We start from the raw sequence: 112,728 nt of genomic DNA, 5'->3' as shown, positions 1-112,728 counted from the left end.
GGCAGCGGCGGCTTGAAACGCCTGCCGGACGGCCCACAGGCGCTGCGGCAAAGGCGCCTCGGGGCGCGCAAACGCCCGCACCGTGTGGTCGTCGATCGCAGGGCGGCCCGTTACCAGTCCGCGGGTCGCTACACCGGCCTCCGGCAGGTGCGTCATCAATCCGTGCACCATCCGATCCAGCCCGCCGCCGGGGCGCTCGGGCAACCAGTTCATGCCGATGTGGAGGGCGTGCAGTGTGGCCGGTGGCGCCGGCGCAACAGAAGAAACGAGGGTCATCATGCGTAGGTGGGAATGAGCGCGTCGGACGAAACGGCAAGGTGTTCGAGACGGTCGAGGTACTGCGCGGCAACGATCGACCACGGATGCTTTTCGGCGGTTTGGCGGGCCTGCGCGGCATACTCCGGCGCCCGCTCCAAGACCGCCGCAAGGGCCTCGGCCAGCGCCTCATCATCTTCGGGATCCGTCACCACGCGGCCCGCCCCCTGCACCAGCGGCGCAGCCCCTACCGGCGCGCTCGTCACCACCGGGCAGCCCGAGGCCAGGGCCTCCAGCACCACCAGCGAGAACGGTTCGTAGCGGGACGGGCACACGCACACGTCGGCCGCCCGCAGGAGCGCGTCGACATCCGAGCGGAACCCGAGAAAGTGCACCCGCGATGCGACGCCCAGCCGTTCGGCCAGCGCCGGGTAGGGGCTGCCCTCCACCCGCCCGGCCACGGCCAGGTGAAGCGCGGGCTGACGGGTGAGGGCGCGCAGCACCGTATCGAGGTTTTTCCGCGGCGTGCGCAAATCGCCAATGAACACGCCGAGCGGGCCCGTTGGCAACCCGAGCGCCGCCCGGTCGGCCGGCCCCGGGTGGAAAGTCGACAGGTCGACGCCGTTGGGAATGACGTCGATGGGTGTGCGCACGCCGGCCGCGAGGAGCTCGGCCTTCACCCGCTCAGACACCGCCACAACCCGGTGCGCGCGCCGGAACGCCCGGCGCTCCCACCAGGCGTTGAGGGCCGTATAGGCCGACTGATACCAGCCGTGCAGGCCCTGCTGCCCGAGGGCGGCGTAGGGCGACTGCTTCCAGCCGCTGTGTACAAAGTGCGCCGCGTTCAGATCGCTTGGCGCCCACGTGATGGCACCGTTGGCCAGCACCGCATCGGGGCGCGGCGTGGCCGTGTGCAGGCAGTGGGCACTGCGGGCGGCAAACACCAGCTCGTTGAGCAAGGCGGTGGGGTAGCGGTCGATGGAGCAGCGGGCCCATGTGACCGATGGGTGTGCCGCGAGCGCCGGGTCGAGCGCTGCCGTCACGCACAAAAGGGTGTGCCCGCGGGCCAGTGCCCCCGTGGCGATGGCATGATTTACGCGACCCTGCCCGTCGCCCGTCACAATACGAGGCGTTACAATGGCAATATGCATGGTTAGCCCTCCTCCGGTGCCGGATCGTAGGCGTCGTAATAGTATCGTGAGGCCTGCGCCATGGCCAAAAAGCTCCAGATGAGCATGCCCCCCAGACCCGTCAGTTGGTTGGAAAAGACAAGCTGCGCGACCATGGCCACCGCCACCGCGATGGCCAACACCGCAAACGGATCGGTCTCGCGCGAGGACACGCGCAGCACGCGCCACAGCAAGAGTCCGAGCCCGCCCACGTAAAACACGGTGCCCAGCCACCCCAGGGTGTACGGGATGGCCAAAAGGCCGCTATCGAAGCTGTAGACCTCACCGCTTTCCAGCTTGGTGGCTTTGCCCATGCTGCCAACGCCCAGCCCTAACGGCGTCGTGAGGGCCTGCACGGTCGCGATGGCGTAGAGATCGGTGCGGGCGTCAAAGCTGTTGTCGGAGGTCAGGTTGCCCATCGACTCGACGCGCGCGCCGACCTGCTCGGACATGGCGCCGCGCATGAGCATGGGCAAGCCGGCCAATATGCCCAGCACCAGCAATACGAGCAGGCGCATGCGGTGCTTGCCATGCAGGCGGTAGACGGCGTATCCCAGCGCCACAATCCAGCCGCCCCAGGCGCTGCGCACCAGCGACAGCATAAAGCCCACGTAGCCCGGCGCCATGGCCAGGAGCGCGAGTGAGCCGCGGCCGTCAAACAACAGCACGAGGCCCGCCATCATCACCACCGCGTACGGCCCGGGCGAGTTGAGCGTGCTAAACACGCGTACCATGAGCGGCTCGGGCTGGCCAATGGAGTTCATCCCCGACCAGGTCATCCACATCGCATCCCAGGGCGCAATCGCAAAGTATTGCCAGATGCCGTAGGCCCCCATCAACAGCGCGCCCCACAAAAACGTTGACCGCACCACGCTTCGGTACATCGGGTAACGCTTCCACTCCGCGACCAGGTGAATGCTCAGCAGCAGCGGCACAATCCACTCCAACAAGCCAAACGTAGCTGCGAACAGGCCCACGCGCACAATGCCAATCAGGTAGCCATACAGCACCCCGGCCAGGGCCAGCAGATACGGCTGAAAGGCCGACGAAAGCAGGCGCGGCAGGATGCGCAGCATGGTGAAGAGCGAAAGCCCCGACAGCAGGTACGGCGTGAGGATGATGTAGCTGAGCGGGTTGTAGTACCCCACCTGCCAGTCCACCAAGCGGCGCAGCAGCGCCGCGATAAACCACATCCACCACGTAAATCCCAGATACAGCATTGGGTTGGTGAGGTAGAGCCACCCGCCGATGCCGAGCGCAACCATCGGGATGAGATAGTTGAGCTGAAAGACAAAGGGCGTGTAAAAGATGGCCGCGAGGATGCACGTGGCAAATACCATTACGCCGCCCGCGAGCAGCGTAGCCCGCGAGCGATCGAACGTAAGCCGCGACAGCCGTGTAGAGGGGGTAGCGATCATGGGGCAAGAGCCGAGACGCACGTCGGCGCTATCGAAGGGACGGAGGGTGTGGGCAGCGGCAGCTTGTCTAGCAGGCGTGCCGCAATGCGCGGCCACGTGAAGTGGCTGCTGTAGAAGGCGGAGGCGGCGCTTCGGCGTTTTTCTTGAAGCGCTACAGAGCGCACCAGGCGCTCAACGGCCTTCGCAAAGGCCTCCGCGTCGGTGTCGGGCACCAGGTCGAAGGCCGTGCCGTTGGCCGTGCGCAGCATGGCGTCGGTGTCGCGTCCTACGGTGCTTACGGTGGGCAGGCCGTGCTGCAGCCCGACCAAAAAGGAGCCGCGGCGCGTCGACACGCCATCGGCAAACGGCGCGAGATAAACGTCTACAGCCGCCAGGTGCCGCGACACGTCGTCGCCCGGAAGCGCGCCGGCGTCGATCAGGCGCACATCGGCAGTCAACGCGTCTTGCACGGCTGCGCCCGCGGCGCCTATGTACAGCACCACCGGCTGCAGTTCCTGACGCGCCAGCCGTGCGGCCGCGGCGTTCACCATCCCAAGCAGTCGCGACGGGTGGGCGCTGCCAAACACCCCCAGCACCGTCGCCTGGGGCGCAATCATCAAGCGGTCGCGCATGGTGGCCCGTTTGCACGGCACGTGCGGCATGTTCGACCCGACGGGCAAGTGGTGGATGGGGGTTGCCGGAAACCAGGGCTGAAAGCGATCCACCCAGGGCGCAATAGAGACGAACGCGGTGTCGGCCGTGCGCATGAGCCGCCAAAACTGAAGCCGCTGCCACGTGGTAAAGACGGCGAACCGCCAGTTTTCCACTCGCACGAACGGCTCGTGCACCATCAGCGCCAGGTGCAGGCGCGGGCAGCGCGCTTTGAGGCGACGCAGGGCCGGCGCTAGGTGCAGGTTCAGTCCCCAACGCCCGTAGCTGAAAGGGTTGTATTGCACCACAAGCACATCGGGCGGATCGGCGGCAATGCCCTCAACCAGGTGCGACAGGCCGCGGCTGCTGGCCATAGACGGCACCAGGTGCAGCAGCGCGCCTGGCACCGCGCGGGCGTCGTCTTGGGCCGTCCAGATGTGCACGGCACACGCCGATGCCAGCGTTTGCCCCAAACGAGCGGTATAGTCGCCAATGCCGTCGAGGGCCGGCGGAAGGGCCGGAAATACAAGGTCAATGCGCATGGTGCTCCATCCAACGGGGGAAACGGGGAAACGCAGATGCAACATAGCGCCCGCCTGCCCGCTGCTCACCACGGGTGTGGATGGTGGTGCTGTCGCTTTTCGCTGTATCCAGACGGTAGAAATGGCGCACGCGGTTCGGCCCGCTGCACACTCGCATCAATCTTGTGACGCGCGGAACGGCCGTCTTTCACCACACGTGGACAGGCATGCTCTGCACGTTCACCACGCGGCCTCCAGGTCTATGTCCGACGCTGCCCTTGCCCCTCGCGGCCTCCATCACGCCACAGCCTTTGCCGGCGACCCGCAGGAAAACATCGATTTCTACGTGGGCGTCCTTGGCCTCCGCCTTGTCAAACGGTCGGTGAATCAAGATGCCCCCGACACCTACCATCTGTTTTATGCCGATGGCGACGGAACGCCCGGCACCGATCTCACCTTCTTTCCGATGCCCGGCGTGCCCGGCCGCGAACCCGGCGTAGGACAGATTGTAGAGCTGGGGCTTGGCGTGCCCACCGGAAGCCTGGACTACTGGGAGGAGCGCCTGCGTGCGCACGATGTTACGGTGCGTGAGCGCGAGACCCGCTTTGGCGAGGCGACCCTGCCTTTTGTTGACCCCCACGGCTTGTGGCTCGCGCTTGTTGCAACCGACGATGCCCGCGACGGCGCGCCCTGGACCGACAGCCCGGTGCCCGCTACGCACCAGATTAAGGGCATGCACGCCGCCCGCCTCTGGGAGCGCACACTCGGCCCCACCGAAACGCTCCTGACCGACGTGATGGGTTTCGAGAAACTGGGCGAGGAGAACGGATGGCACCGATACAGCAGCCGCGGCGGCCACTCGGGGAGCATCGTAGACATTGAACTACACCCCAACAAGCAGCGCTCGCGCGGCGGGCCCGGCAGCATGCATCATATTGCCTGGCGCATGCGCGACGATGCGCACGAGCTAGCGACGCGTGCGGCCGTGCAAGACGCCGGCCTGCGCCCCACCGAGCAGATCGACCGATTTTGGTTCCGTTCGGTGTACTTCCGCGAGCCTGGCGGTGCTCTTTTTGAGCTGGCCACCGACGATCCCGGCTTCACGCGCGACGAGGCCGCCGATGCGCTGGGCGAGGCGCTTATCCTGCCGCCGTGGCTGGAGGAGAAGCGCGACCAGATTGAGGCCGCCCTGCCGCCGCTCACTATTCCCCGCCCGACGCCGGCGCGGGCATCGGAGTAGCGCGGGCTACGGACCGGTGGCTGCAACCGCCCGATCGGCCCCGGCGAGGTGCGCATCCACCCGGCGGGCCGCGTCTTCCCCCGACGCCATGGCATCGCCCACCGAAATGCCGTCCCGGTAGTTTCCCGCAAAGAAGAGGCCCGGATGTACATCTTCGAGTTGCTCCAGCGTACGCACCGCGGCCCCGTGGTTGAGGGTGTACTGCGGGATGGCGCGCGGCCACGCGATGAAGCGCTCAAAGACCGGGGCCCCCTGCACGCCCAACAGCGCCTGCAAATCGTTGAGCACCACCTTGCGCACTGCTGCATCGGAAGCCGCGCCGAGCGTCGGGTGGCGCATGCCGCCCACGAAGGTCGTTAGCAGCACGTGCCCCGCCGGCGCGCGCCCCGGGAAGAGCGTCGATGAGACAAGCGTACCCAGAATCTGAAACTGGTCCTCGGCAGACGGCACCAGCATGCCGAAGCCATCCAGCGGATGCGCCACGTCGGCACGCCGAAAGCCAAGCGCTACCACCCGCACCGGCGGATACGGCACCCGCTGCAGCGGCGACGTGTCCACCGCGGGTGCCCAATCGATCGACCCAAGCGCGTGCAACGGCACCGTGCTAATAAGAGCGTTCACCTGCGTCGCGTCCGTTTCGGTTGCCACCGTCCACGTCCCGTCGGGCATCTGGCGAAGCGCGGTGACCGGCGCCTCGTACCGAATGGCCTCTCCAAGCGCGTCGGCGAGCGCGTGCGGCAGCATCTGGAGCCCATCGCGCAACGAGAAAATACGCCGGTCGGTGGCCGTCGACGCATCGTCGGTAGCCCCCGTCCGTGCGCTGTGCAGGGCCGCCCGCAGCAGCGACCCATGCGTGCGCTCCATCTCATACAGCCGCCCAAACGCATGCTTCAGGGAGAGGCGATGCGGATCGCCCGCAAAGATGCCAGCCACAAACGGATCAACCGCGTAGGCCAGCACCTCGGGCCCCAGGCGCCGCCGCACAAACGAAGCCACCGTTTCGTCGGCGGTGGGCGCCCCGGCTGCGACGAACGGCTCGCGCAGCAGGCGCAGCTTGGCCCGCGTTGACAGCAGCGACGTGGTAAGGAGCGCGGGCGGCGAGAGTGGCAACGGGCGCAGCGTGCCGTCTCGCACGATGAACCGCTTGGTCGCCGCAGGCGCCGCGGACAGGCGCGCGCGTTCCAACCCGAGGTCCTCAAGCAGCCGCGGCACTATGGGCGTTGTAGCGCGCAGGGAGTTGGGCCCATGCTCCACCAAAAATCCGTCCGAGGTGCGCTCCGACCGGATGGCCCCACCCGCAACGCCGCGCGCTTCCCACACGCGCACCATGTGCCCCTGCTGCTGCAGCTGATACGCGGCCGTAAGCCCAGCGATGCCGGCCCCTATGATTCCAATACGCGCCATAAACGTCTATTCGTTTGCGTTCATCATCGGCTGATTGCGGTACGCCGTCATGTCGCCAAACGTTCAGCCCCCGCGTATCGAACGCGCTGCCGCACACGGCGTATACCACGCACGTCAGTTTCACTCAAACACGCCTCTTGCGGCATGGCAGGACACAATAAATGGTCGAAGATCAAGCGCCAGAAGGCCAAGGAAGACAAGAAGAAGTCGAAGGTGTGGGCGCGCCTCTCCCGCGAAATTGCGACCGCAGCGCGCGAGGGCGGGGGCGACCCCGACATGAACGCCACCCTGGCGAATGCCATTGAGCGGGCCGAGGCCGAAAACATGGCCAAGGACACCATCGAGCGTGCCATCAAGCGCGGCACCGGCGAGCTGGAGGGCCAGAATTACGAGCCCGCCACCTACGAAGGGTACGGCCCGCATGGCATTGCGGTATTTGTGGAGGCCATGACCGACAACAACAACCGCACCGTGGCCGACCTGCGGCATCTCTTTAGCACCCACGGCGGCAACCTGGGCAAGGATGGCTCCGTCGGCTACCTGTTTGAGCAAAAAGGGGAAATTGTCCTGCCCGCCGATGCCACCGACGAGCTGACGCTGTTTGAGCTGGCGGTGGAAGCCGGGGCAGAGGACGTGCAGACGGACGACGACGCATTCGTCATTACGACCTCGGTGGATGCCTTCACCGACGTGGAGGGCGCCCTTGAAGACGCGGGCCTCGAACCGGAAAGCGCCGAGCTGACCCGCATTCCTACCACCACGCTCCAGCTCTCGGACGACGACAAGGCGTCTGTGATGAAGCTGGTGGAGGCGATTGAAGACCTCGACGACGTAGACGCGGTGTACACGACCTTGGCACACGACGGCGATGCGCTGGCCCTGACTGCCGATGAGGAATAGCGCCCCCCGTGATTCCTTGTGCGCGCTTGCCTGAGATGAGGCTTATCCTTCACAAGCAGCTAGCCTAACATCGACCTCCCCTACAATGCTGCAGGACAACTGGGCACAGTCCGCGCGGGGGTTACAAACGCAGCCTAGGACGAGCGCCGTTCGGTGGCCATGAGCACCCGCAGGTTGAGCGCCTGGGCCGCCGAAGCCACGGTGGCAAACTGCCCAATCGTTGCGCCCTGATCGGCCCGCAGCACGAGCGTCGACTTGTTGCCCTTCACGCGCCGCAACGCCTGCACCAAGCTCTGCCGCGGCACGGTCTGGCCATCTACGTAAAACTGCCCCTCCTCGGTCAGCGCCACCTGCACGAACTCCGACTCCACCGGGGCCGAGGTGTCCACCTTGGGCAGCGTCACCTGAATGCCCATCTGCGGGATGAAGTTTGACGTAAGCAGGAAAAAGACCAGCAGCAGCAAGACGATATCCGTCATGCCTGCCAGGCTGAAGGTGGTGAGGGGCTCGCGGTCGGGCGAAAAATCGAGCGGCATAGCAAACAGGGAATGAGGCGACAGGGCGCGTGGCACCGGCCGTTACGGCGCGGTTGGCTCCTGCAGGAGGTCGATGAAGTCGGTGGCCGAGCGCTCCATGTCATTGGTGAGGCGGTGAATGTGGCCAATCAGGTAGTTGTACGCCAGCTGCGCCACGATGCCCACAAGAAGTCCGAAGGCCGTCGTGATTAGGGCCTCCCAGATGCCACCGGCAAGCACACTCGGGTTTACGTTGCCCTGCAAGTTCTGGATCTCCCGAAACGCCCGGATCATGCCCAGCACCGTGCCCAAAAAGCCAAGCATGGGCGCCGTGCTTGCAATGCTCGCCAGCATGTTGGTGCGTTTTTCGAGCGCAAACGTCTCGTGACGCCCGGCGGCCTGCACCGCATCCTGAATTTCGGCGATGGGCCGGCCCAGGCGGTCCAATCCATGCCCTATGATGCGCGTGATGGGCACATCGCGCTGCGCGCAGTAGCGCAGCGCCCCGTCAATGTCGCCCTGCACCACGTACGATCGAACACGCTCAATCGCTTCTTCCGGGTCGGCCTCGGCTGTCCGAAGCACCCACAACCGCTCGATGAACAGGTACAGAGCTGCAATGGAAAGGAGCAGGAGCGGAACCATCACCCAGCCGCCCTGCATGATCAGGTCGAGCCAAGACGTGGTAGCAGACGCGGCGGTACGAAGCGAGTCTGCGGCGGCCGAGTCGGCCGGCACGGCCGATACGGCCTGAAGAAAAACGATCATAGACAAGGAAGTACGTGAGAATCGAAACATTCAGTGGGAAAGACCAGCGGCGCTCCGGGTGCCTCACCCCGCTGCCCGGTGGGCCTCTGCAGCGCCCTTACAGCCGCAGCGGCCATGCCCCCGAGGGCACCTGACCACTCAGGCGTTCGCGCAAGACGGTCACATCGTTTCGTGAGGGCAACTGCCCGATGCCCACGCGATACCGCGTGACGCCATCAACGGTTGCCGTGATAACGCCGACGGGCACGTCGAGGGTCAGCTGCTCGCGATACCGCGTCACCAATGCTTCTGCCGCTGCTTTGCTCGTGCGCGAGGCCACGATGAGCGTCCACCCCTCAGCTGTTTCTGCAAATTCGAGCGGCGCACCCGGGCGCACCGCCGGGGCAGGCGAAACAGCCGGTGAACGTGCAGATGCTTCCTCGGGAGCTGCACGCGATGTCGCGGTCGTCTCTTGTGGGGCCGATGTACCGGGCGATACGGCTGGCGTACCGCTCGTAGCGGCAGCGGGCGCAGCCTGGTTGGATAACGTACCTGACGAACCGGACGCGGACGGTTGAGCGGTTGGGGATGATACATCTGCTGGCGCCTGCCATTCGGCCCACAAGTTTTCGGGACCGGGCACCACCCCGGCTTGCCCGAGCACAAACCAGCTGCCGCCCGCTAACACCACAACGGCAAGGAGCAATGCCGTGATAGTGCCCCACCCGATGCCCGATTGTTTCGCAGGCGCATCGCTTGGCTGCGGCGCACGGTCGCTTCCCGCAGCCTCATCGGGCGCTGGCGTTGGAGGGGCCGAGGCACCAGGCATTTCGGGCTGGCGCTCCTCCGTGCCGGAAGGGGCTGCGGCGCCGGTGGCTGCATCGCCGGATGATGAATCGTCGCTGGCTGCTGAAGAAGACGGCAAATCCCAGTCGTCGCTTGCCCAGAAATTTGTTCGCTCATCGAAATCATCGTCCTCGAACGCGCTCGGCTCGTCCGGTGATTCATCCCCTGCCGCATTCGCTTTCGCGGAGGTCTCTTCGGGGGAAGGCCCTGCTGCATTCTCGGTGGACGTCGAAGACGGCGGCGGGCCAGGATCCGACACCGCGTCTGTAGATGATGGCTCGTCGGGCGCGGGCTCGCTGCGGGACGCTTGTGTCTCGTCCGCTGGTTCACTGCCGCCCAGCACCGGGTACATGTCCGACAAATCGGGACGCGCGGAGGCCTCTTCAGCACCTTCGGATGCCGAGGACGCAGGTTCGGCCGATGGTTCCGTATCGACCGCAGGCTCCGAGGGTGCCGGGCGGTCCGGCGCCTCCGCGGTTGTCGCTTCGGCCGCCGCGGCTGCCGATTCTTCGCTCTCGTTCTTGGACGTCTTGGAGCTCGCTGCCGCTGCCCACGCCCCGGTTTTAAGGCCACGCGCGAGCGTTTCAGCGGTGTGCTCCTCATCGGCCGGCACGTCGCTCGCGACCTCTTCGGCATCTAAGCCGGCAAACTCGTGGTTCACCGACCGCGCCAAAAACGGACTCGATTCGAACGCGAGCCGCCCGGCGGCCTTGCGAAACGTTCCGAGCTTGGGTACGCGCACGGTCTTGCCCCGATCGGTACGCTGCTTAATTTCGCCCGCAAACGACTCCAACAGGGCCTGCGCTTGGTCCTCGGAGATTTCGAGTTCTTCGGCAAGGAGAGCAGAAAGAGACATAGCCGGAACGTCCGGTAATGGGCAGGATGCGTGTTACACGGGGCAAATTATCAGACGCTGGTTGTACGTCCTTCGCGGGCTCCGCCAGGTGTGCGGCAACAGCCTCTTTGGCGGATGCGCCGGCACGCGAACGGAGCAAACAGCACGCAAAATCATGCGCGCGGCGCCTACGGATCGGGCGTAAAGACGACCTCGTCGCGGGGCGGCGCCATGTACGGCCGGCCGTCCTCATCCTTCTTGATTTCGCTGGCATGATGCGTAACTTCCAACAGGCCAAGCTTGGGAAAGTACACGGAGCGCCCTTCAACCAGCTCGCGCCGGGTGACGCGTGAGAGCGCTTCGATAATTTCTTCTGCCGAAGGCATATCGCTAAGAGAGAAAACCCATGATCCGAACAATTTGCGCGACCAATACGCTACACTTTACAGGGTAACAAATACGCACTGTAAAAGAAAAGTGAAGCAACAGATTTTATGCAACCGGCCGAGAAATGCCGTTGGGCGGCGGGCCGCTACCATACGAATTGGAGCCCTCCCATGAGTACCGGCGCGGGCTGCGGGTAGCCCGCCCAGTAGGTTTGCGCGCCGGGGATGATGTTGCGCAGGGCCCCGGTGATACGGATACCGGGCTGTAGCGTATAGCTGCCTTCCACGTCGAGGTCGATGAAGGCGCCGGTGCGTTCGGCTTGCGCGAGCCCCGGATAGCGGGCCCCCGCCACGGTAGCCTGCAGGGCGACGCGAGCGGCATCGTCCATGAACGGATAGGCCACCAGCGCATCGAGGGTAAGGGGCGAGACGTTGGGCACGGCGAGGTCGGGTTCGGTGAGGCGCGCGCGCCGGAGGGTAATCCCCAATGAAGCCTGTACCGGCAGCCCGCCTTCGAGCGCCACGGAGGCCCCGCCTTCAATAATCTGAGCAGACTCGTAGCCCAAACGAAAGAGCCCGGTCGTCAATTGCCGGGTATCGCGGGTTACGAACCGAAAGTGCGGGGCGTACCGGTACCGGGCGAAGGCGCGCACCCGCACGGGGGCCGCTGCAATCCGGACGCCGCCCTCCAGGCGCGTGGTTTCGAGCGTGGGCTGCACAATGGGCGCTCCGTTCAGGTACGGACTTTCGGCAAAGAGATGGGGCACCGTGGTTGGCTGCAGGCTCGGACGGTTCTGCACATACACGCCCAGCGCCGCTCGGGGCTGCCACGAAACCGTAAAGCGCGGCGCCAGAAAGGAGCCCGTGGTGCGCCCGGGGGTTGCCCCGACCGGCCCGCGAAGCGACGAGAAGTACAGCCATTGCAAACCACCGTACACGCGCAGTGCGCCGGCTTGAAAGAGCCCCGCCGCAAGGCCAAGGTCGGCGCCAAAGCTATCGCCGGAAAACGCGCTGGCACCGTCGAGGCCGCGTGCGTGCAGGCTCGACGTGAAGCGCGCGGGACGCTGCGCAACGGTAAATCCGGTATTGAAATCGAACGTCAGGTCTTGCGCTGTGAAGGGCGCCGTGGTGGCGGTGCCATCGGTCGACCACTGGCCCACGTCGTACGTCAGCCGGCTCTCGATCTGCAGGGCACCCGTGTGCTGCAGCGCGAGCGTTGTGCCCCCGCCGCCGCCCGTTCGCATCGGCGTTTCCTGCAGCGCCCCGGGCGGCTCCAGGCCGTAGAGCACGTACTGATCCCAAAATCCGTGGACGCTGCCGTCAAAAGATGTTTGCCCTCCCGTGCTCGATAAGCCCAAGCGCCCGTTGAAAGCATCCCTCTGGGCTTCGAGCGGCGATCCCTCCGGCTGAAATCCGCTACGCCCGGTGTAGCTTGCGTCGATGAGGAGGGCGGTGGCGCCATCCAGCGGCACGGCACCGTGTCCTGTTACTGCGCGGGTGAGGTACAGCCCCCCGGCGGCCGCGAGCGTGCCGTACGCCGGCGGCGCACTGGCGAGGCGGAGGGGCGTGGTGGTGGGCGGCGCCGGCGGATTTTGGGGAAGCGTTGCGCGTTCTTGCTTGTACGTGCCTACATACGGCCGATGGGTCGCGGGCGCTGGGGGCACGGCGGGCGGCGTTTCAAATCCTGTAAGCGGCTGCCGCTCAATCGTTGGGAAGTTGATCTCGCGCGTGCCCCGTATTTCGAAGCGCTGGGGCGACAGGTCGGGCAGGTTGGCCGACGACGGGTCATCGGCCGGGTCGGTTTGTTGGGCATACGCTTGCTGCCCCTTTCCAACGCCCCCTACAACCCATCCACCCAAGACGAGCACGAAGCACAACGCGAGAGACCGAAGACACGGCATAGCAGAGCGAAGCAAGTTAGCAAAAGCACAGAATCCGTCCATTAAGGGCGACGGGCCGCACCGAGAGCCGCACGCACTTGTTGCACGTTGTGCTGCATCAGCTGTGCATACGTGGACCGCTCGTGTCCGCCCGTTAACGGATCGAGGCGCACCCATTGGCAGGACGCCGCCGCAAGCACAGCGCGCGCCGCACCGGGCGGCGGCTCGGGCAGGCCGAACAGCACGCACGGGCGCAGCTGCTTGGCACGCGCAATCAGTTGTTGCAGGTGCTTGGGCGAAGCGCCTACGCCGTGCCGGAGGGTAACGATCCCGGCCAGCGGAATGCGGTATCGGTTCAGAAAATAACGAAAGAACGGGCGGGTTAGCAACACCGGCTGCCCAGCTACGGGTGCCAGTGCGGTTTGCCAGGTGCGGTGCAACGTGTCGAGGCGCGCCTGCCATTGGGCGGCACGCTGTTGGAGGGGGCCGCACGGAGCTACGCCGTGTGCGCACAGGGTATCGGCCAACGGTGCGATGAGCGCGGCCACCGCGCGGGGGTCGGTCCAAAAGTGGGGGTCTTTTGCTGCACGGTGGGCGGCCTCGTGGGCCACAGCTGTGGGGGCCCGCAGCTGCAGGGTATCTGGCACCAGCGGAAACAACGCAAGGTGCGCCGCGGCCGAGAGGTCCGTGGCCCATCCGTCCAACGCATCGGCAAGGTGCACCACCAGCGCCTGCTCGGCCCGGCGCGCATCCGAGGGGCGGGGCGCATAGGTGTGCGGCGAGGCGCCGGCGGGCATCAGCACGGCCACCGTGTCGGGCAGCAGCGGCTGGAGCAGCGCGGCCGCCGTGGGGGTGCTGGCCACGACCCGCACCGGACGAGCAGTGTCCGGACTCTCACATCCGCTAAGCACCCAAACCACCCCGACAATAATTAGCAGACGAGCAAAAGACATGAAACGCGGCACTAGAGAAACAGCATGAGGAGATGGCCAAACGAGGCATTTGAACGATGGTGCCCACCGCTCGTGCGTTCTTTCTACCCGCACAGGTTGAATATCATGTGATACCATCACGCAAAAGAACACACGGGGCGCCTATGAATCGCTTTCGCCTATGCCCGCTTCTTTTTTAGCTACATATGGTTTCAATCGACCGAACTACTTCCTATATTCTCGTATCTGTTACATCTGCGTGATGCGTTTGCGCGCACAATGTGTCTCTCTTATGGGTTGTCCTACGCAATTGGCAACAGGATGCACGAGCGGCGCATGCGCTTACCGACATATGCGGCATGCAGGACTCCGTCGGCTTGTCATGCGCCGTACCCTATGGATCGTTTGTTGATTGAATGCGCTCCCCCCATGGCTTTCAATGTAGACCACGTTTCGTCCGATACGGTTGTTGTGCATATGGGCGAAACGCTAGACTTTCGTAACGCTCCCGAGTTTAAGGACACCTTTCAGTCGTACGTTGAAGACGGCGTTCGGCAGTTTATCCTGGACTTTTCGAAAACCGAGGTGCTTGATTCTACCGGGCTGGGTTCAATTTTCTCACTGTACCGGGAAATCTCGCCGGAGGAGGGACACGTCGTTTTTGCAGATGTCTCGGAATCGGTACAAGTCGTCGTCCAGCTAACCCGTACCTATAAAGTGTTTCAGCAATTTGATACCGTACGGGAGGCACGCCAAGCTGTCGCTTAGTCATTCCATGGTCCAGCTACTCTTAAAACGGCTCCTGAGGGCGTTATGCGTGTTTCTATGGAGTATCACGATTTGGAGATAGCCCTTGAGGATATGCGGCGCGTAACGGGCACCATAGAAGCAGAGGCCCCGCTGCCGCCCGATTCGCATGCCTTTCACTATGCCCGCCTCGTGCTGCATGAGTGGATTGCCAACCTCATGCAGCATGCGCACTTCCCGTCGCACCCTCCGCACCTTTGTTTGCGGGCAAAAGCCGATGCGCGGCACTTTTTTTGTGCTTTGACAGACAACTCGCAAGGATTTGACTTGCAGACCCACCTGCAGCGCCAGCGCCAGATGGCTCCCACCCTTCCCGACCGCGGGATGGGGCTGCTCATCATTGATGCCTGCACCACACTCTGCGACTACCGGTCCACGCCCGAGGGCTATTATCGCTTTGTCTTTTCTATTACGGCAGATCATGAGCCATGGCTGAGCACACTATACTAATTGTTGAGGACGACGCGACGGTGCGCGAGCTCCTGCGCTACCGCTTGCAGAAGCAAGACCCCTACACCGTCCGTACGGCCGCAAACGGAAAGGAAGCCCTTGCCATCGTTCAGGAATCGCCGCCCGATCTTATCATCTCGGACATCATGATGCCGGAGATGGACGGGTTTGCACTGCAAGACGCGCTACAAAACGACCGCGACACGCGCACCATCCCCTTTATTTTTCTCACCGCACGCGCCGATGAGCCGGCGCGCCGCGAGGGCGGACGCCTGGGCGTCGATGATTACATCACCAAGCCGTTCGACATGGAGCGCTTGCTTTCGCGGGTGCAACGGCTGTTGGAGCGCACCACGATGTTTCGGGAGCAGCTGGATGCGGAGCTGAGCCGCGACTTTTCGGAGCGCCTTATGCCCAAGGAGTTGCCCGCCGTAGAGGGCTACCGGCTCGACTTCCACACGGATTCATTCGAGCAGGGCGGCGGTGACTTGTTCGACTGGACGCGCCTTTCCGACGGCACATACTTCTTTACCATCGGCGATGTGATGGGAAAGGGCGTGCGCGCTAAGTTTTATGCGTTTAGCTTTTTGAGTTATGTGCGCAGCACGCTGCTTTCGCTGGTTCGCGACACGCACGCACCCGGCGCACTGCTCGAGAAGCTCAACACGCTTTTTTTGGAAGACAATGTGCTGGATGAGACCTACGCCTCGCTCTTGCTCATCCACTGGGCGCCCGATACGCACACCATTACATATGCCAACGCGGGCCACTGCCGCCCCGTGCTCTACCGCAACGATGCCGTCGCTATCCTAGAGGAGAGCGACCTGCTGCTGGGGCTGGAGCCCGACGCGACGTACCACGATGTGTCGCGCACGCTTGCGCCCGGCGATGCCTTGTTTACCTACACCGACGGTCTTACGGAGCACCCGATGGCCGATGGTCAATTTTTGGGAGAAGACGGCCTGCTCGACCACCTCTCGGCCTGGACCGATCGTCCCGAGGCCCCTGTCGATCGGCTCCTCAACGAAATTCTTGCGAGCAGCAACAAAGAGCAGTTCACCGACGACGTACTTGCCTTCTGGCTGGGACGCCTCGACGCGTAACCGGGCCTCGGGGAAAGCCGTGCGCCTACGGCATCCTTCGCCGCATGCGCATCTTACCACCGCCTACGGGGCGTGGGGGCCCGTCCGCTGCGCCGGGGGCGGTCAAACAGATAGGCGTTGAGCGCCACGGCCTCGGCCCGCCGGTCGCCGTCGCGGTCCATCATGCGGGCCACGGGTACGTCGCCCATGTACACGGTAAGCACAAAGCCGCCGTGCCGGTGCGGCTGCCAGCGCCCGCGCAAGGGAGGCGCGCCGCGGTACCTGAGCCGGGCAATGCGGCGATAGATCGACACGCCAAGCGTGAGGCGTATCTCGCCAGCGGACAGCAGTGCGCGCCCCCGGAACACGCGCCGAAAGACCACGCGCCAGTTGCGCGGCTGCCACGGCCCACGGCCTGCACGCTGAACGCCATGGTGCGTAAGCACGCGGGCTCCGGGCGGGAGCGCCGCATGCCGCAACTGATGACAGAGACGTGGCGGCGGCTGATGACCCGGCGGGCGTCCCGGCACCCACACGCGGCACGCGCCCGGTGGCGGGCGATGGCCCGGCGGCACGTGCAGACCCCGGTGGGCGGCGGGCGCCCCGCGATGGCCGGGCCCAGGCTGGGCCTGCACGACATGCGGCATCACCAACCCCAGCGCGCTCATAAACAAGCAAAGTCGAAGCATGGCACTCGCAAAAGCAAACAAAGACGGTGGATTGATGTAGCCCCCATGAGCACGCACAAAGTAACAACCTGCAGCCAACATAGCCTCGCTTTATGAAACCCGTAGCCCTTAGCATTGCCGGAAGCGACTCCGGCGGCGGCGCCGGCATCCAAGCCGACCTCAAAGCCATGGAGGCCAACGGCGTCTTTGGCACCAGCGCCCTAACCGCCGTCACAGCGCAGAACACGCACGCTGTGGAGATGGCGTTCGACCTGCCCCTGCGCATCATCCGTGCGCAGATTGACGCGGTAGCCAGCGACTTTCCGGTGGCTGCGGCCAAAACCGGCATGCTCTCGTCGGCCGCGATCATCGAAACGGTGAGCGACTGCATCGCAACGCACGAGCTGACGCCGCTGGTGGTAGACCCGGTCATGATCTCGAAGAGCGGGTACAAGCTACTGGCCGACGATGCCATCGACACGCTCATCGAGCGCCTCATCCCGCTGGCCACGGTCATCACGCCCAACCTGCACGAAGCGCGCCACCTGCTGCAGATGGATGTGCAGACCCTCGACGACGCCCGCGCCGCAGCCAAAGCGCTCCACGAGCTCGGTGCCAAGGCCGTGCTTGTGAAAGGCGGGCACCTCAGCGACAGCGACGAGGCCGTCGATGTGCTCTACGACGGCCGTAGCCTGCATACGTTTTCGGCGCCCCGCATCGACACGCCCCATACCCACGGCACCGGCTGCACCTACGCCTCCGCCATCGCCGCACAGCTCGCCCATGGGCGGTCGCTCACGGACGCCGTTGAGCGGGCCAAGCAGTACGTAACGCGCGCCATCGAACAGGCGCTTCCGCTGGGCAGCGGCCACGGCCCCACCAACCACTTTCCCACCCTCGATACGCCGGCGACGACTCCGTCAGCAGCATCTTAGGCGGAACTTGAAGGCCCCGCGGCGCAGGCCGCGAGCGACTGGAGCTCCCACGCCTCTGGGGTGATGGCGGCTGATGGGCCGTGCAGCACGGCCGCCATCAGCTCAATGGACCGGTACAGGCGCGGGCCCGGACGGTTGAAGTACGCGTTGCCATCCAGCAGCGCTACGCGCCCGGCGCGCACGGCCGACAGCTCGTGCCAGCCGGGCCGCTGCGTGAGGTAGTGCAGGTTCTGCCGGGTGGTTTCAATGGAAAACCCGCACGGGAGGAGGGCGATCACGTCCGGGTCGGCGGCCTGCAGGTCGCTCCAGGCCACCCGCTGCGAGGGCCGTCCGCCGGTGGTACAGACCGCCCGTCCCCCCGCCTGATCGACGACATCCGGCATCCAGTGGCCCGCGGTCATCAGCGGCTCCATCCATTCAATGCACGCCACCGTAGGCCACCCGCTGGGGTCGGCGCGGCGCGCGCGGCCCAGGCGTTCATGGAGCCTCCGCAGGCGCCGCTCACACGCGGCAATGCACGCCATGGCGCGGGGCAACGCCTCAAGGGTGCGCCCAAGCCGCAATGCGTCATCGAGCACTTCTTTGAGCGTTTGGGGCGCCAGCGAAACGACCTCCGGCGCGGTGCCGGTCCAGTCGGCCAGTGCGTGCTGCAGGTCACTGCGCGAGACGGCGCACACGTCGCACTGGTCTTGCGTCACAATCACATCCGGCCGCGCAGCCCGCAGGCGCTCCAGATCCACCGCGTAGAGGCTCAGCCCGTCGTGGAGGTGCTGCTGCACCGCATGGTCGATCGCGGCCGAATCGTCGCCGCTCTCGTACGTAGCACGCGTGAGCACCGGCACGTCCTGCACAGCCTCCGGCGGAAACTCGCATTCATGCGAGCGGCCCACCAGGGCATCGGCGCGCCCAAAGGCGCAGATCCACTCGGTAGCGGCCGGAAGCAACGAAACAATACGCATGACTCTGGAGGGCGTCAACGAAAGGGGGCCGTACGCCCACAGCCTGCTGTCACGTGCATGCCGCGAGCGCTACCCGTAATGTATGAACGGCAAGCGTGTGCCTGCGCGCAGATGCGACCGCGGAGCTGCACACGTTGTGCGAGAGTGCACACGCTATGAGGAGATCTGCAGCACGGCGCTGTCGGCATCAAGTCCTTCTACCAAAAGGGTATACAATCGATTCTTAGACGCACGTAGCCGCTCGAAGGCCTCCTGGATGTCAAGGACCAGCGTGATGCGCCGGTGCAGGGTATCCATTTCGCCGGCCGCGTGCGTGGCAATGGGACGAAACCCCAGCACACGGGTGTGGAAGTTGTACGGACTGTGCTCTTCCCCCTCAAACACATCTGTAACGTAATGCGAAAATCCTCGCTGCAGCGTGTCGCATGCTGCGATCTGCATCAACTTGAACACGACGCGAATCCGCCGACGGTAGCGCGGACGCACCGCAAAGCGCCCAATCTCGGCGATCCGGTGCTCGCGGATAAACGCTTCCACATCGAGCGCTTCGGCCCCGTCTTTCATGGTTAAATTGTACTGCGCATACTGCATGAGCGGGGGCGCGTAGTGCACACGCAAAACCCCTGCGGGCATGCCGTCTACCGTAGCCACGGCCCACATAATGTCCGGATTGTTCAAGTCGGCCGCTGGAAACAAATCTTCAGCAGCCGCAACCCACTGCTTCTCCTGGGCATAGGTTGCGCGCAGTACATCCAGCGCGTGGGCACGGTCTTTGGCGGTTGTGGCGCGGCGTGCGGTGGTATCGGATCGCATCAGGACGCGTGGGTTATGCGGGAGATAACGGTGCAGGGTGTGCTCTAGGTTGCGCGCCGGGTGCCCAAACGGTCCCCGATTGCCGAGCGAGCGCACGCATGATGGTAGCATGCCAGGCATCCACCCGTTTGATGTTCTTTGCATCCGTCGGGGGATGAAGCGCGGGCCCGATGTGAAGACTAAGGGGCTCACGCTCAGCAATGGGCTGGGCGGGATCGGCATGGTACGGAAACTGCACCCCCACCGGAAGCACCGGCACCTGCGTAATCAGCGACAACCGCGCGGCCCCACGCTGCCCGCGCAGCAGCCGGCGAGGGTGCCGGTTTATCGTACCCTCAACGAAGCATCCAACGGGGGTGCCACGCTGCAAACATTGCCGCGCCGCGGCGAAGCCCGTAGGCGGCGGCGCAATCCAGCGGCGTAGCGGTGTGAGCCAGCGCGGGCGGGCCGGCTTGCGCGTGACGGGAATGACGCGGGCGCTCCTGTACAGCGCATAGACCGGCGGCACAAGCATAAAATTCCAATCGGCCAAAAACCGGAGCACGCGGCCGCCCCGGAGCCACGCCAACAACGCCGGTACAAGAAACGCCTCGGTACGCTGGCTATGGTTTAGCACGGCCACAAATGGACCCTCCAGGCGCCGCAGCCGCTCGCCGCCTATCACGCCTTCCACGCGATGCCCCAACGCCAGCAGTGTGGCCCGAATGACCCAGCGGGTAGGACGCTTGGCGGGAGGATGCGCAAACGAATCCTTGAGCAACGAGCGAGCCGATAGCATGCCCGGCTATTTTGGGCTTTGATGGAAAGACGTTATGACATCAAATATGCCACAACGCGCCCTGCGATGTTTAGCGAAAGCATTATCCTCCCGTTGCGATTGCGTTGCGCAGCGATAAAGATTTGATTACCCACGTGGTAGCGCGCTTCGGTAGGTTTCAGCATACCCGTAGCCCGTTCTCCGTCCACACGCACGATGCCCGACCTGTCGCTTCCGTCGATCCTCCAGTGGATGCAAGCACACGCCGTCGCGCTCGTGTTTGTGTGGCTCGCACTCGAAAACGTGCTGTTTTTTGGCATTGTCATGCCTGGCCTTTCGGTGCTGATGGTTGCTGGAGTGCTGCTGTATACCGGCGATGTGTCGCCCCTCCCCATTCTCACGGCGGCCGTAGCCGGCACGTACCTGGGCGACAATCTGAATTTTGCCATCGGACGGTGGGGGCTTCGTCGGTGGCACTTTCTGCAGCGCGTCCTCGATGCAAACGATGACGTACGCTCTTTTATTGACCGGTATCCAATGTGGATCTACATTTTCTTTCATTTCCCTGTGTACCTGCGCTCGGCCTTTCCACTCACGCTTGGCGCCATGCGATATCCCGTGCACCGCTGGCTGCTCATTGACGGCTTGGCCGCTCCGCTATTTGTCGGCGCTTTTGTTGGGCTAGGCTATGGATTGGCCTCCGTCCTGCTCGGGCAGCGCACGCTGCTAGGCGCTCTGCACGAAATTACGCAGTGGGGCAATGCGGTGGCCCTTACCGGATCGCTCGTGTTCGCGTATGGCACGTACCGCTTCCTCCGCATCCTGTGGCGCGCCGCGCGGCATCCAACGACTGATGGCTCCTCCTGACCGATAGCCATGCCTGACCAATAGCTAGGAGCGATGCGCCGTGTCTTTTTCTATTCGTCCGATCGGACGGTCTGCGCGTCTAGCGACTTCACGCAATGGCTTGGCGGAGGGCCGCAGCGTCATCCTCGGGCACCGACGGGTTGATGTGCACGCCCGTGGCCCGCTCGAAGCCCGCGTTCACCGACAGGCGCGGCACAATGCGCAGGCTCCAGTGCAGATGAGGACGGGCCATTCCATCTAAAGCCGAGCGGAGATAAAAATTGTACGCAGGCGCGCCGAACGCCCGGCGCAGCGCCTGCAGGCTACGCTGTAGGGCATCGGCAAGGGCCAATTGCGTCGCCGTGTCCATCTGGTGGGCAACAGACTGATGCGTGCGCGGCACAATCCACAGTAAGGCCGGGGTGTGGGCCGCGTAGGGGACGAACACCGCCATCTTGTCGTTGGTGTACACCACGCGTGCTTCGGACGCATACGCACTTGTGAGCATCGCACAGTACGGACACTCGCCGATGGTGCGGTGGTGCCGCCCGGCCATCGCCTCCTCCCGCTCTACCTGCGGCGGGCGCAGCGCCGTGGCAATGAGCTGGCTGTGCGGATGCGCAAGCGAAGCCCCGGCTGCGCCGCCGTAGTTGCGGAAAAGAAACGGCACGAAGTCGGTTGACGCCCGCACGGAGCGAAGGCGTGCCACGTAGGTTGCCACCACCGCCTCAACGTGAGCGATCGGCAGGGTGGCCAGCGCCTGATGGTGGTGCGGCGTCTCGATGATGACCTCCTGGCGCCCGCGCCCGCCCCGCGCCGCAAACCCGTTGGGCGCCGGCGGATCGGAAGCATCGGGCACAAACGCCGGAAATTTGTTGGGCACCGTGCGCGTGGCCCACGGCCCGTCCCCCGGATGGGCCCGCTGGGCAATCACCTGCGGCAACTGCGCTTCGTGTCCCACGCAAAACGGACAGCCTTCCACCGGCCCCTCGGCTGCATTCGACGGCTCGTCTTCCGCGAAGGTCGTCTGTTTGGGGCGCGCGCTGCGGCGGGGCGCGCAAGCCACCCACCGTTTGGTGATTGGGTCTTGCCGAAGGACGTGCGAAGCGGCCATAACAAACGTAACGATTTCTCTGGACACGTGGGTACGTGCAACGGCATCGGTACGCACAGGCTCCCTAGGCGGTCTTCACTGGACGTTTGAAGCACGCGCTGGAACAGCCCTTCGAAAGGGCCTGTATAGCTGACTGAAGTTATTATCACTCACCACTGACGAGTGATAACAGACCAGAAACGACGCATCCAATTGCTTTCCTGAACAAGACGGAGGGATCATTATGGCAAGCCTCAAGCCGCTTGGCGACCGCGTGGTCGTGGAGCCCAAACCTGCTGAAGAGAAGACCGAGAGCGGGCTCTACATCCCCGACTCGGCCAAAGAGAAGCCGCAGAAAGGCACGGTGGTCGCGATTGGCCCGGGCCGCGTAGAAAACGGCAACCGCATCGACATGACCGTGGACGAGGGCGATGAAGTTCTCTACGGCAAGTACGCGGGCACCGAAGTAACGCTTGACGGCAAAGACTTTCTCATCATGCGTGAGAACGACATCTTTGGCGTCGTCAACGACTAAGTACCCCGCCGCAGCGCGCTCCGTTGCGGCATTGCTGCATTGCAACCTCTCATTACATTCCATCACAAGCGCAGTCAAGTAACCTATGGCTAAGCAGATTGTGTTTGACGCGGAAGCGCGCAACGCCCTCAAGGAGGGTGTCGACAAACTCGCGCGTGCCGTGAAAGTGACGCTGGGCCCGAAAGGCCGCAACGTCATCCTCGAGAAATCCTTCGGCGCGCCCACCGTCACCAAAGACGGCGTTTCCGTTGCGAAAGAGATTGAGCTGAACAACAAGCTCCAGAACGTAGGCGCCCAAATGGTGAAGGAGGTCGCTTCGAAGACCTCCGACGTGGCCGGCGACGGCACCACCACCGCCACGGTGCTCGCCCAGGCCATCATCAACCAGGGCCTGAAGAGCGTCACCGCTGGCGCCAATCCCATGGACATCAAGCGTGGCATCGACCACGCCGTGGAGGCCATTGTGGCTGACCTCCACAACCAGAGCAACAACGTCGAGGGCAAGAAGGAAATTGCCCAGGTGGCCACGATCTCGGCCAACAACGACGACGAGATTGGCGACCTGATCGCCGACGCGTTCGACCGCGTGGGCAAGGACGGCGTCATTACCGTGGAAGAAGCCCGCGGCATCGAGACGCACCTCGACGTCGTGGAAGGCATGCAGTTCGACCGCGGCTACCTCTCGCCGTACTTCGTGACCGACTCCGACAACATGGAAGCGGTCCTCGAAGATGCGTATGTGCTGATCTACGACGACAAGATCAGCAACATGAAGGACCTGCTGCCGGTGCTTGAGAAGGTATCGCAGTCCGGTCAGCCGCTGCTCATCATTGCGGAAAACATTGAGGGCGAGGCGCTGGCCACGCTCGTGGTGAACAAGCTGCGCGGCACGCTCAAGGTCGCGGCCGTGAAGGCCCCCGGCTTCGGCGACCGTCGCAAGGCCATGCTCGAAGACATCGCCGTGCTCACCGGCGGCACCGTCATCAGCGAGGAGAAGGGCTACCGCCTGGAGAACGCCACCCTNGNNNACCTCGGCCANGCCAACCGTGTCANNATCGACAANGACACCACNACGGTNGTGGACGGTGCAGGCGANCANGAGCAGATCAACGCNCGNGTCAACCAGATCCGTCAGCAGATCGAAAGCTCCACGAGCGACTACGACCGCGAGAAGCTCGAAGAGCGCGTCGCGAAGCTCGCCGGCGGCGTTGCCGTGCTGAAGGTTGGCGCGGCCACCGAGCCGGAGATGAAGGAGAAGAAGGCGCGCGTGGAAGACGCCCTGCACGCCACGCGGGCCGCGGTGGCCGAAGGCGTGCTGCCGGGCGGCGGCGTGGCCTACCTGCGGGCGCTGCACACGCTCGATGATCTCTCGGTGGAGAACGAAGACCAGGAGATCGGCATCAGCATCATTCGCCGGGCGCTCGAAGAGCCGCTGCGCCAGATTGCCTCAAACGCCGGGCTGGAAGGCTCGATTGTGGTGCAGAAGGTGAAGGACGGCGAGGGCGACTTCGGCTTCAACGCGCGGACGGAGACGTACGGCGCGCTGCTGGAGGAAGGCGTGCTCGACCCGACGAAGGTCACGCGCTCCGCGCTTGAGAATGCAGGCTCGGTTGCCAGCTTGCTGCTTACCACCGAATCCGTAATCGCGGATCGTCAGAGCGACGACGATGACGACGAAGGCGGTCCGGCCGGTGGCGGTGGCGGCGGTATGCCAGCCGGCATGGGCGGAATGGGCGGCATGGGAGGCATGGGCGGCATGATGTAAGCCCCCGGCCATCCCTGAGGCCCTTTGCCTCGGATGCACGACCAAGCGGCTGCTTCGCATTGCGCGAGGCAGCCGCTTTTTTTGTTACGCCCTGCAGGGCTTCTCCACCAGCCTATCGTATACCAATTCTCTTGATTTGTAGCACATTACGACGTGGATTCCAGAGAAGAGACCATGGAGGATCGACCGTTTTCATGCGCCAACGTGCAGGAATGAGGGCATGCAGGGATTCTAAGTTGTGTGTGAACGGAAACTCGATTTGCAAGAAAATGAGCGCGGCCTTGAGAGCCTTTTCCGCGGCTTGTTGAGCAAGCCACGCTGGATGACGCGGCACCGTGCCTGCACGTTGGACTTGTCGCTCGGCTTCCCGCAGATCCTCCCACGCAAACCGTTGCCAGCGTCGGACTTCCTGCAGTAACGCGTCGTTCATTCGGCCTCTGCTCGTTCGTACACCGTGCTGCCGTCCTTTAAGGCTTCACGCAGTACAGTTCCAATGATCCAGCCGCGCCGCTTAATCTCATCTGGTGTCGTAACCACCACGTCGTTGGGCACAGCGAGGTCGGCCAGTTCGTGACGCATCGCAATAGCGGCTTCGCGCGTGTTATCAACCGACGGCAGCACAACAAGTATGTCTAGGTCACTCCCTGGACGGGCCTCGCCACGGGCGTACGACCCAAAAACAACGATGCGCAGCGGATCGAAGGCTTCCACCAATCGACGAACGACCTCGCGAACGTGAGTGGCCGTCGGTGAGGGGAAGTTCTCTCCTAACGGCGTCCGGACGGTTTCATCCATCGCTTTTCATGAATGCACGCGTGTAAGAAGCTGCTTGGCCATACTATTTGCACGCCTCGAAGTTTGACAACTGCTAAGGGCCTTCCCCTGAAGGGATAACGTGGTACGGCATATTGATGAACTGAACTCCTCGTGTGGCGATTCAGTTTGTTTGTACTGCATCGCTCTTCTTTGCGTCACGCAAGAGTCCTCCACCAGACACGGAGTCCACTACCAAACAGGCGCTTAACGCGGGAGGTGTACGGCAGAAAAGATAGCAGGGGCCAAACAGCAAAAAGCCAAGTGCCCGTTTTCACAAGCACTTGGCCGCTGTATGTTGTGCTCCCCGGGCTGGATTTGAACCAGCAACCCTCTGGTTAACAGCCAGATGCTCTACCGTTGAGCTACCGAGGAATGTCCGCTGCCCAAACGACCGATGGCCGTCAGGCAACGGGTTCTATGGTACGTACCACGCGGGGTTCCGTCAAGGGCTTGACGCACTCTTCAACAGCGCCGCCCTCATTCGGCATCGCCCGCTTGCCACGTGTTGTTGCCGCGATCCACATCCGGCAGATAGCCGTTCGGGTCGATGGTAACGGCCTGCACGGTCTTGCCAGTGGTGACGGCCACCTCAGCGGTGCGCGCGCCCTTCAGCCACGTGGTCACCGGCACCCGCCGCGTCTCGGACGACCCGTCGGCGTAGGTGATTTCGAGAAGCACAGGCATCGGAAAGAGGCCATCGTCGGCAAGGGCAATGACGGCTCCGGTATCCGTCGGCTCCACCGACGCCACCGCCTGATCCAGCGTCCACGTCTCGTAAAAGGCGCTGCGCCAGAACCAGTCCAATTCGCGGCCCGCGACATCCTCAAACGTATTGAAAAGGTCATAGGGCGTCGGGTGCTTATAGGCCCACCGGTCCGCAAACGTTTGATACGCCTCGAAGAACACCTCCGGACCCAGCACGCCGCGCAGGGCATGCAGCATCAGCGCCGGCTTGCCGTACGAGGCCAAAATGCGCGCCGGACCGTCCACCGGGTAGCGGTCGGCATGCCGCATCGACGGCACCTCGATGCCCGCCCCCGCAAAACGATAGTAGTACTGCTCCGACGGGTCCCACGGCTGCGCGTCCTCCCAATAATCGGCCCTGCCCTCGGCTTCGTTGAAGGTGGCCGTGCCTTCGTCAATCCAGGCATACCGCTTTTCGTTGGTTCCCACAATCATCGGAAACCACATGTGGCTGATTTCATGATACGTCACCCCAAACAGCCCCTGTGGCGACGACGCTCCGCCAATGATTGTAATCATGGGGTACTCCATACCGCCCCCCACAATGCCTTCTACGGCTGTCATGTGCGGATACGGGTAGGGATATACCATGTCGGACAGGTGCTCGATGGAGAACCGTGCGTAGTCGGCGGCCTCCTGCCAGAGCCGGCGATCCGGGCGGTACAGCGCATGGATCATGGACGTACGCGTTGCCTCATCCGTTGGGATGGTCGCGTGCGTCGCGTCCCACACGTAGCGATCGGATGCCCCGAAGGCAAAGTCGCGTACGTCCTGTGCGGTAAAGTGCCACGTCAGCGAGTCGTTTGCGGCGTCTACCGTCGCGCGGCCGCGCTCATCGGCGGCTACAATGGTCACGGTGCTGTCGGCCACGCGGGCCCGTTCTAAGCGCGCCTGCGTTTCGGGCGTCAGCACGGCGTCAGCGTTTTCGAGCGTGCCGGTGGCCCCCACCAGAAAGTCTTCAGGGACGGTGACCGAGACGTCGTAGCGGCCGTAGCCCATGTAGAACTCACCGTCGCCCATGTACGGCTCGGCGGTCCATCCATTCACGTCGTCGTACACCGCGAACTGCGGGTACCAGTAGCCCAGGTAAAAGACCTCGCCATCCTGCCCCATGCGGAAGTTGCTCCCATCGGGGATGGGAAAGCGCCAGGCCACATCGAGCGCGAGCGAATCGCCCGGCATCAGCGGCGCCGAGGGGACGACAATCATGCGCGTGCCGTCAATCACGTAGCCCTGCCCCAGCCGGCGAAACTGCTGCTGGCTGGTGATCTGCTCCAACGGTGCCCCGCCCGCAGCAACGCGTTCAACGGTCATGCCTCCGGTAATTTGCGCCGGGCGGTTGCGGACGGCTCCTTCCTTGTAGATGTTCTGCCGCAGATGCAGCGCCACGCGGCGGAGGGTATCCGGCGAGTTGTTGTAGTAGCGCAACGTGCCGGTTGCTGTTAAGCGGGCCTCGGCCGGATGCAGCGTCACGTCGAGATTGTAGCGCGCGGTGTTCGTCCAGTAGTTCGCACCCGGCGCACCGGAACGCGTGCGCGTGCCGGCCTCGATGGCCGCTTCAAATGCCGGCGGATGGATGATCGGGTCCGGAACGGGGCGCTCGCCCGCCGGCTGGGCCCCTGCGGGAACGGCCCACATGCCTAAGATCAGCGCAAGCAATAAAGATCGGTACATACGGACGGTGTCAGGTTTGGAGAAGAACGCGCCGGGCTGTACGGCATGCGCAGGGCGCAAGATCCGATTGATGGTGCATTGGCGGGTGCATAGACGCCGTCAGTGATTACAATAGAACGGTACAGAACGTGCCGCTGCGCACACACCAAAAGTTAGCGCCAGAAAAGCGTGATGTATCGGTCCAACGGTCCGCCACTAGGCAGTTCATCGCCCAGCAGTAGGGGTACATTGTTCGCTGATCCACTGTGCGGAGCACTGTCCACCGATGGCCCAACGACCCTCCTCATACATGGTGCAGCTCGATGGGCTGCGCGCTGTTGGCGCGTTGCTCGTTATGGCTGCGCACTGGTTTCACATTCCGCAGCGCCTTTTTGATGGGGCCCTGGTATATCTGGGCCGCGTGGGCGTGCTGCCGTTTTTTGTCCTGAGCGGCTTCCTCATTACCATGGTGCTGCTGCGGGTACGGGCAAAAGCCGAGGCCCAAGGCATCGGGCGGCGGTACGTATTGCGGACCTTTTACGTGCGACGCGTGCTGCGCATTGTGCCGCTGTACTACGCCGCGCTCGCCCTGGGCGCCCTGGCCGGCCTTCCCCAAATCACGAGCTACTGGCCGTGGCATCTCACCTACCTCTCGAATGTGCTGTTCAGTGCCGAGGGGATGTGGCCCGCATACGTGGCCCACTTTTGGTCGCTGAGCGTCGAGGAGCAGTTTTATCTTGTGTGGCCCCTCATCGTACTCTTTGCCCCACGGCGCTTGCTCGTTCCCCTCACGCTGGGCGCTATGGCCCTTGCACCGCTCTTTCGCGGATGGTGGGTGTGGAGCGGCGGGTCGCCCATTGCCGCCATTGTGTTGCCGGTGGGGCTGCTTGACACCTTGGGGATTGGGGCGCTGCTCGCCATTCTCATGGACCAGGGGCGGCAGTCCCGTGCCGTTCTCTTGCGCGCGCTGCGGTGGGGCACCGGGATTGGCTTGGGCGGGCTGGTGGGCCTGCACGTGGGGCTGGCATACGACGTGCTGCCTACGTCGTCATGGACGCTTACCGACACGCTGCTGGCGCCCGCATTGGCTGCCATCGTGGCCGCTGGGGCCCAAGGCTTTCGGGGGCGCACCGGCCGTCTCCTCAGCTGGGGCCCGCTCGTGTACCTGGGGCGCATCAGCTACGGACTGTACGTCTTTCACCTGTTAGCTATGGGCCTCGTGGATCGCGGGCTGGCGTGGATGGGCTGGGCCGACGCCTTCGCCGCCTGGCCGCTCGCTGCGCAAGCGGCCTGCTGGTTTATCGTTACCGTGGGCCTGAGCGCGGGCTGCTGGCACACGTTTGAGGCGCGCCTGCACCGCCTCAAGCGCTACGTCCCCTACATTCCATCTGCTGCCGCGGCATCTGCGAAATCGTCCGCCCCCGCCGCAACCCCGCGGGTACCGGCCTCGGCATAGCGCGGCACGCGCCGGAACCCCACGCGCCGATGTTCGTGCACGGCCACGATCTGTTCCCGGTTGCACATCTCCAAGCGCCACGATGGGCCTGTAGCTCAGTTGGTTAGAGCAGTCGACTCATAATCGATCGGTCGCAGGTTCAAGTCCTGCCAGGCCCACACTCCTTCCCTGTAAGTCATTGAAGGGTTTGGACTTACGAATACAGGGGAAGAACGAGGATAGAACAATCTTTCACTTCCGGGCGCTTTCGGGCGGTTCCGTGTGATTCTTCACACGGACAGCATACGGATTGCATGACCACCGACGACGTACGCCACCAGCTTCAGCAGCACGGATGCTGCAAGGCACGATGCCGCAGCGGCGCAACAACTGCTTCCATGCCAACGCGCTGGATGCTCCGTCCGAGCGCTGCCCGCCTTGCCCCGCAGGCTACAGCGCGTCAATCAGCGCGGGCAACGTCTCATCGGCTGGGCCCTGCACGAAGGCGTCTACATGCGGCGTGAGCACCGTCTCGCCGGTGTTAAACTCCGCCAGGAACGCGCCGTGCTTCTGGGCCTGTAGCGGCAAGTGACTGGCCGGAGCCACCTCGGCGCTCGTGCCCACGCTCAGAAAGACATCGGCCGACTGTGCCGCCGCCTGCGCGGCTTCGAACGTCTCCATGGGCAGCCGCTCACCAAACCACACCACATCGGGCCGAATCAGGCCGCCGCACTGGGGGCACTGCGCTGGTGCCTCGGCGGCTAGGGCGTCGTCGAGCACCGCAGGAGCCACCTCATGCCCACAATCGATGCAGTAGTTGCGCTGCAAGTTGCCATGTAGCTCCAGCACGTGGGTGCTTCCGGCCTCCTGATGCAGGTTGTCGACGTTCTGCGTGATGAGCGTACACGTAGGTACGATCGATTCAAGCGCCGCCAGCGCGCGATGGCCCGCGTTGGGTCCGGCCTCGTGCACCACCTGCTGCCGGTGGCGATACCACTGCTGCACGCGCTCGGGGTTTTGGAGAAACGCATCTACGTTCGCCAGCTCCTGAGCGCTAAACTGCTCCCACAGCCCGTCCGGGTCGCGAAAGGTGGAAATGCCGCTCGCGGCACTAATGCCGGCACCGGTAAGCACCGCTACGGCATCGGCCGAGCGCAGGACGTCTACAAGGGCGTTAGTCATGGGCGGATGAGGGTTTGGGGGAAACAGACGTCGAGGCATCCACCGACTGGGTGCGGCTTTCTACGCCACTCAGCGCGGCCCGCGTTTCTTGTAGCGCGGTCTCATGATCGTGCGCGGACGGCTGAGCGCCCGCAAACTTGACGAGGTCCGATAGTTCGAGGACCGCCCGCAGCCGTAGGGCGGCCCGGCGCGGCACCTCGGGGTGGGCCTGCAGCGCGTCTACGACCTCTCGCGTGGTGCGTTCTCGGGTGCGCACGGCCAGGCGCTGTGCAACATAGGTGCGAATGAGAGCGGCCAGTTCGTCGTAGAAGCCGTCCACCGTGTCGGCGGCTATGTCGGCGGGATAGGCTGCTTCCAACTGATGCAGGCGCTGCAGGGCGCGTTCGTAGGGCGTGCGTGAACGCGACGGCGCCGCCACAGCCCTGCGTGTCGGTGGTGTGGACGTGCGCTGCCAGTGGTACCACAATCCGCCGGCAACGGCTACTACGCCCAGCGCAAGCAAGGCCCAAGGCCACAGCGGCCTCGGAAAGGCCGCCGGCCCCGTCATGCCTCGCAGGTTCCGTTCGTTGGGGCCCACGGTGCGCCGCACCGGCACGGTAACGGCCTCGGTGTACCGGGTGGTGGTGTCGCCGTTTGCAATGATGCGCACGGGCAACCGCGGCACGCGGGCCGCGTCGAGGGCAAAGGTGGCCAGGGTATAGCGCGCGCTGTCGATGCGCACCCCCGGCTGTTGCCTTCCGCCATAGGCCCGGCCGCCTGCGCTGCGCGCCAGCACCACCGGCTCCCCAAACGACGCATCGGCAGTATCGGGAAAATGGACGGTGGCGCCAAACCCAACCTGTGCGCGCACCACCAGCTCGAAGCGCTCGCCCACACGCACGCTATCGGCAAGCGGATAGGCCTGCACCGTCGACGGGCGCGCCGATTGGGCGTGCACGTCCATCGGCTGCATCAGCGCAGCGCCCGCCCCCAGAAGCACGGCCAGCCCCCACCGAACGACGTCTCTCATCATGCGGCCTGCGAGCGGGTCCGAAAGAACGTAGCGAGGGGCGGAATGGGATCGTTGTGGATGTTGAGCGCAACGTACCCGGCGCCCGCAGCTTGTGCCGAGCGGGCAACGCGCTCATGGCGCGCCTCGGCGTGCGCTTGGTACGCCGCCCGCACCGACGCGCTGTTCGTGTCAACCGTCACGGTCGCCCCGGTCTCTGCATCTTCGATGTCCAGCAGCCCCACCGCCGGCAGCTCGTGCTCGCGCGGGTCGTACAGATGCACCGCCACCACGTCATGACGCCGGGCGAGCAGGCGCAGGGCGCGCTGGTAGCCGTCGTCTAGAAAGTCGCTCACCACAATGACGATGGCCCGGCGGCGCAACAGGCGCTGCGTGCGCGTGAGGGCGGCGGCAATGTCGGTGCGCTCCTGCGCGGGCGTCGCGGTGAACAGCTCGCGGATCAGCCGCAACGTGTGGCGGCGCCCCTTCCGCGGCGGCACAAACCCCTCCAGCTGATCCGAGAACAGAAGCAGCCCCACCTTGTCGTTGTTCATTACGGCGCTGAAGGCCATCACGGCGCTCACCTCGGCCGCCACGTCGCGCTTGGCCTTTGCGCCCGACCCAAATCGCCCGCTGCTCGACACGTCCACCGCCAGCAGCACCGTCTGTTCGCGCTCCTCCTCATAGATTTTGACGTACGTCTCGCCCATGCGAGCCGACACGTTCCAGTCGATGCGACGCACGTCGTCGCCCACTTGGTAGGGCCGCACTTCCGCAAATTCGATGCCTTGCCCCTTAAAAGCGGAGGTGTACGCGCCGCTAAACACATTTTGCACCGCGCCGCGCGTGCGGATCTCCAGCTGGCGAACCTTCCGAAACAGCTCCTCGTCGATCATGACGCCGCGGCTCGCTTAGGTAGACAGTGCCTTTTCCTGCTTACGCTGCACGTAGCGTGCCACGTAAATGGACACCTCATACAGGAAGAGCAGCGGCATCCCTACGATAACCTGCGATACCGGATCGGGCGGCGTGAGGAAGGCAGCCAACACCAAAATGACCACCAGCGCGTGCCGGCGATACGTGCGCATCATTTCCGGCGTGATGATGCCCACCTTGGCCAGGAAGTAGACCACCACGGGCAACTCAAAGAGCAAGCCGGTTCCCACCGTCCAGTACGTCACCATCGTGAAGTACGTGATGATGTCGAACTGGTTGATGATTTGATCTGACAGCTGGTAACCCGCAAAGAATTGAAGCGCCAGCGGCGTGAGGATGAGGTAGCCGAACGCCGTGCCCAGCAGGAAGAAAAAGGTGGCGAAGGCCGAGGCAAAGCGCATGCCCGAGCGCTCCTCGGGGTAGAGCGCCGGCTCGATGAAGCGCCACAGGAAATAGACGAGCACCGGCGACCCGATGATGATCCCAACGATTACGATGGTGCCCAGGTCGGCAAAGAACTGGCCCGTGATGGTGCGGTTGAGGAGGTCCAGCTCGCGGGCGTTGATGCCCAGCACATCGTACATGAAAAAGCTGGGGCGCGTGGGGCCAATCAGCAGGGTGTTTACGATCCAGTTGCTGAAGAACGCCGCCACGACTACGGCCACCATAATGCCGAGTCCGCCCCACAGCAGCGACCAGCGAAGCTCTTCGAGGTGGTCCAAGAACGACATCACGGCCTCGTCGTCGGGCGCGGCGCCGTCGCCCGCGTGGGGCGGCTGGTCGGTTGTGGATGGTGGGGGAAACGTATCAGGCATCATCACGCATGATCTGCGAAAACTACAGCACAAGCAACAGCTACGCCGAGTCGGAACTGCTCGACCCGCTGTCGCGCAGGTTCAGGTCGAGCAGCGCATCCACCCACAGCCCTTCTTGTTCAATGCGCTGCTGCCCGTCGCTCCACGTAAAGTTGAACAGCGTGAGCATGCCACGTACGGTAAAGCCGGCGTGCCGGAGCTTGCTGAGGGCCTTGGCGGCGCTGCGCCCGCTGTTGATAATGTCATCGAGCAGCACGACGGGCTCGTCGGGCGAGATGGGGCCTTCCACCAGCCGGCGGCGGCCGTGCGACTTCCGCTCGTCACGAATCAAACCGCCCTTAAACGGCGGCGCGGATGGCACCGAGAGCACGGCACACACCAGCGGATGCGCCCCGAACCCGTAGCCCACTACCTGATGCACCTCACGCTCGCGCAGGCGCTCGGCCAGCACGTGGCCCACCTCGCTAAAGAGCGCGCCGTCGAGCATGGGCACGCGCGTATCCAGCAACCAGCCAATGGGCTGCCCTCGCGGATCGGTAATGAGTTCGTCCTCGCGACGGATGAGCGCCCGGTCGTAGAGCCGACGCCCCAGATCGACAAGATCTGCGTACGCCGACGCACTAAGTGAGCTGCGATCCATCGACGGCATGAGGGCTTCGGGGTGAAGGATGATAGGCGGGACGCAGGCACAGGGGCGCCGGTGCACAGTGAGGCGTCAACCGCCGAGAAGCGGCGTGCGTTCCGGGTTAGGCCACGACAAAATCGTAAAGCGGGAAGCGCTTGCACAGCTCGCGCACCTCGCCTCGCACGCGCTGCTGCACGTCCTCGTTCGAGGGGTCGGCCAGCACCTGGTCGATCAGATCCACCACCTGCCGGAACGCCGCTTCGTCGAAGCCCCGGGTGGTCATCGCGGGCGTCCCCAACCGCAGGCCACTCGTCACAAACGGACTCTTGTCGTCGTACGGCACCATGTTCTTGTTTGCCGTAATGCCGGCCGCCTCAAGCGCCGCCTCAGCCGCCTTGCCGGTAAGATCCTTGTTGCGCAGGTCAATCAGCACCAGGTGGTTGTCCGTGCCCCCCGATACCAAATCGTAGCCGCGCGCCACAAGGGCGTCGGCCATGGCCTGGGCATTCGCAACAACCTTTTGGGCATAGGTGCGGAAGTCGGGTTGCAGGGCCTCTTTAAAGGCCACCGCCTTGGCTGCAATCACGTGCATGAGCGGACCGCCCTGCGTGCCGGGGAAGACGCCCGAATCCAGCACTTCGCCCAACTGCTTGGTCCGGCCGCTCTTGCGAGCGGTGATGCCAAACGGATTCTCGATGTCGTTGCCCACCAGGATCATTCCACCCCGCGGCCCGCGCAAGGTCTTGTGCGTGGTCGTGGTTACGATGTGTGCCTGCGGCAACGGATCGTTCAGCACCCCGGCGGCAATGAGGCCGGCCGTGTGGGCCATGTCCATCCACAGCACCGCCCCCACCTCGTCGGCAATCGAGCGGAACGCTTCGTAATCGAAGTCGCGCGGGTAGGCGCTTGCGCCAATCGATAGCATCTTGGGCTGCACGGCGCGCGCCTTGTCACGCACCTTGTTCATGTCGATGCGCCCGGTATCTTCCTCCACCCCGTAAAATTCGGCGTTGTAGAGGATGCCCGAAAAATTGACCGGGCTGCCGTGCGTAAGATGGCCGCCGTGGGCTAGGTCCAGTCCCAGCAGCGTGTCGCCCGGATGGAGGGCCTTTAGGTACACCGCGGCGTTGGCTTGTGCGCCGGAGTGCGGCTGAACGTTCACCCAATCCGCTCCAAACAATTCTTTCGCCCGGTCGCGCGCCAACTCCTCTACCACGTCCACATGCGTGCACCCGCCGTAGTAGCGCTTGCCCGGCAGGCCCTCGGCATACTTGTTGGTGAGTGGGGTGCCCATAGCCGCGATGACGGCGCGTGAGGCGAAATTCTCTGAGGCGATCAGTTCGATCCCGTCGTTTTGCCGCTCCACCTCATCGGCGATAGCGGCGTACACGTCCGGATCTTGAAGCTGCAACTCGTTCATAAGTGGAAAGACTCTGTCAGGAAAACGGGCGTCACGACTGCTCATCGAGCGTAAAGAATCGTCCGAAGATGCCCAGCGCGCGCAGCTCCGGCGTCTTGTCGCCGTCCAGATCAACCGTGTAGGTGCTGGCGATCAGGTACGACCGCCGCGTGGTAAACCGGTCGATGTTCTCGGCCGCGAGCGCGCCGCCGAGCCTTGCCGCCTGACGCTCCAGCCAGCCATCGTCTTGGGTGCCTTGAATCTGCTGCGTGATGCGCTCCCCAAACGACTGCTGGAACGCCTGCATGGTGGGGTTCGACCAGATCAGGATGCCGAGCACAATGCCAAGCACCACTAGGGTAAGGGAACGCATGGGCAAACGGCCGTTGATGAGCACTTAACGAACGCTAGGTCGCTAAACCCGCCGTGCGGGGAAAGGTTTTTGCTACGCAGGCCCATGGACCTATGCGGCGGTGTCTGCCGTTTTACGACGCGTCTGTCTTGTTTCACCGGATGAGCGCTGCCGTGTCGTACCGTATCAAATCAATGTTTCGCACCGTGCAAGGCGAAGGATTCTGGGCGGGACGGCCCGCTCTTTTTGTGCGCCTCGTGGGGTGCAACCTATGGAGCGGCTACGAGGATACGCGGGCCGACGATGCGGCACGGACGGGCGCCGATTGCCCGCTGTGGTGCGACACCAACTTCACCAAACAGGACAGCACCACCTACGAAACGCCAGCAGCGGTTGTGCAGGCGATGCGCACCCTTGCGCCGGCCCTCGACTTTTGCGTGCTTACCGGCGGCGAACCGCTTCTTCAGGCCGATGGCGCCCTCATTGCTGCGCTGCAGGACGCGGGCTTCACGGTGGCAATGGAAACCAATGGCACGGTGGCGCTCGCCGACGCGCTGGAGGAGGGCGCGTGGCCCGATTGGATCACGTGCAGCCCCAAGCTTCCGGAAGGGCAACTGTCGTTGGAGCACTTCGATGAGCTCAAGCTCGTCGTGCCCGATTACGTGCCCGCCGATTACGCCGCGTTTGCCGAGCGGGCGCGCGTGCATCCGGTGGCCGACGAGGCGCGTCCGCTGTTGTGGCTTCAGCCCGAGGACGGGCCGCGGTTGCAGGACGCACAAGAGCAGGCCGTGGCGCTTGCCCTCGCGCACCCCGCGTGGCGCGTCAGCACACAAACGCACAAGGTGCTTAACGTAGCCTAACGCCCCACGATGGCGGGCCGCCCAACGCGCTGCGCCTGTTCGTAACAATACCATGAGCGGGCGCCGCGCGGTGGACCGACCCGCCACGGCCGATCGTTCATCCGGCGAATTGTCTTTTGCGTAGCTGATGCGGCTAAGCCATGAGCGAACTCACGGCATTCCTTTCGAGCAACGTGGTCTTCGGCGTCTGGGGCGGGCTGGTTGGCCTCTCGCTGCTTGTGCTGGCTGTCGACCTCCACCAAAAGAACGCCCACCTCAGCCCAATGATGAAGTTCGTGTGGGCACTCACGGTGCTGTACTCCGGGCCGATCGGTCTGGGCATCTACTTTTATGCCGGACGAAAAGAGATCGCCCATGATTCCATCTGGCGGCGCGGCTTCCGGTCGGTCGCCCACTGCTACTCGGGCTGCGGCATGGGCGAGGTGCTGGGCGTCATCCTCACGGTGGGCCTGCTGTCGCTGGGCAACCTGTGGGTGGCACTCGCGTCGTTTTCCCTGGCCTATGTGTTTGGCTTTGGGCTTACGATGGGCCCCCTCATGCAGGAGGGCGAGACCTTCAGCGATGCCTTTAACGATGCGCTGTACTCGGAGACGCCAAGCATCACGGTGATGGAGGTTGTAGCCATCGGAGCCGACCTGCTCCTGGCCGGATCGGCGCACATGGGACAGACGCTGTTCTGGGGCGCGCTCATCTTCTCGCTCTCGCTGGGGCTCTTCGCCGCCTACCCGGTGAACGTGCTGCTCATCAAGTGGGGCGTGAAGGAAGGCATGATGAATCCGAAACACACGCCCGGCAACGCCGCGCCGCAAACGGCCTAACGCCTATGATTCGCCCCGATCGCCCCGTGGCCACGGGTACGGTGGCCCGGCATTATGATGAACTGGATCGTTTTTATCGCGGGCTCTGGGGCGATCACGTGCATCACGGCCTGTGGGTGACGGGCGACGAGTCGCCCGAGCAGGCCGTACAGCAGCTCGTGGATCGGGTCGCTACCCAGGCGGGCCTCGAACCGGACGATCGCGTCTGCGATGTGGGCTGCGGATATGGCGCCACGGCGCGCCACCTGGCCGAGGCGTATGGCGCACGGGTGACGGCGCTCACCATCTCTCCAGCACAGCATCGCTATGCCCGGGCGTGCTTGCAACCGGAGCCGCAACCCACGTACCGACTGCAGGACTGGCTGGCCAACGACCTGCCGGGGGCGTCGTTCGACGCGGTGCTGATGATCGAAAGCCTCACCCACATGGCGGATCCGGCGCGGGCCCTGCGCGAAGCGGCGCGGGTGGTGCGGCCGGGCGGACGGCTCGTGGTCTGTGCCTGGATGGCGGCCGACGAGGCGCCTGCATGGGCAGAGCGGTGGCTGCTGGCCCCCATCTGCCGCGAAGGGCAACTGGCGGGCTTGCCCACGGCATCAGACCTCCACGATGAACTGCAGGCCGCAGGCTTTACGTCGGTCACGCTGGACGATCTGAGCCTGCACGTGCGCCGTACGTGGCGCATCGTGCTGTTCCGTGTGGGCCGGGCGCTGTGGACCGACCCCGCCGTGCGGCGCTACCTGCTCGACCCAACTCGGTCGAACCGATCGTTTGCCCTGACGCCCCTGCGGCTCTGGTTGGCTTTTCACCTCGGCGTCTTTCGCTATGGCCTGTTCACGGCGCAGAAGCCTGCCTAGGCTGTGTTTAAAAACACCTCGCGGACTGCGCCCGGTTGGACAGCCGCTGCTGCTGCGTTGTTCTGCATCGCTGTAGGCCCGCTACCGCTGCTTCGAACGCCTTGCAGCTTCGGCTTCCCCCTCGGGCTCGCGCTCACGTTGATTTTTCAAACACAGCCTAACGCGATCGGTACGGCGCGCGCCCTACAAGCACCCCTATCGAAGTGAACAAGCAGTGAATAGAATAACAGAGTTGAAACTCTATACCAGACTATAGACCGTATGAGGGGTTGCATTCATTTTGAACGGTCCCTCCAGGCCGATGACGACACCACGAACCATTACGCTCTTTAGCGCCGAATGCCCGCTGTATGAAGCAGCCGAGGCCCGCGTGCGCGCCCTGGCCTGCGACGATTGCACGATCCGCATGCACGACGTACACGACGATGCGGTCACCCAACGTGCCGCCGATCTGGGGGTGCGCTCCATCCCCGCGGTTGCTGTTAACGGCGCGCTTGTATCGTGCTGCACAGGGCGCGGCCTCAACGACGACGCCCTCCGCGCAGCAGGCATCGGACAGCCGCTCTCCTAACCCCCCAACACATGCCTACCGACCCCCTCACCACCGGCGACGTGGCCGCACAGGCCGATGTCAATGTACAGACGGTGCGCTACTACGAGCGCCGGGGGCTCCTTCCCGAACCCCCGCGTTCGGCCGGCGGCTTTCGGCAGTACGACGCCTCGTACGTCACCCGCATTCGGTTTATCAAGCGGGCGCAGGAGCTGGGCTTCACCCTCGAAGAGATCCAGGAGCTGCTGGCCCTCCGCGCGACGCCCACCGCCGATCGGGCCGATGTGCGCGCCGCGGCCGAGGCGAAGCGCCACGAGGTGCAGGCCAAAATCCGCGACTTGCAGCGCATTGCCGAAACGCTCGACCACCTCATCACCGCGTGCAAGGGCCACGGCTCCACCGACGACTGTCCCATTTTGCACGCCCTCGAAACGCCTTCATCTGACGCATAACCCCTATGGCGACGTCCAAGAAAAACCAGCAAACCATTCCGGTACAGGGCATGCACTGCGCCTCGTGCGTGGGCCGCGTGGACGACGCGCTCCGCACGGTGGAGGGCGTGGACGATGTGAACGTAAACCTCGCCACCGAGCGTGCCCGCATCACGTTCGAGAATGGCGCCGTCCCCACGCGCCGACTCATCGACACCGTGGAGCAAGCCGGCTACGAGGTGCTCACGGAAACGACCGTGCTCCCCATCCGCGGCATGGACTGCGCCTCGTGCGCCAACACGGTGGAAGCTGCGCTGGAGCGGCTGGACGGCGTGGTGTCGGTCAACCTAAACTTCGCCACGGAGCGCGCTACCGTCCGCTACGTGCCCGGCCTCGTGGAGCGCGCGGACTTTCGCACGGCCGTCGAGCAGGCCGGCTACGGGATCCTGGAGACCGACGCAGACGCCGACCGCTCCGATGCCGAGCAAGAGGCCCGCGCCGCCGAGCAGTCGAACATGAAGCGCCGATTCGTCTGGGCGCTCGCCTTTGCCGTGCCCGTTTTTCTGCTGGAGATGGGCGCGATGCTCATCCCCGGTGCCCACGCGTGGCTGCAAGGCACGCTGGGCACGCAAAACCTCTACTACGTGCTGTTTGCGCTCACCACGGTGGTGCAGTTTGGCCCGGGCTGGTACTTCTACAAGCACGGCTGGCCCGCGCTCAAAAACGGCGCGCCCGACATGAACACGCTCGTTATGCTGGGCACCTCGGCGGCATACGGCTACTCGGTCGTCGCCACGTTTCTGCCCGGCGTCCTCCCCGCGGGCACGGTGCACGTGTACTACGAGGCGGCAGCCACCATCGTCGCGCTTATCCTGGCCGGAAATTACATGGAGGCGCGTGCCAAGGGACAGGCCACCCACGCCATCCGCAGCCTGCTCGACCTGCAGGCCAAAACGGCCCGCGTGGTGCGCGACGGCGCCGAAGAAGAAATCGACGTGCGCGATGTGCAGCCCGGCGACGTCCTCCGCGTGCGCCCTGGCGAGAAAGTGCCCGTCGACGGCGAAGTGATCGACGGCTCGTCGTATGTCGACGAGTCGATGGTGACGGGCGAGCCCGACCCGGCCGCGAAAGGCGCGGGCGACGAGGTGGTGGGCGGCACGATCAACAAGACCGGTAGCTTCACCTTCCGTGCCACGCGCGTGGGGCGCGCAACGGTGCTCTCGCAGATCGTGCAGATGGTGGAAGAGGCCCAGGGCTCGAAGCCGCCCATCCAGTCGCTCGCGGACCGCGTGGTGCGTATCTTTGTGCCGGTGGTGCTGGGCATTGCCGCGCTCACGTTTGCGGTGTGGATGTTCGTCGGCCCGCAGCCCGCGCTGACGTACGCACTGGTAGCTACCGTGTCGGTCCTCATCATCGCCTGTCCGTGCGCCATGGGCATCGCCACGCCGATCTCGGTGATGGTGGGCACCGGGCGCGCCGCCGAGCTGGGCGTGTACGTCCGCGAGGGCGAGGCGCTGCAGGCCCTGCACACCGCCGACATTGTGGCGCTCGACAAGACGGGCACGCTCACGAAGGGCCAGCCCGAGGTGACGGACGTCATCGTGCAGAACGGGTTCGCAGCCGCCGACGTGCTCCGCTGGGCCGCGGCCGTCGAGCGCTCGTCCGAGCATCCCATCGGCGAGGCGATCATCGCCCGCGCCAAAGCAGACGACCTGGATCTGCCCGATGCGGCCGACTTTGCGGCCACGCCCGGCTACGGCGTGCAGGCCACCGTCGACGGGCGCACGATCGCCATTGGGGCGGCGCGCTTCATGGAGCGGCTGGATGTGGCCCTTTCCGACGAGCAGACCGACCGCGCCGACGCCCTCGCCGATGCAGCCAAGACGCCGCTGTACGTGGCGGTAGATGGCCAGTTGGCGGCGATCCTCGCGGTTGCTGATCCGGTGAAGGACACGACGCCCGCCGCGCTGGCGGCGCTCCACAAGCTGGGCGTCGAAGTCGCCATGATTACGGGCGACGACGAGCGGACGGCCCGCGCCATCGCCCGCGAGCTCGGCATCGACCGCGTGCAGGCCGAGGTGCTGCCCGCCGACAAGGCCGCGGCCGTAAAGGCGCTCCAGGGCGACGGACAAACGGTGGCCTTCGTGGGTGACGGCATCAACGACGCCCCGGCGCTCGCGCAGGCCGACGTGGGCATTGCCATTGGCACAGGCACGGATGTGGCCATCGAAAGCGGCGACATCGTGCTCATGGCCGGCGACCTGCGGGGCGTGCCCAACGCCACGGCGCTCTCGCGCGCCACGCTGCGCAACATCAAGCAGAATCTGTTCTGGGCCTTCGCCTACAACATCGTGCTCATTCCCGTAGCGGCGGGCGCGCTCTACCCGATGCTGGGCGTGCTCCTCTCGCCGGCATTGGCCGCCCTCGCCATGGTCTTCTCCGACCTCTTCGTCGTGGGCAATGCCCTGCGGTTGCGGCGCTTTCAGCCCGCGCTGGCGCAGTAGAAAGGCGCGCCCAGGCACATGCGCGCTGGCCCGCTCCTCGGTGTTGCCTTTGTACGGGGCACGGGCCGGGAGCGGGTCACCCGTTGCGTAAGCCGCTACGGAATGCGGCGCTCGTCCAGGGTGGGACGAATCTCTGCGTCGTAACGCTCAATGCTCTCGCGGATGACATCCTTCGCGCGGTCTGGACCAAAGAAGTCTTGCACGCGCACCGTCTTGTCTTCCAGCGCTTTGTAGTCCTGAAAAAACCGCTTCAGTTCGCGCAAGCGGTGGTCGGGCAGCTCCTTGATGTGCCAGTAGTCGTTGAATGCCGGGTCATCCAGGTGGATCGCAATGATCTTGGCATCCTCCTGCCCGTCATCCAGCATGCTCATTTTGCCGATGGGCCGCGCCCGGAGAATGGACAGCGGATCGACCTCTTCCTGTGCGAGCACCAGCACATCCAGCGGGTCGCCGTCGTCGGCGTAGGTTTGCGGCAAAAAGCCATAGTTGGCCGGATACACCACCGATGAATGCAACATGCGATCTACGCGCAGCAGGCCGGTCGCTTTGTCAAGCTCGTACTTCACCTTGCCGCCCTGCGGAATTTCGATGAGAGCGTTGAAAACATCCGGGGCGTCGGGCCCTATTGAAACGTCGTACCAGGGATGTGCCATGACAATGCCTTCGGTCTAGAAGAAAAAAAGAACGACGCGTTCATCACGCGCCGTCCCTTGTACATGATACAGCAGCTGCCGTTGCGCGCTATGCACCGGAGCGCATATCGGTTTTGAGGCGCTCGGTGGGATCGAACGTCCGCTCCGAGGCCATCCAGCCCGCGAGGCTCGCGCTCGTTAGGGCCGCGGAATACGATGTCGGGCCATCCGGCGCATCGTTGGTCACCTGATCATCCAGATACCGCTGCAGCGAGCGCGCAAGGTCGGAGGCGGCCTCGGTATTTAGGCCGTCCAGGGTTAGGGCACCGTCTTGGTGCAACGTGGCAAGCGATTCCAGCGCTTCTTCGATGCCCAGCACCACGCTCATGGCGTTTTCGTCGCCCGTCGTGTGGGTTGTTGCATCGGTGAGGGTTACATCGACGGCATCGAGGCCGAGCGCCCCGAGCGCTTCGTGCACCGCCGCCCCGCGCTCGGTTGCGGTGTTTACCACCAGCGTGGTGCGCCCAATGTACGGCCGCTCCGACACGAACGCCTGCAAGCGGTCGGCCAGGGCTTCGGGGGCCTCCTCAATGAATTGCGCCTGGTTCAGGTGCACCGTGGTGTCGTCTTGGCCGTCGGTTTCCTTCGACAGCACAGTGATCCCTGCAGTTTCTTCGCGGGCGTCGACGCCGAGATAAAAAGCGTGCGGCATAGCAGCAAGTTCGATCCATGTAAAAACTAATGGATGTATCCGAAACTGCTTTTCCTTCGGGCGTTCCGCCGGCCCGGGGGGCCGTTGCTAGATTTTCTCGGACCGTGCGCCGTGCAATGCAAACGACAACCCCTCGTACGCCGCGGTGCAGGTCACGGGCGTATCGGCCAGGTACTCGCGGGCCGTGGCCTGCACCTCGTCGATGGCCTCGTCCGTCCGTTCCGGGTCATGATGAAACAGCACGACCTGATCGACGCCGGACGCCTGCACCAGTTCGCACACGTCTTTCAGGCAGCTGTGCCCCCACCCGCGCTTATCGGGCATGTCGCAATCAGTGTACTGCGCGTCGTGAATGAGAATATCGGCGCCTTGGCAAAACGACGCAAGGGTATCGAAGGAAACCGTAGCCTCTGCGCGGCGCGTGGCAATTTCATTGTCGGGGATGTACACCAGCGTGCGGCCGTCGCACGTAATCCGGTAGCCATACGCCCCGCCGGGATGGTTTACACGCTGCGTGGTCACATGCCAGCCGTGGGGCGCAAGGGCCCCCTGCAGCGCGTCATGGTGTCGCAGGGTCGCAGGAATCTCGGATGCTTTCAACGGAAAGTGGACCCCGTCCATGGTCGACGTAAGCGACCACTCCGTGGCATCGTACTGGTAATCCACAAGATGCACCGTTTGTGCAGCGTCATAGAGCGGGCGAAAGAACGGAAAGCCCTCAATATGGTCGGTATGCAGATGGGTGAGCGCGACGAAGACCTCTACGTCGCGCGTCGATAAGGCTGCGCCTAGCGGGCGGATGCCCGTGCCGGCGTCCAAGATGAGCACAACGCCCTCATGCTCAACACTCACGCACGACGTATTTCCCCCGTACCGCGCCATTGCCGGATTCGGAACCGCAATGGAGCCCCGTACGCCCCAACACGTGATGTGCATGATGAACAGTCGATTTCAGGAAAAAGCGCCGAGGAGCACCAACGTCCGCCGCCCGCGGTCGATCCGGCGCCACGCTGCTTGCCCTTCGTAAAACAACAGGGCGCGCCGGTGTTGCCGACGCGCCCTGACTACTTCGCCGATGACGAGGACGGGGCTAGCGGGCCTGCAGTATCTCGGCTGCTTCCAGCGCCTCCATGATCTGATCGACGCACGTCTCCACGTCGTCGGTATCGGTGTGCACCACAATCTCCGGATCTTCGGGCGCTTCGTACGGCGCCGAGATCCCGGTAAAGTTGGTGATCTCACCACTCTCGGCTTTCTCGTACAGCCCCTTCGGATCGCGCTCCTTGCACACCTCGATGTCGCAGTCGACGTGCACCTCAAAGAAGCGACCCTCGGCGATGAGCTGACGGGCCCGGTCGCGATCCTCGCGGTAGGGCGACACAAAAGTGCACAGCGTGAGGGTGCCCTGCTCAAAGAAGAGACGCGCAACTTCGCCAACGCGGCGGATGTTTTCTTCGCGGTCGCGGGCGGTGAAGCCCAGGTCGCCGCACAGGCCGTGGCGCACATTGTCGCCATCCAACAGCATGGTGTGCGCGCCGCGGGCAAACAGCCGCTCTTCGAGGGCCCGCGCAATGGTCGACTTGCCGGCGCCCGAGAGCCCGGTAAGCCACAGCACAGCGGCCTTATGGCCGTTGCGCTCCTCGCGCGTTTCCCGCGGAATGTTGAGGCCTTCCCACACCACGTTCGGCGACACCATCGGCTCTTCAACCTGCTCGGTCTGCTCGCCGAAGGGCGCTACGTTTTCGGCCTTGCCGCGAATCATGCCAGCAGCCACCGTTGCGTTGGTGTCTGGGTCGATGAGAATGAAGTTGCCCGTCGACCGGTTGATCTTGTAGGGATCAATGAACAACGGATCGGCGGTTTCGAGCTCTACCCGGCCAATCTCGTTGAGCTTGAACGTGTCGGCCTCTTCGCGGTGCAGCGTATCGACGTTGAGGCGGTACACCAGCTTCGATGCAAACGCCTGCGTGCGGCGCGTGGTGTGCTGAATGATGTAGGGCCGGTCGGTGCGCATCGGCTCCTCGCTCATCCAGCAGAGGTCGGCGTCGATGTTGCGCGTGGCCTCCGGACGGTTCCGGCTGCGCACAATCATGGACCCACGGCTCACATCAATCTCGTCGGTCAGCGAGATCACCACCGAATCGCCCGGCCCGGCTTCTTCCTGCTCACCGGCCAGCGTCACAATCGAGTCAACGTGCGACGTGAGGTTCGACGGCAGAATGACGACTTCTTCGCCGGGGCGAATCTTGCCAGAGGCCACCTGCCCCCCAAAGCCGCGGAAGTCCTGGTGCGGCCGGATGACGTTCTGCACCGGAAAGCGGAAGTCCACCTGATTGCGGCTCGCATGCGTTTTTACCGTCTCCAGGCGGTGCAGGAGCGTCGCGCCGTCGTACCACGGCGTGCGGTCGGACTTGTTGACGACGTTGTCGCCGCGCAGGGCCGACACCGGAATGAACGTGATGTCGTCCATGTCCAGCTGCGTGGCAAACGCTTCGTACTCGGCCACGATATCGCGAAACACCTGCTCGTCGTAGTCCACCAGGTCCATCTTATTCACGCACACAATCATGTGCGGAATTTGGAGGAGCGAGGCGATGAATCCGTGGCGCTTCGACTGCTGCAGCACGCCCTTGCGTGCGTCAATCAGCTCGATGGCCAGCTCGGCGGTAGAGGCGCCGGTGACCATGTTGCGCGTGTACTGCTCGTGGCCCGGCGTGTCGGCAATGATGAACTTGCGCTTGGGCGTCGAGAAGTAGCGGTAGGCCACGTCAATCGTAATGCCCTGCTCCCGCTCGGCGCGCAAGCCGTCGGTGAGAAGCGCAAGCTCCAGCTCCTCATCCTCGCGCTGCGTGTTGCGCTGAATCTCGTCGAGCTTATCCTCAAAAATTTGCTGGGTATCGTAGAGCAGCCGGCCAATGAGCGTGCTCTTGCCGTCATCTACGCTACCGGCGGTTGTAAAGCGAAGAACGTCCATAAAGAAAAGGGAAGGTGACAATGGGTGGAAGCAATGATTCGGCCCAGTTGGGGCGCCGCCCGCAAAAGGGCAGGCAGCCCCTAGAAGTAGCCCTGACGCTTGCGGTCTTCCATGGCGGCCTCCGAGCGCTGGTCGTCAGCACGCGCGCCGCGCTCGGCCTGCTGGGTGGTAGCCACCTCAGCCACAACCTCCTCCAGCGTTGTGGCGGTCGACTCCACGGCGCCGGTGCACGTCATGTCGCCAATGGTACGGAAGCGCACCATCTTCTCGGTGTAGTATTCGTCGTCCTTCAGCGTGATGTAGGGCGACTTGGCCAGGAGGACGCCGTCACGCTCAACCATCTCGCGCTGGTGCGCCAGGTAGAGGCTCGGAATTTCCAGATCCTCCTGCAAGATGTACTGCCACACGTCGAGCTCCGTCCAGTTGCTAAGCGGAAAGGCCCGGAAGTGCTCGCCGGGGTTGCTCCGCCCATTGTACAGGTTCCACAGCTCGGGCCGCTGATTCTTGGGGTCCCACTGCCCAAAGCGGTCGCGGTGCGAGAAGAAGCGTTCCTTTGCGCGCGCCTTCTCCTCATCGCGGCGCGCGCCGCCCAGGGCCACGTCGAACTTAAACTCGTCGATGGCATCCAGCAGCGTCACGATCTGCAACTTGTTGCGGCTGGCATTGGGGCCGGTTTCTTCCTTCACGCGCCCCTTGTCGATGGACGACTGCACGGTGCGCACAATGATGTTGAGGTCCCATCGCTCGGCGAGGTCGTCGCGAAAGTCGAGGGCCTCGGGGAAGTTGTGGCCGGTGTCCACGTGCAGCAACGGAAACGGCACCGTGCCCGGGTAAAACGCCTTGCGGGCCAAGTACGCCAGCAGGAGCGAGTCCTTCCCGCCGCTAAACATGAGCACCGGACGCTCAAACTGCGCCTCGGCTTCGCGAATCACGTGGATGGCTTCCGACTCCAGCCACTTGAGATGCTTCGAGGTATCGTCTGCGATAACCATAGAGGGTATGTTCTGTCGAGAAATGCTAACGGTAGACACGGTGCCCTAGGAGGACACCGATGCGGTATCGCTGGTTGGCACGGCACTGCGGAAGTAGTCGAGCGTGCGCGCTAGCCCTTCGGCGCGGTCAACAGCCGGCGCCCACTGCAAACGCTCGCGGGCCCGCGTAATGTCGGGCTGGCGCACCTGCGGGTCGTCCTTGGGCAGCTCCTCGTACGTGATGGTGCTGGACGATCCCGTCAGCCGGATGATCTCTTCCGCAAACTCCTTGATCGTAATCTCGTCGGGGTTGCCAATGTTGACAGGCTCTTCGACGGAGCTCATCAGCAGGCGGTAAATCCCCTCCACGAGATCGTCCACGTACTGAAACGAACGCGTTTGGCTACCATCGCCATACACCGTGAGCGGATCGCCCCGCAGGGCCTGGCTCATAAAGGTGGGCAGCGCGCGGCCATCGTCGATGCGCATGCGCGGGCCGTAGGTGTTAAAGATGCGCACGATGCGCGTCTCTACGCCGTGGTACCGGTTGTAGGCCATGGTGATGGCCTCGGCAAAGCGCTTGGCCTCGTCGTACACGCCCCGCGGCCCGATAGGGTTGACGTTGCCCCAGTACGTTTCCTTCTGCGGGTGCGTTTGCGGATCGCCGTACACCTCGCTGGTTGAGGCGAGCAAAAAGCGCGCGTTCTTGGCTTTGGCCAGTCCCAGCGCCTTGTGCGTGCCCAGCGCCCCCACCTTTAGCGTTTGGATGGGGAGCTTCAGGTAGTCGATGGGCGAGGCCGGGCTGGCAAAGTGCAGCACGTAATCGAGGTCGCCGCCTACGTGGATGTAGTTGGTGACGTCGTGCTTGATGAAGGTAAACCGTTCGTCATCGCGCTCAAAAAGGTGCGCGATGTTGTCCGGGTTGCCCGTGATCAGGTTGTCCATGCAGAGGACCTCGTGGCCCTCCGCGATGAACCGGTCGCACAGATGCGAGCCGAGGAAGCCAGCCCCCCCGGTGATGAGTGTACGTGGCATAGATCCGAAATCCGAAAAGGAAAGAAAACGCGACAGGCCGCAGCCTGGCGACCGCTGCTAGGCCTGCCCGTTGGTGGCAAGCGCGGCCTCGATCGCTTCGTCATCTTGCTGCGGCGCCACGTGCGGGCGGCCAATGCTGTAGTAGGCAAAGCCCATGTTGGCCATGCGCTGCGGCTCGAACACATTGCGGCCGTCGAAGATGAGCGGTGCCTTCAGCAGGTCGCGCACCTTGCCAAGATCCGGGCGGCGGAACTCGTGCCACTCGGTGCAGATGACGAGGGCGTCGGCATCGGGCAGGGCGTCGTACATGCTGTCGGCGTAGGTGATGGCATCGCCAAACACCTCGCGCGTGGTCTCGATGGCCTCCGGGTCGAACGCCACAACGTTGGCGCCGCGCTCCAGCAGTCCTTCGATGATAACGTGTGCGGGCGCTTCCCGAATGTCATCGGTGTTGGGCTTGAACGCCAGGCCCCACAGGGCGATGGTTTTGCCTGCTAGGTCGCCATCGAAGTAGTCGTCGAGGCGATCCACCATGAGGCGGCGCTGGGCGTCGTTCACGTCGAGCACCGCGTTGAGGATCTGAAAGTTGTAGTCGTTCTGCGCGCCGGTGCGGGCCAGCGCCTGCACATCCTTCGGGAAGCAGCTCCCGCCAAAGCCAATGCCCGAGTACAGGAAGTGTCGCCCAATGCGATGGTCTTTGCTAATCCCGAGGCGCACCTTGTCCACGTTCGCCCCCACCTTCTCGCACAGGTTGGCGATCTCGTTCATGAACGAGATGCGCGTTGCCAGGATGGAATTGGCCGCGTACTTGATCATCTCGGCCGAGCGCTCGTCCACCACCAGGATGGGATTGCCCTGCCGCACGAACGGTTCGTAGAGGCGCTCCATAATCTCGGCCGCGCGGTCGCTCGACGTACCAATGACGACGCGGTCGGGCTTCATGAAGTCATCGACGGCCGCGCCCTCGCGCAGGAATTCCGGATTCGACACCACGTCGAAATCGGTGCCCGGTACCAGGCCGCGCTCCGTCATCACGTCGCGTACCTTATCCGCCGTACCCACCGGCACGGTGCTCTTGTTCACGATGATGCGATAGTCCGCATCGTCTTCGGCCCGCAGCAGATCGGCTACGTCGCCGGCGGCACCCAAGACGTACGACAGGTCGGCCTCGCCGTCGGCCCCAGGAGGCGTGGGCAGGGCCATAAAGATCACGTCGCTGTCGGCGATTCCGGCGCGCAGGTCGGTGGTGAAGTGCAGCCGTCCTTCTTTGCGGTTGCGCGCAAAGTAGTGCTCCAGGTCGGGTTCGTAGATAGGGAGCGTACCGGCGCGCAGCTTCTCGACTTTTGCGTCGTCGATGTCTACGCAGGTCACGGTGTTGCCCATTTCGGCGAAGCACGTGCCAGAGACCAGGCCCACATAGCCGGTCCCAATAATCGTAATGTTCATGAGGAGGTCAGGATGTTCTTCCGAAGGAGTAAATCAACACGCGGGAGCGTGTCGTGAGCGCTTTGTGGTACAGCAACGCACCGACACGGACACAGCATACCCATCGCAGAGCATAACCGACGACTGTGCGATGGCGCATCGTGCTACCACTTTTGGCGTATTCCGTTCACGAAATGATGGTGCATGCGCCGGTGCGCACGTTGTAACGTTGCATGAGCCCCCCGTGCTAGTGATACCGCGTATAGGAACATTGTAACCAAGGTTGCACGATGGGCGGTGCTTGTTCGCCCATCCTTTTGTTTTACGAAAATCTTTGCACGCCGGCTTACACGCTCCGAAGCGCACTCACCGGTTCGATGCGCGACGCGCGCCGGGCGGGGGCCCAGCCGGCCAGCACGCTGATAAGCACGGCCCCGCCCCAAATCCCAAGCAGCAGGGGCCATGGATGCGCAAACACCTCAATCAGCGGAAGGCCCATACGCTGCAAATAAAACGCCAAGACCGCGTCAATCCCTTCCACCACCCCAAAGCCCAACAGCAACCCCGCGGTGGCGCCCAGCATGCCAAGCAGTCCGCTCTCCGCCACAAACAGCCGCCGCAAATCGCGCGCATCGCCTCCCACCGCCATCATCACGCCAATTTCGGGATACCGCTCGCGGATGTTCATCATGATCGTGTTGGCAATGCCAATAACCGCCACAATCAGCGCAATACCGCCAATGATGCCCAGCGCCAGGTCGAGCACAAGAAAGAGCTGCTCTACGCGCCCAAACTGATCCCGAAAGCTCGTCACATACACGCCCATGGCCTCAATGCGCTGCGTGACGGCGTCATGCCGGGTGCCCTCGGCAAGTTGCACGCGTACGGCCTGGTAGCCCTCTTGGGTTTCGGCGTTGCGAAAGATGAGATCCATCGTGGAAAAAAAGCTGATCTTCTTCAGGCTCTTTGCAAAGCCCAGCGGCAGTAGCACCCGCGTGAGGCCCGAGAGCGGCTGTTGCGCCTGCGGAAGTAAGCCCGCGACGCGCACATCGTACACCCGCCGCCCCATCGGCAGCGCAGCAATCCCGCGGCTGAACACCGCCGCCATGCTTGTGAGGCGGTCGAAGTTGAGGGAAGCGGTGGAGAGCTGAATGGTATCGCCCACAACGGACGCGGCCGGCGTGAAGCCCAGCCGCCGCGCAACCGACGGGCTCAGCAGCACTTCTGCGGCATTGCTTGACGAAAAAAACCGGCCGCTTATGGGCTGATAGGCCGCGATCGACTGAAACGTTTGCGGGATGGCTTCCCCAGCAACCGGCAGCCGCTGCCCGTTGGCATCGACCGTCGCCGGAAACGTCACTTCCGGATACGCGGCCCGCACGCCGGACACAGCCTCAATGGCTTGCACCAAACTATCGGTGAGCGGCACGGGCTCTTGCGGGGCGCTCATCGCCTCACGGGGCGATGTGAGCGACGGGATGTAGTGCGTGGTTACCCGTAGCGTGTTGTAGAGCTGCAGCGCATTGTACTCGCTGCGCGCCACCTGCTGCAATCCGGCACCGTACGACAACAACGCAAAAAGGGCAGCCACCGCAATGGCTACCCCAATCCCTGTGAGGGCGCTCCGCGTCGCATTCCGGCCGATGCTGTTCCAGGCCAGGCGACAAAGGTCAACGATGCGCATTGCAACCGGTACCCGTTCGTAGGAAAACACATGCGGGCGTCATACGAGCCGTGCCGGGCTGCGTTGCACAACCGGGCGCCGCACGTTTTCGGCCCCTTGTATTCTACGCGGCAACCGCAGCATTGCCCCGCAGTACCGGAAGGTGCTTCATCTGGAAGCACAGCCAGTCCTTCTTCGTTGCAACGCATCCAAGCTCGATGCCCCGACTGGTTTCAAACACATACACGGTCCCCAGCGGATGCACGTCGTAGATGACGTGTTGGGCGCGGCGGTGATCAACGGCCTCTGCACGCACACGCAGGTGCTGCACGCCGGCTATGGCGACAACTTCACCCCCAGTATCAAAGAATTCATCGGTCAACGACATATCGGTCCACACGCAATCGGTGTTGGTAATAACTGTGCTTCTGAAAGAGCAAGAAGCGTGCACAACCGGCCCGCGGCCCACATTATCTTTCAGAAAGGCCTTAGCCGATGTAAAGCGCCGCCGCACCGCGGGCACCGTCGCCATTTTTGGAAAATGATTGGGCGATGGATTTCTTTCTTACCGACGCATCAGTTTCTTTTTGTATCTCCTGCTAAGCAATGGCCGCCTCCGTACGTCGCCTCTTTCCCTACACCAGCCACAGTCTCGCAGACACCCGCGCCCTGGCGCACCGGTTGGCTGAGGCGCTTCCCCCCGGCACCGTCCTGGCACTGTCCGGCGACTTGGGCACGGGCAAAACGCATCTTGTAAAGGGACTCGCCGAAGCCCTGGGCATCGACCCGACGACCGTCCGAAGCCCCACCTTCACCATCGTGCACTCCTACACCGAGGGCACGCGCCCGCTCCATCATTTCGATGCGTACCGCATGGGCACGCCCGCAGCGTTTGAGGAACTGGGCTTTGCCTCCTACCTCGACGGCGACGGCCTCTGCGTCATCGAGTGGCCCGAGCGCGTGGCTTCGCTGCTGCCGCCTGATGCCGTGTGGCTCTCTCTCAGCCACGAAGGCCCTTCCACCCGCCGGTTCGAATGGGGCCGCAAAACATCAGATGATTAAGCACGGAACCATTGCCTCGGATGGACACGTTTCCTTGTGCCCATTCACACAACCCCAACACGTAGCCCACGCGCTATGAAAAAACTCCTCGCCTCTATCGGAATTGGCAACGCTACGGTCGACACCGTATTATCCTCTACCACCGTGCGTCCAGGGGATGTCGTCGATGCGGCGATTCACATCAAGGGCGGCAATGCCGAGCAGGAGGTCCACTACATCGAGCTGGAACTCGAAACGCGCTACCGTGATGAAGTGGGCGACGGGGAGGCGTATGTGGATGCCACCCTGGCCACTTATCGCCTAACCGACGGCTTTACCATCACGCCGGGCATGGACAAGACCCTCTCGGCGGAAATCGAGATTCCGCACCACACGCCGCTCACCATGGGCGACGCCCGCGTATGGGTCGAAACGGACCTGGAGGTTCCCATGGCCATCGATCCGTCGGACAAGGATCCGCTCACGGTGCAGCCTACGCCCACCATGCAGGCCGTATTCGACGGCGCCGAGGCGCTGGGGCTTGCCTTCCGAAAGGCCGATTGCGAAGCTGACCCCTACAGCCGCTACGTCAGCGGACGCTCGTTTGTGCAGGAGTTTACGTTTCGGCCCAGCCGCGGCAGCACGTTTGCCGGTAGGCTCGACGAGGTGGAGTTCATCTTCGCGCCTTCGGCCAACAGCCTGCAGGTATTTGTGGAAGTGGACCGACGCGGCGGCTTCTTATCGGAAGCCTTCGACAGCGACGAGCACAAAACCGGGTTTACGCTTCGCACCGCCGACGCCCGCGAGGCCCGCTCGCATCTCGAATCGGCCATTCAGCAGGCGCTTTAGGCTGTATCTGCCCCCCGCGGACCGCGCCTGGTTGGGCAGCCGCTGCTGCTGCGTTGCCCTGCAGCGCTGTAGGCCCGCTACTGCTGCCTAGAGCGCCGTGCACCTTCGGCGTCCCCCACGGGCGCGCGCTCACGTCAATGTTTCAAACACAGCCTAGCCATGAGCAACAAGATGCGCAAAAAGCGCGACCTGCCCGAGAAGGTCTGCCCGGTCTGCGGGCGGCCGTTCAAGTGGCGGAAGAAGTGGGCCGACGACTGGGAGCACGTGAAGTACTGCAGCGAGCGCTGCCGTCGCAACAAACACCGGTCACACGACGCGTGAGCCCTTACGTGGTCAGCACGTCGCCCGCGGCAATGTCGTAGCCGTTCAGGAAATCCGTGGCCTTGTGCCGCTGCTTGCCGGGCTGCTGCAGCTCAGTGAGGGCCACCGCGCCGGTGTCGCAAGCCACCACGAGCTGTTCGCCGGCCGAGAGCACCGTCCCCGGCTCGCCCTGCCCCGACGCCACGCGGGCCCGGTACACCTTCAGCCGCGTGTCGCCGTGCATCGTCCACGCGCCCGGATACGGCGACAGCCCGCGGATGTGGTTGTGCACGTCGGACGCGGTGCGCCCCCACGGAATGGCGCAGTCGTCGGGAAAGATTTTGGGGGCGGGCGTTGCCTTGCTGTCGTCTTGCGGCTGCGGATCGACCGTGCCGGCTTCAATGTGCTGCACCGTCTCAACCACCGCCTCGGCGCCCAGGTGCATCATGCGGTCGTGCACGTCGCCCGCGGTTTCGTTGGGGCCAATGGGCATCGACTTGCGCAAGATGATCTGCCCGGTGTCCACTTGCTTCTGAAGGAAGAACGTGGTCACCCCGGTTTCCGTCTCGCCATTCATCACGGCCCAGTTGATCGGCGCCGCGCCGCGGTACTTGGGCAGCAACGAGCCGTGCAGGTTGAAGGCACCCTGGGCTGCGGTCTCGTACACCGCCGGCGGCAAAATCTTGAAGGCCACCACCACAATCACGTCGGGCGACAGCGCGGCCACCGCATCGGCAAACGACGCGTCGCGCACCGAATCTGGCTGCAAAATGGGGGCGATGCCTGCCTCTTGGGCCACGGCCTTCACCGGGGTGGGCGTTACGCGCTGCCCCCGGCCGCGCGGCCGATCGGGGCCGGTGACGACCGCTACGGGCGGATAATCGTGGGCGATGAGGGCGCGAAGCGATGGCACCGCAAACTCGGGGGTGCCCATGAACACAATACGCATGGCAGCAGGCAATGGATGAGAAGAGTGTGCGGGGCGGACGGGCCATTCGTCGGCGCGCTACGCGTCAACGCCCTTGAAGAGGCCCTCTACGAATCCCTTGCGGTCGAAGACCTGCAGGTCGTCGAGGGCCTCGCCAACGCCGATGTACTTCACGGGCACCTGAAACTGGTGCGACACGCCAATGACAACCCCGCCCTTGGCCGTGCCGTCGAGCTTGGTGAGGGCGAGGCTCGTCACGTCGACGCTCTCGGTAAACTCCTCGGCCTGGCGGATGGCATTTTGGCCGGTGGACGCGTCGAGCACGAGCAGCACCTCGTGCGGCGCGCCCTCTACCTTGCGCCCCATGACGCGTTTGATCTTCGCCAACTCGTCCATCAGGCCGCCCTTGGTGTGCAAGCGGCCGGCGGTATCCACGATGACGACGTCGGCGTCACGGGCACGGGCCGCCTCTACCGAGTCGAAGGCGACCGCCGCGGGGTCGGCGCCATGCTGTTGCTTGATGAGGGGCACGTCGGCCCGCTCGGCCCAAATCTCCAGCTGTTCAATGGCCGCGGCCCGAAACGTATCGGCAGCCCCCAACACGACGCCTTTTCCGGCCTGCTTGTAGCGGTGCGCCATCTTGCCGATGGTCGTCGTTTTGCCTACGCCGTTCACGCCGACCACCATGATGACGTACGGCTTGTGGGGCAGCGGCGCCTCGAAGTCGGCCGGCCGCTCTTCCTCTTTCTCCAGCATGAGCGCCGCAATCTCGTCGCGGATCAGGCCGTTCAGCTCGTCGGTGGAGACGTACTGGTCGCTGGCCACGCGGGCCTCGACGCGGTCGATGATGTCGAGCGTGGTTTCCACGCCCACGTCGCTGGTGACGAGCAGCTCTTCGAGCTGGTCCAGCACCGAGGCGTCAACGGTATCCTTGCCGCGCACCATGCGGTCGAGCTTACCAAAGAAGCTGGACCGGGTTTTTTCCAGGCCGTCCTCCAGCTTTTCTTGCTCTTCCTCATCGTTGCGACGAACGAAGCGATCTAGAATGCCCATGGCGATATGCAGTTAGTGGGTTGGCGTAGGCGAAGCAGACGAAACGGGGGGCGACGGCGGCGATTCGGACGTGGGCGGCGGCGTGTAGGTCATGGCCCGAATGAACCGGCGCACGTACATGATGAAGGACCACGCTAAAAGTGTTGTGGTGATCCACACGCAAAACTGCAGCACCGGCGGATCGGCCTTAAGGATAGCGGCGAGCACGGTAAGCGCCAGCCAAAACGTAGCCGCCTTGCCCGACCAGATGCTCATGGCCACGTGCCCGTGCTTCTGAACGATGAAGTAGCTTCCTGCAAGGATTGCGGCGTCGCGGGCCACGAGCGCACCAAAAAACCACAGCGGCAACGTGGGCTCTGCGGTGCGAAAGGTGAGCACGATGACCGTGAGAAACCCGGCGAACTTGTCGGCGAGCGGATCGAGCACCTTGCCCCACTCCGAGGTGCTGTGCGACCACCGCGCAACGCGCCCGTCGAGCCAGTCGGTGAAGCAAGCCGTCAGCACCAGTCCGAAGAGCCAGGCCAGCGAGCCGTCGGTCCACAGCAACCATGCAATCGGCACAACCAGCACCAACCGCAACAGGCTCAAGGCATTGGGCACCGTCCAAAAGCGTCCCCAACGGGCGTCAGACAGAACAGAGGACATAGTGATGCGCGTGAACTAAACTACGGGGGAGGGAGGACCACAAAATACCTGTTACGCGGTGTGTCGTTCGGCACCCACACGCTTTTCGCATGGGAGGCCGCCCCCCGTACGCACGATTGCGCCCAAGCGCCCGAAATCAATCAATATTTTGCCGCGTGGCCTGCCATTGCGGATGCATCTTGCCGCTCCATCCAACAGTTTGTGGGTGCCTGTTTCTCAACGCACCCCTTTGCATGTGGATTTTTCTCTTTGTGGCGCTGCTGCTTCTTCAGGGCGCGTACGGATGGTGGCTGTATCGCAGCTTTGATGCTGCTGCGGCCTCGCCGCCCCGCAGCGCGCCTGGCGATGCCGACGCCCTGCCGCCCCTGTCGGTGATTGTGGCCGTGCGCGACGAGGAGGAGCACCTGCCGGAGCTGTTGCGCTGCCTGGCCGCCCAAACGCACCCGCGCCTTGAGGTTGTCATCGTCAACGATGCGTCGGTCGATGGCACCGCGGCCTTGCTCGACGACTGGACCCGCGCGGCCCCCCACCGGCGCGTGCTGACCGTCGATGAGCCGCGCGCACCCCGGAAGAAGCGCGCCCTGGCCCGTGGCATTGCCGCCGCCCGCCACGACCTGCTGGCTTTCACCGATGCCGATTGCACCCCGCCGCCCACCTGGGCAGCCGCGCTGGCCCGCCGCCACGCCGCAGCCGAGATGCCCCAGGTGCTCGTCGGCTACAGTCCGATGCTGAAGCGCCCGGGCCTGCTCAACGCACTTGCTCGCTACGAGACGCTGCTCACCGGCGCTTTTACGGCGGCGGCCATTGGCGGCGGGCGGCCCTACATGGCCGTGGGCCGCAACCTGAGCTATCCGCGCGCCGTGTTCGATGCGGTGGCGGGCTTTACCAACGGCGCCTCCTCGATGAGCGGCGACGACGACCTGTTCGTGCAGGCCGTGCAGGCGACCCAGGCGGCCACGGTTACGGCGCTGACCGACCCCGCGACGCACGTGCCGACGCATCCGCCGCCTACGTGGCGCGCCTGGATCCACCGGAAGCGCCGGCACGTGTCGGCGGGCTGGCACTACGCGCGGGCCCCGCAGGTGCACCTTACGCTCTACCAAACCAGCGCCACGGCCTTGTGGGCAGCTCCGCTGCTGCTGGGCCCGCTGGGCGCTGGCCTCCTCGCTGCCCGCCTGCTCATCCACGCGGCCCTCGTGGGGTCGGCCGCCCGCACGTTCAAGGCGCGTGACTTGCTGGGGGGCTTTTTGCTGTGGGAGCTGGGCTACGCCCTGTACCACCTCACCGTGGTGCCCCTCGGCCTCTTGCGCGCCCCCCGCCGGTGGGATCCCAACGATCCGTAGCCCGCGCTGTACACGATTCCTTGCTGCCAAAAACGATCCCTCAACGGCTAGAACGGCACCTCATCGGTCGGCTCTTCCGAAGCCGCCGGCGCATGCTCGCGCGTCTGAATGGTGATGCCTTCCGCCGAAAATCCGAACAGATCCTCGGGCGAAAAGATGAGGCGGAAGTCGTGCTCCGTAAAGAACGGTTCGAACTTGCGCGCAAACTCGTCGAGCCGCTTCAGGTAGTATGCCGTGTTTTCGTCGGGATGGGCCGGGTCCCACGCATCGGCCCGCTTGCTGTGTCGGAAGGCCGTCACGTTTGCGTCGTCGCCCGTGATGTAGTAGGCGATGCGGTCGCCCTTCCGCACCGGTTGCCCGGTGGCCTCGGCCTGCTGACGCGCCAGCTCGTACGCCGCGGCCCGCGGGCGCTCGCCGGCCGCAACGGCGTCTTCGTAGGCGTCCAGGGTGGTCTTGAGCGTCTCGGTGCGCGAAAAGCTGCTCACGTCGTCCCAGTCGTGCGCGATGATGCGCTCGCGCGTGTCGATGTACAGGCGATGCAGCCCGGCGATGTCTTCCTCGATGAGCCGGCGAATGGCGCGCCGCACAAACCGCCGCCCAAAGGCTTCGTTCGAGCGCGAGATGAGCGAGGAGCCCTTAAACTTCAGCGTATCGTCGTACGTGAGCAGCGCGTAGTTCTTCTTCTTGTACGAAAGCATGCGCTTAAACCGGCCGTCAAAGCCGATGCGGATGCCCGGCGGCATGGCGTCGGTCAGCCCCACCGTAAAGGACCGTTCGGCCTCGGCGCCGCGCACGTCGTCGGGCGGCACGAACAGCACGCCGTCGGTGTCGACTTCAATCACGGTGCCGCCGCGCGCCCGGATCTCCTCCATGATGTGACGCAAGATCTTTTGCCCGACGCGCGCCACGCGGTCGGCCTCGGCAAAGTCGTTAAACGTGGCCAGGCTAAAGCCCAGCATGCCGTAAAAACTGTTGATCAGGATTTTGTATGACGACTGCCGCGCATCCAACTCGCTGCGCACTTCCTCATCGGCGGCCGCTTTCATCTGGCGCTTGGCATCGAAGCGGAGGTCGGTGAGGCGCTCCAGCAGGTTCGGAAACAAGTCGAGCAGGTCGCCCGCCGGCTGAATGTCGTAGTTGAGCATGATGGACGGGTACAGGCTCTCGACGTCGGCATACACCACCGGCCCCACCACGCCCGTCACAAAGATGTCGGTGTAGCCGCCCATCGACTGGCTGCCCCACGTGCTGCGCGGCATCGACACGCGCTGGCGCAAATACTCGCGCACAAAGAGCGCCTCGATCTTCGAGGCCGGGCCCCGGCGCGCCACGTCGTCGTAGGTCATGGGCAGCATTTGCGTGAGGTAGAACGAGGAGCCGGAGAGGTGCCGCGCGAGGCGCTCGGTCTCAACCACGTCGTCGAGGGCATAGTCCAGCAAGCGCTCGCGGTCGTGGTCCCATGCAGCGGAGATATCGGCGCCTTCGATGTAGGTGCGCGCCTCGGGGGCGAAGCCAAAGTAGCGGGCCGCGGTTTTGAGGGAATAGTCCGGCAGGTCGCGCTTGAACACATCGAAGCTCATCACCTGAAAGTACGTGTCGATGACGTGCCGCCCGGCAATGGCGTGCGCCGGAAAGTCGACCACCCGTTCGGCAAAGCGCATGCTGGCGTCGTACACGCGCGGCGCCGAGCCGTCGCGGCCAATGGCAAACGGCACGTCGTGCAGCGCGCACCGCTTCATGAGGTAGTCCAGGTCGAACGCGTGGATGTTGTGCCCTTCAATGACATCGGGATCGCGGTCTTGGATGGTAGCCACGAGGCGCTGGAGCAGCGCGCGCTCGTCGGTCGCGTCGTCCTGGTACAAAAGCTGCTGCCACCCGCGGTTGTCCGAAAGGGCCACGATGATCACCGCATCCTCCGGACGCTCCGCGCTTGGAAACCGGCCCGGACTGTACACCTCAATGTCGAGCTGCAGGCGGTGCACGTCATCGAGCGTCATGTCTTTGAAGCACGTGCGGCCGGTCTGCATCAGGTACTGCTGGGCCGGGCTGCTTACGAGGTAGAGCTCCTCGGGCCGCCGCTCGTCGCTGTCCGTGGCCCGCTCAACGGTGCGCAGGGCATCCCAGTAATCGCCCCACGTGTTAAACACCACCACATGCTGAAAAAAGTTGTCGCCGTCTAGCCGCTGCGCCTTGAACGTGTCGCGGCACGGGCGCAGCAGGTCGATATCGGAAATAAAGAAGAACGGATAGAGGCGTTCGGTGGACGTCTCCACCGCCTGGAAGTCGGCCGTGCGGCGGTACAGGCGCACCTGCGCCGGGGCATGCGACGGGCGTTCCATCAGCGGCTGTACGTCCACAATGCGCGGCAACGGATCGCGGCCGTAAAGGGCTGCGTCGGGCGCTGCGTTCGTGCTATCGGCCATCCCCGCGGTGTTGTCATGAACAGGCTGCTTGTGTAGGTACCGCTGGCACGGCAGAAGGTGCCTGCACCGCTTCTGCTATGGAACACCAACCGCCCCCATGACCACCATTAGCACGCGTGTTTTCTCCCTTGGCCCCTTGCATCGTGCCCTCTTATTCGCTGACGGTTGTTGGACCGCAGGCGCCCTATCGCGGCGGCATCGCTCATTTTACCGAGATGACCATTTCGGTCCTTCGCAGTGAGGGGCACGACGTGCGCGGCATCAACTTTCGGCGGCAGTACCCGTCGGTGTTGTTTCCGGGCAAAACGCAGCTCGAACCCCACGCGACGCCCGCGCCCGCTCCGCGCCTGCTCGACAGCATCAACCCGGTGTCGTGGCTGCGCACGGCACGCGCCCTGCGCACCCCGTCGCCCGACGCCGTTATCTTTCAGTACTGGATGCCCTTCTTTGGGCCGGCCTACGGCACCATTGCGCGGCTCTTGCGCCGGCGGCAGATCCCCTCGCTGGCGCTGGTGCACAACGCCTTGCCGCACGAGCGCCATGTGGGCGATGCGTGGCTGGCCCGCTACTTTCTGCGCGCCTGCCACGGGCACGTGGTGATGTCGGATGCGGTGCACGATACGCTCCGCACCCTTGTGGGCGACGCGCCGCCCATCGCGCAGATCGACCATCCCGTGTACGCCCGGTTCGGACCCGCCCCCGACCGGTCCGCAGCGCGCGATGCCCTGGGCCTGCCGCCCAATGCACCGGTGCTTCTCTTTTTTGGCTTTGTGCGGGCCTACAAAGGCCTCGACGTGTTGCTGAAGGCCCTGCCGCGCGTTGTTGCCGAGGTCCCAAATGCGCAGCTCGTCATTGCGGGCGAGGCCTACGACGACCCGGCCCGCTACCAACGGCTCATCGACGCGCACGGCCTGGCCGACCGCGTGCATTGGCACGACCGCTACATTCCCAACGAGGCGGTGGCGCGCTACTTCGCGGCCGCCGATGTGGTGGTGCAGCCGTACGTGTCGGCGACGCAAAGCGGCGTCGCCCAGATTGCCTTTCACTTTGCGCGGCCCATGATTTTGACCGATGTGGGCGGCTTGGCCGAGATTGTGCCGCATGAGGAGGCGGGCCTCGTGGTGCCTCCGCGCAACCCCGACGCTCTCGCCGCGGCCATCGTGCGGTTCTTTCGCGACGACATGCGCGAGACCCTCGCCGCAGGCGTGCGGCGGCAGCGGGAGCGATTTGCACCGGCGCGCCTCGCAGAGGCCCTCACCGGATTGCTGTAATCGTTGAATGCGTTACGGCGCCTGCACGAAATCCGAGAGGTGACCGATGAACGCCTGGGGGCGCTCGGCATGCACGTTGTGGCCGGCCCCCTCTACCACATGGCACCCCACGGCCGGGCACCGCTGCGCGATGCGACGCGCCACCGCCGTGTACTTCCTGTCCAGCGCACCGGTGATGTAGCGCACCGGACGCGCACACTGGGCCAGCTCCTCCCACAGCGGCGGCTGTGTGCCGGTGCCCATCCCCTCCAGCGCCCGCGCAAGCTCCGACGGGTCGTTTTGCATGCGGGCGTCGATCATCGGCTCCACCAGGTCGTGCTGCGCAAGCGATGCAAACAGGGGCTGGCGGTACCACCGCTCCAAAAAGCCACGGAAGTCGTTTTGGATACGCAGCGCCCGCTCGGCATCGAGGCCGCGCCGGGCCGTCCGCTCCGTCGCCCGCTCCAGGCCCGGATGGGCCGACTCCAGCAGCAACCGCTGCACCCGCGTGGGATGAAAGCACGCAAAATAGAGCGCCACACGACCGCCCATGGAATACCCCACGAGCGTGCACGCCGTGATGCGCAGCGCATCCAACACATCGGCAAGCGCCTGCGTAGCCCCCTCCATTGAGTACAGATAGCGCGGCCGCTCCGTCGACTGTCCGTGGCCGGGCAGGTCGATGCACACCACGTTGGTACGCGTTGTGAGCGCCTGAACGATGGGCTGCCAGGCGCGCGCCGATCCCATAAACCCGTGAATGAAGCACGTCCAGCCGGTGCCCCGACCTTCGTAAACGTCGTAATGCAGTGGCTCCATGCGTGCGTCGGGATTTGTGACGGAACGGTTTCTATTGGTGTTGGCATATTGCACCTGTGCTTCGTACGCTTTCGTGTTTGCTAATCGTTCGAAAAGAAATGTGACCGTCTGATGCTTTCTCGCCGCCGCTTTCTTCAGCTCTCGGGGGCCGCGCTCGCGGCCGCACCGTTCGCGTCCATCGCGCGCCCCCGCTTCGATGATGCCTTTACGCCGCTTCGCCACAGCATTGGCGTGTTCACCCAGCGCGGCGGCACCATCGGCTGGATGGCGCATCCCGAGGCGCTCGTGGTTGTGGATACGCAGATGCCAGCGACCGCCAAGCAGTGTTGGTCCGGGCTGCAGACGCGCACCGAGAGCGGACTGTCGCTGCTCGTGAACACGCATCACCACGGCGATCATACCGGCGGCAACCCCGTGCTTGGCCCCAAAGCCAGCCAGTTTGTGGCGCACGCCAACGTGCCCCGGTTGCAGCGCGCGGCGGCAGATGACGGCGCTACCCCCGTGGTGGCCAATCAGACCTACACCGACCACTGGGAGCGCAACATGGGCGGCGAGGTGGTGCAGCTCGACCACTACGGTCCGGCGCACACCGGCGGCGACACGGTCGTCTTTTTCCAGAACGCCAACATCGCACATGTCGGCGACCTCGTGTTCAACCGGGTCTATCCGTTTATCGACATCGACGGCGGCGCCTCAATCACCAACTGGATGACGACGCTGGAAACGCTCTACGATCGATTCGATGACGACACCATCGTCATTCACGGCCACGGACACCCGAATCCATCGTACGGAATCACCGGCTCGCGGGACGATCTGCTGGCGATGCGTGATTTCTTGGCGGCCCTCTACGGCTACGTCGCGCGCCAGCGCCAGGCCGGGGCGTCGCTCGAAGAGATGCAACAGGTGAAGCAGCTGAAGGGCTTTGCGGTGCAGGCCAAGGCCGATTGGCCACTCCCACTCGACCGCTGCATTGCCGCAGCCTACCGCGAGCAGACGACGGCCTAACCGCCTGCGCGCTCCTCGTGCAGCCGTCGCCTACGCAATCGACCACGTACCGACCACCTCATCGCCGTCTACCAGATAGGCGTGATCTTGCGTGGCGACGGTGACGCAGGCGTGGTTGGGCACGATGCGAACGGCATCGCCAACGTCGAAGGTGGCCCCGCCGGGCACGCGCAGCCAACCGTGCTCCTCCGACAGCCGGTCGATGACGGCGTGCGGGTGTGGGCGCATGTAACGGGCGTTGTAAAGCACAGTCCCATGTCCGCGGATGCTATCGTGCGTGTCGGTCGTTAGGATCTTTTTGCCGGCATCAACGAACACGCGCTCGGTGCCGTTGGCCTCGCGCCGCCGACTCACCACGCGGCTCCACACCGTAAGTGCGCATTGTTCTAGCCGCGCCGCCCCGAGGCCCACTTGCATCGCGTCGTAAAAGACATAGTTGCCGGGCCGAATTTCTGTGATGCGAAAGCCGCCCTTCGTTTGGTTCTGAAAGTGCTGCATGGTGGGCGTCGAGCCCACGCTCAGCACAAACCGTTCGGGCTGCTCCACGAGGCCTTCCGCCTGAAGGTGCATAGCCGCCGTAAGCAGGCGCTCCACTTCATCCGTGCTTGCGCGCTGCAAGGCCTCCGTCTTGGATTCGTGGGGGCGCGGGCCGCCGTAGGCCTGTCCGGCGTGAGTCAGCAGCCCCTCAAGACGCAGCGCATCGGCCGCTTGTATGGCTTGGGCGTGGGCTACCAGCGCCTCGTCGGCATCCCATGCCACACCGCAGCGCCCGTGGCCCACATCAATTTCCAGCAGTACCGGCACCGTGCGACCGGCCGCAGCATACGCAGCATTGGCCCCGGCAATGCCCGCCTGCGTATCCACCGTAAACGACACCGCCACGCCATCCGCCATGAGCGCAAGCAGGCGGTCGTGTTTGTCTGCGCCCACCACCGGATAGGCCACCCGCACATCGGAAAAGCCCGCGGCCGCGAAATGCTCCGCCTCGTCGACGGTAGCTACCGTCACCCCATCGGCCCCGTGATCCTGCTGCAGGCGCGCCAGGGCCGTCATCTTGTGCGTTTTGATGTGCGGCCGCAGGCGGACGTTTTGCGCCGTGGCGCGCTCGGCCATCGCTGTGAGGTTGTCGAGGAGCCGCGCCCGGTCGATGAGGAGCGCGGGCGTCGGGAGGTCGGTAACGAGCATGGATGCGCGGGCGTCCCTTGAGGATCGTGGAGCATTCCTAACGCACAACAGCGGGTGGGGTGTGCCGCCGGTGCCGGGTTTTTGCTCTATTCACATACGCTCGCGGGGCGCGGGCTCTAGGCAAAGTAGAATTCCCAGTCGATGCGCACGAGCCGGCCGTCACGAACGGTGAGGATCATGGCCGTGGGCATGCCCTCGTCCTCGCGATAGATCCAGGCGGCGCCGTCGCGCGTTGTGGGAGGGCCGACGCGCTGCAGGATGGTTTGTCGCGTGGCACCAATGCGCAGGCCCTCGGGCGATGCGTAACGTGCACTTAGCAGCGAGAAGCGTACCAGCAAGGTCTTGGGCGATTGACTAACGTCGTAGAGCATCGCCGCAAGGCCCGGATAGTGGAGCGTGCGAATGGTGTCGGTTTGCGTGGGCGTGTACGCATTTGCAACCGGACGCGTCGTCATGCGCACCGGCTTGCCGAGCCGTGCGCGCAGGGTGCGCTCGTCAATGCTGCCTCCAGACTGTAACGCCTGCTGGATCAGTCCGCGCACGACCGCTGGCGCAGGGCGTTGCGAAACCGATGGGGCGGGCACCGGGGCCACCGGCGGGGCAGACGGAGCCGGCGGCGGACGTGTTGGAACGGCCGCGTCGGGTGGTTTGGAGGCAGAACAAGCCGCTAGGGCAACAACTAGGGCACTGCCCCACAAATACCGTTGCACACGCATGTGCTTTGCCTGCTCTTTTATGCTTCGCGGATGAAGCGTACCGCCCATTCAGCCCTCAAGATCCGCGCCCATGATCCGGCTACGACTCAAGCATCGGAGCCGTAGCGTGCGACGACCGCCAGCGACGGATGCGCTCGCGGGTGCGCCCCAGCATGGCGTAGTTCACTTCGTAGCCGCGCCGGTTGCGGTGCTGGTGGTGCTTGCCCTGCCAGTACGCCGTTTTGAGGAGCCGCTCGGCACGCGCCCGCACCGACTCGCGGGCGCCGGTGGGGGCATAGCCCCAGCGCGCCATCTCCACAGCGCAAATGGCCTCTACCTGTGCCACAGCATCGCGCGATAGCCCCGTGCGCCACTTCTCCAAACTCCGCTCATTTACGGGTTGTTGAATCGCGGGCGTGCGGATGGGGCCGCCCATGTAGCGCTCGGTCGTCCGGTGGAAGGCCAGCATTGCAGGATCAAAGGCTTCCCCGAGGCGGTCGCATACGTCGCGCAGCACGGCCTCCGGATCGGCCACGAGGTCTTCGTACCGCAGCGTCATGACCCGCGACGATGGCACGCCCTGCATTCGATGGATGCCCTCCTGAATGGCTTGCCGCCAGTTGAGGGCATTGAGCACCGGATCGTGCGCGTAGTACGCAATCGTGTTCATGGAGTGCACCACCGCCCGGGGGTCGCGCACAACGTGCAGCAGCACGGCCGACGGAAACATGGCTGTAAGCACGTCGGCGTAAAAGAGGTTGTGCGGCGTTTTCTCACCCCAGCGCGGCTTCTGCTGCTCGCGCGCCCAGGCGGCTCCCACCAGCGCGTAGAACGATTGGAGCGTGAGCGCCTCGTGCCCCTCCAGCGCAGCCCGCACAGCCTCCATCGACTCATATTTGGACGCATGCAACGTGCAAAACCGATCGATCAGCGCAGCGCGCGCGCCCTCGCGAAGGGGCCGGCTCCACGCTGTCGGGTCGGTGCGTCCTTCGGCCATCTTGAAGAACTTGAGCTCATCGGGCACGGCCAGCCGCGGATGCGCATTGAGCAACAGCCGGAGCAAGGTGGTGCCGGAGCGGCTGGCCCCGACAATGAAAAAGGGAGCGTTCATAACGCAGCAGCAGTAGCGGGTGAGGACAGGAGAACGTGTAGCCGCTCGTGGACGGCCGCTAGATCGACCGCAAATCCGCCGGGATCACGCGCGGTGGCCGTGCCGCACCACGCGGCATAGGGATGCCCGAGCGACTGGCACAAGAAGAAGTAGTGCGGCACCATGAAGTGGGCCGGAAACAGTTCGATCACGCGCGTGCCGGCGGGCGCAAACAGCACGTTGGCGAGTCCGGCGCCATGCGCCCCCACCACCGCTTCGGCTTGGTGCATGCACGCCAGTTGCTCCGCGGGTGCCATCGTCTCCAGCGTCACCGACTCGAACCCCAGCGGCTCCAGCACCTCCCGCAGCAGCGCCTCGCGGTTTGTAATGAATCGCTTCCCGGCCCGCTCCCGCGAGATGAACAGCCGCCGCCCGCGCTCCACCGGCCCATCCGGCCCAAACCGCGTGCGGAGCTCCCGCACGTACGGGGGCGGCATGTATCCGGCGAAGCGGCGCGTCTTAAACGGCGTAAACAGAAGGTGCTCAACCACATAGCGCCGCCCTTCGGGCACATGGCGCAGGGTCGCATTGGGCGGCAGCACCCGCTCCACGAAAAAGCGCTGATGGTCGGAAAGCGGCGCACTATGCAGCACAGCAATGTGCGGCAGGGCATCAAAGGGCGGCCCATGCAAGGCCAACAGCCGCGGCAGCCCATCCACAATGTCGTGGTAGTAGTTGTTGTACAGCGAGTGCAGCGGCGTGGCGTACCCCGCAATACGATCCGTTGAGCGGACGTAGAGCGCGCGCAAGTCGATGTTTGGCAACTGACCGGTATTCAGCGATTCGTACAGAATGCGCTTGTCCGAGCGAAGGACCACGTTGTTCGTCGGGCAGAACTCCACGTCGTCGAGCACCGCCACGTAGTCTTCGGGCATCGTGTACGCAGATGTGGCCAGCGACTGGGCCTGACGCACAAACGGATGCGGCATCACGGGCACCGGTACGCTGCGCGGCGGCACGTACTCGTGCTTTTGCACGGCCGGAAAGAGCGCATCGAACGGCACGGTTTGCGGCGCTGGATGGCGAAAAAGCCGGAAGTACGCTGCACGCAACGGCTGCACGAGCGCAGGCGGCAGTTTTTCTTTCAGTATATCGCGGACGTCGGGCATAGGACACGGGGACCTCAGGCCGCTTGAAACTGGATCGAGTGATAATCCCACAGGCGCCCCTGGCGCTCCAGCAGGTCGGCGTAAGGGCCCTGCTCCACGATGCGACCGTTCTCGAGCACCACCACCCAGTCGGCATTTTCGATGGTGGACAGGCGGTGCGCAATGGCAATCACGGTGCGTCCGGCCATCAGACGTTCGAGCGACTGTTGCACGAGGCGCTCCGAAATGCTATCGAGGCTGCTCGTCGCTTCATCGAGCACCAGGATCTCGGCATTGCGCAGGATAGCGCGTGCAATGGCGATGCGCTGCCGCTGCCCGCCCGACAATCGAACGCCGCGGTCGCCTAGCACCGTGTCGAACCCGTTTTCGAGCCGTTCCACAAACTGCAGGGCATTCGCCTGCTCGGCCGCTTCGCGCACCGCGGCAAACGGCACATCCGAAAGCCCGTAGGCGATGTTTGTCGTCACCGTATCGTTGAAGATGTGCGTCTGCTGGCTCACAATGGCCACGCGGCTCCGCAACGATCCCACATCAAACGTCTCCAGCGGCTCGCCATCGTACAAGATGCGCCCTTTTGTGGGGTCGTAAAAGCGCGGGATGAGGTCGACCAGTGTCGACTTCCCGGCCCCCGAGGCGCCCACGAGCGCCGTTGTTTTGCCCTGCGGAATATGCAGGTTGATGTCGTGCAGCACCTCCTCCTCGGGGATGTACGAGAAGTGCACATGCTCGAAGGTGATGCCTGTTTGCAAGGGCTGCGTTGCGCGGTTGCCCGACGTAAGGTAGGGCTTGTCTGACGTCTCAAGGAGATCGGCCACCGCATCGAGGCCCGCCTTGGTTTCGGCCAGCACGGCCCGCTGATCGTTCACGTGGTGCATGAGCGGCGTGAGGCGGAACAGCGCAAACAAGAACGTAAGGATGAACGCCATGTCCAGCGCGCCCGTCAGTACAAAGCGGTACACCGCCCACACCACCATAATCACGATGATGGAGCTGATGACAGCCTGCGACAGCGGCTTGACGAGGCCGCGCGTGCGGGCCGTACCAATCACGGCATCGGCCGAGCGAATCGCGCTTTGCGTAAGCTGCTGCTGCTCGTAGGCCTGCGTGTTGTACGCCACCATGGTACGCACGCCGGCCAAAAACTCGGTCGCCCGCCCGGTGAACTCCATGTTGGAGAGGGTAATCTCCTCACCGCTGTCGCGCACGCGGTGGATGATGCGGCTGAGGCCAAGCCCCAGCACCAGGAAGACGCTAAAGGCCGCCAGCGAGAGCTCCCACGAGATGTAGACCATCACCGTGGCGTACATCGCAATGAGCGCGCCGGTGGTAAAAAACATGAACAGTACGTTGAGCGCGGCCGCCGCCCGGCCCACTTCCCCTGTCACGGTGTTTAGGATGTCGGATGGCTTGCGCGTGCCGTAGAATGAATAGGCCACCGACGTAAGCTGGGCCACAACGCGCTCGCGCAGGTTTTGGATGATGCGCGACCGGCTCTTGGCCGTGTATACGGCGTTCAGATAGTCGGTGATGGAGCGCAGCCACGTCGCCGCGAGTATGATTCCACAGATGCGAAGCACGCGCTCGGTTGTGGGGGCGCTTGCCGCCAGCACGTAGGTGTCAATCCACCCAACGCCGGTGGTAAAGGGCGGGCCGTCGCTCGCCAGGGTTTGCAAGAAGGGAATGAGCATCCCGATGCTTAAACCTTCAAATGCGGCTGTCGATAACGAGAGCGCGACGGTTGCTGCGATGTACGGCCAGTATTTGCGAATGCCCGGCCAGAGGATGGCGTATTTCGAGAGCAGCGGTCCAGCAGTCGTGGATGTAGCCACAGGTCTGTAAGCAAAGTTGGAAAGGGTGGGGGCGTACGATGTATAGCGTACGCAAACCGCCGGCGTGCTGACTGACCGGTTCGACCCGTGCGCCGTACGTCTCGGACGGGTTTGCGCGTCGCTTTTGGATGAGGGCGCCGCGGTTAGGCGGGCACCGATCGGTCCTGCGACCACCGCTGCCGAAATCGCTCCCGCTGGGCTGCGGTGTAAAAATGCGCAGCAAACGGACTGCCGTACACGGTATCCAGGATATCGCTTGGGATATAGAACGCCTGCTTTACCGTCTGGTACATGGCATCGGCACGTACGCCGGTTGTAACCGCCTGCAACGGACGCCCCACAAAGTCGCTTACAACGCCTGGGAGGAGCGTCTGTAGTTGTTCGGTCTGCAGCACCAGCACCTCGAACCGATCGGTTGCGATGCGTGCAAAGCCCTGCGCTGCATCAAAAGAATGCGCCATGGCATCAATGCCGGTAGCGCGCTGCAACTCCTCGCTGAACCAGCGCTGCGGATAGTCGAACGCACCGGGCCGACACGACAGGCGCTCGACCTCTTCTTGGGCCTGCTCGCGGGTTGACAGGTCGAGCCCCAACAGCTCGGGGCTATGAAAACAGCCCGAGATAAAGCGGGCCACGGGATCGCGCACCAACGTAATGATGCGACGCGGCCGGTCTGTCCATTGCCTGCGCAGCGCGCCGCTCGTCCAAAAGTGGTCTGGAATGGGCACGCGCTGCTCGATGTGCCGCACCATTTTCTCCTCAAGGTCAAACAGGTAGTGGATGTGAACCGAGTCGCAGCCAGCACGCTCAAGGGCCTGCTCCACACTGCGCGACCCGACCTTGGCCATCTGATAGATAATGACCGGATGATTCATCTCGGCCATGCGCCGGCGGGCGCGGTGCTGCATGACGAGTCGGCGAAGCGGGACACTAACGTACTGAAGCGATCGCGGAAGCATACCATCGGTGGTTGAGTGACGCAGTAGCAAGCTCCTACAGCGGCTTGCACTTCTAATGCGTCCCTAACATCAGACATTTCGCCCATTGGCGCTACGGGCGTGTGGCGAAGTCGACGGAATACTTTTGGATGATTCGGGGGCGGAAAGAAAGCACAGCCTGCGCCATACAAAGGAGCGGAGCGCCCGCTATCGCCGACGCTCCGCTCTCCCGTTCCCAAGATGTATACCGCTCGCTCAATACGCCTGACTAAAGAAGATAGCGTTGAGGAAGAGGCCGTTCGTGCCGTACCAAAAGGCGCGGAAGTTGGGGTTGAACGCCATCAGCGTAACGCTTCCGGCGCCTACGTCATGGGCTTCAATCGCTGCCGCGCCGCGCAATTTTTCAGCGACTTCGTCTGAGATGTATCCGCTCAGCAGGGCACGGTCTTCGTCGTACACGCCAACGTCGGTGCCGGGCGCATTGCTTGCATCGTAAAACGTGATGCCTTCCCGAAAGACCGGTACGCTGTCGTCGTAACCGTACGCTACGGGGTGCGTGTTGTCGAGATCGACCGAAAAGATCGATCCGCCCAGGTATTGCGCGCCATACGCCGAAGACAAGTTGGCGTAGGATACGTCTTGCAGCAGCGAATCCAGCTTGAGCTCCCGTTGCTTCAGGTCTACCAGGCCGTGCGCAATGGGCCACTCCATGCCATCGGCCAGCGCGATCAGTCGCCCACCGTCTTGCACCCAGCGCTTCACCTTGTCCACGGGGAGCGCGCCGTACGACCCACCGGCAAGCACCATCGTGTTGTAGCGCGAGAGATCGGCCGATGCGACGTGCGTCATGTCGAGGAGCGATACCGGCATGTGCATGCGTTCGCTGAGCAGGTGCCATACCTCGCCGGCGTTGTACGCGTCGGCCCCGCTGTAGCGCGAGGTGCCTCCGGTGCCGGTGATGAGGGCGATGCGCGGCGTTTCGAGCACAAGCGAGCCCCGGCTTCCCAGATCGGGGCCCGTCGGCGTGAGGCCCGTTTCTACGCCGTACACGTTTACGTGGTCGTGCACCGGAATCCGGTTGATGACCGCGTGGACGGTGTCTGCCGGTACGGTAAACTGCTGCACCCGCACCACAATCGCCCCGCGTTCAAAGGCACGCGGCCTGCCGTTCACCGTAGCCGTGAACGGGTCGGTCATGAGGCGGGGCTTGATGCCCGCCTTTTGGAGCCGATACAGCGCGCGCGGCGCGAAGTAGCGCCCCCACGGGATGACGTAGGCGTAGTCCGAGCGGCCGCCGATCAACCGCCCGCCGGTGTAGCGGTCAGGCGTCCAAGCCTCGCCCCGAAGGTCTTCGGGCGCGTCGTTCAGGGCTGCCGACTGCACGCCGAACGCGAGCGGAAAGGTCCAGGTCGACACATCGTAGAACAGCGAGTCTGGAAACGTCGTCGTGCGTTCCATCACGGCCTTTACGAAGCGTCCCTGCTGCTGGTCGAGCGGAACCACGTACGCCTCGCCCGGCGCGTAGGTCTGCCCATCTACCGTGATTTGCCGCCCCAGCTCGTACATTTGCACGCGATGCTTGTGCAGCACGCGCGCCATTGCCTCGGCCCGGGTGCGCTGCTCGCCGCGCGCCACGACATACGCCTCCACAGGAAATGAAGACAGCGCCTCGTCGACGTTCTCGTAGAACGACCGCTGGTGTTGCAACAGCGTCTCGCGCATTTCGGTGGCGGCCGTCAACGTCGACAGCGACGCGGTCAATTGATTCCGTATGGTGAAGGGATACCGCAGCACGCCACGTCGGGTCTCGCGCTTGAGGGCGCGCGACGAGGCCTGCTCAAAGAGAATGCCGATGGCACCATTGATATCGGGGTAGGTTGAGCCTTTACCGTAGTAGAAATCGTCGAACGACTCTCTCGTGTAATAGAGCGAGCCGATCCGATCGAGGAATTGGGCGTGGTAGGTTGCGATGTCGCCCGTAATCCGTTGGTTGCGCTGGGGCGTGTTCGGATTTGTTCGGCTGGGAATGCCGGGTTGAAAGAAGTAGGTTGCGTTAGGCCCCATCTCGTGGTAATCGGTCAGCACCTGTGGACGCCAGTCGTGAAAGACTTGCAGGCGGCCTTTCGACGCCGGATGCTGGGCCAGGAGCCAGTCGCGGTTCAGGTCGAACCAATAATGGTTGGTGCGTCCGCCGGGCCACGGCTGGGTGTGCTCGCGATCTTGCGGATCGGTTGTGGCGGTTGCGCCACGGTTTTGGTTGACCCAGTTCACGAAGCGCGCGCGGCCGTCGGGGTTGAACATCGGGTCGATAATGGTCACGACGTTTTCCAGCGTACTGCTAAGGCCCGCCCCCTGTCCGGCCGCCATGTGGTACAGCAACAAGATGGCCGCTTCGGTTCCACTCGCTTCATCCCCGTGGATGCTGTACCCCATCATGACAACGGCCGGCATCGCTTGAAGCGCCGCATCGTTCACTTGGCCCGGCTCGGCCGATAAGCGCTGATTCGCGGCTTTAATCTCGTCCAGGCGCTGCTGATTGGCTGGGTTCGTTACGATCGCATGGATGAGCGGACGCCCTTCGTGCGTGGCCCCGTGTCGTTTCAAGACGACACGCTCTGAAGCAGCCGCGACAGCCTGGAAGTAGTCGACCACCTGCGCGGGACGCGTGTGGCGGGTGCCAATACGATGCCCGATCACCTCTTCGGGCGTTGGAATGGAGGCGTCGTATGCTTCGACCCCTGGGGTGGGGGTTGGCAGGTCTAGCGGCAGGGATTGCCCCTTGGCGCCGGTACCGATGCACAAAAAGAACGTGAGGATAAACGCGGCCTTTCGCATGCGATCGAGTGTTCGTTACGAGAGATAGTTGTAAGCGCTTCAATGCCTTGACCTTAAAGATACAAAGATCGTTGGCAATAACCAGCTACTTCATGACGTGCGCGTACCACTTCATGACAGCTCCATGTCCAGGCCCGGTATGAAACGTCCGGATGCACAAATATGAGTGTTGCAGAAGCCGCGATAATGAGGGGCCAGCGCACCCCGTCGTGGCCACACCCAGACTGGAGAGAAGGGCGCAGGGGCTAGCAGCTACCTAGTCAGGCACAGTTCCTGTAGAAGAAACCGACCCAAATAAAAGCGCCCCATGCGTTGTAGCATGGAGCGCTTTGCTCAACACATACATGCAGCACGTAGTGTTACATGCGCCCGTAAGCCATATCCAGAATACGCTGCACGAGCTGTCGCTTCTCACGTGCACTCACGTCTTCAGAGCGCAAGTCCCGCCCCGCAACTTGTACAACCGTTGCATCTTCTTTCGTACGAGCAATGCGGGCAAAGGCAAGCTGGTCCGCAAAAATATTCGTCAGAAAAGGATTGCTCTGATTTTGCGTTCCACTGTTTTCCAGGACCGACTTCACAATCGGACGCTGGGCGTCAAGGTACATGATGGGAATGTCCTCCTGTCCGGTACCCTGCGGACGATACACGAAGTACAAGTCCGTGATCGTTTCCGAAAAATTCCCCTGATTGTACCTGAACTTATACCCAATTTGGACACTATTGGCGCTGCTTAATGCAAACCCCTGATCAATCAACTCGCTCTCAAGCTCGCTGATTGATACTTTTTCTTCTTTATCACTTGTGCGGTATACTTTCAGACTATCAACTGATTGAAAACGACTAATCAGCGTGTCCAAAAGAGCACGCGTGGGATACCCATCTTCGATATCAGCAACGGGGACAATGACCTTCGCTGAGCTCTGCCACATTTGGGCCTGCGCGGTGGAGAACACACCAACGAGGAGCAACAGTGCAGCGAGGAAGCTGCCTATCTTTGCAAATTTGTTTATCATGACTCACAAGAAGTATTTTTGGGTAGCACTCATGTACGAAGACGCCAATAGCTGCACAAAAGTATCAAAACACACGCGCTAACTGAGAAACTTTGTATATAATGCCGCCCTTAGGTCAAACTCAGGACAAGATGAAGCTATAGGAGCGGCTTGCATCACTCAGATCGACAGGAATGGCCTGCCCTGCGTGGTTGATACGAACAACGTCCTGAAGTTCAAGAATAATCTGGTCTTCGCGCTCTGGGTCAGCACTGCGATACTCAGAAAACGTCCGGAAGTTGATTCTTCCATCGGATGGTACGTTAAACGTACCAATGCGTTCACTCACGCCAAGCCCGCGACGAATCGATACCTGCACCTGTCCGACACGGTAACGTGCGTCTTGCGGGTAACTCTTCGCAAACTCCTGATCGGCCACAACATTAACGTTGATGAGCGGCCGAGCGGCCGGAAAGCTTTGCCCACTGATGAGTGGATTGCCCTGCGCATCAAGCACACGAATCTCCGGGCGCGGCGGATCAATCACGCCGAAGCTTTTGTCGCCCAGGTATACATCGTCTTGCCCTTGCCGCTGTAAGTAAGCACTGACAGTCACGTTATCTCCAGCAGGACTGAGTTGAATGGTGCGTCCGTCAACCGATGTATTTCCGTACTCAAGGCGAAGCGGTTGATTCTCAAGCCCCGGAACGTCAATGCGGATTTGGTTGAGCGTCTGGCGATAGAGCGACTGAGCTGCAACACTGGTTGCAACGAGCTCAGGCCGACGAACCGTGAACGACCCATTGTAAGGGAGTGATTTCACCCCACCTTCCAGGGTGCTATATTCAATTGTCCCTTTATACTCGACCGTTCGGGTATCCTGGCCCTTTTCAAGAAGCGCTCCAGTATCCATAACGAGCTGTCGGTTGTCAAGAACTTTCATTCCATCCTGATTAACCTTCAGCTCAATGTTGGCCCCTTGTTTCGTTGTACCTTCTTGCGGAACTGCCGCAAGGTAAGCGTACGCTGAGTATTCTTGGCCAAGCACAACGTTCTGCGTCCCGTAAACCACTGGGCTAACGTTACGCACCGCAACGGTTTGATCCGCATTCTCGATGTCTATGGTCGTTGCGGCATACAACAGGATGGGCAAATACAACGCCAGCATCACCTGGTACCGCAGCTCCTTTATTCGTTCTGATCCTCCAGCCATAACCTTCTATTTTCTGACTTCTGCGTCCGAACTATAGGCACCCCCGATTTACTCAGAGGCCCCATTGGGGTTGTTAAACTTGCGGAAGCGAGAAAGCATGGTGTCCAGGTCGTTGCGCATCGTCTGAACAGTGGAGCCTGCACCTTCCATTTCCGTGCCGAGCGTACTCATGCCTTTGCCGAGCTTCTCTGCACTGTTGGCAAGTTCTCCGCTAGCTACTTCGCTCAGTTTCGAGCGCATGTCTTGCACCGCAACACGGGCGCGCTTCATTTCGCCAACCATCTCATGAATCTCCCCGCCAAACTGCTTAATCTCTTTGCCGAGGGCTCCCATCATGACGCTCAAGTCGTCATTAACTTTCTTTTCGATCATCTTGCGGGCCGAAGCGCGCACGGGTGTCGTACCACTCAAGGAAGCTTCGGAGCCTCCGCCGCCTCCTTCCGCGCCAGGCTCCATCACAAAGGCTTGAGCAAGCTCAAGTACCCCCATGATGACGAACGCACCGGCCTCGCCCATGAATCCAATGGTGATAAATGTGGTGTAATTGGGCCACTTCAAAATCTTATACAGCACCCCAATGATCGCCAAGGCACCAAAGATGCCAATGACAAAGCTAAGCACCTTTGTCGTACGATCGAGAATTTCTCGCTTTCTAGCGTTGGTCATGATCTAAAGCGTAAAGCGTGTTGCAAGTAAAGTACTAGGGAGTGCTGTTACGGCCTCGGAAGAAAGAGGCCATAACAGCCAATCTTGAGATTAGCGGCCACCTGCGGGCGGTTGTCCACCTGCGGGCGGCTGTCCACCTGCGGGCGGTTGTCCACCTGCGGGCGGCTGTCCACCTGCGGGCGGCTGTCCACCTGCGGGCGGCTGCGGTGTATTATTGAACCGCTGAATGTTGCCTTCTATCTGTCCGATATCGGCAGCGCAGCGACCACCAATCTTCGTAGAAGCACTCGACGCATTCTGGGCCGTACGGAAGCCAACACCAATTGAGAAGGCGTCAGAGGCCCAAGAGCCGCCACGGACCACGTGCTGCTTGGCCTCAGGGTCGGTATAGAGCGGGTCGAGGCTCGACAGTTGCGAGTAGGTCGGGGCGAAGGCGTCGCGCACCCATTCTGCGACATTCCCAGCCATGTCAAAGAGCCCCCAGCGGCTCGGGGGATAAGATGCGACGGGTGCCGTAAAGGCATAGCCATCTGCAGCCTGCCCCTGACGCGCAGGGCTGAAGTTAGCCAGGTATCGACCCACTGCATCCTGGGGTGAGAACCCGGCCCAGGGATAAACACCACCAACCCGACCAGCACGCGCAGCGTATTCCCATTCAGCCTCTGTAGGCAACCGTTTGCCATCCCATTTACAATAGGCTTGGAGTTCGTTCCACGTAACGGCCACTACAGGGTAGTCATTGTAAGTTGAGCCATAGAAGTACGTCTTCCAGTTAGCTCTACTGGACTGAAAAGCCGTTGAGTCAGGAAGCATCTCCTCACGCTTCGACCCGCTAAGGCTCTGAAGGAATTCGCGATACTGCTGATTCGTTACCTCTACGCGGTCAATATAAAATGAGCTAACCGTAACGCGCTTCCGGCCGGCGTTCTGCAAGTTGTATGGATCCTCGTCCGTCAGCCCCATAATGAAGGTACCCGAAGGAAGCCGCACCATGTCGCCATTATCCGAGACTTGCACTTGGCCCGAGATGGGAGGCATACCCGGGTCTTCATACGGCGCCGGGCCATTACGTGGCACAATCAGTGGATCAGCAGAACGGAGGGAATCTAGGTTAGGCCGCTCGAACGTTGGGGCAGCTGTGCGACCTGCGTATTCTGTTGGGTCCATGAACGGATTTTCAAGCCCTTCGCCCTGACGCCTCCCAAAGGTTCCACCTTCGTATCGCTGATTCGTCGGGCCTTGATTGGCCATTTCCTCGTCTTCCAAGGGCGTCATACCCGGCTTGGTGCGCTCGATGCGCTGGAGTTTGTACGAGAAACCGATGCTTGGCATGATGCCTGTTATGATATCAAGGCTCACACGCTGCCCGTTTCGCAAGCGATTGATACCCCAGCGCCCGCTCAGCTCTACATTCAGCGCTAGGTTGTCGGTCAATCCATATTCCATTCCAGCTCCTACTGGAAGCAGCGCTTGCTCGCCCGCGTCCGAGATGTAATAGCCGTATCCCGTGAAAAGATAGGGGTTGATCTTATTGTCATCCCCCAAGAAATGAATCTGCAGGATGGCATCGAGCGACAGCAGATTCTGGTACGTCACCGCCGTGCGCAGCCGCAGGTTGTCGGTGTACTGAAACTGCAAGCCCCCCGACACTGCTGGATTGGTGCCCGCCAAATCGCTCTGAATCGAGCCACTGGCAATGTGAGCTCCACCATTCAGGAAGAGCCGTTGGGAATATGCTTCGGCAGCTCCACTGCACATCCAGCAGAGCATCAGTGTAATGACGAGACGCTTCGTCCACATAGCAATTGACATTGAGCGTAGGGTTATATGCGGCATACGTGCGATGCTACTCATAGTATGATACGTTACTGCTCGGCGGCTGTAACACGAGCCTTTCATGGACCGAATTATCTACTGAGGTCAAATCGATAATTAAATGTCACGAAGCCCACAGTATCTGGAATGCCTCCACTGTAGAACCCTTCGTAGCCATCAATGTAATCGGACGTTGACACGCGGGCGCCGACCCGGATGCGGTCTAGGATGGTAACGCCCACTTTAAAAGAACCAACGACGCGTGTACCCAGCTTCTTGAACGATGGATTGTTCTCAGGAAAATTGCTGTACGTAGGCGAAATCACCATCATGGGCCCACCGCCAAGAAATACACGAAAGAGCCCTTGCATGACATATGGGAGCTCGTAGTCGCCATAGAAGTCAAGTGCCAGCAAGTTGCTGTTGAATTCGGCAAGCCCTGTGGTAATGCCTCCAATGCGGGTATATACAAGGTCTGCGCCAACACCATACTGTTCAAACGTTCCCATTCGGTGATCGACGCCGACGCGTGCTGTGAGCTTGGCAGTGCCCACATACTTCAGCAAGTTGTTGTTCGGATTTCGGCTAATGTCTCCTTGATACGCCCCCAAGCCGGCCCCAATGGTTAGGCCGTCAATAAAGCCGCCCTCAGCTTGTTGCTGCGCCGCTTGGCTATCGCCTTGCTGCTGCGGCTGATTTCCACGCTGCGGCTCATTGCCCTGGCGCGGATTGTCCCAGCTGCCGCCCCACTGGTTCTGGGCAGTGGCTTCACAGAGGCCGGTCCCTGCAAGCAAAAGGAGACTTAGCAACCCTATACGGAAAAGCGCTCGGCTTGGCATGATGTCTTCGAATCGTTGTAAAATAACGCTGGCCATTTCGTCCTTGCTGCGTGCCATCCGGAAAGCAATATAAGGCACGTGTTCGTTAGGGGCAAATGGTGCGCAGAGAACGTGGAGCGTTGTGCGACCGTGATCAAAGGGTACTAAACAGATTGCTTACACACAAGCGAATATCTTGTCTAGTGCATCTACTATCAACCACTTCCCCTCTGGCCCGTCAGTACGGGGCTTGTTACGCGCCTTTCTCGTTTACAGTTCACAGACAGCGTTGTCGTAAGAATTACTCTCATTCGTCAAGGTTCTAAAAATTCACATACTCCATCAGCCATTCCACCAGTCCCGATCGAGCGAGCGGTACTGAATCGCTTCGGATACGTGGGCGGGACGAATAGCTGAAGACGCTTCAAGGTCAGCTATTGTGCGCGCCACTTTTAGAATCCGGGTGTATGCACGCGCGCTGAGTCCCACACGCTCGATGGCCATTTTCAACAAGTTACGTCCGGCCTCATCGAGCGCGCAGTATTCGTGCACGTGGCGCGCTCCCATGTGGGCATTACAATGAACGTGCGCTGCATGTTCAGCGAAGCGATCGCGCTGCATCGCGCGCGCTTTCACGACGCGCGCTCGAACAGCAGCCGATGTCGATCCATTCCGCGGCCCATCAAGGTCATCGAAGGCCACCGGGGTCACTTCTACGTGCAGGTCTACGCGGTCCATCAGCGGTCCACTAATTTTACCCAGGTATCGCTGCACCTGCGCTGGCGTGCACACGCACTCACGCTTCGGATCGTTCAAATGACCACACGGGCACGGGTTCATGCTTGCTACCATCATAAAGCGTGCCGGATACGTAACCGTGGTGCGCGCACGGCTAATCGTAATCTTTCCTTCTTCTAGAGGCTGACGCAGCACTTCGAGGACGCGGCGCTGAAACTCGGGCAGCTCGTCTAAAAAGAGGACGCCGTTGTGCGCCAACGAGATCTCGCCGGGCGAGGGGTTTGCCCCACCGCCGCATAATCCGGCATCCGAGATGGTGTGATGGGGCGAACGAAACGGCCGCGTGGCTATTATTCCATGCTGATTGTCCAGTTTTCCACCCACGGAATGGATTTTCGTCGTCTCTAAGGCTTCGGCGGTTGTCAAGGGCGGCAGCACGGTGGGCAACCGGCGGGCGAGCATGGTTTTCCCCGACCCGGGCGGGCCTACCATCAGCGCATTGTGCCCCCCGGCGGCCGCGACTTCCAGGGCGCGCTTCACGTTCTCCTGCCCTTGTACGTCCTGGAAGTCGATGGCGTGCTCCACACTTTCCGCAAAGAGGGAATCCAGGTCGCGGGTGTACCGCGCAGGGGCCGCGTCATGCTGGGGGTCGCGCAACAAATGCACCGCCTGCATTACGTTTTGTACCGGATACACCGGCAGCCCGTCTACTACAGCGGCCTCCGGCGCGTTGGCTTCGGGCACAATAACGCCGGCGCACGATTCAGCCTGTGCCTTTAGCGCCATGGGCAATACGCCCCGCACGGGGCGCACACTTCCATCCAGGGCAAGCTCTCCCAAGATCCAGTAGCCGTCCACTGCGTCCTGCGTCAACCAATCGGTACCCGCCGCGAGCAGCCCAATGGCCAGTGGCAAGTCGAAGGCCGCGCCTTCTTTGGGCACATCGGCCGGGGCCAAGTTGATCGTGATCACGCCGCGGGGCATAGAGAGCCCGCTGTTTTTAAGTGCGGCCTTCACCCGGTCGCGGCTCTCGCGTACGGCCCCGTTGGGCAAGCCCACCACCGTGTAGCAAGGCATCCCCGAGTCGACGTGCGTTTCAATTTCGATGGGGAGCGCATCCACGCCGTGCGTGGCGCTGCTCCAAACGTGACTCAGCATGGGCGCTTCAATTCATCCAACAGCTTCGCGTGGGATAGACACACGCGCTGCCGCACTGCAACGTCGAGGCGCCTGCCTTCAGTCTTCAAAAAAGGCCAGGATCTCCGCGCGCTGCGCCTGTGCGTCGTGATAGCCGATTTCGATGAGCCGCGTGATGTAGGCTTCATCAAAAAGCAAAACGCTGAGCCAGTCCGGACTCTGTGTTTCCGCCGTTCCCAGTCCTGTCGTCAAAAAGCGGATGGCGCCCGGCACGTTTTCCTCGTAGTCGTAGGCCAGCTTTCCAAGATCGATCGACGGGCGAATCTGCAGGAGGTCGATCTTGCGCATGCCGTTGTGCAGATGCGCGGGCAGGGCGTCCACCAAGGTGTTCACGCGCTCAAGGGTGTACGCGTCCTGATCGAGCGCGTCCAAAAAGATCGCGTTCATCAACACGCCCATAATTTGCGCTGTGGGCGGATAGCCTTTCACGACGGGCACATCGGCCTCGGCCCGGCTTCGCTTGTAGCGGTTCGAGATCGCCAAAATACGGTCGGCGCCCAAGTGCACCGCGGGCGCAAGCGGGGCCGATAGGCGGATGCCGCCGTCGCCATACCATCCGTTCCCAAGCTGCACCGCCGGAAACATGAGCGGCAACGACGTGGAGGCCATCACGTGATCTATGGTAAGCGTGTCGTGCCGGCTGATGCGGTCGGGCCGCTCCCATAAGTCGAAGTCATCGCCCTGCACCCACGTCACGGTTTGGGCGGTGGTGTAGTTGGTTGTGACAATGGCCGCAGCGCGCAGCCGTCCGCGCGACAGGTTCTCCTCAACGCCCGTGAGCACGCCATCCTGTGCTTGCAAATGCGTGCACAGGTACCGGTGCAGGGGCGAGGTGTCTAACACGCCGTGTTTCTTCCGCACGTCGGCCGCGGTGAGCCGCGCCTTGGCCTCGGCCCCGCTCGTGTCGCTCCTCCATAGCATGTGCCACAGCAAGCTCAAGCTCGACTCAATGGCTACCACATCTTCCATAGTGAGCGCCGACCAGATGTCGACCAGCGCATCGGCGCCCGATTGCAGCGAGCCGGTCCAGTTGGCGACGTGCGCCGTGTTGATCGCTCCAGCCGATACGCCCGTTTGAATGTCGAAATAGGCGTCCGGAACCGCCTCCGCAATGTATTGCAGCACCCCGGCCTGGTAGGCCGACCGCGCCCCGCCGCCGCCGAGCACAAGCCCAAACAGCGGGTCACGGCCTGAAGTGTCTTCGTCCATCCATCGCGCACGGAGCCGCCCGAACGCATGCTTCCATTCTTCCGGTATCACAGGCACTACGGGTTTTGAAAGTATTGCAACGCGTGCTAAAGATGTGTAGCATCGGGCTTACATGCAATGTTGAACGGACGGCGCGACGCTTCGTAAGAGATTGCGCTGTGTTTGGAATCTATCGCAGATGGCACCCGACTCGTCCGCCGCGGGCTCGTCTACACGTTGGCGTTTCAACCAGCGCTTGGCCCCTTCCGTTCGCAATGCACGCCTCGCATGCCGCACATTCTCTTCGTTTTTCTGGACGGCGTCGGCCTGGGGCCCCACGGGCCAAATAATCCGCTGGCCACCCATCGGTGGAGGGGCCTCGAACGCCTAGCGGGCGATCAGCCGTGGAGTGCCGATCTTTCGCCGGTGCACACCGACACGCACGTCGTTCGCCCCATCGATGCTACCCTGGGCGTTCCGCAACTGCCCCAGAGCGGCACCGGGCAGGCGTCGCTTTTCACGGGCGTGAACTGCGCGGCGCTTGTGGGGCGGCACTTTGGCCCCTTTCCGCACTCGGCTACGCATGCGCTGCTCGCCGAGAACAACGTCTTTCATCGGTTGGAGGCGCACGGGGCCTCTGCTGCGTTTGCGAATGCCTACCCGTCGGTGTTCTTTGCGCGCGCCGAGCGGCGCAACCGGTGGACCGTGACCACCCGCTGCTGCCGGGGGGCGGGCGTTCGGCTGCGCAGCACCGAGGACTTGCTAGCGGGCCGCGCCCTGTCTGCCGACCTCACGCGGCACGGCTGGCAAGCGCTCGATGCCGCGGTACCGCCCGTCACGGAGCAAGCGGCGGCCGCGCACCTGCATGCCCTGGGCCGCCAACACACCTTTACGCTCTTTGAGTACTACCTCACCGACAAAGCGGGCCACGGGCGGCTGGAACGCCCATTGGACGTGCTCCGCTCGCTGGATGCGTTCTTCGATCGCCTGCTTGACCTGCTGGATCCGGCCCGCGACCTGCTCCTCATTACCAGCGACCACGGCAACCTGGAGGCGCTCGACCAAAAACCGCACACCCGCCATCCGGTACCGCTCATCGCGTACGGCGCAAACGCCGGCGCCTTTGCTTCGGTAGCGGACCTGACCGGGGTCGTGCCTGCGATCGAGCAGGCCCTTTCCCCAGAAGAAATGCCCCGCGATTAGGCGCTGACTTTCGGGTCAGGGCCTAGCGCGCGGCGGCCGTGCCACGCACCAAGCGCCCCCGCGTCAGTTCCTGCGCCAGCCGCTCATAGCCGTAGAAGTCGCGCAGCACTTCCAGCATCCCCCGAACATCGACCGACACCGCGCGCGCCGTCGCGTTGGTGTACAGATACTCGTTCGGGAGCGACTCGATGTTGCCGTCAAAAATGAGCCCCACGACTTCCAGGTCTTTGTTGAGCAGCGGCGAGCCGGAATTGCCACCGGTGATGTCGTTTGTGGACACAAGGTTGTAGGGCGTCTCCAGATTGAAGGCCGCGGGCGGGTCGAGCCACGCCTTGGGCAAAGTCCAGGCCGCGCTTGGGTACGAGTAGTAGTGGTCAAGCAATCCGTAGAAGTTGGTAAACGCCGGCGCCCGCGTGCCATTGTACGGATACGCCTGTACCACGCCGTCCGAGAGGCGCAGCGTAAACGTAGCATCCGGGGGCAGTTCGTGGCCGAAGGCTGCGAAGCGCGCGCGATTGAGCTTCGCGTTCAGCCCCTCCTCTACGCTGTTGTAGCCGCGCAGCTGCTGCGACACGTTTTGGTAGAGCGGCGCAACGGCCTCCATCACCTGCACCGCCGGATCTTTGCTGCTCAAAAAGCTCTTGTCGAGAATCTTGGCGTACCGCGCCGAGTCCACGAGCGCGCTTTTCTGCACGAGGGTTTCGGCAATGTCGGCAGCCGAGCGTTCGGCAAGCAGACGGCGGATGGTGGGATCGTTGGCGCCGTAGGCCCGCTTCAGTTCAAGGAGGCGAGCCTCAATAAAATCGCGCTCCACAGCAAGCGGCCAGTCGTCGATCGACAACGCCTCTTTGCGGAGATCTTGGAGCCGCTCGGGGCGCGCGCCGCGGCGCTTCAGCAGGTCGTAAAAGTAGCCGTAGACCGCCCGCGAGAGCACCCGCGACCCCAGCTCGGTGCTCCCAAACGCCACAAACGCGGCGGCCTTGTCGGCAAGAATGGCCTTCGACTGCTGGAGCTGTTGAATCTGCTGGATGGCATTGTCGGTGAGGGTTTGCAGCGAGTCGCTGGCCTGAATGGAGTCCCGCAGTTGCTGCTCGGCTGCCGCCCGGCGCGCAATCAGGTACGGATCGCGCAGCCCCCTGAGCTGCCCGCTCAGGCTCTTGATGGAGTTGTTGATGCTGAAATAGGTGTTCTGCAGATCGTAGGCCCTGGCCGAATCGGGGTACTGCCGCAGGTACGCCTGCAAGAGGCTGTCGCGCGTGCTGAGCACATCCAGCTGCCCCGGCAGGTCGTGGTCGCGCAGGTACTTGAGTTGCGCGACGGTGTTTAGGCGCTGCGTGCCGCCCGGATTCCCCACCACGAAGACCGCATCGCCCGGCGCAGCCCCCTCCGTGGCCCACTCAAAGTAGTGGCGGTTGGAGAGCGGCTCTCCGTCTTTGGTGTACACGCGAAAAAAGCTCATGTCGAGCGCGTACCGCGGGTAGGTGAAGTTATCCGGCGCGCCCCCGAAAAATCCGAGCTGAATGGACGGCGCCATCACCAACCGCACGTCTTCGTACCGGCGATACGTGTACGCGGAGATCCGCAGGCCACCGTAAAACGACACCAGCTCAACCCGTAGCTGCTCGTCGCGCTCCTTCACCTTCACCGTCATCTGCTCTTGCACCTGCTGCATCCGCTGGTCGCGGTTTTGGGCCCAGCTCTCGCTGCCCGGCGTGCCGGCGACCCTGTCGAGTACGCGCTCCGTAACGTCTTCGAGGGCCACCAGCTGCTCGACGTGCAGGTCTGGGACGGTGCGTTCTTGCGCGAGCGTCGCTGCGAAGAATCCGTTCTGGAGGAGCTGCTCGTCGCCCCGCGACACCTTGGCGATGCTCTCGCGTGCGCAGTGGTGGTTGGTCATCACCAGGCCGTGCGCCGACACAAACGATGCCGTGCAGCCATTGCCAAACCGCAGCGCGCCCAGGCGGGCCTCGGCGAGCCATGCCGAATCGGCCGTGAGCCTGTACCGCGCCTTGAGGTAGTCCACCGGCGGCGTATCAAACGTCCACATGCGGCCCCGATCGAAGCGCCGCGCCTTCACGGTATCGTACGGCGCAGGCACCTGCAGCCCGGGCTCCGCGGTGCGGTCGGCAGGCGTCTCCGTTGAGGGGATGGGTTCCGGGCGCTGCGTGACGACCACCGTCTCGCGCGAGGGGCCACACCCCAGCACAAGCAACCAGGCCGTCAACAGAGCAGCTCCGAGGCGAACCGACGTGGATTGGATCATAAGGGCGCAAAGCTATCAAACAGCAAAAGACGATGCACGAGGCGCTACGGGGCCGATACGGTGGGCGGCGTGGGTACGGCCGCCTCGCTGCGATAGAACGCCTGGCCGGTCACCTCGTGCGTGATGCGGTCGGCGCTGTAGATGGCACTGAGGGCTTCGAGCATGCCCCGCACATCAACCGCGATCGTCCGCATCTGTCCCGGCAGGAAGATGAAGTCGCCCGCGAGGCTCTCGATGTTGCCATCAAAGACCAGCCCAACCAGCTCCAGGTTGGCGTTGAGCAGCGGCGAGCCGGAGTTGCCACCGGTAATGTCGTTGGTGGAGACCAGGTTGAGCGGCGTCTCCGGATTAAACGACGCGGGGGGCGCTTTCCACCGTGGCGGAAGATCCCATGCCTCGCCCGCGAAGGCGTGATGATGGCTGAGCATGCCGTAGTAGGTGGTAAAGGGCGGCGCTGCGGTGCCGTTGTACGGGTATCCTTGGACCACGCCATCGGAGAGGCGCAGCGTGAAGGTGGCATCGGGGGGCACGTTGTCGCCGTACACGGCGTAGCGGGCGCGTCCAAGCTGCCGGGCCACCTCACGCTGCCGCGCTTGCAAGCCCGCCCAGGCACTCCGAAACGCCTGGTAGCGCGGATACATGGCCTCGACGAGCGCGAGCGCCGGATCTTGCGCGGGCAACGGGCCTTGCAGCGCCGCGGCCGCCGAGGCGGAGTCGCCCCACGCCGAGCGCGCGACGATAGCTCGGGCCGCGGCCTGTGGCGTGCGGCCATCAAGAATCGTTTGTACCAGGCTATCTTGTGCACCAAACGCCTCCACGACGTCGTGCAAGCGGGCCGCGAGCAGTTCGCGGTCGAGCTCGGCCGGCTGCGCCGCCACCCGGCGAAACTGCTGCATGAGCCGTTCGCGCTGTGCCGAGCCGGCGCCGCCGCCCCGTTCCATCTGATACGCAAACAACGCCCGCCGCAGCGTAGCCGACGCGTACGAGCTCGTCAGCGCCAAAAAGGCACGATACGACGCCGCATAGCTGCGCTTTTCTTGTTGGATAGCAGCCATCCGTTGAAAGAGCCCGCCGAAGCGCGCCTGCAAACTGGAATCGGCCCGAATGGCCCGCTGAAACGCCTCGTCTTTGCGCTGGATGCGCGTCATGTAGTAGGCGTCGCGAAGCGCCTCCACGCGTCCGTTATACAGCTTTCGGGCGTTCTGCAGGCCAAAGAGCTTGTTTTGCACGTCGGCGCTTGTGTCGGCCGCCGCAGACTGATAGGCCTGTATGGCTGCGATGCGCGACTGCAGGAAGCGAAGGAGCCCGACGTCTTGCACGTCGCGCCGAAAGAGCAGCTGTTCGTAGGTTTCCAGCCGCAAGGTGCTGCCCGGGTTGCCCACCACGAATACCGGATCGCCGGGCCGCGCGCCCTGGCGGCTCCACGGAAAGAAGTGCGTCGGCTCCACCGGCTCGCCCGCCTCGTTGTACACGCGAAAGAGCGACATATCGAGCGTGTAGCGCGGATACGTAAAGTTGTCGGTGTCGCCTCCAAAGTAGCCCACGTCAAGCTCAGGGATGAAGACCAGCCGGACGTCGGTGTAGCGGCGATAGGTGTGTGCGACATAGCGGCCGCCGTCGTACAGCGCGGTGATTTCGGTGCGATAATCTTCGTCGCCGGCGCCCACATTTTCCGTGAACCGGGCACTGAGGCGGGCAAACACCGCCTCGCGGGCCGCGGCGCGTTCGGCATCCGTCTCGGCACTATCGAGGGCGGCCTGCACCGTCGCCGTCACATCGTTCACGGCCACCAGTTGATCGGCGTAGAGCCCCGGCACGCGGCGCTCGGCAGACAGGCGCTCGGCATAGAATCCGTCGCGCAAGATGCGTTCGTCCGGGCGCGCCACCGCGGCGGCATGGCTACGCCCGCAGTGGTGGTTGGTGAGCATCAGGCCGTGCGCCGACACAAACGATGCCGTGCAGCCCGGGATGCGCAGCGCGCCCATCCGTGCATGCGTCAGCCAGTCCTGCGACGGCTCGATGCTATAGCGCGCCTCGAGGTAGCCGAGCGGCGGGCTGTTGAACGTCCACATGCGGCCGTCATCGAAGCGGCGGGCCTGCACGGTATCCGGATCGATCTCGTAGATCGTGCGGCGGGCGTACGGGTCTTGGGCGTGAGCGGGCATCGCGTAAACCGCCAGCAGGCCAAGCGCTGCAACAATCAGTCGGAAACGCATACAGGGTGGCAACAGATAAGCAGAGCAGTTGCGTACGCAAACGGTGGTCTGTACTCCACGGGCGCTTTACAGATCCACGGGAACCGCCTCCGAATGCAAGAATAAGGCAACGGCGGCGCGCGGAGAACGGCGCGCTACGCGTTGCGAAAGTGGCGGAATTGGCAGACGCGCAAGATTTAGGATCTTGTGGGATTGTATCCCGTGGGGGTTCGAGTCCCCCCTTTCGCACCAACAAACACGCCCCGCATGTGCCCAACGCGGCGCACCGGGGCGTTCGCTGTTTGGGGGTCGTGCACGGAAATGCACTGACGTGCAACATGCGTTCAACGAGACGCTGCCGTGCTGAACTTCATTCGGCGCCTTTTCCGGAGCACGCACCGCTCGTTGACGCCCGCTACGCTTCGCCATTGGCCGCGGCCCGCCGCTCGGCCTTCACCTTGGCCCACTCGTCCGAGAAGTCCTGGTAGAACGATTCCATCAGCTGATAGAAGCGGAGCATGTGCTCCAGGTTGTCGGCGGTAGCGGATTGGTGCGCCCGTCCCTCGGCCGCAATGCGGTTGAGCAGGCGTTCGGCCAGTGCGCGGTTTTTGCGCACCGTGGCCATGTTGAACTTGAAGTTGTTGTAGAAGATATCGGGGTGCGCGGCGTAGTAGTTGCGCCGGTTGATGGGGCCGTTCACCTTACGCACCAGTCCAATATCGGCCAGGCGCCGCACCGCGATGGAGATGGGCCCCTTCGAGTGGTTCAGGAGGGCCACCATGTCGTCGAGCGATGCCGGATCGTCTTGCGTGAGCAGCAGCCCTACAATCAGTCCCTGCAGCCGCTTTAGCCCGTACGACTCGTAAATATTGCCAAACTCCTCGATGAGCTCTTGCTCGGTGGCAGTGAGCGGCGCAGCATCAGACATACGGGCGATGGGCGAAGGTCAGTAAAACGATGGTAAACAGCCGGAACCTCAACCGCCTGCGCCTGGCAATGGTTGCACCTCCGGCTTAGAGCGCCCATGTGACCAGCCCCGGAAACAGCATGAGAAGCGCCAGTCCCACAAGCTGGATGAGGATGAAGGGGATGACGCCCCGGTAGATTTGCGTGGTTGATACGTCGTCGGGCGCAACGCCGCGAAGGTAGAACAGGGCAAAGCCGAAGGGCGGCGTGAGGAAGGAGGTTTGCAGGTTCATGCCAATCATCACGCCAAACCACACGAGGGCCGCGTCGGGCGTAGCGGCCACGGCAGGCACCAGCACATCGGCCGCGGGCACCGCGAGCAGCGGCACGAGGATAAACGCAATCTCGAAGAAGTCGATGAAGAAGCCCAGCACGAAGATGGCGAGGTTGGTGAGGATCAAAAAGCCAACCAGCCCGCCCGGCAGCCCGGTGAGCAGCCCTTCGATCCAGAAGTCGCCGCCCAGCCCGCGAAAGACCAGCGAAAACGCCGTAGACCCCACCAGGATGAACATCACCATGGTGGTCAGGCGCGTGGTCTCGTCCATCGTATCGCGCAGCGCGGCCCACGAGAGCCGGCCGTTGGCCGCTGCCAGCCCGGTCGCCCCCACTGCCCCCAGCGCGCCGGCCTCGGTGGGCGTGGCAATGCCCGCAAAGATGCTTCCCAGCACCAGCGCGATGAGGCCAAGCGGCGGCAGCAGCACCAGCACCACGCGGCGCAGCAACGCCCCCACCGCGTCGGTCCGCTCGCTTGGTGGAAGCGCGGGCGCCGCCTCGGGGCGCACCAGCGCGACACCTCCCACGTACAGCGCGTAGCAGCCCGCCAGCGACACGCCCGGCACCAGCGCCCCCATAAACAGGTCGCCCACCGAAATGCCAAGCTGATCGGCGAGCACAATCAGGACGATGCTGGGCGGAATGATTTGCCCCAACGTGCCCGCGGCGGTAATCACGCCGGTCGACAGCCGCGCGGAGTAGTTGTACTGCAGCATGATGGGAAGCGAGATGAGGCCCATCGCCACCACCGAAGCGCCCACCACGCCCGTGGCCGCCGCGAGCATCGCGCCCACAAACACCACAGCCAGCGCCAGCCCGCCCCGCAGCGTCCCAAACAGATCGCCGATGGCGGTAAGCAGGTCTCTGGCCAGGTCCGACTTCTCCAGCATCGTGCCCATGAAAATGAAGAAAGGCACCGCCAGCAACACGTAATTGGACATGATGCCAAACACGCGGTTGGGCAGCGCCATCAGCAGCGCCGGATCGAACGCGCCCAGTTGCGCGCCAACGCCGGCAAAAAGAAGCGCCGTAGCGGCCAGCGCAAACGCCACCGGATATCCGAAAAAGATGATAACCAGCGCGCCCACAAACATGAGCGGTGCCAACCAATCAGCGGGCATACGTTAGGGTACGGGTTGGTGAAATGAGCAGCGAAGGGCTGTCAGTCGCCCGCGAGCATCGGGACCTTGTCGGCGGGCAGTCGGCCGCGCAGGTAGGCCACGTGGCGAATGACGACGGCCGCGCCCTGCACCAGCAGCAACCCAAACGCCACCGGAATCACGGTTTTGATGGGGTAGCGCGGCAAGCCGCCGGGGTCGGGCGATTGCTCCCAGGTGGCCCAAGCGTTGTATACCATCGGCCACGAATAGTCAATCATCAGAACGCAAAACGGCCCCAGGAAAAGAAGCGTGCCCATCAGGTTGATCCAGGCCTTTGTGCGCGTGCTGCACCACGCATACCCGACATCCACCCGCACGTGGGCATCGTGGCGCAGCCCGTACGCCGCGCCGAGCAAAAAGACCGCCGCGAAGGCATACCACTGCAGCTCCACCCATCGGTTTGAGCTCAAATTCCAGCCCGTCACCGGATCGGTGTAGCGGGCCAAGGCGCTGTACGCGCCGGCCGCAATCATGACGAGCACCAACGCCCAAAGCACGCGGCCCACGGCCTCGGTGAACCGGTCAATGGCCGATGCAAGCTGTAACCAGCGTTTCATCCGTTGGGGCTGTTGTTTCTATGAACCGAGCCGGGCCTCACGCCGACGCGTCTGCGCCGGGCTGCGGGAAAGCAAACGATCCGTACGCCAGCTCCGACATCTCGAACCAACGGTACACATCGCTGCGAAACTGCGTGTAGCTGTCGTAGATCGTTCGGTACTGCGGACTTTGGGCGGCTTGTTCTTCCAGAATGGCCGCTGTTGCGTCCTCGGCCGCGCGCATCACCGCGTTCGGAAAGCGCTGCAGCGTAACGCCCAACTGCACCAGGTCCTCCAGCGCCTTCGGATTCGCCTGATCGTAGCGCGCGAGCATCTGCACGTTGGCGACATCTGCGGCCGCCGTCAGGGCCTCCTGATACGCCGTCGGCAGGGCGTCCCAGTCCGAGCGATTCACGTAGAACGTGAGCGCGGGCCCCGGCTCCCACCAGCCCGGATAGTGGTAGTAGGACGCAATCTCATGAAAGCCGAGTTGCTTATCGTCGTACGGCCCCACCCACTCCACCGCATCCACGGTGCCGCGCTCCAGCGCCGGGTACACCTCGCCGCCCGCGATCTGTTGCACGTTTACGCCGAGCCGGTTCATCACCTTGCCGCCCAGCCCCGGAATGCGCATGCGCAGCCCCTGCATGTCGTCCATCGACGTAATCGGCTGCTTGAACCATCCGCCCATTTGCATGCCCGTGTTGCCGCCGGGCAGGTTGTAAATGTTAAAGTCGGAAAAGAGCGCGCGCATCAGGTCCTTCCCCCCGCCGTGGTACCACCAGGCGTTGTACTGCCGCGCCGTGAGGCCAAACGGAACGGTCGCATCAAACGCGAGCGCCGGGTTTTTGCCGACGAAGTAGTAGCTCGCGCTGTGGCCCATCTGCACGATGCCGTTTTGCACGGCCCCCAGCACCTCAAACGCGGGCACCAGCTCGCCGGCAGCGTACGGGCGAATTTGGAAGCGCCCGCCCGTCAACGCCGACACGCGTTCGGCCAATACCTCGGCCGCTCCGTACAGAATGCCCAGCGACTCGGTGAAGCTTGAGGCGAGGCGCCAGCGTACCTGTGGTTGGGTTTGTACCGCGGGGGCATCGGGCGACGTAGACGCATCGTCGCTGCATCCAATGGCGGTGGCACCCAGCGCGCCCAGGGCGGCTGTCTTCGCGAAGTCGCGTCGGTCCATAAACTCAGCAGATGTTGTGGAAAACGTGCGGTGTGCCAAAGTATACAAGATGGAACCGGCCTCTGCAAGCGCTTCCGTCCGCACACATTCGTACATGAAGATCGCACCTACGGCATGACGTCCTGCCCCTGCGTCCTTCACGTCCGCACCAGTGGCATGACCAAGGCTCCTCAGTCCTTGCGATGACAAGGACGGAGCTGCTGCTTTGGTGCGTTGGGCGTGCAGTTGGGCAGACCACCCCGAACGGCTATTTGAACCATCGACGCGCGTCTTTTCGCGGACCCTGCAATGTCATTGCGAGGAGTGAGCAGATGCGAACGACGCGGCAATCTCCGCAATGGGGCGTTGATTCCTGTACATGGAGATCGCACCTACGGCATGACCTTTGGCCCCCGCGTCACTTCCTCCGGTCGTTCCTCGAGATGACACACTGCTTTATGCTGCTCTGGTGCGTTGCGCGTGCAGCTGGGCAGACCACCCCGAAAGGCCATTTGAACCATCAACGCTGCATTTTTCATCAACCAAAGGTGTCATTGCGAGGAGTGAGCAGATGCGAATGACGTGGCAATCTCCACAAGCGAGCAAAATCCGCCGCACATTGCGATCAGCGAGACGTACTGACAGAGCCATTGTATGAAGCAACTTGGATTCGCCCTGTGCACTTCAAAGACAACTCGTGCTTCCGGGGCATGCCATCGTCATTTTTCCAATCATTCCTGAACGGCGTCAGCCCCCCCCCAAACACTGATGCAACGGCCCCGCAACCGCGCAAGATGTGGGGTGGGGAACGCATGCTCGCTGCAGGGCTTCATCGCTTGCGCGCATCCTTTGTCCCAACGCTTGCCGCACCTCTTCTGTGACGACGCCTCATGTATTGTTTGTCAATCGCGTGTATCCACCCGCCGGCGGCGCAACCGGTGCCGTTTTGGCGCAGCTGGCCCCTGCCCTCGTGGCGCGCGGGTGGCGCGTAACCGTGCTAACAGGCCCCGCCGACGCGCCTGCGAGCGAGACGACTGCCGACCGCGTGCGCGTGGAGCGCGTAGGCGCCGCACGTTTCACCCGCGCCAGCACGCTGCGCCGCGCCTGGGCCTACCTGTCGCTCTATCCGGCGTTTGTGGCGCGCGCCCTGCGGCTGCCCCGCCCAGACGTTCTCGTCACCAAGACCGACCCGCCGATGCTCAAGGTGCTGGGCCCGCTGCTGGGGCGTGCCACGGGCGCGGCCCGCGTGCATTGGGCGCAAGATCTGTATCCCGAGGTGGCCGAGCAGGTGGGCGTCATTGCGCCGGGCGGCGGGCTGGCCAACGTCATGCGCCGCCTCTCCACCGCGGCCCTGCGCCGCCACGACCGCATCGTGGCCGTGGGCCGGTGCATGCGCAAACGGATGCTGGCGCGCGGGCTGGCCCCGTCCCGCATCAGCGTGTGCCCCAACCCGCCGCCGGACGGCGTGCGTCCGGTTCCGCACCGCGACAATTCATTTCGCGCTGCCCACGCCTCGGGCGACCGCTTCGTGGTCATGTACTCCGGCAACATGGGGCTGGCGCATCCCTTCGACGCCGTGCTCGATGCCGCCGCACGCCTTCAATCCACCGCGCCGGAGGTGCTGTTTCTCCTGGTGGGCGACGGGCCGCGCAAGGACGACCTGCAGCAGGACGTGGCCCGGCGGGGCCTTGCCAACGTCCAGTTTCTTCCGTTTCAACCGCTCGACCGCCTTTCCGAGAGCCTAAGCGCGGCCGACGTGCATGTCGTCACGATGGAAACCGCCCTCACGGGCCTTGTGGTGCCAAGCAAGCTGTACGGCGTCCTGGCGGCAGGGCGTCCGGCGCTGTTTTTGGGTCCCGATGCAAGCGAGGCCGCCCGCACCATCCGCGAGCATGAGGTGGGCACGGTATGCCCGGCAGCCACCGCGGACGCCCTCGTACAGGCCATCCGGTACTGGAAAGACCATCCCTCGGCCCGTGCGGCCGCGGGCGAGCGGGCGGCCGCGTACGCCGAGCAGCAGCGCCACCGCTTTCCCGACACCTTCGATACCGTCTTGCGAGCCGCTATCGACGCCCGGTCGTAGCACCGCCAGACTGTAAAGACCTCCAAACATAGCCGCTTGCCAGGAGCCGTTTGCTTCCGTGCGGCGTGCAATGGCTGCAATGCCTCCTCACGACCGATCCTCTGCCCGATGGCCCGCAGCTTCTGGATACTTCTCGCTGGACTCCTCGGATTGGGCGCGGCCGCCCTTTTTCTCCTCCGCGCAGAGCCCGCGCCCCTCGATACGTCGGTAGCGGTGAGCGAAGCCATGGCCGGCGACACCACCGGCTACCGGCGCGCCACCACGGTGCGTCCGTTTCAATTCCCCGAAGACCACGGCCCGCACCCCGGCTACAAAACCGAGTGGTGGTACGTAACGGGCAATCTCTCTACCGCCAACGGACGCGACGTGGGCTACGAGCTCACGCTCTTCCGGATTGCAATGGCACCGCCCGATGCCCCGTCCACACGGCGCGCCTCCACCGCCGACCCCGACACGACGGCCGCGCCCTGGGCCACCGATCAGTTTTACATGGGCCATTTTGCCATTAGCGACGTGCAGCGCCGCGTGCAGCCCGATGCCGAGCGCTTTGCCCGCGCTGCGGCCGGGCTCGCCGGTGCGCAGGCCGATCCGTTGCGGGTGTGGCTGGGCCCGTGGTCCATTGCCAGCGTCGATTCGGCACGCACCTTCCCGCTGCGGCTGCGCGCGGCCACCGACACGATGGCCATCGACGTGACGCTGCGCCCGCAAAAGCCGATGGTGCTGCAAGGGAATCGCGGCCTGAGTCAGAAGGGCCCCGGCCGCGGCAACGCGTCGTACTACTACTCCTACACCCGCCTCGCCACCGAGGGCCGCGTCGTCACCGGCGGCGACACGCTGGCCGTTACCGGCCTCAGCTGGATGGACCGCGAGTGGAGCACGAGCGCGCTGGGGGCCAACCAGGTGGGCTGGGACTGGTTTGCGCTGCAGCTTGACTCGGGCTACGACCTGATGTACTACCAGCTCCGCACCGCCAGCGGCCGCCCCAGCCGCTTTAGCGAGGGCGCGTGGGTGGATCCCAGCGCACAAAAGACGAGCCTCACCCGCGAGGAGGTGGCCCTTACGGTGCTCGATACCTGGACGACGCCCGATGGCGCGCGCACCTATCCAGTAACGTGGCGGCTGCAGGTGCCGGGGCAGCAGCTTGACCTCACGGTGGACGCGCGCTTTCCGAACCAGGAGCTTACCACCTCGGTGCGTTACTGGGAGGGCGCCGTGCGCGTCACGGGCACACAGGGCGGCGTGCCGGTGCGCGGAACGGGCTACGTGGAGCTCACGGGCTACGGCGAACAGACCGGCCGCATTGCCCCGTAACGCCCGCGAGCGGGCCGTCAGTTCATGCGCGGGTTGTCGGGAAAGTTGGCCCACAGGGCGTGCTCGCCGCCCTTGCGTCGCATCGCCGCGCTCCACAGCCGGTCGGGCGGCGTCTCGAAGATCAGATCGGCAGCCTCTGGCACCACCACCCAGGCGTGCTCCTCTAGCTCCGACGCCAGTTGTCCGGGCGACCAGCCCGCGTAGCCCAAGAAAAACCGCAGGTCCTCAGTAGCCGCGTCATCGCGTTGAATTTCGGCCTGCACCGCCTCAAAGTCGCCGCCCCAGTGCACGGTGTCCGTCAGCGGAATGCCATCGGGAATGGCCTCGGCGCGGCGATGGACGTAGTGCAGCGTGTCGCGCTGCACCGGCCCGCCCAGATAAATCGTCGGATCGTTGACGAAAAAGCCCTCGATGACATCGCTCAGGGTGGCATCGAGCGGGCGGTTCAGCGTGAGCCCGAACGTGCCGTTGGGGTTGTGCTCGCAGAGCAGCACCACCGTACGGCGAAAGTTTGGATCTTGCAGCACGGGCGCGGCCAAAAGCAGCGTACCCGGCGCAAGCGCGGCGGCATCGGAAGCCATAAACCAGACAGGAGGAGCAATCAGCGGAGTAGAGCCAGCATGCTAACGAGAGGGCACGGGGCGTGCTCCCGTACGCGGCGTGGCACTCGAATCGGCCTGCAGGCGCGCCTGAATCGTTTCGATGGCTTGCGCGGCTTGCTTGTAGTACGGCGACCCGGCGCCCACAATCTCCTGCACCTTCTCAAACTCCGCAATCGCCTCTTGTGCGCGCCCAATCATCACAAGCATGATGCCCTTGTTGAAGCGCGCCTGGTAGTGCTCCGGATCTTGTGCAAGCACCCGGTTAATCTCCTGCACGCCGCGCATGGGCTGATTGGTTTGCAGAAGCGCCGTGGCCATCTCGGTGCGCACATCCAGGTTGTTGGGCTGTTGCGCAAGCACCTTTTCGTACGCCTGCACAATGGCATCGGCCGTAGCCGTGATCGCCGTCCGTGGCATGCCCTGGGGCTGGTTGCTCACGCGGTCGAGCCACGCATAGAGCAGGTCGCCCGCCCGCTGCCAGTCGGCCGCCGTGCCGGTTTGCCGCGCCAACCGGCGCTGCACAAGCGCAGCCCGTCCGTTCTGCCCGGCGCCAATGTACACGTTCACCAGCGCTTGGCGCACCTGTTGCTGCGGCGCACCGCTGGCCTGTGCAATGGCGCGCCTCAGGGAATCAATCTGGGGCACCAGGGCCTCGGGCACGGCTGCGCTGTACTGCGTTACCAGATCGGGGAGGGCCGCCGTTTGCTCGGCCGATGCCTGCGTGGCCGTGGTGGGGCCCTCCGACGGCGTCTCGGGCCACGTTTGTTGGCTCCACAGCGTAACGCCAAACAGCACCAGCACCACCGCCACCGCGCCGCCCACAACCCACGCCACCGGTGGCCCCTGGACGTCGGCGGGAGCCTCCGGAGCCGCAGCAGATTCGTCAGGCGACGCCGGGGCCTTCCCGCGCGGCAGATCGGCCTGCACGGGGCGCGCCCCCGCAATACCTTCTGCTCCTTCATCTGCCGACGCTTCGCCTGCCGCCTCGTCGCTCGCTAGCCCAGCGCCGCACTGGTTGCAAAACTGCGCCCCCGCGGGGTTGGTGGAGCCGCACGAGGGGCAGGCCGTACCGGGCATATCGTCGGAAGCAGGCGGGCGCGGCTCGTCGGCCTCCGCAACGAGCGGCGTCCCGCACAGGTCGCAGGCAGCCTGGTTGGGAGACACGCGGGCCCCGCAGGACGGACAGGTGGCGGCATCGGACATGGCAGCACAAGCAGGTTTGAAAGGATCAACGGTACGAAAACGACCGGTGCGCCATACGTGATTCCGAAGGTTTCGCCAATCTGCGACCCCAACGTTTGATTCTACTGAAACGCTTTCCTATCTTCCGATGATGCGACCAGGTCGCATACGTATCCCTGCTTTCCGAACCGTTGTTGCCCATGCTCCGTCGCCCCCTTCTCCTGCTCCTTGCGCTTCTCCTCACGGCGCCGTGCGCTACCGCCCAAACCCCCGACACCTGGGCGCAGCACGTTGAATACACGATGGACATCTCGTTGAAGGCCGACCGCCACCGCGTACACGGCACGCAGCGCCTTGTGTACACCAACAACTCGCCGGATACGCTCCGCCGCGTGTACTATCACCTGTACTTTAACGCGTTTCAGCCCACCTCGATGATGGCGGAGCGCAACCGCCACCTCCCCGACCCGGACGACCGCATCGTGCCGCGCATTTTCAACCTTGGCCCCAAGGAAGTCGGCTGGCACCGCATTCAGTCGCTCACGCAAGACGGCACGCCGGTTACGTTCAAGATTCGGGATACGGTGATGGAGGTGAAGCTGGCGCATCCCATTCCGCCGGGCACCTCCACCACGTTTCGGATGCGCTTTCGCTCGCAGGTGCCGCTCCAAACGCGCCGCAGCGGCCGCGACAACATGGAAGGCATCGACTACTCGATGACGCAGTGGTACCCCAAAATGGCAGCGTACGACGAGCGCGGCTGGCACGCCGACCCCTACGTGGGCCGCGAGTTCTACGCGCCCTATGGCACCTTCAACGTGGACATCACACTTCCGGCCTGCTATACCATCGGCGGAACGGGCGTCCTGCAAAACCCGGAGGCGGTTGGTCACGGCTACGGCGCAGGCGCTACCACCTATCGCCCCGAAGACTGCACCGCCGCCCCCTCCGATTCCCTCACGTGGCGCTTTGTGGCGCACAACGTGCACGACTTTGCCTGGGCCGCCGACCCCGACTACATCCACAAGCAGCTTTCGGACGACAACTACACGTATCACCTCCTCTTTCAGCCCGGCGTGGAGGAGCGCTGGCGCCGCATGGAGCAGTGGGTGCCGTCGCTCATCCAGTTCTTTAGCCAGGAGATTGGGCCCTACCCGTACCCGCAGTTTACGGTAGCACAAGGCGGCGACGGGGGCATGGAGTATCCGATGCTCAACCTTATCACCGGGCGGCGCGGGCTGCGATCGCTACTCGGCGTTACCGCCCACGAGGCGGCGCACGAGTGGTTTTACGCTACCATGGGCTCCAACGAGGCCGACTACGCCTGGATGGATGAGGGCTTTACCAGCTACATGGATACGGAGGGCGTGGGCCACGTTATGGGGCTGGACAATCCGTCGCATCGGGGCTCGTACCTCAGCGTCCTCTTTGCACAGGACCTGGGCCTGTTCGAGCGCCTCAGCACTCCGGCCGACTGGTTTCAGACCAACTTCGGCTACGGCATTGCCGCGTACCCCGGCGGCGCGATGCTCGTCAACATGATGGGCTACGTGATCTCCGATTCGCTGCGCGGCGCCTGGCTGAAGCATTACTACAACGAGAGCAAATTTGAACACCCCGATCCGTACGAACTCGAAGATTACGCCGAGGATGTGAGCGGGCTGCGGCTGGATTGGTACTTCGAGCAGTTTACCAACACGACGCGCACGCTCGATTACGCCCTCAACGACATCACCCAACAGCCCACCGGCACCGGCTACGAGGCCACGCTCCACCTGGAGCGGAGGGCGCCCATCGCCATGCCGCAGGACGTCAAGCTGACGCTGGCCGACGGCTCCACGCAATGGGTCAACGTCCCGCTGCTTATCATGCACGGCCACAAGCCGGTGCCCGACGACTGGATTGTGACCGAGCCGTGGCCCTGGGTGTACCCGAAGCGCAAAGTGACCGTGCAGGTCCCCGCGCGCGTGACCAACGCCGAGATTGACCCGCTGCAGCAAACGCCCGATGTGAATCGGCTCAACAACAGCTACGAGTTTCCGCTGGAGGCCCGCTTCCTCCGCGGCCCACAACAATCGTGGGACCATTACGCCGTGGGCTACCGCCCGCTGGCCCTGTATGCTAGCAACTTCGGGTTTGGCGGCGGCATGTGGTCGCGCGGCACCTACCTGTTCGGGCAGTTCCGCACCGACTACATGCTTACGCTGTGGCCGCAGGTCCTCTTCTCGGGCGGCGACGAGCCCAACCTGATCGACCCCGACAATGTGGCGAGCGGCTCCATCGACCGCGGGGCGTGGTACACCGGCATCGACTACACGATGCGGGCCTCGCACCCATTTGAAGCGCTGGGCCCCCGCGCCACCGCCACCTGGGCCAGCCAGAAGCACCTGGGCCTGATGGAAAACCGGTACGTGGTGCGCAAGCCCCTCAGCGGCTACCTCGCGGAGAAGGACGTCCTGCTGACGGCCTCGTTGCGCCATCAGTGGAACCCCAGCGACCGCGTCTTTGGAGCCACCTCTGATGTCTTCATCTTCGATTGCGTGGCGCCGTGCATTCCACCGATTCGTGGCGAGCGCCTCTCCAATCCGTTCGGACAAACGCACAACGCCTCGGCGCGGCTCAACCTGCGCGCTGAACAAGCGGGCGACCGCGTCTCGGCCCTGCTGGAGGTGGGCAGCGAGCTTGACGGCAGCGGCAGCGCCACGCGCCTGCTGCTTACCGGCGTGCAGCGCAAGCAATGGGGCCGCTTCACCGGCACGGCCTCGTTGCAGTTTGGCCTGGCCCCCCGTTCGCTGATTTCGTCGAAGCGGTTTGTGCTGGGCGGCGTGCCCTACGAAGCCCGCTGGCGCTCCGATGTCTTCCGCCAGACCTACGCGGCGGCAGCCGAGGCCAACGACCTTGCCCCACGCCTCGTGGCCTTTGGGCCGAGCGGTCCGGTGGCCTACCTGCGCGGTAGCAACCGCCTGCAAGGCGCTCCCACCGGGCGCAACCTGCTGGCGGGGCGCCTGGCGCTCGAAGCGCAGCCTGTGCGCAGCGTAGCGCCGCTGCGTCCGTTGCGCCTCAGTGCCTTTGCGGGCCTCGGAAGCACCTGGAACGACGGGGCGTTCCTCGCGGGCTTCGCAGCGGACGACCTCCTGGGCGATGCCGGCTTCGGCGCCCGCTATAACCTGTCGCAGCTCGGCTTTATGGACCGCTGGACGGCGCAGTCGGATGTCCTCTCGGGGCTCGACCTCGTCGCCAAGTTTCCGCTATGGGCCAGCGACCCCGGCCTCATCGCGCCCAACCAGGACGAATGGGCCTTCCGCTGGCTCGTGGGCTTTTCGCTGTAGCTCCGGCGGCCCTACGTACGCCTCGGTGCTCCACGCTGCGCGTCGATTTACCGGATGCGCAGCGTGAGCAGCGCCGCAATGACGGTGAGCGCGGTGACGATCCAGAACCGGGTGACGATCTTCGCCTCGTGCGTCCCTTTCGCCTCAAAGTGATGGTGCAGCGGCGCCATCCGGAAGATGCGCCGGCCGGTGCCGGTGCGCCGCCGCGTGTACTTGAAGTAGCTGGTTTGCATAATCACCGACACCGCCTCGGCGACGTACACAATGCCCAGTAGGGGCAGAAGCAGCTCCTTGCGCACCATCAGCGTCATGGCCCCGACGGCCGCGCCCAATGCCAGCGCGCCGGTATCCCCCATGAAGATGCTCGCCGGATATCCGTTGTACCACAAAAATCCGAAGCACGCCGCCACCAGCGCCGCCCCAAACACCGCAATCTCGCCCGTTCCGGGTAGGTACATCACGTTCAGGAACGTCGCAAAGTTGACGTTGCCCGAGATGTACGCCAGCGCCGTCAGTCCCAATCCCACAAAGGCCGTAACGCCCGTGGTGAGGCCGTCGAGGCCGTCGGTGAGGTTGACCGCGTTTGACACGGCCGTCATGATAAAGACCGCCACCGGCAGGTACACCACCCAGCCGAGGTCCACGCCGTGCACCCACCCTTCGAACACGTCGTAGTTGATGACGCGGTTTTTGAGAAAGGGCATGTACGTGAGCGCATTGAACGCCTCAAAATCGGGGTGAAAGTACAGCACGCCGCCCACCAGGAGTCCGATGCTCACTTGCCCCCACACCTTGTAGCGGGCCGCGAGGCCGTCCTTGTTTTTCCGAACCGTCTTGATGTAGTCATCCGCGAAGCCCACGAGCCCCATCCACGCCGTAGCGCCCCACAGCAGCCAGAGATAGGTGTTGGAGAGGTCGGCCCAGAGCGCGGTGGAGCCCAGCAGCGACAGCAAGATGATGATGCCACCCATGGTGGGCGTACCGGCCTTGTGCGCATGGCTCACCGCGCCGGCAGCTTCCCCGCTGCGTACCCGCTCGCCCAGCTGCTGCGCCCGGAGCCACCGGATGATGCGCCGCCCCGCAAACAGGGCAATGATGAGCGCCGTGATGGCTGCGAGCGACGCGCGCACCGTGATGAACTGGAAGACCTGAAACCCGGGCGGCTCAAACTGTCGCTCCAGAAATTTCAAAAAGAAATACAGCATACAGAAGCAAACGAATCAGCGGTGCGAAGGGATCTCAAAAAACTGACGCGCCACGGCGCGGTCGTCAAACGGACGGCGCTCGGTGCCCACCACCTGGTACGTTTCGTGGCCCTTGCCGGCGATAAGCACCACATCGCCCGGGGCGGCGTGCTGCGCCGCAGCCTCGATGGCCGCCGCGCGGTCTACGATCCACTGGGCCTTGGCGGGTGCCTGCAGGCCCGCTCGAATGTCATCCAAAATGGATGCCGGGTCCTCGGTTCGCGGATTATCGCTCGTGACGATGACGCGGTCGGCGCGGGCTTCGGCGATGCGGCCCATGCGCGGACGCTTCGAGCGGTCGCGGTCGCCGCCGCAGCCGAATACGCACCACAGCGCGCGGCCGTCGGGGAGGAGCGCGCGCAACGTGTCGAGGACGTTGGCGAGGGCATCGGGCGTGTGGGCGTAGTCGATGACGACGGTGCGGCCATCGGCAAACGTATGCTGCTCTAAGCGCCCGCGCACCGGCGGAGCGGCAGCCAAGGCATCGGCCACCGCGGGGCCCGCTAGCCCCACCGCGCGGCCCGCGCCGTAGGCCGCGGCCAGGTTGTAGGCATTGAAGCGCCCCGTGAGACGAAACGTGCGCCGGTGCCCGTCGATGGAAGCGGTGAGGCCGTCGATGGCCACCCGATGCACCCGCAGGCGACCATCGGCAGCGGGGGTGGTGCCGTAGCTCCACCGCGTCGCATCGGTCGCCGCCACCATGCGCGGCCCGGCGGGGTCGTCGGCGTTGAACACGGCCGTCGCCTGCGCGTCGAGGCCGTCGAACAAGCGCTTTTTGGCGCGTTCGTACGCGGCCATCGTGCCGTGGTAATCCAGGTGGTCTTGCGTGAGGTTGGTAAACACCGCCACGTCGTAGGGAATGCCGTACACCCGGCGCTGATCAAGTGCGTGGGACGACACCTCCATGGCGCACGCGGTGCATCCGGCATCGACCATGGCGCGCAGCGTGCGCTGCAGGGCCACGGGATCGGGCGTGGTGTGCGTGGGGGCTTGCGCCGCATCTCCCACACGCACCGCAACGGTGCTTAGCAAGCCTGCGGGGCCGTGCAGGGTGTGCAGGAGGTGATGAATGAGCGTGGCGACGGTGGTTTTTCCGTTGGTACCCGTTACCCCAATCATGGTGAGGGCCTCGGCCGGGTCGTCGTAAAAAGCAGCAGCGGCTACCGCCAGCGCCCGGCGGCTATCGGACACCTGCAGCACGGCCCCGTCCGCGGGGCGCGCCTCGGGTGGGGCCTCACACAGCACACACGCGGCGCCGGCCCGCCACGCGGCCTCCACGTACCGATGACCATCGGCGGTGGTGCCGCGAATGGCCGCAAACAGTCCGCCCGCGGTGACGGCACGGCTGTCGTCGGTGAGCGCCGTTACCGGCCGGGCGGGCGCGGACACCGCAGCGTCGATCAGGCACCCGTCTGCCGCCAGACGGGCGCGCAGGGCTGCAACAGTAAGCGCGGCTTCGGGCATGCGACAAACAGAACGGGAGCGGGCAATAAAAACCGGTTGGAAGATACGGGAGGGGGCCGCGGGATGTCAACCAGCCGGCGCATAGCACGCACAATCTTTAGCTTCAGAGGGCGGTGTGCAGCGTGAAGTGGTGGGCGTTGCCCAGCACGCCCCAGCCGGCATAGGCGTAATCGATCGTCCATCCGGCATACGAGAGTCCGAACCCGCCGGTGAGGCCGGCCCACGAGAACCCGTCGGCGGCAGACAAGCCGCTTGCCCGGCGATGGTTGTAGCCCATGCGCACCGTAAGGGCCTCGGCCAGCGTGAGCGCGCCGCCCATGGTGAGATGCGCCAGCACGTGGTCGAGCGTTGTGCCGCCCGGCAGCCCGCGGCCCGCCCACCGCAGGTCGTAGGCCGTCAGGTTGAGGCGCAACGGAAGGTGCGCGAGGCGCTTCGACACGCTCACGCGCACGTCAAGCGGCAGCGCCGGTCGCTTCGTGCCGTAGCTTTTCACGGTGGCGCCCAGGTGCCGCACCACCACGGCCGTAGACAGCCGCGGCCCCACGTGGTAGTGCAGGCCCACATCGGCCCCCACGGCGGCCGCTCCATTTCCATCGATGTAGGAATACACGACGTGCAGATTGGCGCCGTAGCGCCAGTGGGGCCCGCCGCGCCGCGCCGCGCCCAGCGTGAGCGCCACGTCGCCCGCGCCAAACGACCCGGTAGGCACCCCAAACCGGTCGCGGCCCTCCAAGGCGCCCCAGTGCAAATACCGCACGGCCCCCCCAACAGCCGTGGCCCCCAGCGCGCTGCGGTACGCCACGTGGCCCGCGTTGAGGTCCGAGACGTAGTTGGCGTATCCAATGCTCGCGGCCGCCGGTTGGCGCGCGGAAAGGAGCGCCGGGTTGTACAAAAACGCCGCCGGGCCGCCCGCCGGCGCCGCAGCCATCGCATCGCTCAGCGCAGCCGCCCGGGCGTTCGACGGGAGCTGCAAAAACGCAAACCCGGTGAGGCCGCCACTCGGCTGTGCCTGCACCAAATGGCCGCCCAGCAGCACCAAAATCCCCCAGGCTACGATGTATCGCATGCTATACCCTCGCTTGGAACCAACGCATCGTTGAGACGGACCGCGCCCCTCGAAGTTCATCCTGCCGCAGGGCTGCACGCCGCTTGTCTTGCACTACAGCGGGCAGCGGGGTTCGTTCGGGGCTGTCCCACGAGGCCAGTGCGTCCCCTTTTAGGTCGGCCCAAATGCTGACAGCGCTTCCGGGAGCGCTGCCATTTTTATCCCCCGGCGCGCCCTATCGCGGCTGGTGCGCGGATGTGTTAAAGACATGCAACCAAAAGCGGTTACAGGCCGCTACGGGCCGAACTCCGCCCTCAACTGCGGGGTTTGAGTGGGCGAAGTGATGACCGGTTCATCCGTCATCTGTTCGGAATTGCACTCACCAACCAGGTTGCCTACATGGAGCTGCTACAGCGCCTACGCAACGAATACCTGGCGGTAGCGAACAACGCCCACCAGCATCACGCAAAGGTTTGGGATTACTGCCCCCACTGCGAGGAAAAAACGCCGTGGATGGCGCGGGTCTTGAACGGCTATTTCCGCTGCCTCCAGTGCGGCAAGAACCCCCTGCATCATCCCGCCGCCCACGAAGCGGATGATGCCTCACCCGATGCGGATGCTGTGGCCTAACACGCGACACACCACACGGCCCCTTCGGTTGCAACGCCCCGTCGTGCCCTGTGCGCGCCGGGGCGTTTGCATGTGTGGCGCCCGCTGCGGAACGACACGCGCCCCTCGGCATGGATGCTGTCGTGTGTTGCTCATTCCTCACCTATACCTGCATCATGGACGCTCCCTCCTGGCTCGTGCTGAAGTTTGGTGGCACGAGCGTTGCCACTCCCGAGCGCTGGCGCACCATCGCCACGGTGGCGCAACGCTACGTCGCCGATGGCTACCGGCCCGTGCTGGTCTGCTCCGCGCTTAGCGGCATCTCCGACCAACTGGAGAACCTGGTACAAGAGGCGGCTGCCGGTGCGTCGCCTGATGCAACGCTGGCAGCCGTGCGCGCGCAACACGCGGCGCTGGCCGACGGTGTGGGCGTATCGCCGGATGGGCTCGATGCCCTGTGGGCCACGCTCGAAGCGCGCGTCGAGACTATCGCCGCGCAAGGCGCCGCCACCCCGGCCGACCGCGCCGCGGTGCTGGGTATGGGCGAGCTGCTGTCCACGCGCCTTGGGGAAGCCATCCTCGCAGCGCACGACGTGCCCGCCACCTGGATCGACGCCCGTCAGCACCTGCGCGCGGCCGATGCCCCGCACCTCCCGCCCGCCCGCCGCTACGGATCGGCCACGTGCAGCGTATACCCCGATCCCGTGACGCAGCAGCATCTCGCCCAAACGACCGACGCGGTATGCATCACGCAGGGCTTCATTGCGAGCAACGCCCTCGGCGAAACCGTGCTGCTCGGCCGCGGCGGCTCCGACACGTCTGCCGCCTACTTCGCCGCGCTCCTCGATGCCGAACGCCTCGAAATCTGGACCGACGTGCCGGGGCTTTTCACCACCAACCCGCACGACGTACCCGCCGCACGCTTGCTCAAGCAGTTGTCGTACGACGAGGCGCAGGAGCTGGCCACCATGGGCGGCAGCATCTTGCATCCGCGGTGCCTCGCCCCCGTGCGGCAGTACGACATCCCGTTGCACGTACGCTCCACCAACGCGCCCGCCATCGACGGAACCGTCATCAGTCCGGATGTGCCCGACACCGGTCCACAAGTGAAGGCGCTGTCGGCCAAAACGGGCATCACCGCCATCCGCATGGACACCCTGGGCATGTGGCAAGAGGTCGGATTTTTGGCGGACGTCTTTGCTGTGTTCAAGCACCATGGCCTCTCGGTTGATCTGGTAGCTACCTCGGAGGCCAACGTAACCGTGACCCTCGACCCGATGGCGAACGCGCTCGACCCGGAGGTTATCGACCGGCTCGTGCACGACCTGGGCGCCTACTGCACGGCGCGCGTGGTGCGCGGCTGCGGCGTGGTGAGCCTGGTGGGCCGCCACATCCGGGCGCTCCTGCACGAGCTGGGGCCCGCCCTGGAGGTTTTTGATGAGCAACAGATTTACATGGTCTCGCAGGCCGCGAGCGACCTCAACTTCAGCTTTGTGGTAGACGAGGAGCAGGCGCCGCGGCTGGTGCACAAGCTGCACGACATCCTGTTTGCCGCCCGCACGCCCGATGCCACGTTTGGGCCCACCTGGAGCGAGCTGGTGGCCGACGAGGCCCCGGCGCCCGCGGCCGAGGCGTGGTGGCACGCGCGCCGCGACGACTTGCTCGCCCTCGCCGCGGACGCCACGCCCACGTACGTCTACGATGAGGCAACGCTGCGCGCCCGCGCCGCAGACCTCCAGTCGCTTGCGGCCGTCGATCGCGTGTTCTATGCCATCAAGGCCAACCCGCACCCCGCGGTGCTGCGCACGCTGGCGGATGCTGGCCTTTCGTTTGAGTGCGTCTCGCCGGGCGAGGTGGAGCGCGTGCAGACGGCCCTGCCCGACCATCCGGCGCGTGGCATCCTCTTCCAACCCAATTTTGCGGCGCCCGACGAGTATCGCCGCGCGTTTGCCCGCGGCGTCCGCGTGACGCTCGATAACGTGCAGCCGCTCGCGGAGCACCCGGCCCTCTTTGCCGGTCAGGAGATTTTTGCGCGCATCGATCCGGGCGCGGGCCGCGGGCATCACCGCCACGTACGCACCGCCGGGGCGCAGTCGAAGTTTGGCATGGTGCCGGACGACCTTTCGGCGCTGCGCCGCGCAGCCGACGCCGCCGGCACGCGCATTACCGGCTTGCATGTGCACGTAGGCAGCGGCATTACCGAGCCCTCGACCTGGGCGGAACTGGCCCGTTTTCTCGCATCGCTGGCCGATGCCTTTCCGCACGTCGAGACGCTCAATGTGGGCGGCGGGCTGGGCGTGCCCCGCGCACCCGGCGCCCCCGGGCTCGACCTTGCGGCCCTCGACGAACAGCTCACGGCGTTTAAGCGCGAGCACCCGCACCTGGCGCTTTGGATGGAGCCCGGTCGCTTTTTGGTGGCGGAGGCCGGCGTGCTGCTGGCTCGCGTCACGCAGACCAAGACGAAGGGGCCCGTGCACTATGTGGGCCTCGATGCGGGCATGCACACCCTCTTGCGGCCCGCGCTGTACGGATCGTACCATCCCATCGTGAACCTTTCCCGGCTCGACGCCCCGGCCGCACACACCGTGCAGGTGGTGGGCCCCATCTGCGAGAGCGGCGACGTGCTGGGGCGCAGCCGCCGCCTGCCCGACACGGCCCCCGGCGATGTGCTGCTGATCAGCACCGTGGGCGCGTACGGCGCCAGCATGAGCCTGCCGTACAACTTGCGGCCCGCCGCGCGGGAGGCGCTGCTTACACCCTAAAATGCACACCGCCGGTACCGCTTGATCCACGCTCGCTCCCCGTTGGATCTAGCGGTCCCTTTGATCTTCTCTCGTTGCATTTCTATCTACACACCCAACGCATACTTCATATTTCCCTATCCACATTGCAGGGGCTTTCCTATGCCCTCACGTGTCCAGCGCTACAATCGCTTTGTTCTCCTTTGCACACCCCTGCTCCTGCTCGGTCTTATCGGATGCCGAAGTGGCGGAATGCTGGCCCAGGGCGGCTGGGTGTTTGACGGCGACGACGTGGTTGTCGCAATGGCGGGTAGCACCGCTACCCCGCGCATGGCCATGGATCGCGTCGTGAAAGTCGCGCGCCGCGCCTCCTTGCCCCTCGATGTCGTCGACCGCGAGGCCCGCTACCTGCGCACCGAGGGCGTTGCGATGAACGACACCCTTCTTGTGCGGCTCAACGTCGTCGTTACCGATTCGGCGACCGTAGAAATTGCCGGGCAGTTTGCCCACCGGTACCGCCCCACGAGCTGGCAGCGGGTGTCATGGGGCAAGCAGCCGGGACGCGGCAGCGGCGCCTGGTCGCTCATGACCGATGTGGCCGCTTCGGTGGGTACGATCGCAACGTACATGCAAGATCCCGTAGGCTATGATGTAATCCGGTGCGGCGGCCGGCGCTGCGACGAAGCGGCCCAATGCCGCGCTAACGTCTGCCGGCCCCCACACCCCTAGCCGGTTGCAGCAACCCAAGCAGTCGCCTGCCTCTCCGGCCGCGAGCAGCGCCTGGTTAAGCGCACCCAGGCATACCGCCGCACTCAGGGCCTCTCGCCGGTACCACCCTCTGCGAAGCTTCCCACCGTAGCCCGCGCTCACGTGCGCGATCTGGCCACGCATGCCCCCCACAAGGGCGGCGCATTTGGGTGCGACGCCTGCAACCTGCACAGCTGGTCGGCTGATGGCCCGTGGTCGGCCTGCTGCTACCCCCCCGGTCATGCACAGGCACAATGCATGTGGATTGACTTCTCCCCGCCCTAAAGAGCGAGGATTCTTGCTCACGCAAAAGACTTACTGCTTCACCGGACCGTGCCCACTTCGCACAAAGGCTTTGTGGGTCTTACCGCGTCCTTCACAGTCCTCGCGCAGAGATTTCTGCGCTCCCGCCAGCCCGGCGGTACGAATGTTTTTCGCAGCGTTTACGTCCCGATCATGACGTTCGCCGCACGCTTCACATTGCCAATGCCGAACCGACAGCGGTTTCGTCTCCCCGACGTGCCCGCATTCGGAGCACCGCTTCGTGGACGGAAACCAACGGTCGATCTTGACGACGGTGCGACCGGCCCACTTGGCTTTGTATTCGATGTATCGAACGAGCGTAGACCAGCCGGTGTCGGCAATAGATCGGGACAGATTTCTATTTTGCTGCATCCCCTTCACATTCAACGTCTCCAGCGCGATGACTTGGTTTTCGTCAACGATTTTGCGGGAAAGCTTGTGAAGGAAGTCGTTTCGTTTGTCCGCAATCTTCGCGTGCAGACGCGCTACTCTGCGTTTCTGCTTTTTCCAGTTTTCGCTTCCTTTCTTTTTGCGCGACAGCCGACGTTGTGCTTTGCGAAGACGATGCAGGTCTTCTTTGAGGTGCTTCGGGTTGCCGCTCTTGGAGCCATCGGAGGTCACGACGACATCGGTGATGCCGAGGTCAATGCCGACGGCTGTGTCGGTCTCCGGCAGCGGCTCTTTCTCTTCGGTGCAGGTGAGGCTCACGAAGTAGCGGCCCGACGGGTTTTTCGTGAGCGTGACGCTCGTGACTTTGCAGGTGTCCGGGAGATCCCGGCTCCACCGCACGTTGAGTTCGCCCGGCACCTTCGCTACGCTCAGGCTCTTCCCGTAGAGCGTGAAGGCGTTGGAGGCGAAGCGGGCCGTCTGCTTCCCATGCTTGCGTTTGAAGTTGGGGTAGCCCGCTCTGCCGCCGAAAAAGTTCTGAAACGCCTGTTCCAGGTCACGGAGTTTCTGTTGCAGCGCGACGCTCGACACGTTGCGAAGCCACTGGTGGTCGTCGTCGCGTTTCAATTTGGTGAGACGCTTCGAGGTCGCCGTGTAGGTGAGGCTTTTTCCTTCGTCGTAGTAGCTCCGCGTGCGAAGATTGAGCGCCCAGTTCCAGACATAGCGCGTGTGGCCGAACACCTCGGCCAGCGCCACCTTCTGCTCGGCGGTTGGATAGAAACGAAACTTGTAGGCTGTGTTGTATCGCATGGTGTTTTCTTAAGTGAGCACATACCTGTAAGGTTTTGTGCGCTCGCATGCGAACTCGCGTACTCACAGCGAGAGGGTCCTGCATCACCCGCCTAAAAGCGGGGGTTTTACAGCCCTCTCGCGCTCTCCCAATACTACAAGCCGCAGGAGATCGCGGGGTACCAAGGAAAAGGTTATGAGATAGCGGCGGAAGGGGTTGGCACGCCCACCGCAGCCCTCGCCCTCTGGAAGGATAGCCCCGCCCACAACCGCGTGTTAGTCAACGCCGGCTCGTGGCGGGACATGGACTGGAAGGCCATGGGCGTGGGCATGCACGAGGGCTTCGCCGTGGTATGGTTTGGCGCCGCCCCCGACCCGTCGGCCGCGCCACCTGTGTGCCCATGACGCCCTCCGCGCGAAGACCTGCGCCGCTGGCGGTGTGACGATCGCCGCACTGCCAGCGGCTTGATGGGCCCCACCCAACGTGGGGATCGTCACCCGTTTCATCACTCGCCAACCAACGCATGCGCCGCTTGCTAACACGCCTTGCCACGCTTGCCGTTCTTGTCCTCGGGCTTTTGGCCTGCGATCAGGGCCCGCCCGGGCCGCCGGGGCCTCCTGGGCCGCCCGGACCGCCGGGCGATGCATCAACCACCAGCTTTGTGGTCGATTTCTTCCTGAGCGAGGCAGCCTTCAACGGCACGGTGGCCTCCATCCGGTACGACGCGCCCGAGATAACGCCGAGCGTCGTGCGCAACGGCCTCGTGCAGGCCTACTTCCGCGAGCAGGGCACCTGGACCGCCCTGCCCTACACCTATGGCGTCGAGTCGCCCGATCTGCCGGCCGTCGATTACACCGTGACGCTTGGCTATGCCTTCGAGCAGGGGTTCGTGGATGTGTTCTACGAGGTGTCCAATGAAATTGCGTTTGACACGCTGCCCGAGCAGACCGTGGTGAAGTTCGTCATCCTCGACGGCGATGCAAACGTCAACTACGCAACCGTCGACTGGTCGAACTACGAGGCGGTGGCGAAGCGCTTTAACCTCACCGACCCGAAGCCCGTGCGGCACCGGCAGCCGTAAAGCCGTCGCAGCCGCTACCGCATCATGACGTGCCGCCCTCGTGCGGACCTTCCCGTGCGCTATGCGTATGATGGACGGTCCGCACGTTTTGTTTACCAAGCTCTTCGTTCATGTCTGCTCCCTTTGCTGAACGCATCCACGATCGCTCCGTGGGCCCGTGCCGCCTGCTCACCCTCGAAACGCCCGTCGACCGCGTGGTGTCGTGGCGCGGCTCGTTCCTCACCTACCCAAACATCCGCGCGGGCGACGACCTCACCCAGCAGCTGATGGTTGCAATGCTGGACAAAGGCACCGAGCAGCGCGATCGGTTTGCGCTTTCGCGGGTCTTGGAGGACACCGGCGCGCAGCTCAACGTATCGAGCGACGGCCTGTACGTGGACGTCTCCGGGCGGGCCCTCGCCGAGGATGTGCCGGTGGTGCTGGAGCTATTGGCCGAGATGCTCCGAACGCCTGCCTTTGACGCGGCCGAGTTTGAGAAGGCGAAGGCGCAAGCCCTGGCCAACCTGCAGCAGCAGATGCAAGATACCGGCACGCAGGCGCACGGCCTGCTTACGCGGCGCCTCTACCCCCCCGCGCATCCCAACTACAACGCCCCGCTGGAGGAGCAAGTCGCCGCCCTGCAGGACCTTACGGTGGAGGACGTGCAGCAGTATCACGCCGCCCACGTGGGCGCGACCGACTTTGCGCTTGCCGTGGTGGGCGACCTGGACCGCTCCCATGTGGAAGGGGCCGTGCGCGCTGCCTTTGGCGACTGGGCCCCGCACGACGCCACGCCGTCGCATGCCACCGCCGCCGATCCGGAGCCCGCGGGCCGCGCGGTGTACGCCATGCCCGACCGCGACAGCATCGACGTGCGCATGGGCCACGCCCTGCCGCTGCGCCGCGACAGCGACGACTACGTGGCGCTCTACGTGGGCAACTACATCCTGGGCGGCAACTTTTCGGCGCGCCTCATGGCCCATGTGCGTGACGAAAAAGGCCTTACCTACGGCATTGGCTCGGGCCTCCAGGGCATCACCACGCGCTACAGCGGCCACTGGCGCATCTCGGTCGCGCTCAGCCAGGAGGCCTGCGCGCCCGGCATCGCGGCCACGCGCAACGAGATTCGCCGCTTCGTCGACGAGGGCGCGACGGCCGAGGAACTCGACGCCAAAAAAACCACCATCACCGGATCGTACGTGGTGGGCCTCTCCACCACGCGCCGCCTCGCCCACGCCATCCTGACCAACGCGGAACGCGGCTTCCCAATGACGTACCTCGACCGCTTCCCCGACGACGTGCGGGCGCTCTCCCTTGACGATGTGAACAGCGCCGTGCGCCGCTACCTACGTCCCGACGATCTCCACATCACGCTGGCGGGCACGGTGCCCGAGGCGGCCCAGGCGGCATAGCCGGGAGGACCGGCGCGCCTGCTTACCGGGCCGCGGCCGAGTCGCGCAGCACCACCAAGGGGCGCAGCGTAGCGAGCGTCTTGGGGCCGATGCCGCTCACCGCATCGAGTTCGTCGACGGTGGCAAAGCCGTTGTGCTCGGCGCGGTAGCGCATGATGCGGCGGGCCAGGGCCGGGCCAATCTCGGGCAGTCGCTCGAGCGCGGCCGCCGGGGCCGTGTTCACGTTCACCTTGCGCGGCGCGGTGCGGACGGTCATGGACGGCGGCACGCCCGATGCCTTGACCGTTTGGTAGAGCGCGGGCGGGCGCTTGGGCACGGCCCACCGCTCCTGCGCCTCTTGCACCAGCAGGCCGCCCCAAAACAGCGCGGACACCGTGAGGAGCGCCATCGCTTCCCGGCGCGTGATCGACAGGCGGTGCTGTACATCGTAAAGCCATTGCATCGCTTCCGGTGGACATCTGAGGGGTATGCATCGTATACGTCAGACACACGCTCCTTGCCCATTGTAACGCCCCATGCCCGGACGCTCCATCGTTCGTACCGATGCCCTGGTTTTGCGCCGTTTGGCCTACGGCGAGACGAGCGCCATCGTCACGCTCTTTACCCGCGAGCGCGGCAAGGTGGCCGTCATGGCCCGCGGCGCGCGCCGCCCCAAGAGCCCCTACGGCGCTTCGTTGCAGCCTATGGCCCATGCCGAGGTGGTCTTTTATCATAAGCCCACCCGCACGCTCCAAACGCTCAGCGAGAGCAGCCTGGTGGAACCGCTCCACCGCATCAGCGACGCGCTCGAGCCCATCACGCTCGGCCTGCAGGTGATGGAGCTGCTCGATCAGCTCCTGGAGGACGAAGACCCGCAGCCGCCGGTTCTGAATATCGCTATCGATATTTTGCGGGCCCTGCACCGCGGCGGCCCGCGCCTCGCCAACGTGTGGCCCTTCGCGCAGCTCCGCCTGTCGGGCGCGATGGGGGTGGCGCCCGCCGTCACGCGCGCCTCCATTACGGCCATCACCGACGACCGCGGCTGGCTCTCGCTCGCCAACGGCAACGTGTACCCGCTCGACGGCCGTCCGCGGGCCGGCACCAAGGCCTCGCGTGAAGCGCTGCGCGCCTTTGCCGTCTTCGCCCGCGCCGCCCTCGCCGATGTGCTGCGCATGCGCCTCGCCCCCGATGTGCGCGCCGAGGTGGGGCAGCTCATCGACGACTACCTCCGCTACCACTTCGAGGACGCCTACCGCCTCAAAAGCCGCGCGGTCATCCAGCAGCTCCGCGCCCCACAGTAACAACGTGTTAGGGATGGCCAAACGGCCCCTCGGATCGGTAGGGGCAACGGCACGCCCAACGCCCAAAACAGCTTAACCGTCTTGTCATCGCGAGCAACGACCGGCGGGAATGACGTGGGGGCCGGAGGTCATATCTATGATGGGGCCAGAGGTCATGCCCGTGGTGGGGCCGAAGGTCATATCTATGTTCTATGTATGGTGCGATCTCCGGGTACGAAGGCAACGGCCGATTGCGGAGAGTGCCCGCACGGCAGGTGTGCACGCATCGCCCCCAAACACCAAACGCCCGCCCGCAGCAGCGGACAGGCGTTTGTGTATTTACAACAGGTACTGCGCAAACGTCGGTCAGGCCTCATCGCCGGAAGACATCAATCCTCTTGGAATGGAGGCAAGACTTCCGACGTAAAAGAAGCCTATAAAAAAGATATGGAGTGGTCATTTTAGTTTCAATCCTCTTGGAATGGAGGCAAGACTTCCGACCTGCCGAGGGCATCGTGCCGGAGAAGCACGTACGCCGCGCGTGGTTTCAATCCTCTTGGAATGGAGGCAAGACTTCCGACGCTCACACTCATGCACGAGATAGGGC

100 protein-coding genes, 3 tRNA genes and 1 CRISPR repeat array (2 of these 104 cut by a window edge) are annotated in these 112,728 nt (G+C 63.9%); of the genes, 35 read left to right on the top strand and 68 right to left on the bottom strand.

The window, feature by feature from the left end:
- The 4 genes in view from SALLO_RS0100775 to SALLO_RS14290 are tightly spaced (at most 2 nt apart) and all read right to left on the bottom strand, a layout consistent with a single transcriptional unit that may run on beyond the window.
- Positions 1-279 carry the 5' end (the start) of a glycosyltransferase family 4 protein gene (locus SALLO_RS0100775; protein ID WP_051141235.1) on the bottom strand. 897 nt of this gene lie to the left of the window's left edge, so the window shows 279 of its 1,176 coding nt (coding positions 1-279); it begins with the start codon at positions 277-279; its stop codon lies beyond the left edge, outside the window.
- Positions 276-1,406 carry a glycosyltransferase family 4 protein gene (locus tag SALLO_RS14300; protein ID WP_022834428.1) on the bottom strand — a complete coding sequence of 377 codons (1,131 nt, stop codon included), beginning with the start codon at positions 1,404-1,406 and terminating at the stop codon, positions 276-278. Before SALLO_RS14300 ends, SALLO_RS0100775 begins: the two co-directional genes overlap by 4 nt.
- 2 nt (positions 1,407-1,408) lie before the next feature.
- Positions 1,409-2,842: a glucose-6-phosphate isomerase gene (locus tag SALLO_RS14295; protein WP_022834427.1), complete on the bottom strand. Its 1,434-nt coding sequence runs from the start codon at positions 2,840-2,842 to the stop codon at positions 1,409-1,411.
- Positions 2,839-4,014 (bottom strand): glycosyltransferase family 4 protein, encoded by a 1,176-nt coding sequence (locus tag SALLO_RS14290; protein ID WP_022834426.1) that lies wholly within the window; start codon positions 4,012-4,014, stop codon positions 2,839-2,841. The genes SALLO_RS14295 and SALLO_RS14290 overlap by 4 nt, the downstream gene beginning before the upstream one ends.
- A 241-nt stretch (positions 4,015-4,255) precedes the next feature.
- Here SALLO_RS14290 and SALLO_RS0100755 point away from each other — a divergent pair, with 241 nt between their 5' ends.
- Complete coding sequence (locus tag SALLO_RS0100755) at positions 4,256-5,233, top strand: ring-cleaving dioxygenase (RefSeq protein ID WP_022834425.1); 978 nt, start codon at positions 4,256-4,258, stop codon at positions 5,231-5,233.
- A 6-nt stretch (positions 5,234-5,239) separates the two neighbouring features.
- On the opposite strand, the gene hemG is transcribed toward SALLO_RS0100755, so the two are convergent.
- Positions 5,240-6,637: a protoporphyrinogen oxidase gene (hemG, locus tag SALLO_RS0100750; protein ID WP_022834424.1), complete on the bottom strand. Its 1,398-nt coding sequence runs from the start codon at positions 6,635-6,637 to the stop codon at positions 5,240-5,242.
- A gap of 144 nt (positions 6,638-6,781) precedes the next feature.
- Between hemG and SALLO_RS0100745 the strand changes: the two genes are divergently transcribed.
- On the top strand, positions 6,782-7,537 hold the full coding sequence (locus SALLO_RS0100745) for a YebC/PmpR family DNA-binding transcriptional regulator (protein WP_022834423.1): 756 nt from the start codon (positions 6,782-6,784) through the stop codon (positions 7,535-7,537).
- Positions 7,538-7,671: 134 nt separating this feature from the next.
- On the opposite strand, the gene SALLO_RS0100740 is transcribed toward SALLO_RS0100745, so the two are convergent.
- The 6 genes from SALLO_RS0100740 to SALLO_RS0100715 form a co-directional block, all read right to left on the bottom strand.
- Complete coding sequence (locus SALLO_RS0100740) at positions 7,672-8,073, bottom strand: ExbD/TolR family protein (RefSeq protein WP_022834422.1); 402 nt, start codon at positions 8,071-8,073, stop codon at positions 7,672-7,674.
- Between the two features lie 42 nt (positions 8,074-8,115).
- On the bottom strand, positions 8,116-8,820 hold the full coding sequence (locus tag SALLO_RS0100735) for a MotA/TolQ/ExbB proton channel family protein (RefSeq protein ID WP_022834421.1): 705 nt from the start codon (positions 8,818-8,820) through the stop codon (positions 8,116-8,118).
- A 97-nt stretch (positions 8,821-8,917) separates the two neighbouring features.
- The gene (locus SALLO_RS0100730; protein WP_022834420.1) at positions 8,918-10,501 is read right to left on the bottom strand and encodes an SPOR domain-containing protein; all 1,584 of its coding nucleotides are present in this window, start codon (positions 10,499-10,501) and stop codon (positions 8,918-8,920) included.
- Positions 10,502-10,668: 167 nt separating this feature from the next.
- Positions 10,669-10,866, bottom strand: a complete 198-nt coding sequence (locus SALLO_RS0100725; RefSeq protein ID WP_022834419.1) for an HU family DNA-binding protein — start codon at positions 10,864-10,866, stop codon at positions 10,669-10,671.
- A gap of 146 nt (positions 10,867-11,012) precedes the next feature.
- Complete coding sequence (locus tag SALLO_RS0100720) at positions 11,013-12,767, bottom strand: TonB-dependent receptor (RefSeq protein WP_157621126.1); 1,755 nt, start codon at positions 12,765-12,767, stop codon at positions 11,013-11,015.
- 41 nt (positions 12,768-12,808) lie between these two features.
- Complete coding sequence (locus SALLO_RS0100715; protein WP_169577860.1) at positions 12,809-13,699, bottom strand: metal ABC transporter substrate-binding protein; 891 nt, start codon at positions 13,697-13,699, stop codon at positions 12,809-12,811.
- Positions 13,700-14,074: 375 nt separating this feature from the next.
- Between SALLO_RS0100715 and SALLO_RS0100710 the strand changes: the two genes are divergently transcribed.
- Genes SALLO_RS0100710 through SALLO_RS0100700 form a run of 3 tightly spaced genes read left to right on the top strand, consistent with a single transcriptional unit; the run spans position 14,075 to position 16,038 of the window.
- Positions 14,075-14,446: an STAS domain-containing protein gene (locus SALLO_RS0100710; protein ID WP_022834416.1), complete on the top strand. Its 372-nt coding sequence runs from the start codon at positions 14,075-14,077 to the stop codon at positions 14,444-14,446.
- Positions 14,447-14,491: 45 nt separating this feature from the next.
- The gene (locus tag SALLO_RS0100705) at positions 14,492-14,935 is read left to right on the top strand and encodes an ATP-binding protein (RefSeq protein ID WP_028566745.1); all 444 of its coding nucleotides are present in this window, start codon (positions 14,492-14,494) and stop codon (positions 14,933-14,935) included.
- Complete coding sequence (locus SALLO_RS0100700; protein WP_028566744.1) at positions 14,914-16,038, top strand: PP2C family protein-serine/threonine phosphatase; 1,125 nt, start codon at positions 14,914-14,916, stop codon at positions 16,036-16,038. Before SALLO_RS0100705 ends, SALLO_RS0100700 begins: the two co-directional genes overlap by 22 nt.
- Before the next feature lie 53 nt (positions 16,039-16,091).
- Here the strand turns inward: SALLO_RS0100700 and SALLO_RS14285 are convergent, their stop codons facing one another.
- The gene (locus tag SALLO_RS14285; protein ID WP_157621120.1) at positions 16,092-16,706 is read right to left on the bottom strand and encodes a hypothetical protein; all 615 of its coding nucleotides are present in this window, start codon (positions 16,704-16,706) and stop codon (positions 16,092-16,094) included.
- A gap of 92 nt (positions 16,707-16,798) precedes the next feature.
- On the opposite strand from SALLO_RS14285, the gene thiD reads away from it, so the two are divergent.
- Positions 16,799-17,620, top strand: a complete 822-nt coding sequence (gene thiD, locus SALLO_RS0100690; protein ID WP_022834412.1) for a bifunctional hydroxymethylpyrimidine kinase/phosphomethylpyrimidine kinase — start codon at positions 16,799-16,801, stop codon at positions 17,618-17,620.
- On the opposite strand, the gene SALLO_RS0100685 is transcribed toward thiD, so the two are convergent.
- The 3 genes from SALLO_RS0100685 to SALLO_RS14275 form a co-directional block, all read right to left on the bottom strand.
- Positions 17,617-18,579, bottom strand: a complete 963-nt coding sequence (locus SALLO_RS0100685; RefSeq protein WP_022834411.1) for an ABC transporter substrate-binding protein — start codon at positions 18,577-18,579, stop codon at positions 17,617-17,619. The genes thiD and SALLO_RS0100685 overlap by 4 nt on opposite strands.
- A 153-nt stretch (positions 18,580-18,732) precedes the next feature.
- A complete protein-coding gene (locus SALLO_RS14280) occupies positions 18,733-19,392 on the bottom strand; it encodes an N-acyl amino acid synthase FeeM domain-containing protein (RefSeq protein WP_022834410.1) in 660 nt (219 codons plus the stop codon).
- A 13-nt stretch (positions 19,393-19,405) separates the two neighbouring features.
- The gene (locus SALLO_RS14275) at positions 19,406-20,170 is read right to left on the bottom strand and encodes a lysophospholipid acyltransferase family protein (protein ID WP_022834409.1); all 765 of its coding nucleotides are present in this window, start codon (positions 20,168-20,170) and stop codon (positions 19,406-19,408) included.
- A gap of 195 nt (positions 20,171-20,365) precedes the next feature.
- Here SALLO_RS14275 and SALLO_RS0100670 point away from each other — a divergent pair, with 195 nt between their 5' ends.
- Complete coding sequence (locus SALLO_RS0100670; protein ID WP_022834408.1) at positions 20,366-21,016, top strand: DedA family protein; 651 nt, start codon at positions 20,366-20,368, stop codon at positions 21,014-21,016.
- A gap of 88 nt (positions 21,017-21,104) precedes the next feature.
- Here the strand turns inward: SALLO_RS0100670 and SALLO_RS14270 are convergent, their stop codons facing one another.
- A complete protein-coding gene (locus SALLO_RS14270) occupies positions 21,105-22,109 on the bottom strand; it encodes a galactose-1-phosphate uridylyltransferase (protein ID WP_051141234.1) in 1,005 nt (334 codons plus the stop codon).
- A 223-nt stretch (positions 22,110-22,332) separates the two neighbouring features.
- On the opposite strand from SALLO_RS14270, the gene groES reads away from it, so the two are divergent.
- Complete coding sequence (groES, locus tag SALLO_RS0100660) at positions 22,333-22,623, top strand: co-chaperone GroES (RefSeq protein ID WP_022834406.1); 291 nt, start codon at positions 22,333-22,335, stop codon at positions 22,621-22,623.
- Between the two features lie 85 nt (positions 22,624-22,708).
- Entirely contained in the window at positions 22,709-24,388 is a 1,680-nt protein-coding gene (gene groL, locus SALLO_RS0100655; protein WP_022834405.1) for a chaperonin GroEL, read from the top strand.
- Positions 24,389-24,500: 112 nt separating this feature from the next.
- On the opposite strand, the gene SALLO_RS18030 is transcribed toward groL, so the two are convergent.
- The 4 genes from SALLO_RS18030 to SALLO_RS14260 all read right to left on the bottom strand — a co-directional run bounded on the left by SALLO_RS18030 (position 24,501) and on the right by SALLO_RS14260 (position 27,622).
- Entirely contained in the window at positions 24,501-24,818 is a 318-nt protein-coding gene (locus tag SALLO_RS18030) for a HEPN domain-containing protein (protein WP_084696079.1), read from the bottom strand.
- Positions 24,815-25,183, bottom strand: a complete 369-nt coding sequence (locus tag SALLO_RS14265; protein WP_051141233.1) for a nucleotidyltransferase domain-containing protein — start codon at positions 25,181-25,183, stop codon at positions 24,815-24,817. The genes SALLO_RS18030 and SALLO_RS14265 overlap by 4 nt, the downstream gene beginning before the upstream one ends.
- A 321-nt stretch (positions 25,184-25,504) precedes the next feature.
- A tRNA-Asn gene (locus SALLO_RS0100645) sits at positions 25,505-25,576 on the bottom strand.
- A 105-nt stretch (positions 25,577-25,681) separates the two neighbouring features.
- Positions 25,682-27,622: a M1 family metallopeptidase gene (locus SALLO_RS14260; protein WP_157621114.1), complete on the bottom strand. Its 1,941-nt coding sequence runs from the start codon at positions 27,620-27,622 to the stop codon at positions 25,682-25,684.
- Between the two features lie 289 nt (positions 27,623-27,911).
- Between SALLO_RS14260 and SALLO_RS0100635 the strand changes: the two genes are divergently transcribed.
- A complete protein-coding gene (locus SALLO_RS0100635; RefSeq protein ID WP_022834403.1) occupies positions 27,912-29,057 on the top strand; it encodes an acyltransferase family protein in 1,146 nt (381 codons plus the stop codon).
- Positions 29,058-29,141: 84 nt separating this feature from the next.
- A tRNA-Ile gene (locus SALLO_RS0100630) sits at positions 29,142-29,215 on the top strand.
- A 271-nt stretch (positions 29,216-29,486) separates the two neighbouring features.
- On the opposite strand, the gene SALLO_RS0100625 is transcribed toward SALLO_RS0100630, so the two are convergent.
- The 7 genes from SALLO_RS0100625 to SALLO_RS0100595 all read right to left on the bottom strand — a co-directional run bounded on the left by SALLO_RS0100625 (position 29,487) and on the right by SALLO_RS0100595 (position 35,354).
- Positions 29,487-30,218 carry an SIR2 family NAD-dependent protein deacylase gene (locus SALLO_RS0100625; protein WP_022834402.1) on the bottom strand — a complete coding sequence of 244 codons (732 nt, stop codon included), beginning with the start codon at positions 30,216-30,218 and terminating at the stop codon, positions 29,487-29,489.
- Complete coding sequence (locus tag SALLO_RS14255) at positions 30,211-31,230, bottom strand: hypothetical protein (protein WP_157621111.1); 1,020 nt, start codon at positions 31,228-31,230, stop codon at positions 30,211-30,213. The genes SALLO_RS0100625 and SALLO_RS14255 overlap by 8 nt, the downstream gene beginning before the upstream one ends.
- Positions 31,227-32,102 (bottom strand): DUF58 domain-containing protein, encoded by an 876-nt coding sequence (locus tag SALLO_RS0100615; RefSeq protein ID WP_022834400.1) that lies wholly within the window; start codon positions 32,100-32,102, stop codon positions 31,227-31,229. Before SALLO_RS0100615 ends, SALLO_RS14255 begins: the two co-directional genes overlap by 4 nt.
- A 15-nt stretch (positions 32,103-32,117) precedes the next feature.
- Positions 32,118-32,957, bottom strand: coding sequence for a twin-arginine translocase subunit TatC (gene tatC, locus SALLO_RS0100610; RefSeq protein ID WP_028566742.1), 840 nt, complete (start codon positions 32,955-32,957; stop codon positions 32,118-32,120).
- A 40-nt stretch (positions 32,958-32,997) separates the two neighbouring features.
- On the bottom strand, positions 32,998-33,597 hold the full coding sequence (locus tag SALLO_RS0100605) for an orotate phosphoribosyltransferase (protein ID WP_028566741.1): 600 nt from the start codon (positions 33,595-33,597) through the stop codon (positions 32,998-33,000).
- 106 nt (positions 33,598-33,703) lie between these two features.
- On the bottom strand, positions 33,704-35,002 hold the full coding sequence (glyA, locus tag SALLO_RS0100600; protein ID WP_022834397.1) for a serine hydroxymethyltransferase: 1,299 nt from the start codon (positions 35,000-35,002) through the stop codon (positions 33,704-33,706).
- 31 nt (positions 35,003-35,033) lie between these two features.
- The gene (locus SALLO_RS0100595) at positions 35,034-35,354 is read right to left on the bottom strand and encodes a DUF4359 domain-containing protein (protein WP_028566740.1); all 321 of its coding nucleotides are present in this window, start codon (positions 35,352-35,354) and stop codon (positions 35,034-35,036) included.
- Between the two features lie 185 nt (positions 35,355-35,539).
- Here SALLO_RS0100595 and SALLO_RS0100590 point away from each other — a divergent pair, with 185 nt between their 5' ends.
- The 6 genes from SALLO_RS0100590 (at position 35,540) to SALLO_RS0100565 (ending at position 41,350) form a co-directional block, all read left to right on the top strand.
- Positions 35,540-36,193, top strand: a complete 654-nt coding sequence (locus SALLO_RS0100590) for a 7-carboxy-7-deazaguanine synthase QueE (RefSeq protein ID WP_228702748.1) — start codon at positions 35,540-35,542, stop codon at positions 36,191-36,193.
- A gap of 140 nt (positions 36,194-36,333) precedes the next feature.
- A complete protein-coding gene (locus tag SALLO_RS0100585) occupies positions 36,334-37,011 on the top strand; it encodes a DUF4396 domain-containing protein (RefSeq protein WP_022834394.1) in 678 nt (225 codons plus the stop codon).
- Between the two features lie 5 nt (positions 37,012-37,016).
- Positions 37,017-37,865: a methyltransferase domain-containing protein gene (locus SALLO_RS0100580; RefSeq protein ID WP_022834393.1), complete on the top strand. Its 849-nt coding sequence runs from the start codon at positions 37,017-37,019 to the stop codon at positions 37,863-37,865.
- A 301-nt stretch (positions 37,866-38,166) separates the two neighbouring features.
- A complete protein-coding gene (locus tag SALLO_RS0100575) occupies positions 38,167-38,436 on the top strand; it encodes a hypothetical protein (protein WP_022834392.1) in 270 nt (89 codons plus the stop codon).
- A gap of 11 nt (positions 38,437-38,447) precedes the next feature.
- On the top strand, positions 38,448-38,867 hold the full coding sequence (locus SALLO_RS0100570) for a MerR family transcriptional regulator (RefSeq protein ID WP_022834391.1): 420 nt from the start codon (positions 38,448-38,450) through the stop codon (positions 38,865-38,867).
- A 5-nt stretch (positions 38,868-38,872) separates the two neighbouring features.
- Positions 38,873-41,350 carry a heavy metal translocating P-type ATPase gene (locus tag SALLO_RS0100565; protein WP_022834390.1) on the top strand — a complete coding sequence of 826 codons (2,478 nt, stop codon included), beginning with the start codon at positions 38,873-38,875 and terminating at the stop codon, positions 41,348-41,350.
- A 95-nt stretch (positions 41,351-41,445) separates the two neighbouring features.
- On the opposite strand, the gene SALLO_RS0100560 is transcribed toward SALLO_RS0100565, so the two are convergent.
- The 9 genes from SALLO_RS0100560 to SALLO_RS18340 form a co-directional block, all read right to left on the bottom strand.
- Entirely contained in the window at positions 41,446-42,003 is a 558-nt protein-coding gene (locus tag SALLO_RS0100560) for an inorganic diphosphatase (RefSeq protein WP_022834389.1), read from the bottom strand.
- A gap of 88 nt (positions 42,004-42,091) precedes the next feature.
- The gene (locus SALLO_RS0100555) at positions 42,092-42,694 is read right to left on the bottom strand and encodes a hypothetical protein (RefSeq protein WP_022834388.1); all 603 of its coding nucleotides are present in this window, start codon (positions 42,692-42,694) and stop codon (positions 42,092-42,094) included.
- 87 nt (positions 42,695-42,781) lie between these two features.
- Positions 42,782-43,630, bottom strand: a complete 849-nt coding sequence (locus SALLO_RS14250) for an MBL fold metallo-hydrolase (RefSeq protein ID WP_022834387.1) — start codon at positions 43,628-43,630, stop codon at positions 42,782-42,784.
- Between the two features lie 154 nt (positions 43,631-43,784).
- Entirely contained in the window at positions 43,785-45,668 is a 1,884-nt protein-coding gene (cysN, locus tag SALLO_RS0100545; RefSeq protein ID WP_022834386.1) for a sulfate adenylyltransferase subunit CysN, read from the bottom strand.
- An 80-nt stretch (positions 45,669-45,748) separates the two neighbouring features.
- Positions 45,749-46,660 (bottom strand): sulfate adenylyltransferase subunit CysD, encoded by a 912-nt coding sequence (gene cysD, locus SALLO_RS0100540; RefSeq protein ID WP_022834385.1) that lies wholly within the window; start codon positions 46,658-46,660, stop codon positions 45,749-45,751.
- A gap of 45 nt (positions 46,661-46,705) precedes the next feature.
- Positions 46,706-47,674 (bottom strand): UDP-glucuronic acid decarboxylase family protein, encoded by a 969-nt coding sequence (locus tag SALLO_RS0100535; protein WP_022834384.1) that lies wholly within the window; start codon positions 47,672-47,674, stop codon positions 46,706-46,708.
- A gap of 57 nt (positions 47,675-47,731) precedes the next feature.
- The gene (locus tag SALLO_RS0100530; protein ID WP_022834383.1) at positions 47,732-49,120 is read right to left on the bottom strand and encodes a UDP-glucose dehydrogenase family protein; all 1,389 of its coding nucleotides are present in this window, start codon (positions 49,118-49,120) and stop codon (positions 47,732-47,734) included.
- A gap of 325 nt (positions 49,121-49,445) precedes the next feature.
- Positions 49,446-50,783 (bottom strand): ABC transporter permease, encoded by a 1,338-nt coding sequence (locus tag SALLO_RS0100525; RefSeq protein ID WP_022834382.1) that lies wholly within the window; start codon positions 50,781-50,783, stop codon positions 49,446-49,448.
- Between the two features lie 103 nt (positions 50,784-50,886).
- Positions 50,887-51,294, bottom strand: coding sequence for a hypothetical protein (locus tag SALLO_RS18340; RefSeq protein WP_157621108.1), 408 nt, complete (start codon positions 51,292-51,294; stop codon positions 50,887-50,889).
- Between the two features lie 74 nt (positions 51,295-51,368).
- Here SALLO_RS18340 and tsaE point away from each other — a divergent pair, with 74 nt between their 5' ends.
- The 3 genes from tsaE to SALLO_RS18025 all read left to right on the top strand — a co-directional run bounded on the left by tsaE (position 51,369) and on the right by SALLO_RS18025 (position 52,973).
- A complete protein-coding gene (gene tsaE / locus SALLO_RS0100515; protein WP_022834380.1) occupies positions 51,369-51,824 on the top strand; it encodes a tRNA (adenosine(37)-N6)-threonylcarbamoyltransferase complex ATPase subunit type 1 TsaE in 456 nt (151 codons plus the stop codon).
- 75 nt (positions 51,825-51,899) lie between these two features.
- The gene (locus SALLO_RS0100510) at positions 51,900-52,652 is read left to right on the top strand and encodes a sporulation protein (protein ID WP_022834379.1); all 753 of its coding nucleotides are present in this window, start codon (positions 51,900-51,902) and stop codon (positions 52,650-52,652) included.
- Between the two features lie 159 nt (positions 52,653-52,811).
- Positions 52,812-52,973: a DUF2256 domain-containing protein gene (locus tag SALLO_RS18025; protein ID WP_022834378.1), complete on the top strand. Its 162-nt coding sequence runs from the start codon at positions 52,812-52,814 to the stop codon at positions 52,971-52,973.
- A gap of 4 nt (positions 52,974-52,977) precedes the next feature.
- Here the strand turns inward: SALLO_RS18025 and fmt are convergent, their stop codons facing one another.
- The 3 genes from fmt to SALLO_RS14245 are packed head-to-tail and all read right to left on the bottom strand — an operon-like array spanning position 52,978 to position 55,578.
- A complete protein-coding gene (gene fmt / locus SALLO_RS0100500; RefSeq protein WP_022834377.1) occupies positions 52,978-53,901 on the bottom strand; it encodes a methionyl-tRNA formyltransferase in 924 nt (307 codons plus the stop codon).
- A 57-nt stretch (positions 53,902-53,958) separates the two neighbouring features.
- Complete coding sequence (ftsY, locus tag SALLO_RS0100495; RefSeq protein ID WP_022834376.1) at positions 53,959-54,933, bottom strand: signal recognition particle-docking protein FtsY; 975 nt, start codon at positions 54,931-54,933, stop codon at positions 53,959-53,961.
- A 12-nt stretch (positions 54,934-54,945) separates the two neighbouring features.
- Positions 54,946-55,578, bottom strand: a complete 633-nt coding sequence (locus tag SALLO_RS14245) for a CDP-alcohol phosphatidyltransferase family protein (RefSeq protein ID WP_022834375.1) — start codon at positions 55,576-55,578, stop codon at positions 54,946-54,948.
- A gap of 233 nt (positions 55,579-55,811) precedes the next feature.
- Here SALLO_RS14245 and SALLO_RS0100485 point away from each other — a divergent pair, with 233 nt between their 5' ends.
- Positions 55,812-56,921 carry a glycosyltransferase gene (locus SALLO_RS0100485; protein ID WP_022834374.1) on the top strand — a complete coding sequence of 370 codons (1,110 nt, stop codon included), beginning with the start codon at positions 55,812-55,814 and terminating at the stop codon, positions 56,919-56,921.
- Positions 56,922-56,968: 47 nt separating this feature from the next.
- On the opposite strand, the gene SALLO_RS14240 is transcribed toward SALLO_RS0100485, so the two are convergent.
- A complete protein-coding gene (locus SALLO_RS14240; protein WP_022834373.1) occupies positions 56,969-59,344 on the bottom strand; it encodes a DNA polymerase domain-containing protein in 2,376 nt (791 codons plus the stop codon).
- Positions 59,345-59,487: 143 nt separating this feature from the next.
- Between SALLO_RS14240 and SALLO_RS0100475 the strand changes: the two genes are divergently transcribed.
- A complete protein-coding gene (locus tag SALLO_RS0100475) occupies positions 59,488-60,615 on the top strand; it encodes a glycosyltransferase (protein WP_022834372.1) in 1,128 nt (375 codons plus the stop codon).
- Between the two features lie 12 nt (positions 60,616-60,627).
- Here SALLO_RS0100475 and menH read toward each other — a convergent pair whose 3' ends face one another.
- A complete protein-coding gene (gene menH / locus SALLO_RS14235; RefSeq protein ID WP_051141230.1) occupies positions 60,628-61,413 on the bottom strand; it encodes a 2-succinyl-6-hydroxy-2,4-cyclohexadiene-1-carboxylate synthase in 786 nt (261 codons plus the stop codon).
- 111 nt (positions 61,414-61,524) lie between these two features.
- Here menH and SALLO_RS0100465 point away from each other — a divergent pair, with 111 nt between their 5' ends.
- On the top strand, positions 61,525-62,421 hold the full coding sequence (locus tag SALLO_RS0100465) for an MBL fold metallo-hydrolase (RefSeq protein ID WP_040605696.1): 897 nt from the start codon (positions 61,525-61,527) through the stop codon (positions 62,419-62,421).
- Between the two features lie 30 nt (positions 62,422-62,451).
- Here SALLO_RS0100465 and SALLO_RS0100460 read toward each other — a convergent pair whose 3' ends face one another.
- The 14 genes from SALLO_RS0100460 to SALLO_RS0100395 form a co-directional block, all read right to left on the bottom strand.
- A complete protein-coding gene (locus SALLO_RS0100460) occupies positions 62,452-63,606 on the bottom strand; it encodes an alanine racemase (protein WP_028566735.1) in 1,155 nt (384 codons plus the stop codon).
- Positions 63,607-63,722: 116 nt separating this feature from the next.
- Positions 63,723-64,148 carry a hypothetical protein gene (locus SALLO_RS14230; RefSeq protein WP_022834370.1) on the bottom strand — a complete coding sequence of 142 codons (426 nt, stop codon included), beginning with the start codon at positions 64,146-64,148 and terminating at the stop codon, positions 63,723-63,725.
- A gap of 253 nt (positions 64,149-64,401) precedes the next feature.
- The gene (locus tag SALLO_RS17490) at positions 64,402-65,412 is read right to left on the bottom strand and encodes a sulfotransferase family protein (RefSeq protein ID WP_022834369.1); all 1,011 of its coding nucleotides are present in this window, start codon (positions 65,410-65,412) and stop codon (positions 64,402-64,404) included.
- Complete coding sequence (locus SALLO_RS0100445; RefSeq protein WP_022834368.1) at positions 65,409-66,560, bottom strand: glycosyltransferase family 61 protein; 1,152 nt, start codon at positions 66,558-66,560, stop codon at positions 65,409-65,411. Before SALLO_RS0100445 ends, SALLO_RS17490 begins: the two co-directional genes overlap by 4 nt.
- A 14-nt stretch (positions 66,561-66,574) precedes the next feature.
- Positions 66,575-68,389: a heterocyst formation ABC transporter subunit HepA gene (hepA, locus tag SALLO_RS14215; protein ID WP_022834367.1), complete on the bottom strand. Its 1,815-nt coding sequence runs from the start codon at positions 68,387-68,389 to the stop codon at positions 66,575-66,577.
- Between the two features lie 143 nt (positions 68,390-68,532).
- Positions 68,533-69,348: a putative capsular polysaccharide synthesis family protein gene (locus tag SALLO_RS0100435; protein WP_084696075.1), complete on the bottom strand. Its 816-nt coding sequence runs from the start codon at positions 69,346-69,348 to the stop codon at positions 68,533-68,535.
- Positions 69,349-69,582: 234 nt separating this feature from the next.
- Positions 69,583-72,162, bottom strand: a complete 2,580-nt coding sequence (locus tag SALLO_RS0100430) for a M14 family metallopeptidase (protein ID WP_022834365.1) — start codon at positions 72,160-72,162, stop codon at positions 69,583-69,585.
- Between the two features lie 359 nt (positions 72,163-72,521).
- Positions 72,522-73,178, bottom strand: coding sequence for a hypothetical protein (locus SALLO_RS0100425; RefSeq protein ID WP_022834364.1), 657 nt, complete (start codon positions 73,176-73,178; stop codon positions 72,522-72,524).
- Between the two features lie 121 nt (positions 73,179-73,299).
- Entirely contained in the window at positions 73,300-74,370 is a 1,071-nt protein-coding gene (locus SALLO_RS0100420; protein ID WP_040605692.1) for a GldM family protein, read from the bottom strand.
- Between the two features lie 48 nt (positions 74,371-74,418).
- Positions 74,419-75,036, bottom strand: coding sequence for a GldL-related protein (locus SALLO_RS0100415; RefSeq protein WP_022834362.1), 618 nt, complete (start codon positions 75,034-75,036; stop codon positions 74,419-74,421).
- Positions 75,037-75,126: 90 nt separating this feature from the next.
- The gene (locus SALLO_RS17485) at positions 75,127-76,848 is read right to left on the bottom strand and encodes a formylglycine-generating enzyme family protein (protein ID WP_169577859.1); all 1,722 of its coding nucleotides are present in this window, start codon (positions 76,846-76,848) and stop codon (positions 75,127-75,129) included.
- Positions 76,849-76,943: 95 nt separating this feature from the next.
- A complete protein-coding gene (locus SALLO_RS0100405; RefSeq protein ID WP_157621105.1) occupies positions 76,944-77,768 on the bottom strand; it encodes a hypothetical protein in 825 nt (274 codons plus the stop codon).
- A gap of 243 nt (positions 77,769-78,011) precedes the next feature.
- Positions 78,012-79,565, bottom strand: a complete 1,554-nt coding sequence (locus SALLO_RS0100400; protein WP_022834359.1) for a YifB family Mg chelatase-like AAA ATPase — start codon at positions 79,563-79,565, stop codon at positions 78,012-78,014.
- 78 nt (positions 79,566-79,643) lie between these two features.
- Positions 79,644-80,813, bottom strand: coding sequence for a patatin-like phospholipase family protein (locus SALLO_RS0100395; RefSeq protein ID WP_051141228.1), 1,170 nt, complete (start codon positions 80,811-80,813; stop codon positions 79,644-79,646).
- 267 nt (positions 80,814-81,080) lie between these two features.
- Between SALLO_RS0100395 and SALLO_RS0100390 the strand changes: the two genes are divergently transcribed.
- Positions 81,081-81,995: a peptidase gene (locus SALLO_RS0100390; protein WP_022834358.1), complete on the top strand. Its 915-nt coding sequence runs from the start codon at positions 81,081-81,083 to the stop codon at positions 81,993-81,995.
- A gap of 22 nt (positions 81,996-82,017) precedes the next feature.
- Here SALLO_RS0100390 and SALLO_RS0100385 read toward each other — a convergent pair whose 3' ends face one another.
- Together SALLO_RS0100385 and SALLO_RS14205 are read right to left on the bottom strand one after the other, a co-directional pair.
- Entirely contained in the window at positions 82,018-84,258 is a 2,241-nt protein-coding gene (locus SALLO_RS0100385; RefSeq protein ID WP_022834357.1) for a S46 family peptidase, read from the bottom strand.
- Between the two features lie 44 nt (positions 84,259-84,302).
- Positions 84,303-86,474, bottom strand: coding sequence for a S46 family peptidase (locus SALLO_RS14205; protein WP_022834356.1), 2,172 nt, complete (start codon positions 86,472-86,474; stop codon positions 84,303-84,305).
- A 143-nt stretch (positions 86,475-86,617) separates the two neighbouring features.
- Here SALLO_RS14205 and SALLO_RS0100375 point away from each other — a divergent pair.
- Positions 86,618-86,705, top strand: a tRNA-Leu gene (locus tag SALLO_RS0100375).
- A gap of 163 nt (positions 86,706-86,868) precedes the next feature.
- Here SALLO_RS0100375 and SALLO_RS0100370 read toward each other — a convergent pair.
- From SALLO_RS0100370 to SALLO_RS0100355, 4 genes are all read right to left on the bottom strand, one after another.
- Positions 86,869-87,381, bottom strand: a complete 513-nt coding sequence (locus SALLO_RS0100370) for a GbsR/MarR family transcriptional regulator (protein ID WP_022834355.1) — start codon at positions 87,379-87,381, stop codon at positions 86,869-86,871.
- Positions 87,382-87,466: 85 nt separating this feature from the next.
- Positions 87,467-88,813: a TRAP transporter large permease gene (locus SALLO_RS0100365; RefSeq protein WP_022834354.1), complete on the bottom strand. Its 1,347-nt coding sequence runs from the start codon at positions 88,811-88,813 to the stop codon at positions 87,467-87,469.
- A 41-nt stretch (positions 88,814-88,854) separates the two neighbouring features.
- Positions 88,855-89,409, bottom strand: a complete 555-nt coding sequence (locus SALLO_RS0100360; protein ID WP_022834353.1) for a TRAP transporter small permease subunit — start codon at positions 89,407-89,409, stop codon at positions 88,855-88,857.
- 37 nt (positions 89,410-89,446) lie between these two features.
- On the bottom strand, positions 89,447-90,574 hold the full coding sequence (locus SALLO_RS0100355; RefSeq protein WP_022834352.1) for a TRAP transporter substrate-binding protein: 1,128 nt from the start codon (positions 90,572-90,574) through the stop codon (positions 89,447-89,449).
- A gap of 889 nt (positions 90,575-91,463) precedes the next feature.
- On the opposite strand from SALLO_RS0100355, the gene SALLO_RS14200 reads away from it, so the two are divergent.
- Positions 91,464-92,636 (top strand): glycosyltransferase family 4 protein, encoded by a 1,173-nt coding sequence (locus SALLO_RS14200; protein ID WP_169577858.1) that lies wholly within the window; start codon positions 91,464-91,466, stop codon positions 92,634-92,636.
- A gap of 108 nt (positions 92,637-92,744) precedes the next feature.
- Positions 92,745-93,947 carry a lipocalin-like domain-containing protein gene (locus SALLO_RS0100345; protein ID WP_022834350.1) on the top strand — a complete coding sequence of 401 codons (1,203 nt, stop codon included), beginning with the start codon at positions 92,745-92,747 and terminating at the stop codon, positions 93,945-93,947.
- A 17-nt stretch (positions 93,948-93,964) separates the two neighbouring features.
- Here the strand turns inward: SALLO_RS0100345 and SALLO_RS0100340 are convergent, their stop codons facing one another.
- Positions 93,965-94,528: a YqgE/AlgH family protein gene (locus SALLO_RS0100340; RefSeq protein ID WP_022834349.1), complete on the bottom strand. Its 564-nt coding sequence runs from the start codon at positions 94,526-94,528 to the stop codon at positions 93,965-93,967.
- 42 nt (positions 94,529-94,570) lie between these two features.
- Complete coding sequence (locus SALLO_RS0100335; protein ID WP_022834348.1) at positions 94,571-95,752, bottom strand: zinc-ribbon domain-containing protein; 1,182 nt, start codon at positions 95,750-95,752, stop codon at positions 94,571-94,573.
- 179 nt (positions 95,753-95,931) lie between these two features.
- Here SALLO_RS0100335 and SALLO_RS0100330 point away from each other — a divergent pair, with 179 nt between their 5' ends.
- Positions 95,932-99,060 carry a M1 family metallopeptidase gene (locus SALLO_RS0100330; RefSeq protein WP_022834347.1) on the top strand — a complete coding sequence of 1,043 codons (3,129 nt, stop codon included), beginning with the start codon at positions 95,932-95,934 and terminating at the stop codon, positions 99,058-99,060.
- A gap of 47 nt (positions 99,061-99,107) precedes the next feature.
- On the opposite strand, the gene mraY is transcribed toward SALLO_RS0100330, so the two are convergent.
- The 3 genes from mraY to porQ all read right to left on the bottom strand — a co-directional run bounded on the left by mraY (position 99,108) and on the right by porQ (position 102,834).
- A complete protein-coding gene (mraY, locus tag SALLO_RS0100325) occupies positions 99,108-100,265 on the bottom strand; it encodes a phospho-N-acetylmuramoyl-pentapeptide-transferase (protein ID WP_022834346.1) in 1,158 nt (385 codons plus the stop codon).
- 15 nt (positions 100,266-100,280) lie between these two features.
- Complete coding sequence (locus SALLO_RS0100320; RefSeq protein WP_022834345.1) at positions 100,281-101,768, bottom strand: UDP-N-acetylmuramoyl-L-alanyl-D-glutamate--2,6-diaminopimelate ligase; 1,488 nt, start codon at positions 101,766-101,768, stop codon at positions 100,281-100,283.
- Between the two features lie 103 nt (positions 101,769-101,871).
- Entirely contained in the window at positions 101,872-102,834 is a 963-nt protein-coding gene (porQ, locus tag SALLO_RS0100315) for a type IX secretion system protein PorQ (RefSeq protein ID WP_022834344.1), read from the bottom strand.
- A 378-nt stretch (positions 102,835-103,212) separates the two neighbouring features.
- Between porQ and SALLO_RS14195 the strand changes: the two genes are divergently transcribed.
- The 3 genes from SALLO_RS14195 (at position 103,213) to SALLO_RS0100300 (ending at position 106,892) form a co-directional block, all read left to right on the top strand.
- Positions 103,213-103,443 carry a hypothetical protein gene (locus SALLO_RS14195; RefSeq protein ID WP_022834343.1) on the top strand — a complete coding sequence of 77 codons (231 nt, stop codon included), beginning with the start codon at positions 103,213-103,215 and terminating at the stop codon, positions 103,441-103,443.
- A gap of 155 nt (positions 103,444-103,598) precedes the next feature.
- Positions 103,599-106,184: a bifunctional aspartate kinase/diaminopimelate decarboxylase gene (locus SALLO_RS0100305; protein ID WP_022834342.1), complete on the top strand. Its 2,586-nt coding sequence runs from the start codon at positions 103,599-103,601 to the stop codon at positions 106,182-106,184.
- Positions 106,185-106,325: 141 nt separating this feature from the next.
- Complete coding sequence (locus SALLO_RS0100300) at positions 106,326-106,892, top strand: hypothetical protein (protein WP_157621099.1); 567 nt, start codon at positions 106,326-106,328, stop codon at positions 106,890-106,892.
- Between the two features lie 333 nt (positions 106,893-107,225).
- Here the strand turns inward: SALLO_RS0100300 and SALLO_RS0100295 are convergent, their stop codons facing one another.
- Positions 107,226-108,410, bottom strand: coding sequence for an RNA-guided endonuclease InsQ/TnpB family protein (locus tag SALLO_RS0100295; RefSeq protein ID WP_022834340.1), 1,185 nt, complete (start codon positions 108,408-108,410; stop codon positions 107,226-107,228).
- A gap of 252 nt (positions 108,411-108,662) precedes the next feature.
- On the opposite strand from SALLO_RS0100295, the gene SALLO_RS18790 reads away from it, so the two are divergent.
- From SALLO_RS18790 to SALLO_RS0100280, 3 genes are all read left to right on the top strand, one after another.
- The gene (locus tag SALLO_RS18790) at positions 108,663-108,794 is read left to right on the top strand and encodes a hypothetical protein (RefSeq protein WP_267283235.1); all 132 of its coding nucleotides are present in this window, start codon (positions 108,663-108,665) and stop codon (positions 108,792-108,794) included.
- Between the two features lie 119 nt (positions 108,795-108,913).
- A complete protein-coding gene (locus SALLO_RS14190) occupies positions 108,914-109,471 on the top strand; it encodes a hypothetical protein (RefSeq protein WP_022834338.1) in 558 nt (185 codons plus the stop codon).
- 110 nt (positions 109,472-109,581) lie between these two features.
- A complete protein-coding gene (locus tag SALLO_RS0100280; protein ID WP_022834337.1) occupies positions 109,582-110,862 on the top strand; it encodes a M16 family metallopeptidase in 1,281 nt (426 codons plus the stop codon).
- A 22-nt stretch (positions 110,863-110,884) separates the two neighbouring features.
- On the opposite strand, the gene SALLO_RS0100275 is transcribed toward SALLO_RS0100280, so the two are convergent.
- Positions 110,885-111,304 (bottom strand): ComEA family DNA-binding protein, encoded by a 420-nt coding sequence (locus tag SALLO_RS0100275; protein WP_022834336.1) that lies wholly within the window; start codon positions 111,302-111,304, stop codon positions 110,885-110,887.
- A gap of 73 nt (positions 111,305-111,377) precedes the next feature.
- Between SALLO_RS0100275 and recO the strand changes: the two genes are divergently transcribed.
- On the top strand, positions 111,378-112,142 hold the full coding sequence (recO, locus tag SALLO_RS0100270; protein ID WP_022834335.1) for a DNA repair protein RecO: 765 nt from the start codon (positions 111,378-111,380) through the stop codon (positions 112,140-112,142).
- 365 nt (positions 112,143-112,507) lie between these two features.
- A CRISPR array of direct repeats spans positions 112,508-112,728; the repeat unit is 37 nt; unit sequence GTTTCAATCCTCTTGGAATGGAGGCAAGACTTCCGAC (it continues 202 nt past the right edge of the window).

Origin of the sequence: Salisaeta longa DSM 21114, from assembly GCF_000419585.1 — a bacterium.
Classification (GTDB): Bacteria; Bacteroidota; Rhodothermia; order Rhodothermales; family Salinibacteraceae; genus Salisaeta; species Salisaeta longa.
Note: the sequence above shows the minus strand (reverse complement) of the source record. Positions and strands in the feature narration are given on the sequence as shown.

What these genes read in the sequence shown, in the direction of transcription:
- SALLO_RS14300 (WP_022834428.1), bottom strand. Translation starts at nt 1,406, where the DNA reads ATGCATATTGCCATTGTAACGCCTCGTATTGTGACGGGCGACGGGCAG.
- SALLO_RS14295 (WP_022834427.1), bottom strand. Translation starts at nt 2,842, where the DNA reads ATGATCGCTACCCCCTCTACACGGCTGTCGCGGCTTACGTTCGATCGC.
- SALLO_RS14290 (WP_022834426.1), bottom strand. Translation starts at nt 4,014, where the DNA reads ATGCGCATTGACCTTGTATTTCCGGCCCTTCCGCCGGCCCTCGACGGC.
- SALLO_RS0100755 (WP_022834425.1), top strand. Translation starts at nt 4,256, where the DNA reads ATGTCCGACGCTGCCCTTGCCCCTCGCGGCCTCCATCACGCCACAGCC.
- hemG (WP_022834424.1), bottom strand. Translation starts at nt 6,637, where the DNA reads ATGGCGCGTATTGGAATCATAGGGGCCGGCATCGCTGGGCTTACGGCC.
- SALLO_RS0100745 (WP_022834423.1), top strand. Translation starts at nt 6,782, where the DNA reads ATGGCAGGACACAATAAATGGTCGAAGATCAAGCGCCAGAAGGCCAAG.
- SALLO_RS0100740 (WP_022834422.1), bottom strand. Translation starts at nt 8,073, where the DNA reads ATGCCGCTCGATTTTTCGCCCGACCGCGAGCCCCTCACCACCTTCAGC.
- SALLO_RS0100735 (WP_022834421.1), bottom strand. Translation starts at nt 8,820, where the DNA reads ATGATCGTTTTTCTTCAGGCCGTATCGGCCGTGCCGGCCGACTCGGCC.
- SALLO_RS0100730 (WP_022834420.1), bottom strand. Translation starts at nt 10,501, where the DNA reads ATGTCTCTTTCTGCTCTCCTTGCCGAAGAACTCGAAATCTCCGAGGAC.
- SALLO_RS0100725 (WP_022834419.1), bottom strand. Translation starts at nt 10,866, where the DNA reads ATGCCTTCGGCAGAAGAAATTATCGAAGCGCTCTCACGCGTCACCCGG.
- SALLO_RS0100720 (WP_157621126.1), bottom strand. Translation starts at nt 12,767, where the DNA reads ATGCCGTGTCTTCGGTCTCTCGCGTTGTGCTTCGTGCTCGTCTTGGGT.
- SALLO_RS0100715 (WP_169577860.1), bottom strand. Translation starts at nt 13,699, where the DNA reads ATGTCTTTTGCTCGTCTGCTAATTATTGTCGGGGTGGTTTGGGTGCTT.
- SALLO_RS0100710 (WP_022834416.1), top strand. Translation starts at nt 14,075, where the DNA reads ATGGATCGTTTGTTGATTGAATGCGCTCCCCCCATGGCTTTCAATGTA.
- SALLO_RS0100705 (WP_028566745.1), top strand. Translation starts at nt 14,492, where the DNA reads ATGCGTGTTTCTATGGAGTATCACGATTTGGAGATAGCCCTTGAGGAT.
- SALLO_RS0100700 (WP_028566744.1), top strand. Translation starts at nt 14,914, where the DNA reads ATGGCTGAGCACACTATACTAATTGTTGAGGACGACGCGACGGTGCGC.
- SALLO_RS14285 (WP_157621120.1), bottom strand. Translation starts at nt 16,706, where the DNA reads ATGCTTCGACTTTGCTTGTTTATGAGCGCGCTGGGGTTGGTGATGCCG.
- thiD (WP_022834412.1), top strand. Translation starts at nt 16,799, where the DNA reads ATGAAACCCGTAGCCCTTAGCATTGCCGGAAGCGACTCCGGCGGCGGC.
- SALLO_RS0100685 (WP_022834411.1), bottom strand. Translation starts at nt 18,579, where the DNA reads ATGCGTATTGTTTCGTTGCTTCCGGCCGCTACCGAGTGGATCTGCGCC.
- SALLO_RS14280 (WP_022834410.1), bottom strand. Translation starts at nt 19,392, where the DNA reads ATGCGATCCGATACCACCGCACGCCGCGCCACAACCGCCAAAGACCGT.
- SALLO_RS14275 (WP_022834409.1), bottom strand. Translation starts at nt 20,170, where the DNA reads ATGCTATCGGCTCGCTCGTTGCTCAAGGATTCGTTTGCGCATCCTCCC.
- SALLO_RS0100670 (WP_022834408.1), top strand. Translation starts at nt 20,366, where the DNA reads ATGCCCGACCTGTCGCTTCCGTCGATCCTCCAGTGGATGCAAGCACAC.
- SALLO_RS14270 (WP_051141234.1), bottom strand. Translation starts at nt 22,109, where the DNA reads ATGGCCGCTTCGCACGTCCTTCGGCAAGACCCAATCACCAAACGGTGG.
- groES (WP_022834406.1), top strand. Translation starts at nt 22,333, where the DNA reads ATGGCAAGCCTCAAGCCGCTTGGCGACCGCGTGGTCGTGGAGCCCAAA.
- SALLO_RS18030 (WP_084696079.1), bottom strand. Translation starts at nt 24,818, where the DNA reads ATGAACGACGCGTTACTGCAGGAAGTCCGACGCTGGCAACGGTTTGCG.
- SALLO_RS14265 (WP_051141233.1), bottom strand. Translation starts at nt 25,183, where the DNA reads ATGGATGAAACCGTCCGGACGCCGTTAGGAGAGAACTTCCCCTCACCG.
- SALLO_RS14260 (WP_157621114.1), bottom strand. Translation starts at nt 27,622, where the DNA reads ATGTACCGATCTTTATTGCTTGCGCTGATCTTAGGCATGTGGGCCGTT.
- SALLO_RS0100635 (WP_022834403.1), top strand. Translation starts at nt 27,912, where the DNA reads ATGGTGCAGCTCGATGGGCTGCGCGCTGTTGGCGCGTTGCTCGTTATG.
- SALLO_RS0100625 (WP_022834402.1), bottom strand. Translation starts at nt 30,218, where the DNA reads ATGACTAACGCCCTTGTAGACGTCCTGCGCTCGGCCGATGCCGTAGCG.
- SALLO_RS14255 (WP_157621111.1), bottom strand. Translation starts at nt 31,230, where the DNA reads ATGATGAGAGACGTCGTTCGGTGGGGGCTGGCCGTGCTTCTGGGGGCG.
- SALLO_RS0100615 (WP_022834400.1), bottom strand. Translation starts at nt 32,102, where the DNA reads ATGATCGACGAGGAGCTGTTTCGGAAGGTTCGCCAGCTGGAGATCCGC.
- tatC (WP_028566742.1), bottom strand. Translation starts at nt 32,957, where the DNA reads ATGCCTGATACGTTTCCCCCACCATCCACAACCGACCAGCCGCCCCAC.
- SALLO_RS0100605 (WP_028566741.1), bottom strand. Translation starts at nt 33,597, where the DNA reads ATGGATCGCAGCTCACTTAGTGCGTCGGCGTACGCAGATCTTGTCGAT.
- glyA (WP_022834397.1), bottom strand. Translation starts at nt 35,002, where the DNA reads ATGAACGAGTTGCAGCTTCAAGATCCGGACGTGTACGCCGCTATCGCC.
- SALLO_RS0100595 (WP_028566740.1), bottom strand. Translation starts at nt 35,354, where the DNA reads ATGCGTTCCCTTACCCTAGTGGTGCTTGGCATTGTGCTCGGCATCCTG.
- SALLO_RS0100585 (WP_022834394.1), top strand. Translation starts at nt 36,334, where the DNA reads ATGAGCGAACTCACGGCATTCCTTTCGAGCAACGTGGTCTTCGGCGTC.
- SALLO_RS0100580 (WP_022834393.1), top strand. Translation starts at nt 37,017, where the DNA reads ATGATTCGCCCCGATCGCCCCGTGGCCACGGGTACGGTGGCCCGGCAT.
- SALLO_RS0100575 (WP_022834392.1), top strand. Translation starts at nt 38,167, where the DNA reads ATGACGACACCACGAACCATTACGCTCTTTAGCGCCGAATGCCCGCTG.
- SALLO_RS0100570 (WP_022834391.1), top strand. Translation starts at nt 38,448, where the DNA reads ATGCCTACCGACCCCCTCACCACCGGCGACGTGGCCGCACAGGCCGAT.
- SALLO_RS0100565 (WP_022834390.1), top strand. Translation starts at nt 38,873, where the DNA reads ATGGCGACGTCCAAGAAAAACCAGCAAACCATTCCGGTACAGGGCATG.
- SALLO_RS0100560 (WP_022834389.1), bottom strand. Translation starts at nt 42,003, where the DNA reads ATGGCACATCCCTGGTACGACGTTTCAATAGGGCCCGACGCCCCGGAT.
- SALLO_RS0100555 (WP_022834388.1), bottom strand. Translation starts at nt 42,694, where the DNA reads ATGCCGCACGCTTTTTATCTCGGCGTCGACGCCCGCGAAGAAACTGCA.
- SALLO_RS14250 (WP_022834387.1), bottom strand. Translation starts at nt 43,630, where the DNA reads ATGCACATCACGTGTTGGGGCGTACGGGGCTCCATTGCGGTTCCGAAT.
- cysN (WP_022834386.1), bottom strand. Translation starts at nt 45,668, where the DNA reads ATGGACGTTCTTCGCTTTACAACCGCCGGTAGCGTAGATGACGGCAAG.
- cysD (WP_022834385.1), bottom strand. Translation starts at nt 46,660, where the DNA reads ATGGTTATCGCAGACGATACCTCGAAGCATCTCAAGTGGCTGGAGTCG.
- SALLO_RS0100535 (WP_022834384.1), bottom strand. Translation starts at nt 47,674, where the DNA reads ATGCCACGTACACTCATCACCGGGGGGGCTGGCTTCCTCGGCTCGCAT.
- SALLO_RS0100530 (WP_022834383.1), bottom strand. Translation starts at nt 49,120, where the DNA reads ATGAACATTACGATTATTGGGACCGGCTATGTGGGCCTGGTCTCTGGC.
- SALLO_RS0100525 (WP_022834382.1), bottom strand. Translation starts at nt 50,783, where the DNA reads ATGCGCATCGTTGACCTTTGTCGCCTGGCCTGGAACAGCATCGGCCGG.
- SALLO_RS18340 (WP_157621108.1), bottom strand. Translation starts at nt 51,294, where the DNA reads ATGGCGACGGTGCCCGCGGTGCGGCGGCGCTTTACATCGGCTAAGGCC.
- tsaE (WP_022834380.1), top strand. Translation starts at nt 51,369, where the DNA reads ATGGCCGCCTCCGTACGTCGCCTCTTTCCCTACACCAGCCACAGTCTC.
- SALLO_RS0100510 (WP_022834379.1), top strand. Translation starts at nt 51,900, where the DNA reads ATGAAAAAACTCCTCGCCTCTATCGGAATTGGCAACGCTACGGTCGAC.
- SALLO_RS18025 (WP_022834378.1), top strand. Translation starts at nt 52,812, where the DNA reads ATGAGCAACAAGATGCGCAAAAAGCGCGACCTGCCCGAGAAGGTCTGC.
- fmt (WP_022834377.1), bottom strand. Translation starts at nt 53,901, where the DNA reads ATGCGTATTGTGTTCATGGGCACCCCCGAGTTTGCGGTGCCATCGCTT.
- ftsY (WP_022834376.1), bottom strand. Translation starts at nt 54,933, where the DNA reads ATGGGCATTCTAGATCGCTTCGTTCGTCGCAACGATGAGGAAGAGCAA.
- SALLO_RS14245 (WP_022834375.1), bottom strand. Translation starts at nt 55,578, where the DNA reads ATGTCCTCTGTTCTGTCTGACGCCCGTTGGGGACGCTTTTGGACGGTG.
- SALLO_RS0100485 (WP_022834374.1), top strand. Translation starts at nt 55,812, where the DNA reads ATGTGGATTTTTCTCTTTGTGGCGCTGCTGCTTCTTCAGGGCGCGTAC.
- SALLO_RS14240 (WP_022834373.1), bottom strand. Translation starts at nt 59,344, where the DNA reads ATGGCCGATAGCACGAACGCAGCGCCCGACGCAGCCCTTTACGGCCGC.
- menH (WP_051141230.1), bottom strand. Translation starts at nt 61,413, where the DNA reads ATGGAGCCACTGCATTACGACGTTTACGAAGGTCGGGGCACCGGCTGG.
- SALLO_RS0100465 (WP_040605696.1), top strand. Translation starts at nt 61,525, where the DNA reads ATGCTTTCTCGCCGCCGCTTTCTTCAGCTCTCGGGGGCCGCGCTCGCG.
- SALLO_RS0100460 (WP_028566735.1), bottom strand. Translation starts at nt 63,606, where the DNA reads ATGCTCGTTACCGACCTCCCGACGCCCGCGCTCCTCATCGACCGGGCG.
- SALLO_RS17490 (WP_022834369.1), bottom strand. Translation starts at nt 65,412, where the DNA reads ATGAACGCTCCCTTTTTCATTGTCGGGGCCAGCCGCTCCGGCACCACC.
- SALLO_RS0100445 (WP_022834368.1), bottom strand. Translation starts at nt 66,560, where the DNA reads ATGCCCGACGTCCGCGATATACTGAAAGAAAAACTGCCGCCTGCGCTC.
- SALLO_RS0100435 (WP_084696075.1), bottom strand. Translation starts at nt 69,348, where the DNA reads ATGCTTCCGCGATCGCTTCAGTACGTTAGTGTCCCGCTTCGCCGACTC.
- SALLO_RS0100430 (WP_022834365.1), bottom strand. Translation starts at nt 72,162, where the DNA reads ATGCGAAAGGCCGCGTTTATCCTCACGTTCTTTTTGTGCATCGGTACC.
- SALLO_RS0100425 (WP_022834364.1), bottom strand. Translation starts at nt 73,178, where the DNA reads ATGATAAACAAATTTGCAAAGATAGGCAGCTTCCTCGCTGCACTGTTG.
- SALLO_RS0100420 (WP_040605692.1), bottom strand. Translation starts at nt 74,370, where the DNA reads ATGGCTGGAGGATCAGAACGAATAAAGGAGCTGCGGTACCAGGTGATG.
- SALLO_RS0100415 (WP_022834362.1), bottom strand. Translation starts at nt 75,036, where the DNA reads ATGACCAACGCTAGAAAGCGAGAAATTCTCGATCGTACGACAAAGGTG.
- SALLO_RS17485 (WP_169577859.1), bottom strand. Translation starts at nt 76,848, where the DNA reads ATGTCAATTGCTATGTGGACGAAGCGTCTCGTCATTACACTGATGCTC.
- SALLO_RS0100400 (WP_022834359.1), bottom strand. Translation starts at nt 79,565, where the DNA reads ATGCTGAGTCACGTTTGGAGCAGCGCCACGCACGGCGTGGATGCGCTC.
- SALLO_RS0100395 (WP_051141228.1), bottom strand. Translation starts at nt 80,813, where the DNA reads ATGGACGAAGACACTTCAGGCCGTGACCCGCTGTTTGGGCTTGTGCTC.
- SALLO_RS0100390 (WP_022834358.1), top strand. Translation starts at nt 81,081, where the DNA reads ATGCCGCACATTCTCTTCGTTTTTCTGGACGGCGTCGGCCTGGGGCCC.
- SALLO_RS0100385 (WP_022834357.1), bottom strand. Translation starts at nt 84,258, where the DNA reads ATGATCCAATCCACGTCGGTTCGCCTCGGAGCTGCTCTGTTGACGGCC.
- SALLO_RS14205 (WP_022834356.1), bottom strand. Translation starts at nt 86,474, where the DNA reads ATGCGTTTCCGACTGATTGTTGCAGCGCTTGGCCTGCTGGCGGTTTAC.
- SALLO_RS0100370 (WP_022834355.1), bottom strand. Translation starts at nt 87,381, where the DNA reads ATGTCTGATGCTGCGCCGCTCACTGCCACCGAGCAAGAGCTCATCGAG.
- SALLO_RS0100365 (WP_022834354.1), bottom strand. Translation starts at nt 88,813, where the DNA reads ATGCCCGCTGATTGGTTGGCACCGCTCATGTTTGTGGGCGCGCTGGTT.
- SALLO_RS0100360 (WP_022834353.1), bottom strand. Translation starts at nt 89,409, where the DNA reads ATGAAACGCTGGTTACAGCTTGCATCGGCCATTGACCGGTTCACCGAG.
- SALLO_RS0100355 (WP_022834352.1), bottom strand. Translation starts at nt 90,574, where the DNA reads ATGGACCGACGCGACTTCGCGAAGACAGCCGCCCTGGGCGCGCTGGGT.
- SALLO_RS0100345 (WP_022834350.1), top strand. Translation starts at nt 92,745, where the DNA reads ATGGCCCGCAGCTTCTGGATACTTCTCGCTGGACTCCTCGGATTGGGC.
- SALLO_RS0100340 (WP_022834349.1), bottom strand. Translation starts at nt 94,528, where the DNA reads ATGGCTTCCGATGCCGCCGCGCTTGCGCCGGGTACGCTGCTTTTGGCC.
- SALLO_RS0100335 (WP_022834348.1), bottom strand. Translation starts at nt 95,752, where the DNA reads ATGTCCGATGCCGCCACCTGTCCGTCCTGCGGGGCCCGCGTGTCTCCC.
- SALLO_RS0100330 (WP_022834347.1), top strand. Translation starts at nt 95,932, where the DNA reads ATGCTCCGTCGCCCCCTTCTCCTGCTCCTTGCGCTTCTCCTCACGGCG.
- mraY (WP_022834346.1), bottom strand. Translation starts at nt 100,265, where the DNA reads ATGCTGTATTTCTTTTTGAAATTTCTGGAGCGACAGTTTGAGCCGCCC.
- SALLO_RS0100320 (WP_022834345.1), bottom strand. Translation starts at nt 101,768, where the DNA reads ATGCCCGAAGCCGCGCTTACTGTTGCAGCCCTGCGCGCCCGTCTGGCG.
- porQ (WP_022834344.1), bottom strand. Translation starts at nt 102,834, where the DNA reads ATGCGATACATCGTAGCCTGGGGGATTTTGGTGCTGCTGGGCGGCCAT.
- SALLO_RS14195 (WP_022834343.1), top strand. Translation starts at nt 103,213, where the DNA reads ATGGAGCTGCTACAGCGCCTACGCAACGAATACCTGGCGGTAGCGAAC.
- SALLO_RS0100305 (WP_022834342.1), top strand. Translation starts at nt 103,599, where the DNA reads ATGGACGCTCCCTCCTGGCTCGTGCTGAAGTTTGGTGGCACGAGCGTT.
- SALLO_RS0100300 (WP_157621099.1), top strand. Translation starts at nt 106,326, where the DNA reads ATGCCCTCACGTGTCCAGCGCTACAATCGCTTTGTTCTCCTTTGCACA.
- SALLO_RS0100295 (WP_022834340.1), bottom strand. Translation starts at nt 108,410, where the DNA reads ATGCGATACAACACAGCCTACAAGTTTCGTTTCTATCCAACCGCCGAG.
- SALLO_RS14190 (WP_022834338.1), top strand. Translation starts at nt 108,914, where the DNA reads ATGCGCCGCTTGCTAACACGCCTTGCCACGCTTGCCGTTCTTGTCCTC.
- SALLO_RS0100280 (WP_022834337.1), top strand. Translation starts at nt 109,582, where the DNA reads ATGTCTGCTCCCTTTGCTGAACGCATCCACGATCGCTCCGTGGGCCCG.
- SALLO_RS0100275 (WP_022834336.1), bottom strand. Translation starts at nt 111,304, where the DNA reads ATGCAATGGCTTTACGATGTACAGCACCGCCTGTCGATCACGCGCCGG.
- recO (WP_022834335.1), top strand. Translation starts at nt 111,378, where the DNA reads ATGCCCGGACGCTCCATCGTTCGTACCGATGCCCTGGTTTTGCGCCGT.